Here is a 114098-nt window from a genome sequence, read left to right on the forward strand (position 1 = left end):
CGTGTGAAAGTAGGTAATCGTCAGGCTCCTTACCCAAGTCCACAACCCCACCCCATAAAGGTGGGGTTGTGGCGTTTACGCGCCGGAAAAACCAGTCCCGCAAAAACCCTCAGAAAACAGGCCGCTGCCGCTCTATCGGCTCGCCGCAGCCAGGGCAGTGGAACGCGGCGCATCCTCAGGACACGCCGACGTTAAATTATTTCCCTAGCCTCATCCTCGTTTGATGAGGCGGATAATGAATAGCAAGATAACCGCGCCGATCACCGCAGTAATGATCGATGCGATCATGCCACCGCCGAGCGAGATCCCTAGTACGCGCGACAACCAACCACCAATAAACGCGCCGACGATCCCGACGATGATGTCGACGATCAATCCGAAACCGCCGCCTTTGACCAATACGCCCGCTAGCCAGCCGGCGATTGCGCCGATAATGAGCCATGCAATGAGCCCGTGTTGCATAGTGGAGACTCCGTGGTTAAGAGTAAAAAGAAAGGCGCAAAATCGTTACGCTGACCGAGCTTAAATGGCGCTCATAGGCGAGTCCATAGTTAGGATACGGAATTAACACTATTTAGAGATGTTGCGTGGAGGCTGAGCGAAACCGACAAATCATGTCGAATTGGATTTGACCGGTGCTCACGGAGAAGCAAGTCGCCGCGAACGCCGTACATATCAGCAACAAGGCAACAAGCAAATGCACTGCGCGCAGTCACTGAGTTCATGTCGTTCTCGGCATCGGGCTGCACAGGAGGACGGAACCATGACCAATCCCGCGTCGGGGGCTAGGGCCATCGCATACGCTTGTTATAGGTGACAGTACATTCATTCGCAAGCGAGAACGCGCTCCAGCGCATTCAAATCGAATCAACCTGTTAGGTTTTTGAAGGATTTGAGCGGCCGTGCGCAGAGGTGATATTCATTCGGGCGTGGGCTCGGCTTCCTTCGCGATCCAACTCACACTCGACACGCCTTTTTCCATGCTGATGCGGCTTGCCATCAGCTCGAGCTTCGATTGATCTTTGGGATGCAGCTTGAGCGTTGCTGTCACCAGGATGCGCCCGGGCGCATCGGGTACATCCTCGCTCGTGAGGCTCTGGAAAGACAGCGGCGTCGAGTACATCGAGTTCGAAAGTGCGGTGCGAATGTGAATCTCGTCCTCCTCTCGGCAGACGACGGACAAGACGTACTCGCGTATCAGGTCCGCGTTCGAAACGGGCGTTGCATTGATGGCTTTGCTGACTTCACGCAGAACCGTATTCGTTAGCAGCACGATGCCGGTGCCGGCGAGCGCGGGACCATAGTGGCCGGCGCCGCAGAGCACGCCGACGGCGGCGGAACACCACAATGTTGCGGCTGTGTTGATCCCTTGAATGGAGCCCTTGTCTCGCATGATCACACCGCCACCGAGAAATCCGACACCCGACACGACGTACGCCGCAATCTGCGTTACGCCGGCTGTTCCGTTGCCAGTCAGGACGCCGAGCGTGACGAACAAGCAAGCGCCGCTTGCGACGAGCGTTATGGTGCGCAGACCGGCCGTGCGTTGGCGCATCTGGCGTTCGATGCCGATTGCGACCCCACACGAAAACGCGGCCAGCAGTCGGAGGGCGAATTCAAGCGTCATTGGATAAGCGTTCTAATGGTTTTGTTGAATGATGGATTCGATCGCGAACTTTGGTGTCGTACGTGGCCCGACGAGCAGTCAAGAGCGTGAGCATGCCACGCTTCGGTGAACGTATTGATGTCATACGGCGAACGCGAACTCGTTAGTGAATGAGCAAGCGGATGCACCTCGGGTATCTCGACGATCGTTGTCGATGGACTGTGCAGCGCACGACAACCCATCGCGCGAGCATTAGCGCGCTACGGTTATTTCGAACAAGAATACACAGGGGTGCAGCGAATTGCGACGCGCACCGCTCGCCTGTTGGCAAGACGGCGGCAGAGAGAAAAACTGGCGCGGGACTTGCCGATCAGGCGGTGAGACCAAGGTAGGATCGACTACAGCTGCTGTCCAAGGCGGCGGACCTCAAAAATTGAGAATAGCGAAATTCTAGGCAGTTGCCGACGCGAACGTCAACTCAAAATTGCTGCACTGCGCAGAACGCGTGAGGTATGTGATGAAGCGTGTCCAAACGAAACGCGCGTAAGCACGAAATCGCGTACTCCTTCTTTCAGTCAGGCCGCGGCGCCTGCCACCAGCCTTAGCCGCGTGATCTCCGACGGAGCGCCAAGACGTTTTGGCGGTCCCCAGTAACCTGTGCCTCTGCTCGTGTACACCCATAAGTTATTGAGGCGTGCGAGTCCCGCCGTAAACGGCTGTTGTAGTCGAACGAAGAAATTCCACGGAAAGAACTGCCCGCCATGCGTGTGTCCTGACAGCTGGAGTGTGAATCCCGCGTCCGCGGCAGCAGGCGCGGTGCGTGGCTGATGCGCGAGCAGCACGCGCACCCGGACGTCGCCGGGCGCACCGGCGAGCGCCGCGACAGGGTCGCTGCGGTGCGAGGGGTCGAAGTTCCCGGCCGTGTAGTCGGTCACGCCCGCGATAAGAACCCGTGCGCCATCGTGATCGAGGACGACATGCTCGTTCAACAGCACATGCAACCCGAGGCGCTCGAATTCGGCAATCCACTGGTCGGCGCCCGAATAGTATTCGTGGTTGCCGGTCACAAGGTACGCGCCGTATCGCGCGCTCAGGCGTCCGAGCGGGCGGGTGTGGGCCGAGAGCTGCGCGACGCTGCCGTCGACGATGTCGCCTGTCACCGCGATCAAGTCCGGCTTGAGCCGATTGACTGCATCGACGATCGCGTCGACGTAGCGCTGTTTGATCGTCGGGCCGACGTGGATATCGCTGATCTGTACGATCGTGAAGCCGTCGAGTGCGGCGGGCAAGCTTTCGATCGGTACGTCGACGGTGACGACGCGCGCGCGCCGGCGAGCGTTGACAAAGCCGACTGCCGTCGACAGCAGCGCGAGAAGCGGCACCGCCGCGGCGGAGTCGATCCGCCAGCGAGCGAGCGGCACGGAGCGCGGCCAAAGCGCGTCGATGGTCAGAAGGGACGCCAATGCGACGTCGCGCAACACCGTCAGCACGAGCAGCGACGAGAAGAAGCCCATCGTAAGCAGACCGATCCAAGCGAGCCGGTCGGCAAGCGGCTGGCGCTCGAACGTGCGAGCAAGCATGCCGACGGGAATCAATCCGCACGACAACACGAGCCACAGTGCTGCGAGCCCACGGAACGCGGGGCCAACCGGCAACTCGGGAATGAGCCGCAAGCCGATATAAATGTGCAACAGAACCACGATGCCGATGGCACGGACAAAAAAGCCTGAGCGACGCATAGGGCAAGAGGGAAAGAAAAGGAAGATCGGCAAGGCGGCGCTGCGCTGTGCTGTGCTGTGCAGCTTTCCTTGAGGGCGGCCGAGTCATTTTACAGACAGAACGCTTTCGCCGTTGGCGGCCGATTTGGGGCGCCGACGGCGCGTGGTCGCTGTTTTTCCCGGTTTTCCGATTTTTACGCAATGGCGGATTCTTCCGCGCGAATGCTGATCTAAACTATTAATTTCATGGTTCGGTTCCACCGCTGCAGTTGACGGGCACGATGGAAGGAGGCGAATGATGAAGCTAATCAGGTTTGGGGACCATCCGCATCGCGAACACCACGTCGGCTACGAGGGCAGTCATGTGATGCTGCCGCTGGTGGGGCTCTCGTTGATGGCGCTTGCCGTTTATTTCGGCGTGCGCCGTCTCGACATGCTTGAGATCTCGCGCGACGTGTTGTTTTACGTCGTCATGGTCTTCGCGGCGCTAGGCATCGCAGGGCTGTTCGGCGCGGCCGGCGCCTGGCTGCGATCCGGTGGCGACGAACGGGGCGAAGGCTTTTGCTTCGTCGGCGCCTTGCTCGGGGCGCTGGTCTTTTATATTGCGTTGTTGATGTGAGCCGAGCAGCAGCGCGCTCACGTTCGCTGACGAATAGATGAAGCGGCACCCTTGCGCGTGCGTCTTGGCACGCATGCGCACGGGTGCCGCTTTTGCATCGGTCAGACGATTTTTGCGGTTTCGCCGAATGCGAAGCGAGGGCTGCGTTCGAACAGCTTCGACGGGTCGCCGTACCCCAGGTTGACGAGGAAATTCGATTTCACGGTCGTACCCGCGAAAAAAGCCTCGTCGACTTTTGCAGAATCGAAGCCGGACATCGGGCCGGCGTCGAGTCCCAGCGCACGGGCCGCCAGGATCAGGTAGCCACCTTGCAGCGTCGAATTACGAAACGCGGTGGCCGAGATCGCGGCGTCATTGCCCGCGAACCAGCTGCGCGCATCCGCGTGGGGAAAGAGCTTCGGCAAATGCTCGTAAAACGCCATGTCCATGCCGACAACGACTGTCACCGGCGCGGCCATCGTTTTCTCGACATTGCCCGCCGACAGGGCAGGGCGCAGTTTTTCCTTCTCCCCTGGCGTTTTGACGAACACGAAGCGGCCGGGGCTGCAGTTTGCGGACGTGGGGCCGAGCACGACGAGGTCGATCAATTGTTTGAGAAGCGCATCGTCGACCGGCTTGGGAAGCCAGTCGTTATGGGTGCGCGCGTTGCGAAAGAGTTGATCGAGGGCGGTATCGGGAAGCGTCATGGTGCGAGGGGGAAGCGGAAGTTGAGGCTGATGGCGTCGGCTGCAGCGGCTGCCGATGTCAATGCGATTGAAGCCATGGATCGCCGGTGAGCGGTGTCGCTTGGTGCCCAGATGATAACCGGCGAGCGGCGTTGTTTGCCGACGGGGCTCCGGACTACGGCTGAAGCAGCTTTTTCAGCAGCTCGGCGACGTGGCGACGGGCCGTGCGCTCGGCCGCGTTTTCGTCCTGAGCCTGAAGCGCGCGGAGAATGGCCTCGTGTTCGTCGCGGTTCGCCTGGAGCTCGGCAAAGCTAGTCGCGCGTTTTCCGCACATCGCGCGAGTCTGCGCATAGAGCGCCGACAGGGTTTTCTTGATTGCGGGGCTTTGTGCGGCGTCGAGCAATCCGTGATGGAACTGCAGGTTCGCCTGATCATAGGCTGCCCGATCCTGGTTCCGAATGGCAGTCGATTGGTGATCGATCGAATCCGCCAGCGCCGCCAGTTCCGCCGTGCTGATCCTGCGTGCGGCCAGCCGGGCCGCCATGCCTTCCAGCGCCTCACGGGCCTCGAACACCGCGGCCAGCCGTGCGGGCTCGAACGCGATCAAAAAAACGCCTTGGCGCGGCGTGACTTCGACGATCCCCTCGGCTTCCAGGCGTGCTACGGCGGACCAAACCGGCGATCGGCTGACGCCCAAGTCGCCGGCCAGTTCCTCCACGCTGATCTTGTCTCCTGGCGCGTAACGATTACCGTCCAGCAGCAGGTCGCGCACCGCGACGTAGGCATCGACGGCGAGCGTCGAGCGCTTGAGCTTTGGGGGCGCGGCAGTCATTGGGAAACGGCTCCTTTGGTATTCGGTCGACGGTATGCCACATGCAATCCTTTGCCTACCGGAATCAAGGTCGCGTCGAATTGCGGCAATGCATTGACGACGGCCAGATAGCCGGCGATTTCTTCCGGGTGCGACAGAGCGTTGTCGGCGATCAGCAACACGTCGTCGGTGAGTTTCGGAAGCAGGAGTTCGAGCTGAGAGGGGGCGCTGATTCGATCCGCATCGAAAAAGACGCAGTCGAACGGGCCATCGAGAGCGGCGCAACATTGCGTCGCATCGCCCTCGATGACTTGCGCGTAGTTCTGGACGCCGGATCGACGCAAGTTTTCGCGCGCTTGTGCGGCCTTGGCCGCGTCTCGTTCGATTGTGGTAATCGGATTGCCGGTGGTTTTCTCCATCGCGCAGGCAAGCCAGATCGCGCTGTAGCCGTTCGACGTACCGATCTCCAGCACGCGTCTGCGCCCGCTTGCCGTCACCAAAAGAAACAGCAACTCGGCAGTAGGGCGTTCGAGGTTCAATAGCTTCTGGCTGCGGTCAGTCGCGGTGGCATCGACGTTCGCTCCGTGCGCTTCCAAGGCACGAAGCACGGCTTCGGTTTCTGCGATCAGCACGATATCCTCCTTTTAATTCACGATTCGTGTTTCATGATACGTGATGTCGAGCAGTAGGTGAACATCATCTGGCTATCGTGACACAATGACTTTTAAAACCGGAATACGCCCATGAAAGCGATGATTGATGACATTTTCGGTGATATTCCACAGCCCGATGTCGATTGGTATCCGAATTGGCTATCAGCAGACGAGGCGATGCTCATTCTCGAGCGCGTCATCGCCGAGGTCGAGTGGAAGCAGGACACCATGTACACCCCTGCGGGGCTCACGCCGTTGCCGCGCTTGACTGCATGGCAAGGGGACGCCGGCGCGGTCTATGTGTACTCGGGCATACGCAACGCGCCGCTCGCGTGGACGCCGGCCGTTCTGGAGCTGAAGGGCGCAGCGGAAGCCGTTAGCAATGCGCGCTTCAATAGCGTGCTTTTGAATCGCTATCGAAACGGCAACGACAGCATGGGATGGCACGCCGACCACGAACCGGAACTGGGCGTGGAACCTGTGATTGCGTCGGTGAGCCTAGGTGCCGCTCGCCGGTTTGACCTGCGCCATAACAAGACCGGGGCGGTTCAATCATTTCAATTGACGGGCGGCAGCCTGCTCGTCATGCGCGGACGCACTCAAGCGGAATGGCGCCACCGCGTGCCGAAGGAGCCCAGCGTTCGTGGCGAGCGCATCAACTTGACGTTCCGCTTCGTAGCGCCGCGTGCTTAGCTGTCGCCACGTCTTCAGGCAACAAGGTCGCCAATTTTTGCGCGCTAACGCACGGCGGTAACCGGTACCCGCGAAATTCGGAGCAGGCGTGCCAGAACGCTGTGGCTAAAGAAATTGAAGAACGTATGCAACGGATCGTTGCGCGGCGCGGCCAGCAGGATTTCATCGCAGCCGGTTTGTTCGGCGCATTCCGCAATTGTCGGGACCAGCGGTCCGACCTGGATCGAGACGGAATATTTGACGCCGGCGTCCTTGAGGATGTGCTCCGCACGACTCAGGGCAGCGTGCGCGTATGAGTTTTCGAGGGAGCGGAGCTTGGAGAGGGGGTAGAACGCTTCGAGGCGAGTCGATTCGAGTGGCGGTTGGACGTTCATGAGCACGATTTCGGACGCACATCGCTCACTGTATAGAAACGCCGCGTGCCGAACGGCTTGAAGCGAACGCGACGAGCGACTAACCGGCACTAGTATTTTCAACATGATTTTTTCTCGCTCATGCCGAGGGTTGTTTTCAAAAGCGAACGGTGATGGGCATGTCGATAGGCTAGCGGATCGTTTGTAGGGCTGGCCTAAAGAAAGCAAGCGACTGTGTAAACGTGATGTAAATGTTGGGCGTTTTGCCGACTGCTTCGGCGATAAAAATTTTTAAAAAGTTTATGCGCATAACCTTAGGCAGGCCGGCAGTCAGGCGGCTAGGTCCGGACGCTAGCGCAAGACGCGGAGCCTGCCGTCGTCGAGTCGGTGTCTGGCGGGCCGGCACTCGCTCTTCTGCTTACGCACGCAGGCTATATCCATGTATATGCATGTAAAATGCCCTCGTCCGTGGCGGTCTTCTAAAGAACCAAAAGATACTCAGCCATGGGGTTTCGGTGGCACCGCATCTCGCGAGATGCGATTTCCGTCTAACGAGAGGGGCATCATGTCTGAACCGCCGTTGCGGTTGCTATGTCATTGCGGCACGCTGCGTCAAGCCGCGCGCGCCATTACGTCGCTATACGATGCTCAGTTGGTGAAGCACGGCATCCGTATCACACAATTCACGATCCTGATGGCGCTGGATCGAGACGAGCCCGTCAGCACAACGCAGCTTTCCGACGAACTGCTGCTGGATCAGACGACCTTGAGCCGTACGCTTGCGACGCTGCGGACCAAGCGACTTGTCGCGGCTGAGGCGGGCGATGATCTACGCATGCGCTTCTGGACGCTCACACAGAAGGGCGTCGCGCTGCTGCACGCTTGTGAAAACGATTGGAAGGCGGCGCAGGAGGAACTCTATCGCCGGGCCGGAAAGCGTCATGTCAAGGCGCTTGATGAGCAGATCTATGCGCTTGCGAGCAAGCTGATCGAGGACTAGCCACACACGCTTTAAATGGCTTCGACTCGCAGACTTCACTGCGCGATCGATGAGGCAAAAAAATGGCCCGCCGACATGAAAGCCGGACGGGCCTAGGAGGGTTGGCCTCGAGATAGCCAGGGCCGAATATACGCGTTGATTGGCGTGCGAGGTGGCTCCGGTAATGCCCGGTAAGCAGAATCTCTGATGGCACCGGTCATGAGCGCGAGAAGCCAGGCATCACGCACGCGCGTGCTCCGTGGGCAACATGATGCGGACCTGCAGTCCGCCGTCGTCGGCGTTCGATACGTCGCAGCGTCCGCCGTGGTCTTGCGCGAGTCGCGCGACGATCGCGAGCCCCAGGCCGCAATGCCCTTCGCCGCCGCGTGCCGAATCGAGCCGCACGAACGGCTTCATGGCCAGCTCGACTTTCTCCTCCGCGATGCCGTCGCCATGGTCGCGTACGGAAATGATCCACTCTGTATCCGTTTGCGACGTCGATATCTCGACTGGCGGCGTGCCGTGTTCGAGCGCGTTATCGACAAGGTTCGTAACGAGCCGGTCGACCAGCGTGCGCGGCAAAAGGAAGGAGGGGCCCGCTGTAAGCGAAAGATTGAATAACGACGTTTCGCCCGTGTCTTCGTCGGACACGGAGAATTGCTCGCGCAGGAATTCGTCGACGGGGATGGGCGGTCCGGAATCGGCGGTTTGTCCGGCGAACTCGAGAAACTGCTGGACGATATGGGTCAGCGAGTCGATGTCGCGGACAAAGTCCGAGCGTTCTTCCTCGGCGACCGATACGCTTGCGCGAAGTTTGAGTCTTGTGAGAGGCGCTTTCAGGTCGTGAGCGACACCGGCCAGCATGACGGCCTTGTCGGCGTCCGCTTCGTTCAAGCGCCGCATCATGTCGTTGAATGAGTGGATCAGGTCGCGCAATTCGCGCGGGCCGCGTTCATTGACCTCCTGCGGGCGGGCGCCGTCGCCGAAGGCACGGGCTGCATCGGCCACACGCGTGAGCGGGCGCTGCATTTGCCACGCGGCAAGCAGCGACAAGAGCAGCGCGGCAAAGAGCATCGAGAGCGCTTCGACTACGAAGTTCGGGCGCGGCGGGATATCGATCGGCGCGACGATCCAGGCCGACCTGCCGGGAAAGCGCACCCACAGCCGCGGCGGATGCGCATCGTCGACGGCGATTTGCGTGCCGGTAGGCAAGCGCGCACGCAGATGCTGGATCAACTCTACGAACGGTGCACTGGACGGCTCGTGCAGCTGCACGGTCGCCGGCATGTTCCAGGTGGGCACGAGATGCACGCGCAACGCAGGCGCCAGCTCGACGTTAGTCGACTCTTCACCGTTGGCGGCTTGCAGAACGAGCAGCAACCCGCGCGAGAAGCCGTCCACTTCATGGCGCGTCGGCTGCGTCGTTAGTAATGCGAACCACCCGGCCTGAACTGCAAGAAGCACTGCCGTTGAGAGCAACGCCATTCTGCCGAATAGCGTGTTCAACGGGTTCTTCATGCGTTAGACACGGCCTCAGTGAAAGCTTGCGACGGATTGGCGTCCGGCACGAACACGTAGCCTTTGCCTCGCACCGTTTGCACGTAGCACGGGTTCGACGGATCGTCTTCGATGATGCGTCGCAGGCGCCAGATCGGCACGTCCAGGCTGCGGTCGCGAAACGCGAGTTCGTCGTGGTGCACGAGATCGTGTATCAGCACGCGCGACAGCACTTTGTACGGGTGATTGACGAAGATCTTCAAGAGCGCGAATTCACTGTCGCGAAGCGGGAGCCGCGCGCCGTCACGCAGCAGTGCGCGCGTCGCGAAGTCGAGCTCGAAAGGGCCGAAGCGAAACCGGTCGCGTGCTTCCGGTGCGCTGGTCGATGCCGGGCCGCGGCGCCGCAGCACGGTATGGATGCGCGCCAGCAATTCGCGTGGATCGAAGGGCTTCGTGATGTAGTCGTCCGCGCCGAGTTCGAGACCGACGATGCGATCGGCGACCGAACCCCGCGCGGTGACGAAGATCACCGGGATATCGTCGCCGGCAGCGCGCAGATTCGCCAGCGCGCGCAAGCCATCGGTGTTCGGCATCATGATGTCGAGCACGACAACGGATGGCCGCTCGCGCTCGAGGCGCCGGCGCAAATTGCTGCCGTCATGCAGTACGGAAACATCGAGGCCGTTTTCTTTGAGGAACCGGCACAGTAGATCGCGCACGACCGGATCGTCGTCGACGATGAGGACCTGTGTATTCATGGGCCGGATTTTAGATCGGCGCGCGTGACGGATAACGAATTGTTTTCTTACTGATACTTACATAACGAACGAAGCGGTAAGAAGTGGCCGATCGCCGACAGATAATCGGCGAAAAAAAGCCCGCTATCAAGCGGGCTTAAGAGCGCACACGTGGGCGGTCCTCTGCCTCACGACTCAAGTCTAGCCACAGTCGGAAAGGTCGACTGTTAAGCATTGTCAAGGGAGCGGGCGGCCCCGGGCGCGCGCGTTGCGAGTGGCCTGACGTTCGGGGTGGGTGAACTAGCGGACGGCCGAGTCGACGAGTATCGTCGTCAGACTGGCCGTGTTCCTGAAGCTCGAGCGCTTGTGGCTTTGAGCGGTGCGAATAGCGATGTTCGTGAGCAGCGCTTTAGCGCCGGAACACGCTGTTTTCTGCAGATACGGATTGGCGATCGACAGCTTGCAGGCGCCAGAATCCGTCCATCGCAATGTGTTTTTCGACGCTGGACCATGCAGCGGTGCCATGCGCGGTCGAGACGCGCTGATGGCGATCGACATGCAGTCCGCGCAACGTGCACAAAGGCGCCTCCTCGCTCGGGGCGCACAGTGTAGTGACACCGTTTTCGTCGCGCATTTCGCCCCAGGGCGGAAGGTCGATCCCATCGTGCGATTCCCTCGACCAAACTCGCTCGTCCGTGTCGAGCCACAGCACGGCGTAATCATGATTGACGGTGGGATCGGAACCGTTAATCAGAATGGTCAGACGCATTTCGTGTCCTCCATAAAAATCCGCAGAGCGTGATTTAACAGTCTAGATCGCAGACGAATGAATTCAAGTTCACAAAACTACGGGTTCCTGGTGCGGTGCGAGGCATGGTAGGGCCGTAGGGGCGATGATAGGAGGCGCTTAACGAAGGCAGTCCCGATCATTACCGAATTTGCGGTTGCGGGATAACGCGGTGCCGAAAGATTTACCGGGGTAGGCGTGAATTTCGCGGTTGCACCCTCCCGCGTCGCCGCGGGTTTCATCGGTTCAGTAAAGCATGCTGGGCAGCCGCTCGGCTAAATCCTTGTCGTAGGCTTGTGCGTCGAAGTCGCGACTAGCGAGCCGCTTGTGCATTTGGCCTGCGCTCGGTAGTTGGGAGCGCTCGATGTGCCGCTCGGGGTTCCATAGATGGGAGCGCGCCAGCGCTTTCGAACAGTGGAAGTACGCCGTTTCGATATTGATGACGATCGCCGTGCGCGGCAACTTGCCGTCCACTGCGAACGATTCGAGCAGGTCGGCATCGTTCGATACGGTCGCGCGGCCGTTGACGCGCAGCGTCTCGCCGACGCCCGGCACGATGAAGAGTACCGACACACGTCCGTCGATGACGATATTGCGAAGAGTGTCGATGCGGTTGTTGCCGGGCCGATCCGGAATCGCGAGCGTGCGCTCGTCGATGATTCTCACGAATCCGGGAGCGTCTCCCTTCGGCGAGCAATCCGTGCCGTCGGGCCCGGCTGAGGCCAGCACGATGAAGGGCGATGCCTCGACGAACGCGCGATAGTCCTCATTCAGGTAGGAGATTTCCTTCCAGATTGCGCGCTCACTTGGCGCGCCGTAAATCGCTTCCAATTGCTCGACGCTTGTCAGCATGTTGTTCGTCCGTGAATGGGATGGATCGGCCCAATATTGTGCTTGGTATTTTGTATGCACAACACGGAATATTGTGTTTTGTATATGTCCGATTGCGCATTGCAGTTGGGCCGTCGAACCCTATTTCAGTGAACGACATACCCCCGGTCTTGCATGCAATCGCCATATGCGCGCCAGTAGGTGGTCATCGGCGGCTCCGGCGGCGGCAACGGAGGCATCTGGACGCCGCTCGCGCCCGAAGTGCCTAGTGCGCCTGAAGCACCCGCGGATCCCAGCGCGAGCGTCGTCGATGACGCCGCGCCTGACGCGGCGGCTGCGCCGGATGCGGTCGCCATCGCGGTGCCGGAGGCGGATCCACTGGCGGCGCTTGCGGTTGCCGCACCGCTCGCCGGATGCGTGCCGCTTGCGGCGATGCCTGGCGGCAGGGGCGGCGCCGATGCGCCGTGCCCAGCGTCCGCGGCGAAGTTGATCGGCGTTGTGCGCGTCGGCTTTTGCGGCTGACGGGCCATGTCGATATGAGTCTGAGAATTTGCCTGGCCGTAACAGAGCGCGTTGTCGATTGCTTGCTGCGCCGGGGTCTGGCTGCGCGCAGGATAGATCACAGGCCGCTGCGCGGACGCCATCCCGCTGATCATCAGTAGTGCGATGCAGGTGAAGGCGGAAATACGGATGCTCATCGTTTTTTTACTCCCCTAGCCGAAGCGGCAGGATTCGAGGCGAAGCGGCGACGGACGTCTCGACGCGAACGCCGGGGCGTCGGGTCATGCAGGCCCCCATACGGGCCGTTCCGATCCGCCAAGCGGTATGCAAACAGGATACCGCCGCTCCTAGGCCCGAGATCAAGAGAGTATCGGCTTCATCCGCCATCTTTGGCGTGAATCGCCAGTGGGGCCAAGCACATTGGCGTCTATTGACTAGTCGTCGCGCGTCACACGGCTTTCGTACGCGTTAGCCGTTCGCGGCCCTTGAGCATGTCGTTCCAATAAAGCCGGGGCATTAGCAAGATCTTCATCTGCCAGGCAAGGCGGTGCAGCATCGTTGAATCGAGGGGGAAGGTCGGTAGCGGTTTGCCGTGAAAGCCGCACTCGGCCGGCGCGACTTTGCTGTTCTCGATCATGAATGGACAAGCGTCGTATTTGGGATGTCTCAGGCGCCACCGCCAACGATAAGCATATCGAATTAATCGGATCGAGCCGCCGAGTTCACTGAATCAAGACGGTTGCCCCTGCGTGTTGTTCTCGAGTGTCGATGACAATGAATCGCGCGCTATAGCACGTTCAATGGCGTCTTCAGATAGCGGATGCCATTGCTTTCAGGTTCGGGTAGAACGCCTGCTCGGATATTGAGCTGAATCGAAGGGATGATCAGCGTGGGTTTGCCGAGCATCGCGTCGCGCGCCGTTCGCATGGCGACGAAGTCGGCTTCGGCGACGGAGTCGCGCACGTGGATATTCATCGCGCGCTGCTCGGCGACCGTGGTTCGCCATCGGACATCGCGCCCCGCGGGCGGGTAGTCGTGACACATATAGAGGTCGGTATCGTCCGGCATTGCCAAGAGCGAGCGTATCGACGCGAATAGCGCGCGGGCGTCGCCACCGGGAAAGTCGCAGCGGGCGGTGCCGACGTCCGGCATGAAGAGCGTATCGCCGACGAACACTGCGCCGTCGAACATGAACGCCACGTCTGCGGGCGTGTGTCCGGGCACGTGAAGCACGATGGCCTCGAGCTCGCCGATGTGCAGCGTTTCGCCGGCCGCGAACAGACGATCGAACTGCGAGCCATCAGGACGGAATGCCGGCTCGAAATTGAAGACCGGCCCGAAGATCTTTTGTACCGAGCGGATGTGTTCGCCGATCCCGATCGAACCGCCAAGCTTCTCGCGCAGATACGGTGCTGCAGACAGATGGTCCGCGTGCGCATGTGTTTCGAGCAGCCACTCTGTGTGCAACTGCTGTTCGCGCACGTACTCGACAATGCGATCGGCCGAAACGGTCGATGTGTGGCCGGAATGCGGCTCGTAGTCGAGCACGGAATCGATGATTGCGCAACGCGTGCCGGGGCCCGAGTGGACGACATAGCTGATGGTCGCCGTCGCGGAGTCGTGGAATGCCTGAATCTGAGGTTTCATGGCGAGCCTTTTTGATTTTGCGTTGCGCGGCGTGTGGTGGGCGCTGCGAAAGTCTATGGTATGCGGACCGCCTCAGCGGCGGAAGTCAATATGACGACGCGGCGCACCATGATGCGAAACCGCTGCCGGCGGCCGCGCATTGGCCTCGCGCGGCGGGCGACTGTAGCCGATGTTGTCGGCTGAATAGAAAGGAAGGGCGGTTCGGCGCGCCGCCGGCCATATTGCCGGCCCACGACCCACGGTGCCCCAAGACGCATCAGCGCGCCCAATGGCCTTCGATGTACACCCATCCCGGTCCGGACTTGACCCTGCGGCCGGGCACCCAGCGCCATCCTTGCCGGCCGCTGATCCAACGGCCGGACACCCAGACGTAGGTGCCGTCGTGCCAGCGCCAATGCTCATTGGTCCAGATGTAGCCGCGAGCGTGAGGGGGCGGAGGGGGCGTTCGTGTCGAGGTGGCGGCGGGGGGCCGGCCCGGACCACCCGGACCCGGCCGAGGTGGCGGCCCTCCCAAAACAGGCCGTGCCGGAGACATGCCCGGAGGCTGTCCACCAGGTCAGGCGGAGGGCGGATAGAGGCCGCCGTTCGATCATGGATGCGGTGGCGGCGCAGGCTGCGCGAGCGCGGCCGGAGGCATTCGCGATCGATGAAAAATACAGTGCGACCTCTCATGTCTGTCGAATTCGGCATCCAAAGTCACCCATTGCGTCGATAAATTCAAACGCAATTCGAGGCGGACAGCCAGCTAGTCTTGTTAAAAATACACGCAATTTCTCGAGATTTGGCGATGCTTTAGATGGCATAAATGCTGTTTTTGAGATGATCTTATTAATATATCGTTGTTAATTTACAACCAGAAGGCTGATTGTAATAATTTGATATAAGCGCGGCATGTCCCGAAAAGGGTTCGTGTGACTAATAAAAACTTATGTAAAAACAATGAGTTGGGCTTTCAGTTCGTTTTTATTATTTCTGTAGATGAAAAAATGTATTGCATGATGTGCGTATGCTTCCTGTAAGGGTGGAACGTAGACTCGGTCCTCGTAAGGCGGTTGAGAAAAGGCTGAACGATCACTGTAAGCGGTCGTTTCGAGTGATGCCTCCGTCTTTCTCTTTCTATACCAAGGTCGAAAGGCCAGTCCTTATTAAGGGAGCTTGTCTCACATGAAAAAAACCCTAATCGTGGCGGCAGTTTCTGCTTCGTTTGCAGTCGCAGCTCACGCACAAAGCAGCGTCACACTGTATGGCGTGCTGGATGCAGGTATTACGTATCAGAGCAATGTCGCTCCGGCGGCGGGCGCGACTGATGGCAAGGCGCTGTGGCGCATGGGTAGCGGCATCGACCAAAGCCGCTGGGGCCTGCGCGGTTCGGAAGATCTGGGCGGCGGTTTGAAGGCGGTCTTCAACCTCGAAAGCGGGTTCAACCTTGGCAACGGTACTCAGGCTAACAACGGCGGCATGTTCAACCGTCAAGCGTTCGTTGGTTTGTCGAGCGGCTACGGCACGGTGACGTTGGGTCGTCAGTATGACGCCGTGCAAGACTATCTGGCGCCGTTCACGGCAACGGGTACTTGGGGCGGCACTTATTTTGCCCACCACGGCAATTTCGACAATCTGAGCACGAATGGTGGTTTCGCTTCGAACAACACCATCAAGTTCGCGAGTGCCAACTACGCGGGCCTCCAGTTTGGCGGCACCTACAGCTTCTCGAACGACACGAACTTTACCAACAACCGCTCCTATAGCGGCGGCGTGTCGTATCAATACCAAGGCTTCCGCATCGGCGGCGCATACGCTCAGCAGAATAACCCGAACGTTACAAAGTCCGGCGCCACGTATCTGGGCGGGGACCTTTCCGGTGGCTCGCGCCAACGTGAGTATGGTGCAGGCGCTGGCTACGAGTTCGGCCCGGCGTCAGTCGGCGTGGCATGGTCGCAAGTTCGTGTCGACAACATTTCGGCTCTTAGTGGCTTGACCCTTCGCCAGAACAATTACGAAGTCAATGGCAAGTACAACTTGACTCCGGCGTTGGGTCTGGGCCTCGCATACACGTTTACGCAGGAAAAGGGTGGCGTGGGCGGTGTTGATTTGAGCTCGCGTTTCCACCAGATCGGCGCACAGGCTGACTACTCGCTGTCGAAGCGCACGGACGTGTACGCTCAGGTCGTGTACCAGCACGCAATGGGTGACGCGCCGTTCGCATCGATCTACAACGGCGATTCGTCGACGCTGTCGTCGACCTCGCCGAACCAAACCGCAGCAACGATCGGCCTGCGTCACCGCTTCTAAAGCGAAGTCGCTGGTTGTGTTAGCAGCATGAAAAAAGGGTGCCGGACGCGGCACCCTTTTTTCGTTCTGAGCGCGATTTCTTCGGCGCGCAATCTCTCTTCTTCCCGATCTCGGCGCCGCGGCTAGAGATTCGCCGCGGCATGTGTGCCTCAAAGTGTGAAGTCATCCGCCGCTTCCGGCTGGAACACGATCTGATCGACTTTCAGCGTCTTTACCTGCCCGTTCGGCGGAGTGAAGCGGATCGTGTCGCCGCGCTTGGATCCGAGCAACGCCAGGCCCACCGGAGAAAACACGTTCAACTGCCCATTTTCGAAGTTGGCCTCAGGCGGATAAACGACCGTCCATGTCATCGGCTCACCGGTGTCGCTGTCGACGAGGGTCACTTTCGAGTTCATGGTGACGACATTAGCCGAGATTTCGCGCGAATCGACGATGCTGGCGCGTTCCATCAGTTCATCCAGCATGTCGAGATAGCCAGCCTGCGCGCTTGCTTGTGCAGCGTGCTTTTCAAGGCGCGTGACATCGAGTTCAGTAAGGTAGCAAGTCTTTTTTCTCATGATCGGATAGGGCGCAACGACGACGAACAGGCGCGGGCAGTAGCCGACCGCGCAAGCGCTGCCGAATGCGAAAGCAAAAGTAAAGGGGAATGTAAAGAATGGTATCACGCAAGGGGCGGTATCCGCGACCGTCTACACCTTGAGCATGGTGTGACCCTACTGAGAACCATGCCAAATTCCGCGCCTCGGGCTCGCTTCGCATAACCGGGTATCGTTGTGAGTGTGTTCAACCGGTTATCGAGGAAACGACGTGAGCGAAACGACTTTGCCCAGTGACGCACCTATCGCCGACGCCGACCCGGTCGCCGCTCAATCCACCCCGTTGCGCACCGACGTGCTCATTATCGGTGCCGGCCCGGTGGGGCTTTTTGCCGCATTCGAAGCGGGTGTGATCGGATTGTCGTGTCACATCGTCGATGCGTTAAAGGAAGTCGGCGGGCAATGCATCGAGCTGTATCCGGAGAAGCCGATCTTCGATATTCCGGCAGTGCCCGTCTGCACGGCGCGCGAGCTGGTCGAGCGTTTGATGGAGCAGTGTCGTCCTTTCGGGTTTCCGATTCATCTTGGGCAACAGGTGCGAAGCGTCACGCAACGCGCCGACGACAAACGCTGGACCGTCGCGACCGACCAAGGGCTCGAATTCGATGCCGCAGCGATCTTGTTGTCCGCCGGCAATGGCGCCTTCGTGCCGCAACGCATTGCGCTCGACGAGGCGCCGGCGCTCGAAGGGCGTCACGTGCACTACGCGGTGCGCAAGGTCGCCGCGTTTGCCGGTCAGAACGTGATTGTTGCGGGCGGCGGCGACTCCGCGCTCGACTGGGCGCTCGCGCTGCGCAAAGTCGCGCGGCATGTGACGCTCGTGCACCGGCGCGACGCGTTTCGAGCGGCTGAGGCGACGGTGCAGGAGGTCAAGCGCGCGGCGGTCGAGGGCGAACTCGACATCGTGATCGGCACCCTCGCCGCGCTCAATGCGCCGGGCGGCGCGCTCGAATCGGTCGACATCAAGCAGATCGGAGGAGCGGTCACACTGCCGGCCGATCATTTGATTGCGTTGTATGGCTTGGTCGCGGATCTGGGTCCGATAGCGGACTGGGGGCTCGACATTCGCGCGGGACGCGTGACTGTCGACACCAGCAACTACGAATCGTCCCGCCCAGGTATTTTTGCAGTCGGCGATATCGCGGGCTATCCGAACAAACAAAAGCTGATTTTGTCGGGGTTCCACGAGGCGTCGCTCGCGCTGCGCAAAGCCTATGGCTATGCCTATCCGGACAAGAAGCGCGTTCACGTCCATTCGAGCTATGACGCGAAACTGTCGGCGCGCATTCTCGGCACCGAGACGCCGTCGGCGGATTTGCCCGAGCGCTGATCTGCCGCTAGCGCGATATCGTCGTAGTCTTCCTTTCCAGCCGTCTTCGAGAGGTTTCGCAACGTGACCGCAGCATCATTCAATCAGCGCGTCGGTGCGGCGCTCGTGCCGCTCGCTAACGCAGAAAAAGCGATCGCGATGCGGGCTTATATGCGCGACCAGTTCGACTACCTGGGCGTACCGACGCCGCAACGGCGTGCGGCCGTGCTGCCGATTCTCCGCGAACTCAAGGGCGTCGACGCGGCCCGGCTCATCGAGCTGGCCGAGGGCTTATGGACGTTGCCGCAGCGCGAATATCAATACGTGGCCGTCGACCTGCTCGCGCGTCATTGGAAAGCGTTGACGCTCGAGCAGCTTCCGGCGCTGCTTTCGCTCGCGCAGCGAAAGTCGTGGTGGGATTCGGTGGATGGTCTTGCGGGCGTTGTCGGCGATGTGATCAGGGCCAGCAGAAAGCATGCCCCGACCTGCCAGATCCATATGGATCGTGCGTTGGGGCACGAGAACCTGTGGGTCCGCCGCATCGCGATGTTGCATCAACTGGGCTGGCGCAACGAGACCGACGTCCCGCGCCTCTTTCGTCACGCGCTCGCACTCGCGCCGGAGACGGACTTCTTCATTCGCAAAGCGATCGGCTGGGCATTGCGAGACTACGCATGGCACGACCCGCAAGCGATCCGGCAGTTTCTCGACGACAGGCGCGATGTGCTGTCGCCGCTTAGTGTGAGAGAGGCCGGAAAAAATCTACCGCGCTTGGGATGACTCGTATCGGGCCTATACCCGTTTTTCGCGACGGATTGAGCGGACGAATCGACGCGTGCGCCGATGCCGAACCCGCTGCGGAAGCTATCCTTAAAGACGAGTCCCACAGATTCGCGTCGTCGAGTAACGCGTGGGTTCGCCTGCGATTGTCGAGCGCGGTTCCGTGGTGCCTCACGGACAGTTGATTCGAGTCAAGGTGCAAAGGCGGTGCAGCTTTCAAACTGAACGTTCTGCGCGGCCGCGACGGTTGCGCGGTCCCTTCTTCAACGAAAGCAGGCACAAGCCCGGGAGAGTGTCATGTACGAACGAATCATGGTGGCGGTCGACGGCAGCCAAGCGGCGCGGCTAGCGCTCGACGAGGCGATGAAACTCGCGCAAGCGATGCGCGCGGAGGTGCTCGCTGTGTGCGTCGTGGCGCATTCGCCTCAACTTGTCGATATCGGAGGCGGTTTTGTCGAAGATAACCGGGCGAGCTCGGCGGTGACCGAGGCCGCAACGAAGGCGCTCGACGAAGCGCGCGAATTGTTGGCGAATCAGCGTGTGGCCGGCAACGTGCGGGCAATCGATTCGTACGGCGAAAGCATCGCGCAGGTGCTGACGCGTGCCGCCGAGGAGTTCGAAGCGAACCTCATCGTGATGGGAACCCATGGGCGCACCGGAATGAGGCGTCTATTGCTCGGCAGCGTTGCGGAATCGCTGTTGCGCGAGACGGCCGTGCCGCTTCTGCTGATCAAGGAGGCGCCGCGGGCAGAGCCGGAAGCCGACCACTGAGGCGAGCGGGGCATTGCGCCCGCGTAAGTGCGGGCGCAATGAACCAGGCCAAGCAGCCATGCGCAACGCGGGGTGCTTTGGAGCAAAAGGAGTGCGTATCCAAAGGTTGGACAATAGCGAGAGAAGTATAATTTTCGCTTTGCCCGGGCCACTCTCCGACTGTCCCGAGCTGTCTATCTTCAAACCGTAGGGCGCATTTTGACTATTCCAACAACGCAGCAAAACGGAGACGGCCTCAAACGCGGCCTGAAAAACCGCCATATCCAATTGATCGCGCTCGGCGGCGCGATCGGCACGGGGCTGTTCCTCGGCTCGGCGAGCGTTCTGCAGGCGGCAGGCCCGTCGATGATTCTGGGTTACGCGATCGGCGGCCTGATCGCGTTCATGATCATGCGCCAGTTGGGCGAGATGGTTGCGCAGGAGCCCGTCGCCGGTTCGTTCAGCCACTTTGCGTACAAATACTGGGGCGACTTCGCCGGCTTCCTGTCCGGCTGGAATTATTGGGTGCTGTACGTGCTCGTGAGCATGGCCGAATTGACGGCGGTCGGCACTTACGTGCACTTCTGGTGGCCGGCTGTGCCGGCGTGGTTGTCCGCGCTCGTCTGCTTCGTCGCCATCAACGCGATCAATTTGGCGAACGTCAAGGCGTACGGAGAAACGGAATTCTGGTTTTCGATCATCAAGGTGATCGCGATCATCGGCATGATCCTGTTCGGCGGCTATCTGCTGATCTCGGGGCATGGCGGTCCGCAGGCGTCGATCACCAACTTGTGGAGCATCGGCGGTTTCTTTCCGCATGGCTTTCATGGCCTCTTCATGATGCTCGCTGTGATCATGTTCTCGTTCGGTGGGTTGGAGTTGATCGGCATCACCGCGGCCGAAGCGGACAACCCGCGCAAGAGCATCCCGAAAGCTGTGAATCAGGTGATCTATCGGATTCTCATCTTCTACATCTGCTCGCTCGTTGTCTTGTTGTCGCTGTATCCGTGGAATCAAGTGGCGCAGGGCGGCAGCCCGTTCGTGATGATCTTTTCGGAGATCGGCGCGGGGTTGACGGCCAACGTGCTCAATGTGGTCGTGCTGACCGCCGCGCTCTCCGTCTATAACAGCGGCGTGTATGCGAACAGCCGCATGCTCTACGGTCTGGCGGAGCAGGGCAACGCGCCGCGCGCGTTGATGAAGGTCGACCGCCGAGGCGTGCCCTATTTGGCGATCGGTCTTTCGGCGCTCGCCACCTTTGCGTGCGTGATCATCAATTACCTGATTCCCGCGGAAGCCCTCGGTGTGTTGATGGCGCTGGTCGTCGCCGCGCTGGTGCTGAACTGGTCGTTGATCAGCCTCACGCATATGAAGTCGCGCAAAGCGATGCTCGCCGCCGGTGAGACGCTGGCGTTCAAGTCGCCTTGGTTTCCCGTCACGAACTGGATCTGCCTCGCGTATATGGCGATGGTGCTCGTCATTCTCGCGATGACGCCCGGGCTCTCCGTGTCGGTCTGGCTGGTGCCGGTCTGGCTCGTCGTGATGTGGGTCGGCTATTTGATGAAGCGCCGTTCGTCAGAGAGCATGGCGCGCGTGGCAGGTCAGTAAGTACGCTTGTCGGCGGCGCGACGCTCTGCGTGAGCGTGTCCGCCGTGCACGCGGGCGCGGCATGGCGGAGACGGGCGAGGGCTTGGTTTTGGGCAAGGGGCGGGAAATATAAGCGCGGTTTAGCTGTCAGGCGAATAAAATTATTTTATCTGTTTTGCGGATATTTGACGTTTATTTGTTTGGGGCATAAACTGCGTTTATTCGTGCTAGGGATAAACGCCGTGCAACAACTCCTCGCCACCGCCGATCAACTCGGCACCATCCTCACCGCCGCTCGGCGGGCCTCGGGATTGACGCAGGCGCAAGCTGCCGCGCGAGTCGGTGTGAGCCAGAGCCGGCTCTCAACGATGGAATTGAATCCCGGCACGATCACCATCACGCAACTGTTCGCGCTCCTGGCCGTCTACCGCCTCGAACTGCAGCTGAGCGACGAGCACCCGACGTTCGAGCTGCGCGATTCAGCAAGCGAGTGGTAGCCGATGGGCCGCAAATCGCTGACCCGGGCGCTTTCCGTCTGGGCGAACGGCACCCGGATTGGCGTCTGGCGGATTCCCACTCGCGGCCCCATGGAGCTGCAATACGACGACGCGTGGATCGAGTCGCCAGCAGGGCGTCCGCTGTCGCTGTCGCTGCCGTACAGCCCGAACAACCTGCCGTTGCGCGGCGACGCGGTCCTCAACTATTTCGACAACTTGCTGCCGGATAGCGACGCTATCCGCGCACGCATCGCAAGCCGTTTCAGAACGGCGTCGACCGACACCTTCGACCTGCTGCAAGCGATCGGGCGCGATTGCGTCGGGGCGGTGCAGCTGCTCGACGAGGACGAAGCGCCGCACGACGTCGCGAGCATCCGCGGCACGCCGCTCACGGAAACGGACGTTGAAGCGCTGCTCGGTCAAACCGTCAGCGGGCGGGCGCTCGGCGCGAGCGGCGCCGATGGCGACGAATTCCGTCTGTCGCTAGCCGGCGCGCAGGAAAAGACCGCACTCCTGTGGCACGGCGGCCAATGGATGCTGCCCCACGGCGCGACGCCGACGACGCACATTCTCAAGCTGCCGCTCGGCCTCGTCGGCAACAAACGGGCCGATCTCAGCACGTCGGTCGAAAACGAATGGCTGTGCTTGGAGATTCTCGCGGCGTACGGTTTGCCGGTGGCGCGCGCGGAGATCAAGACGTTCGGCACGCAGAAAGTGCTGAGCGTCGAGCGCTTCGACCGGCGCCTGCACGAGTCGAAAGCGTGGCTATTGCGCTTGCCGCAAGAGGATTTTTGCCAGGCGCTGGGCGTGCCGCCGTATCGGAAATACGAAGTCGACGGCGGGCCGGGCATGCGCGATATCGCGCAGATTCTGCGCCGATCGGAGCGTGCCGAGGCGGACATCGAAACGCTGGTGGCGGCGCAGATCGTCTTCTGGATGCTCGCCGCGCCCGATGGCCATGCCAAGAATTTCAGCCTGCATTTGCTGCCCGGCGGGCGCTGCCGCCTGACACCGCTTTATGACGTGATGTCGATTTGGCCGGTCGAAGGCGACGGGCCGAGCCAATGGTCGTGGCACAAGGCGAAGCTTGCGATGGCGATCGAGGGCAGGAGCAAGCACTATGCGATGAAGGAGATTCAGCGCCGGCATTTCAACGCGATGGCGCCGAAGTGCTTCTACGGACACGATGCCGAGCCGATCATGACACGCTTGATCGAAGCGACGCCGGGCGTGATTCAGACGGTCGCGGCGCGCTTGCCGGCCGGGTTTCCGCTCAAGGTCGCCGAGCGGATTTTCAAGGGTTTGCAAGCTTGCGCCGAGCAACTCGACGCCGCGCCGGCGTAAGACAAGCGATGCCTTGCAGCGCGCAAACGCCGCCGAAACACCGCCAAAGCAGCGCCGCCAAGGCGCTGGCTCGCGCCGAGCGCCCTGAGTGCATCACTTCCGCTGTTCGTCGCTAGCGGCGGCAGCCGGCACTTCCTCGTTCATCGCCGCACAAACCGCGTCGGCAAAACGCTGCAGTGCGGGCAGCGAGCCACACACGCTGTGATACGTTTCGCGGCCGATGCGAGCGTCCACCAGGACTTGCATGCCTGCTTTCGTCGCAATTTCTAGAATGTCCATTTTCGCCTCCCCATCAGGCTGTTGGTTATCAGCTTTGCGACGCCGACTGAGCGTTTGGCATTTATGGCTTTTGGATCGGCGCGATTCCAATGAATCGCGGCAAAAGCTCAGTCGGCACCCCCCTCGCTGATTATTATTTGGCGCTTGCCGCCAATTGCGTGTGCGATAAAGGACGCATTGATCTCGCAAATCGAAACGCAAGTAAATTTTCACGCCTGCGTATTTTCTCGCGCTTCGTATTGCCGGGAATGTGCGGCCCCGCACAGGCCGATGTTCCCAATGTCTGCTATCCCGCTTATCGCCTGCAATGGCTTACGCCATCTGCCCCTCGCGCCACATCACCGCTACAGCGCAACCCCCGTATCCCCGTTTTGTTTGCTGCTTATATACGACGAATTCTAGATGTCGGTATTAGCGCAAACAACACGATTTTGAGTAACGGATTCCCGTAAATGTTAACCCACCGCACGTTTTCACCGATAGGGCTTACGACATCGGGAATTCGCGCAGCGCTTATTCTGTTTAACGGCGCGATTCGAAGATAACTTTAGCTTAGGGGAATTGCGTAGTCCGATCAGCCCGTCTTGCGCACCGGCGGGAAATGCCGCTTGCCCGATCCCGGCGTGAGACGCCGGAAGCGTTCCTTCTTGTGCTCCTCGTCGAAGTGCGCAAGCGACGTCTTGACGAGGTCGCTGCGCGAGACGATGCCCGCGAGCCCCATCGTCTCCCGGTCTTCGACCACCGGCAGCCGTTCCACGCCGTGCACCGCAAGGCGGGTGGCGACGGCGCGGCATGATTCGCTCACGAGCGCGACCGGTGTCGATTGGCCGGCGAACGCGTCGGCGACGCGCGTGTCGGGGCCGAAGCCGTCCGCGCCGTCGTGCAGCGCAAGTAGTTTTTCGCGATCAGCGATGCCCGCAAGCACGCCGTCGCGCACGACGGGGTACGCGCGATGCGTCTGCATCGGACCGAAGAACGCGATCAGCGCTTCGCGCACCGTCATGTTGCCGTCGATCGTCTGCACCGAGCGCGTCATGACCTCATCGACATAGTGGCGCTCGAGCGGATCGACGCCGTATTCGCGGTAGATGTGATAACCGCGGCGCGCGATCTTCTCGGTCATGATCGAGCGTCGCATCACGACGGTGGCGAAGCCGTGCGCGACGAGCGTCGCGGTGAGCAGCGGCAGCAGCGCGTTGACGTCGTGCGTGAGACCGAACGCGAACACGATTGCGGTGAGCGGCGCGCCGAGCGTCGCGCCGAGCGTAGCGGCCATGCAGACGAGCGGCCACAGCGCAGGCTCGCCGCCTGGCAGCACATGGCCCAACACGACGCCGAGCCCCGCGCCAAGCATCAGAAGCGGGGCGAGCACCCCGCCCGACGTGCCCGAGCCGAGCGCGATCACCCAGATGATCGCCTTCACGACGAGAATCGCCACGGCGATCTGCAGCGGCAGATACTGATGCAGCAGGTCGCCGATCACGTCGTAGCCGACGCCGAGCGCGCGCGGTTCGAGGAAGCCGCCGATGCCGACCACGATTCCGCCGAGCGCCGGCCACCACATCCAGTGGATGGGGAGCTTGTGGAACCAGTCTTCGACTTGATAGAGCGCCGCCGACAAGCCCGACGCCAGCGCGCCGGCCAAGAGCCCGGCGATCACGCAGGAAACGAGCGATGCGGCGCCGGGCACGGCCGTCTGAAGCGGAAACAGCGGGCCGGCGCCGAAGAATAGGGCGCGCGCGAAGCCGGCGACTGCGCAGGCGAGCGCGACCGGCAGGAAACTGCGCGGGCGCCATTCGAAGAGCAGCAATTCGACGGCCAGCAGCACGGCGGCGACTGGCGTGCCGAAGACCGCCGTCATGCCCGCCGCCGCGCCCGCCACGAGCAGCGTCTTGCGTTCGGCAGACGTGAGCTTGATGAATTGCGCGAGCAGCGAGCCGAGCGCGCCGCCGGTCATGATGATCGGGCCTTCGGCGCCGAACGGGCCGCCGCTGCCGATCACGATGCCCGATGACAGCGGCTTGAGCACGGCGACCGTCGGCGACATGCGGCTCTTGCCGAACAGGATCGCTTCGATGGCTTCGGGAATGCCGTGGCCGCGGATCTTTTCGGACCCGAAGCGCGCCATCATCCCAACGATCAAGCCGCCTGCCACCGGGATGAGGATGACCCATGGGCCGAGCTTGTTGAGCGCGGGCGAATGGTCGGCGATCGAGAACGTGCCGAAGAAGAACAGATTGGTAAACAGATGAATCAGATCGAGCAGCACGACCGCTGCGATCGTGCTCATCACGCCGATGACCGCCGCCAGCGCGGAGATGCCCGGAAGGCGGGCGTTGACGGAAAAATCCCGTTTGTGGGAGTCGAAGTGCGTGTCCATTTCAATAATCGATTTGAGGAACGTTGAATGCGCCGTCGAGCGACTTCAATTCGGCGCGGTGCAGCTCGGCGAGTCGAGAAAGCAATTTCTCGCCGGTTTTTTGCAGGTGAACTTCGACTTGGCGGCGGTCGGCCTCGCTGACCTTGCGCTTGACGAGATCGAGCGCCTCGCAGCGCGACACCAGGGCCACGACGCCGTGATGCTGCGCTTGCAGGCGTTCCGCGAGCTCGCCGATGGTGGCCCACTCGCGGCCGGGGTAGCCCTTCACGTGCAAGAGCAGCAGATACTGCAAAGGCGTGATGCCTTCGCTCTGCGCGGCTTGCTCGGAGAAGCGCTCGAAGCGGCGCATTTGATAGCGGAATTCGGATAGCTGTTCGAAATCTGCTTTGTCGAGACCGTTGCGGGTGGGCGCTTTCATTGTGTGGCTGGCAGGAAAAATGGAAAGCGGAATAGTATCACAATGTGATATAAAAGGCCGAGAACGCCCTCTACATCAAGGCGTTACGGCTCGTCACTGAGCCTGCCGCGATCTGTGCGGAGCAACCGTCAGGCGGCGCGCCGTTCCTTGGCTTGCTCCTGGCGATAAAGACCCGAGATCAAATCCGCTTGCGTGATCATCCCGACCAGGCGCTGATGCGTGTCGAGCACCGGAATGTGGTGGTGCCCGGAGTTCGCGAAGATCGGAATCAGTTCGGAGATGGGCGTGCCGATTTTGACGGTGCAGACCGCCGTGCTCATCAGCTCGCCGACCACGGGCGCCGGGACCGTGCTGCGCTTGAACCAGCGCACGAGCGGCAGCTTTGGTCGTGACGGGAGGCCGAACGCGCGTCTCTCGACGAGGTTCGTGCGCGTCACGATGCCGACGACGTGCTGCGTATCGTCGGTGACGGGCAGCGCCTTCACTTGATGACGCCTGAGCAGGCTCCACGCCGCCGCGGCCCGCGTGCCGCGCGAGACGGACACCACGTTGCGCGACATCACGTCGGCGCAGGTCAGCTCGCTCGCGCTGCGCCCGTAGGCGAGCATCTGCGCCTCGTGCAGCAGCGATTCGAGGTCGTCGGGATCGATGTCGAGCAACTCGCCGCGCCGCTTCACAAGGGCTTCCAGTTCGGCGCGCGTGATGCCCGTATTGGCGGCCCCCACATTGCCGACGTTTTTATCGTCGGCATTCTGGCGCCCCGCATGCGGATAGCGGTGCCCCGTGACAGCGTGATAGACGAGGGCGGATGCCAGCAGCGCCGCCGATTGGATGGCGATCGGCTCGAGCACGAAGCGAAAGCCGAGCGCATGCACGGCCGGGCCGCCGAGCACGGCGGTCAGCGCGACCGCGCCCGAGGGCGGATGCACGCAGCGCAGCGCAAACATCGCACAAATGGCCAGCGCGACGGCGAGGGCGGCGGCGGACACGGGGTCGGCCAGCCAACCGGCGCAAGCGACGCCCACCGTGGCGGAGACGAGATTGCCGCCGATGATCGACCACGGCTGCGCGAGCGGACTCGCCGGCACGGCGAACAGCAGCACGGCCGAAGCGCCCATTGGCGCCACCAGGAACGGAATGCGCGCGTCGGGCCCGAGCAGAAAGTGCATGGAGACGCCGGTCACGGCGATGCCGATCAGCGCGCCGATGCACGAGCGCAGCCGTTCCTGCCATCGGACGGAAACGGGACTTGGGGCAAAGCTGACGAACCAGCGAGCGAGGGCGGAACGGGACAAGATTTGACCGGTTATTGAAAGCTAGAAGCAGAAGCCAGGTGGACGATGCGCCAACGGGGTCACACCTTAAGGTCAAACCCTCGAGAAGCGAAAGAACGATATCTCATTATTATATTTCATTGTGATATAAAACGGCGCATCGCCTTGTGTGTGCTGCGTGATGACCGGTATTTGGAAATGCGCATCGGCAGAACGCCGACATCATTTGGGGACTGTAGGGAGGGCGCTGCCGGCGGCCGCCGGCAGTGCATCAACTAAGCGTCGACTGAGCGCCGACCGCTCATCAACCACTCATCAACCATAGTGGCAGACGTAATCGAGCGTCTCCACGACTTCGATATCGAAGCTGCTGTTGCCCGGCACGTCGAAAGATTGGCCGGCGCCATATTCACGCCATTCACTCTCACCCGTCAGACGAATGCGGCAGCGTCCGCGCGTCACGTCCATCTTCTCCGGCGCTTGCGTCGAAAATTTCAGCGTCGAGGGAAAAATCACCCCTAGCGTTTTGCGGCTGCCGTCGTTGAACAGCACCGTGTGAGACACACACTTGCCGTCGAAGTACGTGTTCGAGAGCTTGAGGACCGACACGTTGTCGAATTGCGTTGCGCTGGTCATGCGTGAGAGTTCCTTTGGTCGTTGGTGCCGAAGCGGGTCTTCGCCGGCAGACATGGATGATAACCAGCCTGATTGCAATTCCCCAATTGGCGCATTACGATTTCTGACAATTGAGTCGGTATGATAATTACATTTTAATTACTGACAAATTTGCCATTTTCGCGCCAGCAAGGTGTTAGGGCTTCCGCTCTACGATAGTCACCGAATCACCGGAAAACACGCACAAGACTGCCGCTCTTCGGCCCAGCTCGAACGCGGCGATTGCCGTATGATGCGGCCGCATGGGGCTTGGAGCGGCCCTCGCGCGCTGCCGACGTCCGCTGCCGTACACCACCTGCCGTGGTGCGCCCGACGGCCATTCACGCGTTTTCAATTGCGGCGTTTCACGCGTGTTATCTAAGCGTAATTTGTGTTCAGCCGGCGTGAAACGTAGCGCACACGTTTTATCCCTGGCGATTCGACTTCCTTTCTGAATATTGCGGGCGCGTATCAATGTGGATTGTTAACGTTGCGCTTAAACGGCCATACACGTTCATCGTGATGGCCATACTGATATTGCTGGCGACGCCGTTCGCGCTGATGACGACCCCCGTCGACATCCTGCCGGACATCAACATCCCGGTCGTCAGCATTATCTGGAACTACACGGGTCTGTCCGCCGAGGACATGGCGAACCGGATCACCTCGGTCAACGAGCGCAGCCTCACCACGACCGTCAACGACATCGAGCACATCGAGTCGCAGTCGCTGCCGGGCATCGCGATCATCAAGATCTTCCTGCAGCCGACCGCCAACATCCAGACCGCGATCGCGCAGACCGTCGCGATCGAGCAAGCGCAGCTGAAGCAGATGCCGCCGGGCGCCACGCCGCCGCTCGTCATCAGCTATTCGGCGTCGAGCATCCCGGTGATTCAGCTTGGGCTTTCTAGCCCGAAGGAGTCGGAGCAGCAGCTCAACGACACGGCGCTCAACTTCCTGCGTCCGCAGCTCATCACGATTCCCGGCGCCGCGGTGCCGTATCCGTACGGCGGCAAATCGCGCCTGATCTCGGTCGACCTCGACACGCGCGCGCTGCTCGCCAAGGGCCTGACGCCGATCGACGTCGTCAACGCCGTCAACGCGCAGAACCTGATCCTGCCGTCCGGCACCGCGAAGATCGGCGCGAAGGAATACACGATCGACATGAACGGCTCGCCCCCGACCGTGGCGGGCCTGAACGACATTCCGGTGCGCACGGTCAACGGCGCGACGACCTACCTGCGCGAAGTCGCCCACGTGCGCGACGGCTTCTCGCCGCAGACCAACGTGGTGCGCCAGGACGGCCATCGCGGGGTGCTGATCTCGATCCTGAAGAACGGCAGCGGCGCGTCGACGCTGTCGATCGTGAGCGCGCTGCGCGATTTGCTGCCGGGCGCGCAGGCGTCGCTGCCGCCGGATTTGAAGATCACGCCGCTGTTCGATCAATCGTTGTTCGTGAAGGCGTCGATCGCGGGCGTGATTCGTGAAGCGCTGATTGCCGCCGCGCTGACCGCCGCGATGATCCTGCTGTTCCTCGGCAACTGGCGCAGCACCTGCATCATCGCGATTTCGATCCCGCTGTCGATTCTGTCGTCGCTGCTCGCGCTGCATGCGCTCGGGCAGACGATCAACATCATGACGCTCGGCGGCCTTGCGCTCGCGGTCGGGATTCTCGTCGACGATGCCACGGTGACGATCGAAAACATCGAGCGGCACCTGCACATGGGCACCAATCTGCACGACGCGATTCTCGAGGGCGCGGGTGAAATCGCGATTCCGGCGCTGGTCTCGACGCTGTGCATCTGTATCGTGTTCGTGCCGATGTTCTTCCTGACGGGCGTCGCGCGTTATCTGTTCGTGCCGCTCGCCGAAGCGGTGGTGTTCGCGATGCTCGCGTCGTACATCCTCTCGCGCACGCTCGTGCCGACGCTCGCGCTCTTGCTGATGGGCCACGCGCACAAGCCGAAGGACGGCACGAAGCCGAACCTCTTCATGCGGCTCTATCACCGCTTCGATCAGCGCTTCGAGACCATGCGCGCGGCCTACATCGTGATTCTTTCCACGCTGCTCGTGCGCCGCCGCATGTTCTCGACGGTGTTTCTCTCGTTCTGCCTCGTTTCGCTGGGCCTTGTCTTCGCGCTCGGCCGCGACTTCTTCCCGACCGTCGATGCGGGCGACATCCGCATGCACATGCGCGCGCCGACCGGCACGCGGATCGAGGAAACGGCGCGGCTCGCCGATGACGTCGAGCGAGTCATCCGGCAGGTGGTGCCGCCTAAAGAGCTGCACACGGTCCTCGACAACCTGGGGCTGCCGTATAGCGGCATCAACTTGTCGTACAGCAACGCGGGCACGATGGGCACGCTCGACGGCGAGATCCAGGTCGCGCTGAACGCGGACCACAAGCCGACGCAAGGCTACATCGACAAGCTGCGCGCCGTGCTGCCCGAGCGATTCCCGGGCGTCGAGTTCTTCTTCCAGCCCGCGGACATCGTCACGCAGATCCTGAACTTCGGCCTGCCTGCCGCGATCGACGTGCAGATCACCGGCGCGGACCAGCACGGCAATTTCCAGGTCGCGAGCGATCTGTTGAAGAAGGTGCGGATGATCCCGGGTACCGTCGATACGCACATCCAGCAGAAGCTCAATGAGCCGACCATCCACCTCGAGATGGATCGCACGCGGCTGCAGCAATTGAATCTGAGCGCGGCGAACGTCGCGCAGAACGTGCTGATCTCGCTGTCGGGCAGCTCGCAGACGCAGCCGGCCTTCTGGTTCAACAACCGCAACGGCGTCGAGTACACGGTCGCGGTGCAGACGCCGCAATACCAGGTGTCGTCGATCGACGAGCTGCTGCGCACGCCGGTTGCCGCGCCTGCCGGCGCCGGGCCGGCCCAAGCGGCGCAATCGACCCAATTGCTCGGCAACCTCGTGCAAGTGTCGCCGCGCAATGAATTCGCCGAAGTGACGCACTACAACATCCGGCCCACCATCGACCTCTACGTGAGCGTGGAAGGGCACGATCTCGGCAGCGTCGCGGTGCAAGTCAACAAGCTCGTCGACGAGGCGCGCGCGCAACTGCCGCGCGGCAGCTCGATCGTGATGCGCGGCCAAGTGCAGACGATGCGCACGTCGTATATCGGGCTCGGCGTCGGCGTGGCGATGGCGATCGTGCTCGTCTATCTGCTGATCGTCGTGAACTTCCAGTCGTGGATCGATCCGCTCATCATCGTGAGCGCGCTGCCGGCGGCCTTGGCGGGCATCGTGTGGATGCTGTTCCTGACGGGCACGCACCTGAGCGTGCCGGCGCTGACCGGCGCGATCATGACGATGGGCGTGGCGACCGCCAACAGTATTCTGATGGTCTCGTTCGCGCGCCAGCGGCTCACGGCCGGCGCGCCGCCCTTGACGGCGGCGCTCGAAGCGGGCGCGAGCCGGATTCGTCCGGTGCTGATGACGGCGTTCGCGATGATCATCGGCATGATCCCGATGGCGCTCGGCCTCGGCGAAGGCGCGGAGCAGAACGCGCCGCTCGGCCGCGCGGTGATCGGCGGCCTGCTGTTCGCGACCGTTTCCACGCTCTTTTTCGTGCCGCTCGTGTTCGCCGGTATTCATGGCCGCCTCGCGCGCCGCCATGCGAAGGCGCACGATGCCGACCACGGCGATACACACGCTTGAAGCAACGACTTAATCTGGCTGACTGACATGACAGAAAAAACGCATGCATCCCTTGCGATTCCCGCACGAGAGACGGTGGACGGCCATCAGCTGCCGCCGCGCACCCGGGAGTGGAAGCGCGCGAAGATCGCGATCGTCATCGTGCTGATCCTGCTCGCGATCGGCGCGCTGCGCACGGTGGTCTCGAACATCATGAACAACCGCTCGGTCGCGGCCGTCACGGTGCAGAACGCGAAGGAATACGTGAACGTCGTGGTGCCGAAGCAGACCGATGGCGGCGGCGATACCTTGCTGCCGGGCACGCTGCGCGGCTTTGTCGAGTCGCCGATCTATGCGCGCGCAACGGGTTATCTGCTGCACTGGTATGTCGATATCGGCGCGCACGTGAAGCAAGGGCAGTTGCTCGCGGACCTCGACACCCCCGAAATCGACCAGGAACTCGCGCAAGCCGTCGCCCAGCGCGAACAGACGAGCGCCAGCCTCGGGCTCGCGAAATCGTCGTATGAACGCTGGCAGCAGTTGCGCCAGCGCGATGCGGTGTCGCAACAGGAACTCGACGAGCGGCAGAGCACGTACAACCAGGACGTCGCGAATCTCGCCGCGGCCAACGCGAACGTGCAGCGTCTGCAGCAGCTCGAATCGTTCAAGCGGATCGTCGCGCCGTTCACGGGTGTGATCACGCAGCGCAACGTCGATGTCGGCGACCTGATCGACGCGGGCAGCGGCACGAGCCGCGCGCTGTTCGCGCTCGCGCAGGCGGACCCGCTGCGCGTCTATGTGCAGATGCCGCAGGCGTACTCGCAGAACGTGAAGGTCGGCATGCAGGTGGTCGTGACGCAAGCCGAGCTGCCGGGCCAGCCATTCCACGGGACGATCACGCACATCGCCGGCGCGATCGACGTGCCGACCCGTTCGCTGCAGCTCGAAGTGACGCTGCCGAATCCCGACGGCAAGCTGCGTCCGGGCGCCTATGTGCAAGTGGCGGTGCCGTCGACCGAGCACGCGCGGCTGCTCGTGCCGGACAACGCGCTCTTGTTCCGTGCCGAAGGGCCGCGTCTGGCCGTCGTCGATGCGAACGGCGAGGTCCATCTGCGCAAGATCGTGATCGCGCAGGACCTGGGACAGAACCTCGAAATCGAAAGCGGCATCGAGCCGACCGACAAGGTGATCGTGAACCCGAGCGATTCGATCTCGGACGGCGACCACGTGACGATCGCGCCGGCATCGACCGACAAGGAGCTGTCGTGATGCGCGCACGCCGCTTTTTGCCGTCGCGATTGACGCATTTGCCTGTTGCGCCGCCGCTCGGCGCGGTGGCGGCGTTGTGCGCGGTGACGCTCGCGGCCTGCACGGTCGGGCCCGATTACAAGGCGCCGCAGGCCGAGGCGCCCGAAGCGTGGCGCACCGATTCGTTCTGGCGTGTCGCCACGCCTTCGCATGCGCCGCTCGCGCTCGACTGGTGGCAGATATACGGCGATGCGACGCTCGACGACCTCGAAACGCAGGCGCTCGCGCAGAACCAGACGCTCGCCGCGGCGGTCGCGCATTACGAGCAGGCGAAGGCGACGCTCAAGTTCACCTCGGCGCAGCAGATTCCCGAAGTCGATCTGTCGGGGCAGGCCGATCGCTTCAAGATCTCGAAGAACCGGCCGGTGAGCTCCTACACGGTGCCGAATCAGTCGACGGTGCAGAACCAGCTCCAGCTCGGCCCGTCGATCAACTACGACACCGATTTGTTCGGCCGCATCCGGCGCGAAGTCGAGGGCGCGACAGCGTCGGCCGAGCAGTCGCGCGACGATCTCGCGAACGCGCGTCTCGTGCTCACGACCGACCTCGCCACCGATTACTACTCGCTGCGCGAGCTCGATGCCGAAATCGATGTGCTGAACCAATCGGTGGTGCTGCAGCAGAAGGCGCTCGATTACGTGAATTCGGAGCATGAGTTGGGCTCGGTGTCCGGGCTCGACGTCGCGCAGCAGCAGTCGGAACTCGATTCGACGAAGGTTCAGGCGACGCTGCTGCTCAACCAGCGCGCGCAGTTCGAGCACGCGATCGCGGCGCTCGTCGGCGCGCCGGCGCCGCAGTTCTCGATCGAGCCGAAGGTGCTCGCGATGACCGTGCCCGCGATTCCGCTCGGCGTGCCGAGCGATCTGATGCAGCGGCGTCCTGACATTGCATCGGCGGAACGCTCGATGGCGGCGGCGAACGCGCAGATCGGCGTGCAGAAAGCGGCGTTTTTTCCGAGCCTGACGCTGACGCCGGGCATCGGCTGGGAAAGCACGAATTTCGCGAGCCTGTTGAGCGCACCGAGCCTGTTTTGGACCGTCGGCGGCGCGGTCGGCCAGGTGCTGTTCGACGGCGGGCGGCGTGCGGCGAACGTGAAGTTCGCGAGCGAGGGCTATCAGGCCGCGCAGGCGACGTATCGCCAGACCGTGTTGAATGCGTTCCAGCAGGTGCAGGACGGCGTGACCGGCTTGTCGGTGCTCGACAGTGCGTCGAAGCAGTCGCATGCGGCGGTGGACGATGCGCAGAAGCTGCTGCAGTTGGCGAACGATCGCTATTCCGGCGGCCTCGTCGCGTATCTGAACGTGATCGACGCGCAGCAGTCGTTGCTGACGAGCGAGCGCCAGGACGTGCAGATTCACGGGCAGCAGATGACGCTTTCGGTGGCGCTCGTCAAGGCGCTCGGCGGCGGGTGGGACGTGAAGGCGCCCGATGCGGGAAATCCTTCGCAGATGGGACAGGCGGCGAAGCCGGATGACGCGCAACGGACGGCGGCGATTTCGCAGCATTAATCGGTGGAACGTACTGAGAAGCGCCAGGCAAGCAGAAGGAGAGAGACACTGCGTTTCATATAATCAAATAGCGCAGACGAGGGATACGAAATGAAATTGCTGATCGTGGAAGACGAGCACAAGGTCGTCGATTACTTGCGCTCCGGCTTGACCGAGCAGGGCTGGGTGGTGGATGTCGCGATGGATGGCGAAGAGGGCACGCACCTCGCGATCGAATTCGACTATGACGTGATCGTGCTCGACGTGATGCTGCCCAAGCGCGACGGTTTCTCCGTGCTGAAATCGTTGCGCGCGCACAAATCGACGCCGGTCATCATGCTGACCGCGCGCGATCAGATCAACGACCGCGTGCGCGGCCTTCGCGAAGGCGCGGACGACTATCTGACCAAGCCGTTCTCGTTCCTGGAGCTGGTCGAGCGTCTGCATGCGCTCGCGCGGCGCACGCGCGCGCAGGAATCGACGCTGATCTCGGTGGGCGATCTGTATGTGGATCTGATCGGCCGCCGCGCGAGCCGCGATGGCGTGCGGCTCGATCTGACCGCCAAGGAATTTCAGTTGCTCTCGGTGCTCGCACGCCGGCAGGGCGATATTCTGTCGAAGACGGCGATCACCGAGCTCGTCTGGGACGTGAACTTCGACAGTCACACCAACGTCGTTGAAACGGCCATCAAGCGTCTGCGCGCGAAGCTCGACGGCCCGTTCCCGACCAAGCTGCTGCACACGGTGCGCGGCATGGGTTACGTCCTGGAAGTGCGGGAAGAGGCGGAAATGTGAACGACCCCCACGCTCACTATCGTTCGCTGCCCCCCGAGGGGGCGGATGCCTCCCTTGGGGCGGCCCGGCGGGAGGCATCATCATGAGCATCGTCATGAACCCATCCATCGCACGACGCCTGTCGATGATGTTCGCGCTCGTCGCGCTCTTCGTGTTCGCGCTCGTCGGCACCTGCCTCTTCCTCGTGCTGCGCACGCAACTCCATAACCACCTGCGCGAATCGCTCGACGATCGCCGCGAGATCGCGCAGCTCATCGTCACGCATTCGGTGACGCCCGACAAATGGAAGATGGCGCGCGAAAAGCTCGCCGACATGACGCCGCGCGATGGCAGCACGCAGTATTCGGTGACGAGCGCCGATCCGCATTTCCAGTACGGGCATCCGGTCACCGGCACTGAACTGTCGGAATGGATTCCCGGCTATAAGAAGATTCGCCCGGCGGGCAAGGGCGCAGCGGACATGCTCGTCAACACGACGACGATCCCGGCGAGCGGCGTGCGTCCGACGGTGCAGCTGCAAGTCGCCGCATCCTGCCTGCCGAACTCGCGGACGCTGAGCGTGTTCGGCTTCGCATTGACCGCGCTGGTCGGGCTCGGCACGCTCGGGGTGCTGATGCTGAGCCACTGGGTGGCGAAGCTCGGGCTCGCGCCGCTCACGCGCCTGACGCGCGATGCGCAGGCCGTCAGCCCGAACAACCGCTCGCAGCGGCTCGATGCGCGCTCGCTGCCGCATGAATTGAACGATCTCGCGAATTCGTTCAACGGTGCGCTGGAACGGCTCGACGTCGCGTATGGGCGACTCGAATCGTTCAACGCCGACGTCGCGCACGAATTGCGCACGCCGGTCACGATCCTGATCGGCCAGACCGAAGTCGCACTGACCGCGCGCAATCGCTCGATCGAAGATTTGCGTCATACGCTGCAATCGAATCTCGAGGAATTCGAGCGCATGCGCGGCATCATCAACGACATGCTGTTCCTCGCACGCGCCGATCAGGGCGAGCGGGCGACGGGGCTCGTCGAGGTGTCGCTGGCGGCGGAGGTGGGGCGCACGCTCGACTATCTCGAGATTCCGTTCGACGAGGCGCAGGTGCGGGCCGTATCGCATGGCGATGCGCGGGCGCCCGTCAATACGTCGCTGTTCGGGCGCGCCTGTACGAATCTGCTCATGAACGCGCTTCAGCATTGCAAGGACGGCATGACCGTGACGGTGACGGTCGCGCGGCACAACGAGCAGGTGCACATCTCGGTGGCGAACCCCGGCGAGCCGATCGATTCGTGTGCGTTGGGGCATTTGTTCGACCGTTTCTACCGCGTGGAAGCTTCGCGGACCAACAGCCGCGAAAACCACGGGCTTGGGCTCGCGATCGTGAAGGCGGTCGCCGAGATGCACGGCGGCACGGTGTTCGCGGCGAGTGCAGGCGGGATCAATACGTTTGGCTTTTCGGTGGCGGCGGGCAGTGCGGAACCGCTCGAGCCGGAACGCGAGAAGCGGGAGAGCGCGGTGCCGAGGGCAGCGCAGAGCGCGGTGGTCGAACTGGCTGCGACCGCTTCGAATGTGCGCAGCCTTGGAGCGCGCTCGGGGCGTTGATTTAACGGCAAGCTCAACCGCTCATCTCAGTTCGAGCGATACGAAGCTGCGGGCATTGTCGCGCTGGATCAGCAGCGCGACTTCCCCTCCTGCCTTGGCCGCAAGCGCAAGCACTTCACGTTGCGACCTGACCGGCGTGCCGTTGAGCGACAGGATGATATCGCCCGGCTGAATGCCTGCGTTCGCGGCAGCGCCGGACACACCGTCCACGATCAAGCCGCGCGCCACGCCCGTTGCGCGCAATTCGGCCGCCGTCATCGGATGCGTGACCAAGCCGAGGCGGTCTCCGGCGCTGACGTCGCTTTGCCGAGGACCCAGGTCGTCGTCAGGCGCGCCCGCGGCGGCCGCGGTGCGAACTACGATTGTCATCGGCCTCCGGTTGCGGATCACTTTGAGCGCAACCTTGCCGCCCGTCTGCGGGTCGGCGAGACGATCGACGAGATCGGCGGCGCGATCGATCGGCTGGTCGCCGACTTGCACGATGACGTCCCCCGGCTTGAGGCCGCTCGTGGCGGCCGGCGTGCCGGGCTCGAGGGCGGTGACGAGCGCGCCCGCCGCCTGTTGCAAGCCGAATGCGCCAGCCAGACCGGGGTCGACGTCCTGCGCCTCGACGCCGAAATTGCCTCGCGAAACCATCTTGCGCTGTGTCTGCAACTGCGCGCGCACCTTGTTCGCCAGGTTGATCGGAATCGCGAACGTCAGGCTTTGATAGCGTTCCGTGTCGGCGTAAATCTGCTCGTGAATGCCGACCACTTCGCCCGCGCGATTGAAGATCGGGCCGCCCGAGTTGTCGGGGTTGACGGAGACATCGGTCTGGTAAAACGGAAAGTTGGCGCCGCCCGGCGTCACGTGCGCGGTGGAGCTGACGATGCCGTTCGTGACGGTGTTGTCGAACCCGTAGGGCGCGCCGATCGTCAGCACCGGTTCGCCGACACGCACGCGCGACGAGTCGCCGAGCTTGACCACGGGCAGCCGCGCGGCCTCGATCTTGACGACCGCGACGTCGTTCTGGATGTCAGCCACCAGCACCTTGCCTTTGAACTGGCGCTTGTCGGTCAGCGTGACCGTCACTTCTTCGGCGGAATCCACCACATGGGCCGTCGTCAGAATGAAGCCGTCCGGGCTGACGATGAAGCCGGACCCGCTGCCCGAAATCGCGCGCGGCGGGCTGTTTTGCGCATCCGTCCAGGTCGCAGGCGCGCCGCGCCGGAAGAACGCCGTGAACGGATCGTCGGGATCGATCGGCGCGGGCGCTTGCGCCGACGCCTGCTGATCCGGAGCCGCCGTGCTGATGTTCACGACGGCGGGGCCGTAGCGTTCGACGAGGGTCGGAAAATCGACTTGGGCGGCGGCGTTGGCGTTCGCCATGCGCATCTCTTTCGCGCTCGCGCCGGGCTGAGGGGCAGCGCCCGCCGCGAGCGGTGCGGCATGCACGCAGGGACATCCGGAGACAGCGAAGACCATCACGGTGGCGCTAAGCCATGTGCGCAAGCAAGGCGAGTGGAACACAACGCACCTCCAAGGTGGTCGTATGCCGGGAGCCGGGCGCCACGCGTATTGGGCACCGGTGGGCTGACAAGCACGGTGGCTGAATTATTTCGCGCACCGTCACCGTCGACTGTGATGCAGCACACCGAGGCGGTAGAAAATTTATTCGATGTGTGCAACGAAGCCCGCTTGATCCGGTGCGATCTCGGGCCGCAGCGTCAGCGCCGGAATCTCATAGGCCCCGGCGTTCTGGCGGCGAAACGGAATCGGCTCGGTCGTCGCGAGCGCATCGAGCCGCTTGCCGAGTGCGTCGCTGATGTCCGCGTAGCGCGCTTCGTCCATGCGGCCCGACCGATACACGACGAACGGCGGCAGCACGTCGAAGCCCGGGTAATAGAGGATGCCGTGCTGAATCGGAAACAGCACGTCGTCGATCGGGCCGTTGATGCCGCGCGCGCTGTAGTGCGACTCCCATCCGCCCGTCGTGACGACGAGCATCGCGCGCTTGCCGGCCAGCGTGCCTTCGCCATAGCGGTTGCCCCAGCGCACGTCGGAATGCTCGCCTACGCCATATCCGAAGCCGTATGCGTAGACGCGCTCGACCCACCCTTTCAAGATCGCCGGCATCGAGAACCACCACAGCGGAAACTGCAGGATGACGGCATCGGCCCAGCGCAGCTTGTCCTGTTCGCGTGCGATGTCTTCGCTCTGCAGCCCATGTTCGAACGCGTGCTTGGAGTCGAGCGACGGATGGAAGCGCTCCTCGGAGACGCGGTGCGTGCTGTCGTTCGCATCGAGCGTGGTTTTCCAATTCATCGCGTACAAATCGGAGACTTGCACGGTGTGGCCGGCGTTTTCGAGGCGCTTGACCGCGAAGTCCTTGAGCGAGCCGTTCAATGACTTGGGTTCGGGATGGGCGTAGACGAGCAGAACATTCACGGTGGGTTCTTCCTGGTTTCCGTTGCTGAACGGAAGCAAGAGTAGGGCGTCACGAGGTATATTAGAAATGAATATCCAGAATTACAGGTATAGCCATGAATAATTTAAGGCGGTTGGACCTCAACCTGCTCGTCACGCTCGACGTGCTGCTTTCGGAGCACAACGTGACGCGCGCGGCGGAGCGTCTGAACTTTTCGCAACCGTCGGTGAGCGTCCATCTCGCGAAGTTGAGGGATATCTTCGGCGACCCGCTGCTGCTGCCGGGCCCGCGCGGCATGCGGCCGACCGCGCGCGCCGAGGCGTTGCGCGAGCCTCTGCGCGAAGCGTTGGCGGCGGTGGAGCGGGCGGTGTCGCCGGTCAGCGCCTTCGACCCCTCGGAGGCCAATCACACGTGGCGCGTCGCGGCGACGGATTACGCCGAGTCGACGATCGTGCTGCCCGCTTTGAGCCGCTTGCGCTCGGCGGCGCCTGGTGCGCGGCTTGCCGTCCTGGAACTGGCGCCGCCGCGCATCGCCAAGCAAGCGGAGCAGGGCGAGATCGATCTGGCGTTTCATACCACCGAGGGCGCGCCGCCCGGCTTGCGCAGACTGCCGCTCTTCACCGAGCGCTACGTGCTGGTCTGCCGCGCCGGTCATCCGCGCTTGAAACGAAAGCCGACGCTCGCGCAGTTCTGCGCGCTCGATCACGTGATCGTGTCGCCGGATGGCGGCGGGTTTTACGGCGTGACGGATGAAGCGCTTGCTGAATCCGGCTTATCGCGCAACGTGGTGCTCTCGGTTCCGCACTTCCTGTTCGTGATGTCGGTGGTGGCGAGCACCGATCTCGTCGCGATGCTGCCGGAGCGTCTTGTGCGCGACGTGAGCGCGCTGAGGGCTTTCGAGCCGCCTGCCGAAGTGCCGGGCTACGAGATGTCGATGCTCTGGCACGAACGTTCGCATCGCGATCCCGCGCATCAATGGCTGCGCGAGCAGATCGCCGATTCGGTGTGACTCGCGCATTTCGCAGTTTTCCCTAGGCAAATATCAGCAAATCCTTACGCGACTTTCGCTGTAGGGACGCGTGGCTCAAGCCGTTTACCCAGCAAAGAGAAAAGATATGAGAGACGAGGTTGCTTTGCATTAAGCAATCGCTTCAACGGGGGCTCTAGCCATTAACGTTAGGACACGGAACCATGAGCCACTTCACGCAAACCATCAGATTCAAGATCATTCTCGCGCTCGGTGTTTGCGGCATCCTTCTGCTTGCAACCGGGCTCTTCGGTATGGCGGGGCTCTCAAGACTGAATACGAACCTGAGCGGAACCTATTCTGGAATCGTTCTTCCCCTCGCAAATCTTGCGGAAATCCAAGCTGCGCAACTCGAAATTCGAGTGAAGCTCAGGACGATGCTGGAAGCCAAGACCGCCGACGGCGTGGCCAAGTCGCTTCCGAAGGTGGACGGCTACATGGCGACCATCGACAAAAAGTGGTCCGACTACTACCCGTCCGGCGTGTCCAACGATACCGAGCGTGCGGTCGCCGATAAGATCGCGCACGATCTCGCGGCGTTCAAATCGCAGGTTGCCGACGAGATCGCCACGCTCAAGTCCGGCGATTACGACAAGGCAGGCAACCTGATCAACGCCGGGACTGAAGTCTCGGAGTCTTTGCACCAATTGATCGGCGAAGACATCAAGGTCAACGTCGACGAGGCGAAGCAGTTCGTGAACGACAGCGATTCCACATTCGAGAGGCTGCTGTGGACCGCAATTGGTCTGGTGATTGCCGGCGTCGTCGTCATCGCCGGCGCCTCGGTGTATCTCGTGCGCGCGATCTCGAAGCCGCTCGACAAGGCCGTGAATCTCGCCAATCACATTGCGTCCGGCAAGCTCGACAACCACATCGCCGTCGACGAGAAGGGCGAGTTCGGCGTGCTTCTCGAGTCGCTGCAGAAAATGGAGCAGCAGCTCGGCGATACGGTCCGTGGCATCCGGGCGGCGACGGAATCGGTGACGGTCGCGTCGCGCGAAATCGCGAGCGGCAACACCGATCTGTCGGCGCGCACGGAGCAGCAGGCGGCGTCGCTCGAAGAGACCGCGTCGAGCATGACGCAATTGACGGAGACCGTGAAGCAGAATGCCGACAACGCCCGGCAGGCGAACGCGCTCGCAGTGAGCGCGACCGATATGGCCGACACCGGCAACGACGCCGTGCAAGGCATGGTGCACACGATCGGGCAGATCAGCGGCAGCTCCAGCAAGATCTCCGAAATCACCGGCGTGATCGAGGGCATCGCGTTCCAGACCAACATCCTCGCGCTCAACGCGGCGGTCGAAGCGGCTCGCGCCGGCGAACAGGGGCGCGGTTTCGCGGTGGTCGCGAGCGAGGTCCGCAGTCTCGCGCAACGCTCGGCCGCTGCCGCGAAGGAAATCAAGGAGCTGATCGGCTCGTCGGTCGCCATGATCCACGACGGTGCGCAACAGGCTACGGAAGTCGGCGAGACCATGGGGCGCGTCAAGCAGGCGATCAAGCAGGTGTCCGATATCGTCGGCGAGATTGCGGCCGCGTCCGAGGAGCAGAGCACCGGCATCGAACAGGTCAATCAGGCCGTCACGCAAATGGACGACGTGACGCAGCAAAACGCGGCGCTGGTGGAACAGGCGGCAGCGGCGGCGCAATCGCTCGAAGAGCAGGCGCTGAAACTGAGCGCCATGCTGGCGGTGTTCAAGCTCGGCGACACGGGTGTGGCTCCTGTGCAGGCGGTCCCTGCGCCCAGCAAGCCGCGCGTAGCGAGCACGAAGGTGCCGCCCGCGCGGCGTTTGGCGCCAGCCGCAAAGGTAGCGGTCGCTGCGCCGAAGCGGGCTGCCACCCGCGCCATCGCGGCACCCGCATCTGCGAACGAACTCGCTCTTGCGAACGACGATTGGCAAACATTTTGAGCAGACTTGAGTACGCCGCGTCCGAGCCACATTAAGCGACCTAACTAAGCGACCATCGACAGGCTCGAACGCAATTCGGACCGATGCCGCCGCGCGAGGTGAATGCCCGCGAGCATGCAGCGCACGGAGCCGCCCGCCATTTCGATGGTCGGCACATCGAGCGGCAAGAACTGCGCCGAGCGCTCGATCAGCTTGCGTTGATGCGGCGAAAGGCACTCGAACGCGCGTTGCGAAAGCGCGAGCACGCGCGAGTCGCGGCCCGACAGCTCCAGCGCGTTGCCCGCGAAGCTCGCGATTTGCGCGTTGTCGAGCGCGATCACGGTGCGGCCCGTTTCGGCAAGACGCCGGTGAATCTCATCGCGCCGCGCCGCATCGACGATCAGATCGAAGCCGACCAACGCGAACTCCGTCGCGACGCTCATCATCACGTTGGTGTGATAGATCGGCTGGCCGTGGGCGTCGGCGGTGTCGAAACACATCGGCTCGAAATTGAAGTGCGTGCAGAAACGCTCCAGCGCAACCGGATCGGCGCGTCGCGAGCGTGCTGTGTACGCGACGCGCGCGATGTGATCGAGCACCATCGCGCCCGTGCCCTCCAAAAAGACGTCGTCGTATTCGAGGCCCGAGTAGTCGATGACGTCTTGCACGCGGTACTCGGCCTTGAGCATCTCGATGATGTCGGCGCGCCGCTCGCGCCGACGGTTCGCGCTGTGCATCGGATAGAGCGCGACGTGACCGCCTGGATGCGTCGAGAACCAATTGTTCGGAAAGACCGAATCGGGCGTGCCGTGCTCGCCATGGTCGTCGAACACGTGGACGCGAACGCCCGCCTCCGAAAGCGCTTGCGCGGCCTCGTTGACTTCGTCGCGGGCCGCTGCGGCAACGCTCGCGCCTGCCGCCACCGCGGTGCGCTGAAACGCGTTGTCGGCGGCGGTTTCGGGGTTGGGAAGGAAACCATGCGGCCGGATCATCACGACGGCGGCAGGCGCTTGAATCGAGAGCAGACTCATGTGCGGCAACGGGTAAGTGGCAAGGGGAACGGCGCAGCGTGATGCGCGTTTCGTCAGCTCAGCGGTCGAACGCGTAGGAGTCGGCGAGAGCGGGGGCCGCGCTCGATGCAGCCGACGCGCTTGGCGCGCCGATCAGCGCGAACAAGTTCTTCGGATCGGCGGCAGGCGGAATCAGCGCGATCTCGACGCCGGCGTCGTGCTCCTGCGCGAGCGCGTAGAGGTAGCGAAGCGCCGAATAGTCCTCGAGCGCGAACCCGACCGAATCGAAAATCGTGACTTGCGCCGCGTTCTCGCGGCCTGCCGCCACGCCGCGCAGCACGCGCCACAACTCGATGACGGGGAACTCCGGGGAAAGCTGCTGGATGTCGCCTTCGACGCGCGTCTGCGGCTCGTACTCGACGATCACGCGGCCCATGCGCAACACGTCCGCATGCAGCTCGGTCTTGCCCGGGCAATCGCCGCCGACCGCGTTCAGGTGCATGCCGGGCTCGATCATGTCCGGTGTGACGATGGTCGCGTAAGCCTTGTCCGCAGTGACGGTCGTGACGATGTCGGCGCCGCGTACGGCGTCGGCGGTCGAGGCCGCGCGCACGATCTTGAGCGCCGGAAACGCCGAGAGGTTACGCACGAGCTTGTCGGTCGCGCGCGGGTCGACGTCGAACACGCGGATTTCGTGGATGCCGAGCAGCGTGTGAAACGCGATCGCTTGAAACTCGCTTTGCGCGCCGTTGCCGATCAGCGCCATCTTGCGCGCTTCGGGACGCGCGAGCGCCTTCGCGGCAAGCACCGACGTCGCGGCCGTGCGCAACGCCGTGGTCAGCGTGAGCTCGGCGAGCAGCAGCGGATACCCCGTGCCGACTTCGGCGAGCGCGCCGAACGCCATCACGGTATGAATGCCGCGCTCCGCGTTGATCGGGTGGCCGTTGACGTATTTGAACGCGAACAGTTGCGAATCGGCGACCGGCATCAGTTCGATGACGCCATCGCGCGAATGGCACGCGACACGCGGCGATTTGTCGAAATCGCTCCATCGAAGATAGTCGGCGCGCAGGGTGTCGACGAGTTCGCCGAGGAAGCGCGGCACGCCGATGCGGGCGACCAGGCGGCTGGTGGCGGGGACGTCGAGAAAGCGGGTCATGGGATTGTCTCCTGTTGGTGCACGGCTTCGAATGCCGCGGGTTGGAAGCATTATTCCCATGGGCTCGGCCAACAAAAAGCCAGCAAACCTGGCAAATTCATCGATAGGATTGGCAGATTGCTGGCCTTCAGTGGCGATTTGTACAATTGAAGCTGGCTTGGCGGATCAAACGGCCTCAAGCTGCGGCTTTTCGCTTGGAGCATTCAGCAGGAATGGTGGCCCTCATGATCAATCTCGACGACGTCGACCGTCAGCTCATCGCCTTGCTGCGCGACAACGCACGCATGCCGGTGGTGACGCTCGCCAAGCAGTTGAAGGTCGCGCGCGCGACGGTGCAGAACCGGCTGACGCGCTTAGAGCAAAGCGGGGTCATCGTCGGCTACACGGTGCGCTTGAAGCCGGCGGCGGAAGCGCATCGGATTCGCGCGCTGATGTCGATCGCGGTGCAGGGCAATCGCGCGCAGGAGGTCGTCAAGGTGCTGCGCGGGTATCCGAATGTCGCGACGATTCACAGCACGAACGGGCGCTGGGATCTGATTGCGGAACTGCAGGCGGATTCATTGGAGAACTTCGATCGCGTGCTCGGCGCGATTCGTTTGGTCGACGGGATTGCGAATACGGAGACCAGTATTTTGTTGTCGACGCATAAGGTGTGAGGGGGCTATCTCTTTGGCGCGGCCGCTGCCGCCGCTGATGCGCCGCCGACGCCAAGCCATTTATCCAATCCTGTCGCCACTTGTGTATTAGCCGCGCCCAGGATGGCATTCTTGGTGTCGGTGTTAGCCAAGGATGTGCCGAGCGCCGCCGCAAAATCCCCACCGTCTTCCGACTCGACGACGTTCGCGCTGATCGTAATCGGGGCGTTGTCGTAAACCGGAGTCGTCGCAGCCTTGGGTGCGGATGCCGCCGCAGGTGCGCTTGCGCCGGCCACATGCGCGAGTTTCTTGGCAGGCGCAGTCTTGACCGTGCCGATTTCAGTCGGCGCCGGCAACGCGACGTATGGGCCGTCGAGATAATCCAGGTTGTATGTCTGTCCGATCTTTAGCGTGCCCAAATCATAGGTGTATTTGTAGAGCGTCGCGCCACTGGCGGAAGTCATCGTCAGCGTAAGCAGAATTTGCTTGGACCCGCTTTTGGTGTTCCTTGCACCGGATTTCAGATAAAGAATTTCGAGGGGCTGCACTTTGAAATAAAGCGGCAGTAGCTTATTGTCCGAGCCAGGCACCGAGGCGTTCAAGGTGGTGACGCCGAGAGCCACATAGAGTTCGGGCGCTGACGAAAGGTGCCAGGTTGGCCATTTGGCTTGAACTGACGTTTGGTCCCAACCTTGAGGCGGCGTTTTTCCGCCCAGGCTGCTGGTGTACGCGTCGGCGTTGAATTGCGCTTCGGAGAGGTCGCCTCGCACGAGTTCGATGCATCCAAACGCCAGCGCTTGGCCGCCCGACTGATAGAACGCGAGGCTGCTAACCGCCGTCGACGACGCCAGGTAATCGTTCGGCCTGTCTTTCAGATAGGTTGTCAGCGCGTCATATCCATAGTTGAATGCAGCGCTGGCGACTTTTTCTCCCAACTGAGCCAACACCGGTGCGAGGAATATCAGTAGTGCGGGATTTTCATTGTGGCCAGGCACCACCGCATTCGAGCATTTGAGCTCGGTCACGATCTTCATGGGCGAGGGCGCTTTGGGCAATACCGTGGGTGCAGCCGCGCTCCCGGGAGCCGACGCAGCGGCAGGACTCGATGCGGTGTTGTCTGCAGCAAGCGAATTACATCCGGTCACGGTCAGCGAGGCCGCTGCCAGGTAGCACGCGGCATGGAATGCGGTCTTCATAAAGGCTCCTACGGAGTCACAGCCACATTGATCTGTACGCCGCCTGGAATCTGAATCGAGCACGGCATCTGAGGGGTTCCGACATGGACGGCGTAAATCTCGGCTTGAGGGGAGCTTAGCGACGCCGAATCAAAGACCGCGGTTCCGCTCATTCCGGCGAAAGTCGAGCATCCATGAATGACACAGGTGTTTTGGGAGACGACCAGCGTTTTGCAAATCGGGCGCGTATCGATTGCCAGATACGACGCCCACTTCGGATTGACGTTGCGGTCATTGACCAAATCGACGTTGTCCACCTCCATTTCCTGTTCGTTCAGCCCTACGACCGTGATCTGAGTCGGGCTAAGCGGCGGAGCCTGTATCTTGGGCGGATTGGATGCGTTGAACTTCGCTGCCGCGAGCAGATGAACCACGATGTGATCGTTGGTCTGACTCTCCTTACCGAAATCGATAAAGGGCGGCAGATTGGAGAATGACTGCGGGTCTAAGGCAATCGGGCTTGACGGCTGCGACGCCGGAACAAAATAAATCGAGTCTGGCGAACGCAACGGTACGGGTTGACCGGTGTACGGGGGATAGAGCACGTGCTTGGCAGTCAGAACGTGGGTTGCGTCTTCCAGGGTTCCCATGCCGAGTAAATCCCCGGCATCGTTAATGAAGATGCCGATAAGACTTTCGGCAGACTTCGGGACGTTTGACGAAAGGCATTTTTCTGTATTTTCATGTATGAATGCCGCAGCCTGAGCGTGTGTTAGTGCGCCTGGAGTTTGATACAGCGAACCGAGGGACAACCCAAGGCGAACGTCGGCAGGCAAATTTTCAATAAAGAGTTCGCAAGGTGTGGCGTTCAAAGGGAGATGTAATTCGAACGACTGGAAGGACTGAAGGGAGGATTGGCATCGGTCGTCGCCTGGAACACATGGCGAACTCGGCCCGCTGGGCGTCACCGCGTCTTTGAGGTTGCGCAAGTCATTATTGCTGACCATGATCCCTTGCGCACCCGACACGCCTTTAAGACCGGCAATGTCGAGCATATTTTCGGGCACGCGTTTCACCCCGGCCGCCTGGGCGTACCCGAGCGCCGGCAACAATAGCAAAAGCAGAATGGAGCAGAAGCGACGCATGATTTTCCCTTTTTGCTTGTTAGTGCTATGGGAACTGCGCTTGGCTTACTGACGATAACCCTCAAAATAGGCGGTGCGTTACGCGAATTCAAGCATTTCTAAAGAATGGCGGAGCGGCACTGGCATTTCCGGGGCCGCTCCGCCTACCTGCAAAAACCTAAACCCTACCCACCGACTCAAAACCGCCGATCAAAATCCGTCCCCGGCGTAAACGACACCCCACGCAGCACCTCCGCGAACCCCGCGCTACGCAGCGTCACGAACTTCTCCTGCGCCGCCCCGGATGCGCTCGTGTTCTTGAGCACATCGCGAATCGCCACCAGCTTGTTCGGGTCCGCGCCGGTATCTCCGTTGCCGCTGACCGTCGACGTGATCGCCCAGATCGTCACCGTGCCGTCGTCGTCGACGCGGCCCGTCAGGTTGCGCAGACCGTCGGTTGCCGGCGCCCAGGGCAGGCCCGTCACCGAGTTCGTGCCGCCCGGATAGCCTGAGATGCTGTACGACTGGCCGAGATTCAGCCCGGCCTGCAGCGTGTAGGCGAGGTTCCACGTTTTCGTGCTCGTGTTGTACACCCACTTCTGCAGGCCCGCGGTCGTTTGCGCTGCCGCGTGCGTGTAGAGATCGGCGCCGCCCACGTAGCCGTCGCCCTCGTCGGCCACGTAAAGCGTGTTCGCGTCGGCGAACCAGAGGCCGAACGGGTAGGAAAGCGTGGTGGCCGTCTTGTTCGGCGTCGACGGGAAGCCCGCGAGCACGCACATATTGCTCGGCAAGCCGGTGGTTTGCAGCGTCGCCGCGTTATAGGCGAGCGGCGCGCTCGGCAGCGTCGCGTTCGGCGACGGCACGCCCACGCCGTTCTGGCACGCTTTGCCCGTCGTGTCGACGAAGTACACGGTATTCACGCCGTTGCCGCCGCTGCCTTTCGTGTAGTACAGCACGTTGTTGTATTCCGCCAGGCCGCGGAAGTTGTCGTCCTTGCCGATCTTGTCCGCCTTGGCGCCGAGCTCGGTCACCGAGAAGCTCGCGAGCGGCGTCGGCGTGCCCGGGATTTGCTGCGCTTCGGGCTGATTCGACGGCGTGATGAATTGCGCGCCCGCGCCGAGAATCACGCCGTCCGGCTGCGGATTGGCCCCGTTGCCCGCGTTGCCTGCGGTAAAGAAGACGTTCTGGCCGTGGCGGTTGTTGAAGAACGCCGTGCGTCCGTTGTTGCCGCTGTAGGCGTTGGTTTCGGTGACGCGGATGTGGCCGTTGCTATCCATGACGGCAACGGCGCGATAGTAGGCTTTGCCGACCGGATTGGTCTTATCGTTCGCGCCCGGCGTGTTCGAGTTGGACACGTCAAGTGTGTTGACCGGCGCCACGTAGCCCATGAACGTCAAATACTGCCGGTCGGCCGACAGGTGCAGGCCGAGTTCCGATTTCGAGCTGAAGCTCGTGACGAGCTGGTCGTGCGAGTTACCGTGCGTCAGGCTGTTCGGCACTTCGAGCGTGCTGACGACTGCGCCCCAGGGCGCGATCTGGTCGAGAAAAATCCGCGACGTAATGCCGAAGCTGCCGTCATACGTGTCGTTGTTCCACACGTAGGGGTAGGTGCCGTCGACGGGTGCGCCGGTGTTGGCGGCGCAGCCGCCGGTCGTGCTCGCGCAGTTCGGCGGCAGGATTTCGCCGACCTGCACGTTGCTCGACAGGTTGTCGTAAACGCTGCGGCTGACCACGAGCAGGCCAGGCACGAAGCGGATTCCGCCATTGGAATCCGGCTCTTGCGCGTGGACGTTCACGGCGGCGGCGATCAGGGTTAGAGCGAACAGCGATGCACGTCGGGCAGTGCGGGGAAGGCGGGGAAAGCGGGTTTTCGAGGCCAGGGGGGCGGCTATCATGTGCAGTCTCCGTACGGATTTCGAGGGTTGTTTTCAGACGGAACAGCAGGTGAAGCAACGTCACACCCTAACGGCACTTGATGAACAATTGATTGCGGGTGGAATAGTTTGCGTTTTCGAGCGTGCCTTTGGCGGCGCTCGGAGAATCAGGAGAGTAGAAGTAGTCGCAATGCAATGGATGGGCGGCGGCTGCACCGAGTGTTGATGTTCGTCAAATCATCAGCACAAAAGTCGGAAAGTCTCGAAATCCTTGGGCGCGTCCAATTGACTGGACTTTCTCGTGCGCGCTAGCGTGGCGTCGGCTGATTCATCCTCACTCGACAAGCTGCGGAGACGACAAGAATGACTTCGGATAACGAAGAAATTCCGTACTACAAAATCAACAAATTGCTATGGCGATGGAAGCATCAGGATGGCGCTCGGGTTGTTCGCGCGGTGTCGCTGACGATGGACAAGGCGCCGCCGCCGTTGCCAGTGCCGCCGGAGCCTCCTGTGGCAAAAGCCCCGGCGTCCAAGCTGCCGAAGCCCGATGCGCTGACCAACGTGCTCGATAACATCGAAAGCGTGGCGAATACGTTCTCGCGCTTCAAGGCGTGGCTCGACGCGCCCGAGCCGCCGAAACCGCCGCCACCCCCGCTGAAACCCGTCAAGAAAGTGGAGACGGTGCCGCCGTTCGATATTCAGGAGATTCCAGGGGCGATGCGCAAGGAAATGATGCCGATATCGGCCAAGCTTATGGAGCGGTGGTTTGCTGGGCGTTTGAACTATTCGCCAACGGAAGATGAAGAAAGCTTAGAAGTGAATCAAGACGGTAAGCCGTACCCGCCTGATATGTACGACACGACCACGGTAACGCTGGAATGGGTACTTCGCTATGCTCGTGCGAAAGAGCAATACGAATACTTGATCAATGAGGCAATTCGACTACCTGAAGCGCGAAAATTACTCAAGAGAAAACTGATTCCGTACAAGGGAAAATTGACCTTGCTCGATGCCGAAAATATTTGCAAGGGCGATCAGATCTGCCTGCATCGTCAATTCCGGTTCCAGATAGCCAGCGTCGACGGGACATTATGGGAAAAATTCAATGTATTCCTAAGAATGTTCGAAAACAATGGGGCACCGGATGATCTTTTCGGCGCGCTTGGTTCGTTCAACTTTTACGCGACCATTGGTCATGCTCGGTTCGAGCAAGATGTCGTGTCGCATAAAATAACAGCCGAGGTGAGAGGTATATGGGTCTATGTAAAGGACAATTTTACGTTTACCACCAATCCGGGTGAGCGATCGCAATATCTTGGGCATTGGAACCATAAAGGCGTAATCGTCGTGCCTTACGTTGCCGTTTCGGATAAATCTCGCTATATCCCATACGTTGATGCTCCCGTCACTATTGGTGATCCCCACATCAAGGGAAACGTCTACTATCCCATTCACAATAGCGATTTCCGGCAGTGGGCGATCAAGCACCAGCGAGGCGGCGATTTCATCGTGTTTACCGACCGCCGTTACGTGCCAGTCGTCCCACCTATCAAGGTGGACCTATGAGGTTTGATTTCGGCGATGCCGCGATGCTTTTCTTGGTGCCAATTTTTGCCTTGCTTCTCATATTTTCGATGCCACGTATTTGGACTGACTCGATTGGCCGGATGCTGTTCAAGTTTCCAAGACAGATTGTCGCATTGGTGCTTATCGGGGCGCTTTATTTGGTTTTGTTCAATCACACACCGCAAGGCAAGGAATGCAAACGCACCACGTCGCCAGATGGCAGCTACATCGCGGAACTATGCTTGCTTGAATGGGTTCCAGGGAGTGATTCGGAGTATGTTGGTCGAATATATGACACCAAAAACGGAAATTTATTGATTCAACGCCCGTTTAGCGCCCATTCTTCAGACACCCAAATAGCCTGGTACGACGATGAAAGTATGTCTTTTTCGATCGGAGGCGGCGAAGATAATTCGGGCTATATCACTTTGCCGCCGTCCAAATGGGACAGACTGCTCGCAGCGCGTCCACGTCTGTAGCTCAGAACTCACCCCCTCACACGCACCTCACCACGATTCGACCCGCGCGCAAGTTCAACAAACGCGCGCAGATAGTCGATCGAAGCATCCGCCTCCCGCGTCCCCAGAAAGATCTGCTTCGAAATCCCCTCGCGTCCAAGCTTCACACTCGTCACCGGCATACGGTCCGCGTATTCATCGGCGAGCCAGCGCGGCAGCGCGGCCACGCCGCGATCGCTTGCCACCATCTGCAACATGATGTCGGTGGTCTCGATCGTCTTGTGGCGGCGCGGCACCACGTTCGCCGGCCGCAAGAACTGGTTGTAGATATCGAGCCGGTCGGTCTCGACGGGGTAGGTGATCAGCGTTTCGTCGACGAGCTGCTCCGGCTTCACGTAACGCACGTTCGCGAAACGATGCCGTTCGGAGACCACGAGCACCTGCTCGTAGTCGAACACGGGATCGAAGCGCAAGCCCGGACGCATGAGCGGATCGGGCGTGACGAGCACGTCGATGTCGTAGCCGAAGAGCGCGCCGATGCCGCCGAACTGAAAGCGCTGCTTCACATCCACGTCGACGTCGGGCCAGCGCGCCAGATACGGCGACACGACCTTGAGCAGCCACTGATAGCACGGATGGCACTCCATGCCGATGCGCAGCGTGCCGCGCTCGCCGGCGGCGTACTGCTTCATCCGCGTTTCAGCCAGCTCGAACTGAGGCAGCAGCCGGTTGGCGAGCGAGAGCAGGTATTGCCCCGCCTGGGTGAGCCTCAGGGTTCGCCCTTCACGATCCCAGATCGGCGTGCCGAGCTGCTGCTCGACTTTCTTGACGGTATGGCTGAGCGCCGACTGCGTGAGATGCAGAACCTCGGCTGCCGCCGTCAATGAGCCTTGACGCTCCACTTCACGGATGATGAGTAGATGAAACCGTTCCAACATGGCAATGACTCGCTGAGAGGTTCATGAGCAAACATGCATGAACAAATCTAATGGATCAATGAAATAACACCATTTTATTTCATGAACTGAAAATCCTATCATCGCTGCCAGAACTTTCCATCCTCCTCTACGGCAGCTTCCATGGTCACGACACATAATCTCGGCTTCCCGCGCATCGGCGCCAAACGCGAACTGAAATTCGCGCTCGAAAGCTACTGGAAAGGCGAGTCTTCTCGCGACGAACTCAAGGCACTGGGCGCGCAACTGCGTCGGCGTCATTGGGAGAATCAGCAAGGTCTCGATCTGGCGCCCGTGGGCGACTTCGCGTTCTACGACCAGGTGCTCGACATGAGCTTCACGCTGGGCAATCTGCCGGAGCGTGTGCAGGGCTTCCACGGCGACGCGCTCGACAACTACTTCCGGGTGGCGCGCGGCCGCTCGGCGCAGAGCGCGGAAGAGCATGGCGCGTGCTGCGGCGGCGTCGCGGCGGGCGAGATGACCAAATGGTTCGATACGAACTATCACTACATCGTGCCGGAGTTCACGGCGTCGACCGGCTTCACGCTGGACGCATCGCGCCTCGTGACGCAACTGACCGAGGCCCGCAACCTCGGCGTGAACGCGAAGCCGGTGATCATCGGGCCGGTGACGTACCTGTGGCTTGGCAAGGCCAAAGACGATTCGGACCGTCTCGCGCTGCTGCCGAAGCTGCTGCCGGTCTATGGCGCGCTGCTCGACACGTTCGCGGCGCAAGGCGTCGAGTGGGTGCAGATCGACGAGCCGGCGCTCGTCACCGAGCTCGATCCCGCCTGGCAGCAGGCATTCGTCACCGCGTACGAGACGCTCGAGACGCGCCGCGTCAAGCTGCTGCTCGCGACGTACTTCGGCCAGCTGCAGGAGAATCGCGCGCTCGCGTGCTCGCTGCCGGTCGACGGTCTGCATATCGACGCCATCAATGCGCGCGACGAGGTTGCGACGCTCGCCAGCGAGTTGCCGGCGGAGCGCGTGCTGTCGGTTGGCGCGATCAACGGCCGCAATATCTGGAAGACCGACCTCACCGCGACGCTCGAATGGCTCGAACCGCTGGCCAAGACGCTCGGCTCGCGGCTGTGGATTGCGCCGTCGTGCTCGCTGCTGCACGTGCCGGTAGACCTATCGAGCGAACAGAAGCTCGATGCCGAGATCCGTTCGTGGCTCGCGTTCGCGCTGCAGAAACTCGACGAGCTGAAGGTGCTCGCGTCCGCGCTCAATCATGGCCGCGCATCGGTCGCCGCGGAGCTGGCCGCGAATGCGGCGGCGATCGCGAGCCGCCGTGCGTCGCCGCGTGTCCACAACCCGGCCGTCAAGGCGGCGCTCGCGCGCATCGACGCTGCGCTCGGCCAGCGCCAGAACCCGTATGCCGCGCGCGCGCCGAAGCAGTCCGCGCTGTTGAAGCTGCCTGCATTCCCGACCACCACGATCGGCTCGTTTCCGCAGACCGCCGAGATCCGTCACGCCCGCAGCCAGTTCAAGGCCGGCGCGCTCGACGAGGCCGGCTACCAGGTCGCGATGCAGGCCGAGATCGCCCGCAGCGTTCGCGAGCAGGAGGCGCTGAGTCTCGACGTGCTGGTTCACGGCGAAGCGGAGCGCAACGACATGGTCGAGTACTTCGGCGAGCAACTCGACGGCTACACGTTCAGCCAATTCGGCTGGGTTCAGTCGTACGGCTCGCGCTGCGTGAAGCCGCCCATCCTGTTCGGCGACATCAGCCGCCCGAAGGCGATGACGGTCGAGTGGATCCAGTACGCGCAGTCGCTCACCAGCAAGCCGATGAAGGGCATGCTGACCGGGCCCGTGACGATCCTGAACTGGTCGTTCGTGCGCGACGACCAGCCGCGTTCGGTGTCCTGCTACCAGCTGGCGCTCGCGATCCGCGAGGAAGTGCTGGACCTGGAACGCGCCGGCATCCGCGTGATCCAGATCGACGAGGCCGCGCTGCGCGAGGGCCTGCCGCTGCGCCGCTCGCAATGGCAGACGTATTTGGATTGGGCGGTCGAGTCCTTCCGCATCACGGCCAATGGCGTGGGCGACGAGACGCAGATTCACACCCACATGTGCTACTCGGAGTTCAACGACATCATCGCGTCGATCGCCGACATGGACGCCGACGTCATCACGATCGAGACGTCGCGCTCGGATATGGAGCTGCTCGATGCCTTCGATGACTTCAAGTATCCGAACGAGATCGGGCCGGGCGTGTATGACATCCATTCGCCGAACATTCCGAGCCAGGAGCACATCGTCGCGCTCATGAAGAAGGCGGCTGAGCGCATTCCGGCGGAGCGTCTGTGGGTGAACCCGGACTGCGGCTTGAAGACGCGCCAGTGGGCGGAAGTGGTGCCGGCGTTGACGAATATGGTGTCGGCCGCGAAAACGCTGCGCAGTTAGGTGCGGTAACGATGCTGTACGCGCGCCCGGCGCCGAATCGCGCGAGGCGGACGCGCGCTATCTTTCCGTCCCGACTCCCTGCCCGCAGGCGACTCACGCCTGCGAGACGGCCAATCGATTAATGTCGGCGGGCGTCAAGACGGCTCGCGACGGCGCACCGCGACGCACGGCGTTGAGCATGGCGTTGCCGATGATCCCGGTGGTCAGCACGCTGTCCGGCGAAATGCGGCGGACCAAAGGCAGAAGCGGCTTGAGCACCGCGTACATCCAGCGATAAGCGGTGGTGCGCGACTGGATGCCGTCTTCGGGGATGATCGCGGAGGGCCGGAAAATCGCCACCTGTCGAAACGGCAGCCGCTGCAAGGCGTTCTCGGTTTGTCCGCGGACGCGGGCCCACATGGTCTTGCTTTGCTCGCTGCTGTCGGCGCCGGCCCCAGAGACGTACACCATCGTCATCGCAGGGCTCTGGCGTTGCAGTTGTTGCGCGACGTGGAGCGTGAGGTCGTAGGTGACCGCGCGGTATTCGGCCTCGGACATGCCGAAGGACGTAACCCCCGCGCAGAAAAAACACGCGTCGACATGGGCGAACGTATCGTCCGCGGCCTGAAAGCGTTCCAGATTTGGCGTGATGACGACGTTGAGCCGCGGATCCTCGTAGCCCGTCAGCGGACGCCGTCCGACCACGATGATTTCGGTGACGTCCCGCGCCCTCAGACACGCACGCAATACGCCTTGGCCAACCATGCCGGTGGCTCCGATCAGGACGATACGCATGGCCTTACTCCGACGGCCACTCGGGCGATACGGCGCCGAAATCGGCGGCGAGGGTGACGGGCTTCCAGCGCTGCATCGCCTCGCGGCGCGCCTGCTCCTCGGCTTCGACGACCTGCCATGCGTCCGACCCGAGCACGAGGTGCGCGGGGAGCGTTGCACGCGAAGCGAGCGCTACGATCAGCTTCGCAATTCGCTCAGGATCCCCCACTTCATGGCCGACGTAGGCATCAATGAGCGCCTTGAAGTCTCCCAGCGACGCCTGGTAGTCATGCGGCAGGTTCTGCAGCGTCGCGCGGGCCTCATGACCCCACCCGGTTCGCATGCCGCCAGGCTCGAGCGTGCAGATACGAATCCCGAAGGGCGCGACTTCCTTGCCCACCACGTCGCTGAACCCGCCGACGGCCCATTTGGCTGCCTGATAAGCCGAGAGCCCGGGCGTGCTGATGCGGCCGCCAGCCGACGAGACCTGAAAGATGTGGCCGCCGCCCTGGGCGCGCATGACCGGAATGGCCGCACGCGTGAGGTTCACCACCCCAAAGAGATTGGTCTCGATCTGCGCCCGGAAATCCTCGACGGGCGTGTACTCGAACGGCTGAATGTGACCGTAGCCGGCATTGTTGACCAGAACGTCCAGCCGGCCGAAGAGGCGCATCGCTTCGGCCACGGCTTGCTTAGCCTGCTGTTCGTTCGTGACGTCCAATTCAAAAGTGGCCAGGCGCTCGCCGTGGCGCGCCTGCAAATCGGCGAAGCGCGCCGTGTCGCGCGCGGTCGCCAGCACCTTGCCGCCGTCCTGCAACGCGGCTTCGAGAATGGAGCGGCCCAAGCCTCGGGACGCTCCGGTAATCAACCAGACTTTGGACATGATCGTTCAACCTTTGATATGCGCCGCTATCGGCGCCTTGCTTTCGTGGTGGCTGCGCAATGCAGCGGTCGCAATGCTCACTGCGGATTGAATCCGGCCTTGCCCTCGAACATCACGGACTCGGCGAGGGCCTTTTGCGCCTGCAGGGCGGCGAGACTCCGGGCATAGCCGGCCTCCAGCACCGCATACGCATCTCCGCCGAGGACGGTACGCAACAGCGGCTCCTCAGTCTGGCTGACCGCATAGATGGCCTCGGCCATTTTCACGGGGTCGCCTGAAGCCTGCTCGTCGCCGACTTCTTTAATCTGGCGTCGCAGCTTGCCGACAACGCCGTCTTTGTAGTCGGCGAGTTCCTGGGTCCAGCTGATATTGGCCACGAAGCCCGTCTTGATCGAGCCGGGTTCGATGATGATGGTCTTGATACCGAACTCGGCCACTTCCTGGCTCACCGATTCGGCAAATCCTTCCAGACCGAACTTCGCGGCGTGGTACATCGAACCACTCGGAAAGGAAGCACGCCCGCCGACGCTGCTGACATAGATGAGCGTGCCTTGCTTCTTGGCGCGCAATGCAGGGAGGAACGCGCGCGTGACATGGATCGGCGCGAGCAGATTCAGCGCGATCTGCTGTTGGATATCGGCTTCGCTCATTTCCTCCATCGCCCCGATAACAGCGCCCCCGGCGTTGTTGACGACAACGTCGACATCGGGATGGCGTGCCGCGACCGCCTGAACTTGCTCGCGGTCAGTCACATCGACCGGCTCCACTTCGAGCAGATCCGGATAGGCCTGAGTTAGCGTCTGCATCCCCTCGATACGGCGCACAGCTGCAATCACACGATGCCCCTGGGCCAGCACTTTTTGCGTGAGGGCGAGCCCCAGACCCCCGGACGCACCGGTAATGAACCACTTCTGACTAGACATGATGCTGTTCTCCTTGTAAATAATGAGCGCGTACGCGCTCAATAATGGCGAAAAATTTTTTACACGGTAATCGCTCGCCAGGCGACTTGAAATCCCAGTTGCAGGTGACGGTCGGCGTCCTGGGGCTGTTTGTTTACGTACTCGATCGTGGTGTCGGCGATGTGCTCGATGATCGACGAAAGAAATGCGATCGGCGCATCCACCAGCACGCCATCGCGCACCGCGTCTTCCATCAACTGTGACACCGCCAGAAACGACTCCATGGCCTGCGCCCGCGTGTCGTCGAGCAACTGCCCCGAAGCGGTCAGCCGGGCGAGGGCGGACCGCCCAGCCGCATTCGCCAGTCCCCAGCTCACGTAGCGCTGGAAAACGTGCTGCATGCGCTGCCGGTAGCCGGCCTCATGCGGATAGTCCGGCATCATGGCTTCCGCCAGGCTCCGCTTGAGGTGCAGGTACAGCTCCTGGAACAGCGCTTCCTTGCTCTCGAAGTAGGTGAACAGCGTGCCCTCAGCGACGCCGGCGCCCCGTGCAATGCTCGCAGTGGTGGCGAGCACGCCCTGTTCAGCAACGGCCTGCGTTGCGGATAGCAACAGGGCAGTGCGTTTTTCCGGACTCAAGGGACGTGCCATGGCGTGCGTTCACAAATATAGATTGATTACTCACTCAATTATATCCGCTTTTTGAGAGAAGGCAATGGTTCGATTCGTTTGGGCGCGTTCAGAACAAGTGGCGAATGCCGAGGTCGGCGGCGAACTGGGAGCCAGGTAGGCCGAAGAGCGCGCCGTTGATCGCGAGGCCGGTGTTCATGCGCCCATGATTGTCGACGTAGGCGAGCTGGCTATAGAGCGTGGTGCGCTTGGAGAGCGCGTAGTCGACGCCGAGCGAGCCGAGGATCGAATGGTTGTTCGAGTCGTTGCCGTCGCGGGTGTACCAGGCGCCTCCGTTGAGGGAGAGGGCGGGTGTGAGCGAGAAGGCGAGGCCGCCGGAGATCACGCGGCTGTCGAAGGCGCCAGCGACCTTGTAGAGGGTGTAGGCGGCTTTGACGGTCAGGCGGTTGAAGTTGTAGCTGGCGCCGATGTTGCGCCCGGAGAAGGCGATGGCGCTGGGGTTCGGGATGGCCGCCGCGGACCCGCCGGAGTTGCCGCTATACATCGCGGAGGTGAGCAGCAAGCCGCTGAAGTGATATGAGAGCCCGGCTGAATACTGTTGTCCGGCCTTGAAGTTACCCGGAGATCCACCGAATGCATACATCGCGCGCCCCTGGATGCCGGCGATCTCGGGCGACGTGTACATGACGGAGTTGGGGTTGAAAAGGCCGGTGACGATGACGTTGTCGACGTAATTGATGAGCCCGCTACCGAACTGTTTGAGGTCGCGGGGATCGTTCGCGTCGATCGACAACAGGAAAGGCGAATACTGAAGGCCCGCGGTGAGGGTACCGAAGCTGCCGGTGACGCCGACCCACGCCTGGCGGCCAAAGAACTCGCCGTTGGAATTTGCGAATCCCCCATTGGAGATGTCGATGCCGCTTTCGAGGTCGAAGATGGCTGCGAGTCCGCCGCCGAGATCCTCTCTTCCGTGCAGGCCGAAGCGAGACGCGTTTTCGCCGGCGGATTCGACCGAAAACTGGTGTCCTTCGCTGGCGCCGGTCGCGAGGTTGGATGTCCTGCTGGTATAGAGGATCGAGGCGTCGGTGATGCCGTAGAGGGTGACGCTACTCTGCGCGTGAGCAGGCGGTGTGCCGGCGAATGTGGCGGCGAGTGTGCAGGCACCGCCGACGGTGGCAAATCGAATGGCGCGAAAGGCGCGATTGGCGGGAATTCTCTTCGTCATGAAAGGTGTCTCCTGGAATATTTGCCGTCGTACATTTTGGACACCTGATCGTCATGCATGTAGTTGCCGATTCACCGGTGTCGCCGTTGCACGATCTCCGGTCCTTATTTACGCGCAATTCACCCGTGGAAACTTGACCCGTGCCGCCGCAATTTGTACTTTGCGCGCCACATCTTCGAACGCTATTACCGTGCCTATTTATCCTTCAAGCCCGCCGTCGCTACAAGGCAAAATCGTCGCGAACGAAACACTCGCCGAACGTGCGTAGGCTTTCGTTCGCCAACGCGATACCATCGGGAAGATGCCCTCGCGCATCGAACCATCTCAAGCGAATCCCCGTATAAAGAATGCAAGGCTACCTACCCAGTGTTGTGTTGACCGGAGCGGCTGCTCTGCTCGAGGCACTCGGCGTACAGCCCGAGCTGGTGGCGGCCGGAGCCGATCTGCCGGCGCTTGCACTCCGCTCCGCCGACGTGCCGGTCCGGGGTGCGCAAGTGCTTCGATTTCTTTCGCTGGCGGCTGACGTTACGCAATGCCGGAACTTTGGACTGAGGCTCGCCGAATATCAGGGCCTGGCGGTCCTGGGGCCGATCCTTGTCATGATGCATGGCGCGCGGACCATCGGAGAGGCAATGGATACGCTCGCCGAGTTCTACGTGCTGCATACATCGATGTCTTCTATACGGGCTGTGCGGGACGAGCAGGGGATGGTTTTGACTTACGACCTTGAGAAGGCGTCCGGTCCCGGAGAAGTTCAGGCCGTTGAATTGGGCCTCGCCAACGGTATGCAGTATTTGCGGACCATTTGTGGCGCAGCCTGGCAACCGGCCGTTGTGCAATTCCGTCATTCGGCGCCTGCGGACTGCACGATGCACTGGCGCACGTTCGGACCATCCCTGAACTTCGATCAGGACAGGAATGCGATTGTCCTGGACCGCGACACGGTGATGCGTCCGGTGACGCAACTTCGACGTAACGCGCATCGTGTGCTCAAAGCCCATTTGCAGCGAGAAAGAGCCCAGGTGGAGGCACTTTGGGCCGTACGCACGCAAACCATGATTCGCGCACTTTTGCCGTTCACGGACAGTTCGCTCAACGCCATCGCTCGAGCGCTCGCAACGTCCCCTCGATCCTTGCAACGTCGTCTCTCGGAGGCGCGCACGACGTTCGATGAATTGCGGGAACAAGTTCGTGAAGAACTCGCCCTGAAGTATGTGCAGCAGTCAAACCTGCGTCTTGCCGAGATCTCCGAACTGCTCGGTTACTCGCAGCAAAGCGCATTCAGCCGCGCGTTCAAGCGACTGAGGGGCGTCACGCCCCGACAGCTGCGAGCAATACGTCACGAGGCTGACACCGGACGTCTTGCCGAGTAGTCATAGCCTGCCCTGGGTTTCACGCGGCGATGAACGTTGGATTCAGGAATTCCGGATCGGGATACTGATAGAAGCCACGTCCCGCCGACTCGCCGATATGCCCGGTATCGATGAAATGGGTTTTCACGTAGTCAGCCATGCGCTGATGCGTCGAATCACCAGTCCGTTCCGCTAGTGCGCGGGTCACGTTATAGACGGTCGTCATGCCGATTCTGTCGAGAACGCCGAAAGGGCCCATTCGATCCTCCTTGGCAATCATCCACGCCTTGTCGATCGTCTGAACATCGGCGACGTCGTTGACCAACAGACCCAGCGCGGCGATCAACATCGGGATGAGCATGGTGTTCAGCAGGCAGCCGGACTGCTCCTTGCGCAGCGGCAAAGGCACCATGCCGATACGACGCGCAAACTCAACCACGCGCGCGAATACGGCGGGGTCGGTGCCCGGATGCCCCATGATCTCCGCGATATTGTGCTTCCATATCTCGTTCGCGAAATGCAGGCTCAGCACGCGCTCGGGCCGGTCGGTGAACGTTGCGAACTGGCTCGGCACCAGCGTCGACGAGTTGCTCGCAAAGATGGCGCCGGCCGGCGCTACCGCCGACAGTGAGCGGTAGAACGACTGCTTGATTGCGAGATCCTCGGGGATGGCCTCAATGACGAGGTCCACGCCGGCAACAGCCGAAGCGAGGTCGGTGGTGGCCTCGATGCGCTCCAGCGTGGCTTCGATTTGCTCGCGAGGGGCGCCGAGGTCCGCAGCGTAAGCACGGCCTAGCGCATCAAAACGGGCGTTCGCGCGATCCAGGCAGGCGGCGTCGACGTCGTAGGTTACGACGTCGACGCCGGAAAACGCGCACTGAAAGGCGATCTGCGCGCCCAGCACGCCGGTGCCGGCCACCAGGATGCGTGCGATCGGCTGATTGTCGTTAAGCGAATGAGAAGGCATGAGTGACGGGTACGGTGCGTATCGTATATCGGGTGGATCGGTGGGAGCCAATGACTGGCTCCCTCGAATATTTCGAAACGGTAGGGCCCTTCGACGTCGCTTAGCGGCCGCCCTGGCAGCCGATCAGGTCGATCTCGGGCAGCCGATTGGCTTTGCAGTACTCCTGATAGCGGCTCAAAGCCGTCCGCCATGTTTCGACGAACGTGACCTTGCCGTCTTCGTCAAGGAAGTGGAGTTCACCGGTCGACACCACGAGCGCCATACCATTGTCGTCGTCGGAGAGATTCGTGAACGAGTGTGACGACTCCGAGGGCTCAAACACGAAATCGCCGGCTTGCGCGATCCAATCGTGCTGGTCGTATTTCCATCGACCGCTGAGTGTGTAGACCATCACCGTCCCGGTATGGCGATGAATATGCGCGCCTTCGCCTTTGGCCGCCTTCATGAGCAAGACCACTTCGCCTGTGACGGGATTGATCTTGAAGTACTTGAGTAGAATTTTGTCGTTGATGGGAGCGAAGGGAATCCATGGCGTGGCGTTTCCGCCGATATGGACCGTGTCGATCGCGGAAACGTCGTTAAGGGCTAGCGTAGCTTCTGCATTCATGGAAGGTGTCTCCGGTTGTGCCGAGGAAAGGAACGGAAAGGAAAGGCGCCGATGTGCGCTGGTGCACAATTTCCAGTCCCTATTCAATCGAAAGTCACCCATGGGAACTTGACCCGTGCCGCCGGAGTTTGTACTTTGCGCGCCAGTTGTTTCTCCCCAGGACGGGAAGCAAAGTTCAGTCGTAAATTGCGCTCCTACCCCGAAAGATCCGGTAAGCAGAGGTCAGATTCCCGGGATTCTCGATGTTTTGCCCAACGTCGTTTCAGCGATCATTGTCTGGGCCCTAAGCTGGCAGCGCACATGGCCGAAGGGCAACTTGGTCAAGAAACAGCGAAGAATCATCGTGAATACTTGGTTTGCACGAACCGTGCTTCTGCCGGTCGCCATGCTGCTTGCCGTGCACGGCGGAGTTCAATTTCTGACGCCCGCAATGTCGCGCGACGACGGCTTCGCGCTCGCGGCGGCGAGCCCGCGCATGGACGCCAGCGAGCAAGACAGCGGCCAATTCGATATCGCCATCACCGGCGCGCCGCCGATCAAACCCGCTATCGCCATCAAACCGCGCATCGTCGATCTGAGCGCGCCGATTGTTCGCAATGTGTTGACCGAAGCGTATTGGCCGTGCGCATTTCGACGAACCGCCGATGCACGATTGCCGGACGACGGTGGACCGAATGCGTCGTTCGATGCTCGCGGCGCGGCTTTGATCCTCGTTGCGCCGCTCGCGCTGCTGGCGGTGTGCTTGTGGTCGCGCCGCACGCAGCGCGCGTGGCGCTCGCTCGCGCGCACGATCCGCGAATCGCATGCTTGCGGCGCTTGGGCGGCCTTCGAGGACGCGCCGCGCGACGTGCGCCGGGTCGCGTGCACGCTGCGCCAGCTCATGTGCAGTCGAAAGCGTGCATTGGAGGAACAGTCGGAGGTGATGTCGGCGTTCGCGCGTCACGTCGACGAGCGGGTCTCGCGGCTTCGCACGCGTGCTCTGACCGTCGGCAAGTGGCACCAGCGCGCGGCGTTCATCGAGGAAATCGAGGCGTTCACGGCGGTCGCGAATCAATTCGCCGGAGTGGCGGCGCCGCATGCCGAGCCTGATTCAACCGATACACCGCTCGTACCCGTCGATTGGTTTTTGCGCGATTGGTCATTACAGAGCGGCTCGGGCGAGGATCAATCGGTCGTGCTCCATCTCAAGGCCGGGCCGCAATTCATGCTGCCGCGCGCGGCGCTCGAGCGCATGATCGGCAACCTCGTCGGCAATGCGCTCGCGCACGGCGCGCCGCCGGTCGAGATCCGCACGACGGGCAGCCCGCGCGCCTGGACGCTCAGCGTGCGCGATCACGGCGAAGGCATCGAGGAGCGCGACTTTGCGGAGGTGCTTCAGCGGTCCGCGCCTCGCAATGCGGCAGGCGATCTCGGCGAGCACTGGGGGTTGGGGCTCTCGATCGTAGGACGGCTCGCCGAAAGCTGCGGCGCCAAGCTCAAGCTCGGCAATCATCCCGACGGCGGGCTTTGGGTGCGCATTATCGTGCCGCTCGCGTGATGGACGGGCGACTTCAATAGTCCGGCAAAGCGGACACTATTTGCCCGCGTTATTTGCCCGCGCCGCCGCCCCACGTTTGTCCGTCGAACAGCACATCGACGCGCGTCTCCTCCGGAATCTCCACGTCGCAGAGCGCCGCCGCTTCGCGATACAGCGCCGTCTGATTGATGCCGGCGGCAATCGCCGCATCGCCCGCGCTGTCCCCATCACGCAGCAAATTCCATCGACGGTATTGCGCGAGAAACCACTCGCCGTCCGACGGCCGCGGGTAGTTGACCTTGCCGCCGTCGAAAAAGCTCATCGCGAGCGGCGGCTTCGCGAACTGCGCGCCTTCATAGACGCCGACGAGCCTCGGCTCGATCACTTCGCGCGGCACGTTGAGCACCTCGGGCTTCGCGAGCCAAGCGGAAATCTCCGAACGATGCTCGCGCGTATCGACCCAGCGGCACGCTTCGAGCATCGTCTGCACGAGCGCACGCGCCGTATTCGGATACAGCGACACGAAATCGCGCCGGCATGCCAGCACTTTCTCCGGATGACCGGGCCAGATGTCGCTCGTCGCAATCGCGGTCTTTCCAGCGCGCCGCGCTTCGGCCACCGCATTCCAAGGTTCGCCGGCGCAGAAGCCGTCGAGCTTGTCTTCGGCCAGCGCATCGACCATCTGCGGCGGCGGAATCACCACGCTTTGAATATCGCGCAACGGATGCACGCCCTGAGCGGCGAGCCAGTAGTAGAGCCACATCGCGTGCGTGCCGGTCGGAAACGTCTGCGCAAAGACCGGCACGCGGTTCAACGACGCGAGCCCCGCTTTCAGCCCGCCATGCTCCTTCACGGCTTGCGTGAGCCGGTTCGAAAGCGTGATGCCTTGTCCGTTGCGATTGAGCACGAGCAGCACGGCCATATCGGCCTGCGGCCCGCCGATGCCGAGCTGCACGCCGTAGACGAGCCCATACAGCGCATGCGCGGCGTCGAGCTCGCCCGAGAGCAGCTTGTCGCGCACGGCAGCCCATGAAGGCTGACGGCAGAGTTCGAGCGTGAGCCCGTGACTGTGGCCGAATTCGAGCACCTTGGCGGCGACGAGCGGCGCGACGTCGGAAAGCGCGACGAAGCCGAGGCTCAGATGCGTCTTCTCGGGCTTGCCGTGCGCGTCTTCGGCTGAATGCGCGGGGGAGGGTGTTGGCGTAGTCATATCGTGCGGTCAACCGAGAAGATCGGCCATCGAGACGAGCTGCCGCGCGACTTCGGCAACCTTGATGCCCTGGTCCATCGCGCGCTTGCGCAGCGTCGCGTACGCTTCCTGCTCGGACATCTTGCGGCGGTCCATCAAGAGGCGTTTGGCGCGGTCGATCATCTTGCGGTCGGCCAATTCGCCTTCGACTTGGTGAAGACGCTGGCGCAGCTTCGCTTCATGCGCGAAGCGCGCGAGCGCGACCTCGAGAATCGGCGCGAGCCGCTCGGCCGCGAGTCCCTCGACGAGATAAGCCGTCACGCCCGCGCCGACGGCCGCGCGGATCAACTGCTGGTTCGCGTCGCTGCTGAACATCAGCACGGGACGCGGCGCCGTTTCGTTCATCACGGCGAGCTGTTCGAGCGTGTCGCGCGACGGCGATTCGGTATCGATGATGACGACGTCCGGCCGCTCGCTTTCGACGACTTTCGGCAGCGCCTGGGGCGTCGCCGCTTCGGGCAGCATGTCGTAGCCGAGGCGCGCGAGCGCCTCGCGCAAATCGCCGATGGGTTTGTCGGTGTCGGTGACGAGCAGCACGCGCAGCATGGGGGAGGGAAGGCTCGGCAGATCAGGTTCCAGTGGCTCGACGCCGCCGCGCGCAGGGCGGCTCGGCGGTCATGTGTTCAATATACGCAGGTTCGAGCGGTTCGCGTGAGCGCTGCGTGCGCGCGGCTGACGAGGCCCGGCGTCGGCGCGCTCCGGCAAGGCGCTCGGCGGTGCGGCTGTCCGTGCGGAATTGGGCGCAGTCGCGTCGGTCAGGCCGCATACGCGTACCTGTCGAGCTTTTGGCGCTGGGCCTCGTTGGCATCGTCTTGCCCCGAAGTCGAAGAATCGAGCGCAAACCCCTCGGCCTCGCCGATCGCGTCGCCGATCAGAATCACCGCTGGACTGCCGAACCCGGCCGCAGCGGCATCGTCGGCCAAGCGTCCGAGGCGGCTCAAGAGGCGCCGCTCGTTGGCCGATCCCGCCCATTGGACGACGGCTGTGGGCGTCGACGGTGCGAGCGTTTCCGCAAGCCGCGCACAGACATGCTCGATCCGGCTCATGCCCATGTAGATCGCGAGCGTCGTGCGCGTCGCGGCGAGCGCGGCCCAATCGGGCTCGCTGTCGTCCTGCAGATGCGCGGTGACGAACGTCACGCCCTGGCAATGCTCGCGATGCGTGAGCGACACGCCCAGTCCCGCCGCCGCCGCGAATCCCGACGAAATGCCGTTGACGATCTCGACTTCGATGCCCGCGCGGCGCAGGTCCGCGATTTCTTCGCCGGCGCGGCCGAACAGCAGCGCTTCGCCGCCTTTCGCGCGCACGACGTGAAGCCCTTTGGCCGCATAGCGGCGCATGAGCCGCTGAATGAACGCCTGCGGCGTCGATCTGCAGCCGCCGCGCTTGCCGACGCGGATCACGCGCGCGTTCGGCGCGAGCGTCGCGAGCTGCGCGTTCGCGAGGTCGTCGAGCAAGAGGACGTCGGCGCGTTCGAGCGCGCGGGCGGCGCGGATCGTCAGCAGATCCAGGTCGCCGGGGCCGGCGCTCAACAGGGTGACTTTGCCAGTAACCATCGTCGTGTCCTTCATGTTTCAGCAGCGATGCAGAGAATCAATGCGCGGCGGCAGGCGCGGCGTCATAGAGGCGCCGGATTTCCGGCACGCACGAGCCGCACACGCTGCCGCAGCCGAGTGTCGATTTCAATTCGGCGAGGTCCGCGCCCGCCGCGATTGCTTCCGCGATCTGCGATTGCGTGACCTGCTTGCAGTTGCAGATCACGCGGTCGCGCGGCGCGCGCTTGCCTTCGACGAAGACCGCATGGCGCGGGCCTCTCCACGGCGCCGCTTCGCGGATGCGGTCGATCAGCGCGGCCGCGCCGGTCGTGCCGCTGGCGCCGCCCGCGAGCATAAAGCCGTCGATCATGTTGTCGTGCCACGCGACGCGTTTCTCGTGGCCGCGCCGCGCGTCGCGGTATTCGAGCAGGTCCTCGCCGCGCGGCAGGCCGAGCGCGTCGTGAAGGCGATCGAGCCATTCGGCAGGTGCGCGAACGTCGGCGGCCGAGACGATCAGCATCTCGCCACCGTTCTCGTCGGCGTCGATCCGCACCGACGCGTAGCGCCGCTCGCGCAACAGCGGCTGCACGGCGGCGTGCAGCGCGAGCACGTCGGCGGCGCCATCGCCGCCGCGTTTGGCGGCAACGAGACGCCACGGCAGGTCCGCCGCCTGCACCCGCACTGCCGCATGCTTCAGTTCGGGCTGCGCGGAATGCGGGTCGACGGCGGGCACCGTCGTTTCGTTGATGCCGCCGCTGTTGAGGAATTGCCCGTTCCAGTGCATCGGCGCGAACACGGTGCCCGAGGCGACATCGTCCGAGATTTGCACCGGCAGCACGAGCGAGCCGCGGCGGCTCGCGATGGTGACGAGGTCGCCGTCCTTGAAGCCGCGCCGCGCGGCGTCCGCGCGATGCATCGTGAGCGCGGGCTCCGGCGCGTGCGCGAACAACGCGCCGACGCGGCCGGTGCGGCTCATGCCGTGCCATTGGTCGCGCAGGCGTCCGGTCACGAGGCGGAACGGATAGCGCGCATCGACGGGTTCGGCGACCGGCAGATAGCGCGTCGCATGAAAGCGCGCGCGGCCGTCGGCGGTGGCGAAGATGCCGTCGGTATAGCGGCGGGCCTGGCCCTGCGCCGCATCGGCCGCGAACGGCCACTGCTGCGGGCCATCGGTTTCGAGCTTCGCGTACGACAACCCGCCGATATCCAGATCGCGTCCCGCAGTGAGGGTGCGATGTTCGTCGAAGACGGCTTGCGGCGTGTCGAAGCCGAACAAGCTTGGCGTCTGCGACGACAAGCGCGCTTCGATGCGTCGCGCGACTTCGTTGACGATCCACCAATCGGGCTTCGCTTCTCCGGGCGCATCGACGGCCGCTTGCAAGCGCGAGATGCGCCGCTCCGAATTCGTGACGGTGCCCGATTTTTCGCCCCAGCTCGCAGCGGGTAGCAGCACGTCCGCGTAGGGGACGGTATCGGTCTGCGCGAACGCTTCCTGCACGACGACGAATTCGGCGGTCTTCAACGCTTCGCGCACGCGCACGATGTCGGGCATCGAATGCATGGGGTTCGTGCACGCGATCCAGATCGCCTTGATCTTGCCGCTGCGCACCGCTTCGAACATCTCGACGGCGGGCAGCCCGGGCCGATCCGACAGTCCTTCCACGCCCCACAGCGCTTCCACTTCGGCACGGTGCCCGGCATTGCCGATGTCGCGATGCGCGGCGAGCATCGTCGCCATGCCGCCGACTTCGCGTCCGCCCATCGCGTTGGGCTGCCCCGTCAGCGAGAACGGCCCCGCGCCGGGACGGCCGACTTGGCGCGTCGCGAGATGCAGGTTGATGAGCGCGAGGTTCTTGTCGGTGCCGTGGCTCGATTGATTGAGGCCCATGCAATAAAGCGAGAGCGCCGCTGGGCTCGCGCCGAACCACTCGGCAGCCTGCAGCAGCGCGCGCTCTTCGATCCCGCAGATTTCGGCCGCCATGCGCGGCGTGTACTCGCGCACGAGCGTCTTCAGCGCATCGAAGCCTTCGGTGTGCGCGTCGATGTACGCGCGGTCGAGCAGGCCTTCCCAGATGAGGTGATGCAGCATGCCGTTGAACAGCGCGACGTCGGTGCCGGGCTGGATCGCGAGATGCAAGTCGGCCATCGCGGCCATGTCGGTGCGGCGCGGATCGACGACGATCCAGCGGATGTCCGGATTCTTCGCCTTCGCTTCTTCGAGCCGCCTGAACAGCACCGGATGCGCGTACGCCATGTTGCTACCCGCGAACAGCACGGTCTGCGCGAGTTCGAGGTCTTCGTAGCAAGTGGGCGGGCCGTCCGCGCCGAACGCTTTCTTGTACGCGGTGACCGCGCTCGACATGCACAGGCGCGAATTGGTATCGATGTTGTTGGTCTTGACGAGCCCCTTCGCGAGCTTGTTGAAGACGTAGTAGTCCTCGGTCAGCAACTGGCCGGAGATGTAGAACGCGACCGCATCGGGGCCATGCTGTTCGACGATGTCAGCGAAACGCTCGGCGACGAGATCGAGCGCGCTCGACCAGTCGGCGCTCTCGCGCTCGGCGTCGCGCGTCGCGCGCACTTCGGGGCGCAGCAGGCGGCCCGTCGCGCTTTGCACCGTCAGCGGCAGCGAGCGGCCCTTGGTGCACAGCCGGCCGTAGTTCGCCGGGTGCTCCGGATCGCCTTGAATGCCGGTGATGCGGCCGTCCTCGGCTTCGACGAGCACGCCACAGCCCACGCCGCAATAGCAACAGGTGGAACGGGTGACGGTTTTCATGATGCCTCCCGCCGGGCCGCCCCAAGGGAGGCATCGGCCCCCCCGGGGGGCAGCGAGCGAATGCGAGCGTGGGGGCCGTTCATATCATTGGCGTTCGTGGCGGTTGAGGGCGATTCAATCGATTCAAGCGGCTTATATGGCTTAAGCGAGGCTGACGAATACCGCTTCGCCTTCCACCTTCACCGGAAAGCGCCGCGCGCAGCCTTCATCTGGCGCGCGCGCCTCGCCGCTTGCGAGTTCGATATTCCACGCGTGCAGCGGACACGTGACAGCCTCGCCATGCACGATGCCTTGCGAGAGCGCACCGCCTTTGTGCGGGCAGTGGTCGAGCAGCGCGAACACCTTGTCCGTCGCGGTGCGGAAGATCGCGACGTTGCCTTGCTCGCGCTCGAGCACGCGGCTGCCGAGACGCGGAATGTCGGACACGTTGCACACGTGAGTCCACGTCGAAGGGAATTGCATATCCATGACCCGTTCCTTGATTCCTTAAGCGACGACTTTGATCGGGATGTACTCGTTCTTCTGCACACCGCCCACGCGGGCTTCCCACGGATCGGGCAGTCCTTCGAGCGAGTACAGCAGGCGTTCGTACAGCGCCTTGCGGTTCGCGGCATCGTCGACGATCTTCTTCTTGACGTAGTCGAGCCCGACGCGCGCGATGTAGTGCACGGTGCGATCGAGGTAGTGCGCTTCCTCGCGATAGAGCTGCAGGAAGGCGCCGCTGTATTCCTTCACTTCGTCGGAGGTCTTCACCTTGGCGAGGAATTGCGCGACTTCGGTCTTGATGCCGCCGTTGCCGCCGGCGTAAAGCTCCCAGCCGGAATCGACCGCGATCACGCCGACGTCCTTGATGCCGGCCTCCGCGCAATTGCGCGGGCAGCCGGACACGGCGAGCTTCACTTTGTGCGGCGACCACATGTTCGCGAGCATCGTCTCGAGATCGATGCCCATCTGCGTGCTGTTCTGCGTGCCGAAGCGGCAGAACTCGCTGCCCACGCAGGTTTTCACGGTGCGGATCGATTTGCCGTACGCGTGGCCCGACTTCATGCCGAGGTCCTTCCACACGTTGACGAGGTCTTCTTTCTTCACGCCGAGCAAGTCGATGCGCTGGCCGCCCGTGACCTTGACCATCGGGATCTGGTACTTGTCGGCGACATCGGCGATGCGGCGCAATTCGTCGGGCGTCGTCACGCCGCCCTTCATCTGCGGCACCACCGAGAAAGTGTTGTCTTTCTGGATGTTCGCGTGCACGCGCTCGTTGACGAAGCGGCTTTGCGGATCGTCGACGGCGTCGCGCGGCCAGGTCGAGATCAGGTAGTAGTTGATCGCGGGGCGGCAGGTCGCGCAGCCGTTCGGCGTGCGCCATTCGAGGAAGTCGTAGACGGCCTGGTGCGAGAACAGCTTGTGCTCGCGGATGGCCTTGCGCACTTCGTCGTGGCTGCGGTCGGTGCAGCCGCAGATGGCCTTCGTCTTCGGCGTTTCCTGGAAGCTCGTGCCGACCGTGCTCATCAGGATCTGCTCGACGAGACCCGAGCACGAGCCGCAGGAGCTCGCGGCCTTGGTGTGCTTCTTGACGTCGTCGAGCGTGAAGAGGCCCTTCTCGGTGATGGCCTTGACGATCGTGCCTTTGCACACGCCGTTGCAGCCGCAGACTTCGTCGCTGTCGGCCATCGAAGCGGCCTTGTCGTGGCCCGACACGCCCGCGTCGCCGATGCTCGATTCGCCGAACATGATGTGGTCGCGCAACTCGCCAAGCTTGCGGCCTTCGCGCAGCAGCTTGAAGTACCACGCGCCGTCCGCCGTGTCGCCATAGAGGCATGCGCCGACGAGCTGATCGTCCTTGATCACGAGCTTCTTGTAGACGCCGCCCGAAGGATCGGACAGCACGATCTCCTCCGTGCCGTCGCTGCCCAGAAAGTCGCCCGCGGAAAAGAGGTCGATGCCCGTCACCTTGAGCTTCGTCGACAGCACCGAACCCTTGTAGCTGCCGATGCCCATCAGCGCGAGGTGGTTCGCGCACACCTTGGCCTGCTCGAAGAGCGGCGCGACGAGGCCGTAGGCGACGCCGCGATGGCTCACGCATTCGCCGACCGCGTAGACGCGCGGGTCGTACGTTTGCAGCGTGTCGTTGACGACGATGCCGCGATTGCAATGCAGCCCCGCCGATTCGGCGAGGGTCGTGTTCGGGCGGATGCCGGCGGCCATTACGACGAGGTCGGCGGGGATCTCGCCGCCGTCCTTGAAGCGCACGCCCGTCACGTCGCCCGCATCGTTGCCGATGATTTCGGTCGTCGCCTTCGACAGCAGGAACGCGAGCCCGCGTTCTTCGAGCGAGCGCTGCAGCAGCTTGCCTGCGGTCGCGTCGAGCTGGCGTTCGAGCAGCGTATCGGCGAGGTGCACGACGGTCACTTCCATGCCGCGCAGCTTCAGGCCGTTCGCGGCTTCGAGGCCCAACAAGCCGCCGCCGATCACCACCGCGTGCTTCTTGACCTTCGCGGCTTCGATCATCGCTTCCGTATCGTAGATGTCGCGATAGGTGATCACGCCTTTGAGGTCCTTGCCCGGCACCGGCAGGATGAACGGCGACGAACCGGTCGCGATCAGCAGGCGGTCGTAGGGAGCCTCGACGCCGTCATCGGTGGCGACGACGCGCTGCTTGCGGTCGATCTTCGTGATCGTCTTGCCGAGGTGCAGATGCACGCCGTTTTCCTCATACCACGCGAGCGGATTGAGGACGATGTCGTCGAACTTCTGCTCGCCGGCGAGCACGGGCGACAGCAGGATGCGGTTGTAGTTCGGATGCGGCTCCGCGCCGAACACGGTGATGTCGTAGTGATCGGGAGCGAGCGCGAGCAGCTCTTCGATCGTGCGGATGCCGGCCATGCCATTGCCGATGACGACGAGACGGGGCTTGTTCATGATGTCTGTTCCTACAAGGTCGATGCTGGTGCGATTCGATTCGGTGCTATTCAGTGCTTTGCGTTTGAAGCGCGCTCAAACGCGGGCCGTCGCGCCGGTCCACGACGTGCGCCAGCGGCGCTTGACGTTGGCAAGGCCGAGCCAGCCGAGCGCCACGAGGCATGCGAAGAGCCACAGCCCGGCGGAGTAGAAGCCGGTGGCCTGCTTGATCGCGCCGAGGCTCGCGGCCAGCGCGAAGCCGCCGACGCCACCCGCCATGCCGACCAGTCCGGTCATCACGCCGATGTCCTTTGCGAAGCGCTGCGGCACGAGCTGAAACACCGCGCCGTTGCCCATGCCGAGGCACAGCATCGCGACGATGAAGAGCGCGAGCGACACGGCGGGCGCGCCCGCACTGAAACCCGCGGTGCCGATCAGCGCAGCAACCGCGCCGTACACCGTCAAAAGCGAACGCGTGCCGCCGATGCGGTCGGCGAGCAGCCCGCCGAACGGACGCATCACCGAGCCCGCGAACACGCAGGCGGCGGTCGCATAGCCGGCGGTCTTCGGATCGAACGCGAATTGATCGTGGAAGTAGCCGGGCAGCGAGCTCGCGAAGCCCGAGAAGCCGCCGAACGTGAGCGCGTAGAAGAACATGAACCACCACGCGTCGCGGTTCGCGAGCATGCGGCCGTAGTCGCGCAGATGCTTGTGCTCCGAGGGACGCGGCGCGTCTTTCGCGCAGAAGAAATAGATGACGAGCGCGAAGGCGAGGGGAATGCAGGCGATGCCGAACACGTTCTGCCAGCCGAGCGCGACGGCGAGCGCGGGCGCGAACAGCGCGGCCAGCACGGTACCCGAGTTGCCCGCGCCGGCGATGCCCATCGCGGTGCCTTGATGCTGCGGCGGATACCAGCGCGACGCGAGCGGCAGGGCGACGGCGAACGACGCGCCCGCGACGCCGAGGAGTGCGCCGAACACCAGCGCCTGCGCCATGCTGTGAATGCCGATGCGCCACGTGCCGAACAGCGCGGCGATCACGACGATCTGACCGAGCAGGCCCGCACGCTTCGCGCCGATGCGATCGGCGAGCATGCCCATCGGCAGGCGCAACAGCGCGCCGGCGAGGATCGGAGTGGCGACCATCAGCGCGCGCTGCTGAGTCGAGAGTTCGAGCGTCTTTGCGATCTGGATCTGCAGCGGCCCGAGCAGATACCAGACCATGAAGCTCAGGTCGAAATAGAGGAAGGCAGAGAAGAGCGTTGGGGTGTGCCCACTGCGCCAGAAGCTGCGGTCCATGTTGAGTTCCGTCGTCGTGCTACGAGGGGGAGATGAACCCTCGCGGCTAGGCGTCGAAGCGTCCTTGCTCGACCAAATAAAAACGGCGTCCGCCCGTGTCGATGCACGAGGGGACGCCGTTGTCCTGGTGGGCTGCGGATTGATCCAATGATCTTGCGCGTGCCCGGTGATGCTTGCTGCCCGGCGCCGTTGCCGGGTACGGGCACACATTACGCAACGTCCGTGCCAAGTTGCACCATTGCTGGAAAGCCAATGCTGGCGCGGGTTTGGGCTGTTTGCACCAAATCGTGCTGTTGCACCGCAGCAGTGCGGCACGCCGTGCTGCCGCACAGGATCGGCGCGGTGTGCATCGGTTTGGGGGAGGGGCTGTTTCTGGGCTTTGCGGGTTTTGCGTTGGTTTGTTTGGGTTTGTCGTGCAACTTTGAATTCGCGCCGTTCCGTATGGTCCGTCCCTCCCCGGGACCGGGGTTACTTTGGTCCTTGCCCAAAGTAACCAAAAGCGCGTCCTGGGCGGACGGCCTTGCCCGGAAGCACTCAACCCTGTTAGTACCGGTGTCCCGAGCACAACCGTGGGAAACCGTTACTACTCGCCGCGCGGCCCGGTAGCACGCGGCACGGAATTGAGCAGAGTCGCAACAAATCGAAGCCGTCGATTTGGCCGCGCCCCACGCTGCCTACGATTGAAGGCAAGCCCAGCGCATGAGCCGCGTTGCAAGACAGCCTCTTTAGACCTCTCCTGACCTCCAGCGCCGCTTTGACGCGAGCGGACGCAATTCCGTGCCGCGTACTAACGGGACGCACGTCGAGTAGTAACGGTTTCCCACGGTTGCGCTTGGAACACCGGTACTAACAGGGTTGAGTGCCTCCGGGCTAAGGCCGTCCGCCCAGGACGCGCTTTTGGTTACTTTGGGCAAGGACCAAAGTGACCCCGGTCCCGGGGAGGGACGGATTAAACGGACCGGCGCGAATTCAAAGTTGCACAACAAACGCTAACGAACCAAAACCAAAGGTCAGCGGCCCTTATTGCGGATGCCGCGGCTTATGCGACCAATAGAGCAAACAAACAACAGCACCAACGATGCCCCCCAAATGCGAAAACCGCGCAATACCCGGCACGCCGCCGCTCGCGCTCAGCAACAACGCCAGCGCAGCATAGCCAATAGCAAAGTATCGCGCCGGCATCGGCAAAAACGACAGCAGCGGCACAACGCGACGTTGCGAGAACAGCACGGCATAAGTCACAAGCAAGCCAAACAACCCGGCCGCCGCGCCAACACTCGGATGCCCGGCGCTAGCCGACGTAACGGCGACCAACTGCACGATCCCCCCCGCGATGACGCTCGCGATATACAGCTCGGCAAGCCGGATACGCCCAAGCGCCAGCTCAAGATCACGCCCGAACACATAGAGCCCGATCACATCGACGGCAAGATGCGTGACGTTCGCATGCAGCACGCTATAAGTGACAAGCTGCCAGAGATGAAACGGCGGCACGCCCGCCGGCTCAGGCGGCCACAGCGCGAACAGTTCGATGAGCTGTTGCGGATAGGCTTGCTCGAAGAGAAACGCCGCGATGTTGAGCGCGACGAGCGCGAGGGTCATGGATGTCCTGCTGGATGCGCCAATCGGGGAGACGCATACAGTGGATAGGACACGAGCGGCACGGAATGCTCCGTCTGTCAGCACACTCAAACGCCTTATTCAAACGCCGACGACAAGACTGTCAAAGTTCGATGCTAGAGTTTCGAGTTCCGTCCGCATCAGGCGTAGCGCGCCTCCAACCAAGGCAGCCACGCTGCGGACACGAATCGAACGAGCAGGAGCACACCGGTGAAGAAAGCAACGGACGCTATCCATCACGCAGCAGCCGAGGGCTACACGACGAGCGCGGAGAACTACGTGCGCGGCAGGCCCGGCTATCCGCCGGAGATCGCCGGCTGGCTGCGCGACGGTCTTGGGCTTCATGCGGGCAGCACGGTGGTCGATCTCGGCGCGGGCACCGGTAAGTTCACGCGCTACCTCGTCGACACGGGCGCCACGGTCGTCGCCATCGAGCCCGTTGCGGAAATGCTGGAGAAGCTCTCGGCCGAGAATCCGCAAGCCAAGGCGCAGACGGGTACGGCCACGTCGATACCGCTGCCCGATGCGTCGGTCGATGCCGTGGTCTGCGCGCAGTCGTTCCACTGGTTCGCGAAGGCCGAGGCGCTCGCGGAGATCCAGCGCGTGCTGAAGCCGGGCGGCAAGCTCGGGCTCGTCTGGAACATGCGCGATGCGCGCGTCGATTGGGTGGCGAAGCTCGATGCGATCGTCAATCGTGTCGAGGGCGATACGCCGCGCTACTACACGGGCGCGTGGCGCAACGCGTTTCCGTATCCCGGTTTCGGGCCGCTCGACGAGCAGCACTTCAGCCACGGCCATACGGGTGCGCCCGAAGACGTGATCGTCACGCGCGTGCGCTCGACCAGCTTCATCGCCGCGCTGCCCGCCGACGAGCGCGCCAAGATCGATGGCGAGGTCTACGCGTTGATCGCGGCGGAGCCGTCGCTCAACGGCAAGGATGTCGTGACCGTTCCCTACGAAACGGCCGCGTTTTTTACAGTGAAGAAGTAGGTGTCATTCGATGAATAGTGGTCGATTCAATCCGGCGCTGACCGCGCTGCTTGCCGCCGCGCTCTTTGGCGCGACCACGCCGCTTGCGCGTGTGCTGCTCGGTTCGCTCTCGCCCTTTATGGTCGCGGGGCTGTTCTACGTGGGAAGCGGCGTCGGTCTTGCCGTGTGTCTGTTAGTCAAGCGGACGCTGCGCGCGATGGCGCCCGCTGCCTCTGATCAGCACGAAGGCCGCATCGCCAAGTCCGAAGTGCCGTGGCTGCTCGGCGCGATCGCGGCGGGCGGTGTCGCCGGTCCCGCGCTTTTGATGCTCGGCCTCGCCACCACGCCGGCCGCGACCGGGTCGCTGCTGTTGAATCTAGAAGGCGTGCTCACCGCCGTGATCGCGTGGGTCGTGTTTCGCGAGAACGTCGATCTGCAAGTGTTCCTCGGGATGGTCGCGATCGTTGCGGGCGGTGTGCTGCTGTCGTGGCATCCGGGCGCGGCGGGCGTGCCGCTCGGCGCGTTGCTGATTGCCGGCGCGTGCCTGTGCTGGGCGATCGACAACAACCTCACGCGCAAAGTCTCGACCAACGATGCGATGGTGATCGCGTGCTTGAAGGGGCTGATCGCGGGGCCGGTGAATCTGGCGATCGGGCTGGCGCTCGGCGCGCATTTTCCGTCGCTCGCGAAGACCGCTGCCGCGATGACGACGGGCTTCGCCGGCTACGGCGCGAGCCTCGTGCTGTTCGTCGTCGCGCTGCGCAATCTCGGGACGGCGCGCACGGGGGCTTACTTTTCGGTCGCGCCGTTGTTCGGCGTGGCGCTGTCGCTCGTGATCTGGCCGGAGATGCCATCCGCGCTGTTCTGGGCCGCCGCCGCGCTAATGGCCGTGGGCGTCTGGCTCCACATCCGCGAGCGTCATGAACATGCGCATACGCACGAGCCGCTCGAACACACGCATCGGCATCGGCACGACGAACACCATCAGCACACGCACGACTTTCCTTATACCGGCGACGAGCCGCACTCGCATCCGCACGTGCATGCGCGCATTACGCACACGCATGCCCACTTTCCGGATATCCATCACCGGCATTCGCATTGAGGCGCATCACGCGCGGCGGGGTTTGAGCAGGTCGCTCCATTTCGCCGTGGCGTGGTCCTGCATGACGAGATGCCATAGCTGTGTGACTTCGTTCACGACGTCAGCTTCGGCCGCAGCCAGGTTCGCAGTCGGATAAGGCGCGGGCGCGGACGCAGGCGCGTTCCCCGACAGGCCTTGCCCGATCTCCTCGCTCGAAGACGCAACCCAATCGCAAAGCGCTGGGTTCGTATCGGACGTTTGCCGCGACATGCGCAGTCGCGTTGACGTTCCGGCGATGCGACGCAGCACCTCGAGCGTGGCCTTCGCATCCCGCATGCCATCCGTGCGGCGCAGCGGCTCGAGCCGTGCGAGCTTCAAAAGGTCTTCGGCATTGTTGCTCGCGAGACCAGCGTGGCGGCGCGCCGTCTCGCACGCGGCAAACGTGGCCGGGGTTTCATGCAAGGCGGCGCTCAGATAGGCGAGGTTGTTGCGAACGGCATCGGCCACCGCGCTCTTGAGATCGTCCGTATTGCGCTTGGGCCACAGCAAATAGGTGACCAGCAGCGCAAACACGCATCCCAGCAAATTGTTCTCAAGCCGGGCGACGGCGTAGCCGAGTTCGTTTGCGGGCGCGGCGAAATCGGCGACCAGCACGAACGACGGCGTAAGAAAGAGCGCATAGAGACCGTAGCTGACGCGCCGCAGCGACACGGTCAGGCAGACCAGCGGAAACACGACCAGGGAGATCGCGAGCGGCGTCTGTACCAGCGAGCCGATCGCGGCGGCAAGCGCCGCGCCTGCCGCGCTGCCCGCGGCGCGTTCGAATCCCCGCATCCAGGTGTTGCCGTTCGAGGGCTGGAGCACGAGCAGCGTCGCCATCGTCGCCCAATAGCCGCTCGGCATGTGCAGCAGCTTGACCGTCGCATAGGCCGCTGTGGTGGCGACCGCGAGCCGCACCGCGTGTCGTACGCCGAGCGACTCGAGCGACGCGTTTTGCCTGAGGCTTTCCCAGTTCGTGCTCAGCGTGTGGCGAAGCGCTTCCGGCCACGGTTCTTCGAATCGAGCGGCACTGCCGCCGCTGCTGCCGTGATGGACCGGCACGGGCGGCAGCGACAGGTTCTGTTCGGCAGGCGCGCTCAATCTTCTCGACAAGGCAAGCAAATGTTGCCGAAGCGACTCGGGATAGTCCGCCGACGGCGCTTCGAATCGCTCGCCCATGCGATACAGCACGCCGCCCATCGCCCTCAGGCAGCGTGCTGCGCGCGTGCGGCGCAGCGGCCCGTAGTGCGCGTATTCGGCCGCGTTCGAGACGGCGATCAGGTAGCCAAACACTCTTTCCGCGTCGGCTGCGGCAAACGAGAGATTGCGATACGCCTTGGCCCCGTCGATTCGCGCCTGAGGCATGCTGAGCAGCGAGCGGTAAGCCGCTTCGATCGCGGCGCGCGCCTGCGCGCGCACTTCAGTCGCGTGCCGGGCCCAATCGGCGGCATCGGCATGGCTCGCTTCGATCAACCGGGCACAGTCTCGCGCGAGCTCCGAGAGCCGCGCATAGGCGAGACGCAGCGCGTAGCGGCTCGGCGCGAACGGGTGAATGCGCCACACCGTGAAGCTCAGGAGGGTCGCGAACACACAGCCGCTGAAATAGATCGCCAGCAACGGCGTGGCGGTAGCGAGATCGTGTTGCGGCTTGTCCACCAGCACGATGCACGCGACGGCGACGAGGATCGCCACCTGATACGCCGCCGAGGAAAAGATCGTCGTCAAGCCGGCCAGCGCCGAGATCGCGAACACGGCGGCGACCGCGTACGGTATCCCTGCACCCGAGGCGAACGCGGTGATGCCGCCGCACAGCGTCGAGGCGAGCGCGAAGCCGCCCATCGACGCGAGGCGCCGGCGCGGCGATTCCGCGGCGTCGGCGAGGCAGGTCCAGAACGCGCCGATCGCGGCCCACGCGAACAGTGGATTGTTCAGCCACTTGCCAAGCAGCAGCATCGCGGTCGCGGCGCACGCGGCGCGCAATCCTTCCGACAGGCTGGCTTCTTCGATCGAGAAATAGACGAGCCATGACGGCCGCAGGCGGGACAAGGCTTGCACCACTGCGTTGAGCGCCGGGTTGCGTCTGGGCAAGCTGGACATGGACGGTCTGTATGAAGGAGTGGACGCGAGCGGCGAGAGGCAATGATGGTAAAGAGAGGGAATTGAGCCGTAAAGCGCGAATTAAATAGGGGCGTGCTTACGTCAGCAGGTAACCGGGGCCCGGCGCGGCCTCGGCGGGCACATCCTTGCCGCACAGTTCGAGCAGCGAGCGCTCGATATTGCGCGTCATCGCATCGAGCGCGAGGTGGTGCGGGGCGGTGCCGAACGGCTCGGCGATCTCGCTCGCGATCGCTTCGAGGGCGATCAGCGTGTACGACATGAAAACGGAGATGATCGGTGTGGCTACGCCGATCGAATCGACGAGCCCGAACGGCAGCAGCACGCAATAGATGTAGACGGTCCGGTGCAGCATGACGCCATAGGCGTAGGGGATCGGCGTCGAGGCGATCCGCTCGCAGCCGCCAACCGTCGTGGCGAGTTCGCTCAATTGCGCGTCGAACATCCAGAGCTGGGTGCCGGAAATCGCGCCGCGCCGCTCCAGCTCGGCGAGTTGCTGCCTGAGATCGTTGAGGATCGCAATCGGACGAAAATGCAGCGCCGCCAGTCGATGCGCGGTCTCGTCGCCCAGGTAGCGCGACAAGTCGGCGGTGGGGTCGGTCCTGCGCAACTGATGCTTGAGTGCGTAGACGAACGCGATCACGCCATTCACGAATTCGATCCGGCCGCGTGAAGCGCCGTCTTCCGTGTCATCGGCCGGGAGATAGCACAGCGCCTGGGACGCCAGCGTACGCGCCGCATTGAGCACATGGCCCCAGATGCGCCGCGCTTCCCAATAGCGGTCGAAGCTCACGTTGTTCCGAAACGCGAGGAAGATCGACAGCGCCACGCCGCACAACGTGAAGGGTGCGACTTCGAGTGGAATTTTTTCTCCGAACACGCGGCCGTGGTTGGCAACGGCCAGCACGCTCACGAGCGTCATGAACGCGAGTTGCGGCAGGATCGAACGAAGCACCGAGCCGTTCCAGACGAACAGCATGCGGAACCAATGATGGGCGGGGCGGACGATCATCGCGATTGCGCGCCGCGTGCGGCGCGCATCCTCCGGGCGGTTGAGTTATGCCGCCACGTTGGCGGCCGGCGCCGACTTGTGCAGCAGCACGGGAATCGACTTCGAGGTCGGCGTATTGCACACGTCGCCGACGCTCGAAAGCGGCACGAGCGGATTCGTCTCCGGATAGTACGACCCGATGCAGCCGCGCGGAATGTCATATTCGACGAGCAGGAACGAATCGGCGCGGCGCTCGATGCCGTCGTCCCACACCGTCGTCATATCGACCCAGTCGCCGTGCTGGAAACCGAGCATCTCGAGATCCGCCGCGTTGATGAACACGACGCGGCGCTGGCCGAACACGCCGCGATAGCGGTCGTCGAGCGCGTAGATCGTCGTGTTGTATTGGTCGTGCGAGCGGGTCGTCATCAGCGTCATCACGCGTTCGCCGTGAAGCTTTTTTGCACGGCGTATCGGCGTGTCTTCCTCGATTCGGTGCACGACGAAGTTCGCGCGGCCGGTCGTGGTCTTCCAATCGCGCTCGCGCGATGCGACGCGCAGATGAAACCCGCCGGGGTGTCCGATGCGTTCGTTGTAGTTGTCGAAGCCCTCGATCGTTTGCTCGATCGCATCGCGTACGCGCGAGTAATCGAGCGCGTAGCCGAGCCAATCGACCTTGCCGCTGCCGAGCGTCGCATGTGCGATGTTCGCGACGATCGCCGTCTCCGACATCAAATTCTTCGACGCTGGCGTGTTCATGCCGTACGAGACGTGCACCATGCTCATCGAGTCCTCGACGGTCACGCCCTGCGCGACGCCGCCTTGGAGGTCGATTTCGGTGCGGCCGAGCGTCGGCAGGATCAGCGCGTCCTTGCCATGCACCAGATGGCTGCGGTTGAGTTTGGTCGTGATGTGCACCGTCAGGTCGCACGCGCGCAGCGCATCCCAGGTGCGCGGCGTATCGGGCGTCGCGATCGAGAAATTGCCGCCCAAGCCGATGAACACCTTGATATGGCCTTCGAGCATCGCTTCGATCGTTTCGACCACGTCGTACCCGTGTTCGCGCGGCGGCTCGAAATCGAAGACTTTGCCGAGACGGTCCAGAAACGCCTGCGTCGGTTTTTCTTCGATGCCGACGGTGCGGTTGCCCTGCACGTTCGAGTGGCCGCGAACCGGGCACAGGCCCGCGCCTTCGCGGCCGATATTGCCGCGCATCATCATCAGGTTCGACAGCATGTGCACGGTCTGCACCGAGTTCTTGTGCTGCGTGATGCCCATGCCCCACGTTGCAATCACGCGCTTGCCGGTGGCATAGATGCGCGCGAGGTTTTCGATGTCCTCGCGCGCGACGCCCGATTCCGCTTCGAGCGCCGGCCAGCTTTCCGCGCGCAGGTCGGCGGCGAACGCGTCGAAGCCCCAGGTGTGCGCGCCGATGAAGTCGACGTCGAGCACGCGTTCCGTGCCGGCTCGTAGCGCTTCATCGTCGAGTTCGAGCACGCGCTTGGCGACGCCCTTGAGCAGCGCGAAGTCGCCGCCGAGCTTCGGCTGAATGAACGTGGTCGCGATCTTCGTGCTCGACATCGTCAGCATCTCGACCGGGCTTTGCGGATCGGCGAAGCGCTGGAGGCCGCGCTCGCGCAGCGGGTTGATCGAGACGATCCGCGCGCCGCGCTTCGCGCATTCGCGCAGCTCGCCGAGCATGCGCGGATGGTTCGTCGCCGGGTTCTGGCCGAAGATCATGATCGTGTCGCAGTGCTCGAAGTCGTCGAGCGTCACGGTGCCCTTGCCGATGCCGACCGTGGTCGGCAAGCCGCGGCTCGTCGCCTCGTGGCACATGTTCGAGCAGTCGGGGAAGTTGTTGGTCCCGTACATCCGCACGAACAGTTGATAGAGGAAAGCGGCTTCGTTGCTCGCGCGGCCCGAGGTGTAGAACGCGGCCTCGTTGGGATCGTCGAGAGCCTTCAAATGCTTCGCGATCAGCGCGAACGCGGCGTCCCAGGCGATCGGCTCGTACTTGTCGGTGAGGGCGTTGTAGACCAGCGGGTCCGTCAGGCGGCCGTGCTGCTCGAGCTCGTAGTCGGTTTCCTTCATCAGCGCGTCGACGGTGTGCCCGGCGAAAAACGCAGGCGTGACGCGCTTGGATGTCGCCTCGGCCGCGACCGCCTTCACGCCGTTCTCGCAGAACTCGAAGGTCGAGGCATGCTGCTTGTCCGGCCACGCGCAGCCCGGGCAATCGAAGCCGTCGGGCTGGTTCTGCTTGAAGAGGGTCTTGTAGTTGCCGCCCGCGACTCTCTCCTTGATCAGATTGATCGCGACTTGCTTGACCGCACCCCAGCCTGCGGCGGGGTGATGGTAGGGCTCGATGCGTCCTTGGGGCTTGTTGGGTTTGTCCACGGTGTGTGCTCCTAACAGCAAAGCGGCGTTGCAAGATTGATTTAGCGCAACTTTAAGAGCCTTTGATGACGCGCAGAGCGCACACATGCGCAACGAGTGGAGGAGTACAGTTCTGATACGATCGCTGCCGTTTGCGAACTGTGCTCCCAATGCTTTCGATTGGCTAACGGCGGTGGAGTCGTCAAGGCGCATGGCGCTGGGACGCAATGGCGCTCGATGGGGAACGAAGTGAAGCTTTACGAAAGGCTGGCAAACGAGATCGAGGATCAGATTGCGCAAGGCGTGTTTCGCCACGGCGATCGCATCCCTTCGATCCGGCAGACGAGCCAGCATCGGAGAATCAGCATCACGACGGTGCTCAACGCGTATCTGCTGCTCGAAAGCAAGGGGCTGATCGAGAGCCGTCCGCAATCGGGGTACTTCGTGCGGCTGCCGGCGAGCGTCGCGGGCGGTCACGTCGAGACCGGGCTGCGGACGTCAAAGCCGATTGCCGTGTCGGCGCAGGTCGACGTGAGCCGCCTCGTGCTGTCGACGCTGCGCTCCATCGGCAGCGGCTCGGCGATCCCGCTCGGGTCGCCTTACCCCGATCCGAAGCTGTTTCCATCCGACAAAATCAGCCGCTACGGCGCGGCGATCGTGCGCCGCAAGTCGCAATGGGGCGTCGCCGACGAGCTGCCGCCCGGCAACCCCGAACTGATCCGCCAAATCGCGCGGCGCTATCTGGAACACGGCGAGCCGGTCGATCCGAACGAGATCGTCGTGACGGTCGGCGCGACCGAGGCGATCAATCTCTGCTTGCAGGCGGTCGCGAAACCGGGCGACACAGTGGCGGTCGAGTCGCCGACCTACTACGCGATGCTGCACGCGATCGAACGGATGGGCATGCGGGCGATCGAGGTCGCGACGCACCCGAGCGAAGGCATCGATCTCGGCGCGCTCGCGACGATTCTCGACAACGAACGCATCGCGGCGTGCATGGTGATGCCGAATTTCCAGAATCCGCTCGGTTTTCAGATGCCCGACGAGAAGAAGCGGGAACTGGTCGAACTGCTCGCGCGACACAACGTGCCGGTGATCGAGAGCGATGTTTACAACGAACTCTATTTCGGCGAATCGCATCCGCGTTCGTTGAAATCATTCGATACGAACGGGCTCGTGCTGCACTGCGCCTCGTTTTCGAAGAGCCTGACTTCGGCTTACCGTATCGGCTGGGCGATGGCCGGGCGCTTTCACGAGCAGGTCGAAAAGCTCAAATTCCTCAATACGCTGACCACCCCGTCCATTCCCCAGCTCGCCATCGCCGAGTACCTGAAGAACGACGGCTACGAGCATCACTTGCGGCGCGTGCGCAAGGTGTACGAGCAACAGGCGAACCTGATGATGGCCGCCGTCAAACGCTTTTTTCCGGAGGGCACGCGGACCTCGCACCCGATGGGCGGTTACGTCCTCTGGGTGGAGCTGCCGCCGGCAGTCGATTCGATGCGCCTCTACCAGCTCGCGCTCGAAAACGGCATCACGATCGGCCCTGGCTATATGTTCTCGGCGACGAACAGCTACCGCAATTTCATCCGCCTGAACTACAGCTACACGTGGTCGCCCGAAATCGAAGGGGCCTTGATCACGCTCGGCAAGCTCGTGGCGGCTTGCATGCAGGTGAGCCGCGCCTAGAATCAAAGCGACGTTGGTTCCAACGCTCGCCCAGGTCCGACTATGACCCACTCGCTAAGAAACCGGCTCGTCCTCGCGCTTTGCATTTTGGTCACGGTGGTGGGCGTGGTCCAGGGCATCAGCTCGTTCAGGTTGTCGGAAGAGGGCATGCGCGCGCTGCTCGATCTGCGCCTCGAACAAGTCGCGAACCGGATGCGCAACGGCTATATCGAGGCGCTCCCGGCTTTCCCGTCGCGCGGCTCGCAGCCGCCGCGCGATATCGTCGTGACCATCTGGAAGGGCGATGCGGACGCGCCGTACCGCTCGACCGATCCGGCGCTCAGACTGCCGCGCGACGCGCCCTCCGGCTTCGTCACCAACGTGGTCGGCGGGGAGGACTGGCGTATCTATACGCTGCGCGAAGCGTCGCTCGTCATCCAAGTCGCTCAGCGCTCGAGGGTGCGCCACGAGCTGGCCGAAGAGCAGGCGCTCAATACGCTGTGGCCGATCGCGATTCTCGTGCCGCTCGTCTGCTTCGCCGTGGTCGTGGTCGTCGATCGCTCGTTTGATCGCTTGACCCGGCTCGGCGCCGAAGTGCAATCGATCGACGCCGGCAATCTGCAATCGCTGCCGACGTCCGGCGTGCCGCTCGAACTGCTGCCGTTCATCGATTCGATCAACCGCATGATCCGGCGGCTCGCCCGCTCGATAGAGGTCGAGCGCAAGTTCATCTCGGATGCCGCGCATGAACTCAGAACGCCGCTGACGGCGCTTCAATTGCAAGCCGACAACTTGCAGCGCGACATTGCACCGGGCAACCAGGAGCGCTTCCAGGAACTGCGCAAGGGTATTGCGCGCAGCGGCAGCGTGATATCGCAGCTGTTGCGGCTGGCGCGGGCGGACGCGTCGCTGGAAGCGGGCGCGCTCGAACGGGTGGACGTCTCGACGGTCGTCGTCGACGCGGTCGCGGAAGTGCTGCCGATTGCGGCGGCGCGCAACATCGACATCGGCGCCGAGGAAATGACGAGCGCTTTCGTGCAGGCGACCAAGGCGGATGTCGGCGTGGCGCTCAGAAACCTCGTGAGCAACGCGATCCGCTACACGCCCGATGGCGGCAAGATCGATTTGAGCCTGCAGGTGCGCGACGATCTGGTGTGGGTCGAAGTGACGGATACGGGGCCGGGCATCGCCGAAGATTTGCTGCCGCGCGTGTTCGACCGGTTTTTCCGCGCCAACTTCGATATCGAAGGCAGCGGGCTCGGGCTATCGATCGTCAAGGCGATCGCGAACAAGTACGGCGGGACGACGACGCTGCGCAATCGCAACGATGGTCAAACGGGGATCGTCGCCTCGATCAGTTTTCGTCAGGCAGCGCAGGAAGCGGCGCAGGCTCGAACCTTGGAGTCGACGCGTGCTTGAGCGGTGCTTGAGGGCGCCTGTCAGCACTTCGGCGAGTTGCTGAGCATCACCGTCCAGCCGAGGCCGCGCACATTCGTGATGACCGCTCCGCCGAACTTCTTGCGCACCGAGTGGATGATGACGTCGATCGCATTGCTTTCGACTTCCTTTCCCCAGCCATACAGACGGTCTTCGAGCTGATCGCGCGACAGGATCGTGCCGGGGCGCTCGAGAAAGGCGTGCATCAACGCGAATTCCTTCGCGGACAGCACCGACGTGACGCCGTTGCAAGTCAGCGTGCGTTTGTCGAGATCGAGCGCGAGCGCGTCGTCGCCCAGACGGGATACCGCGTAGCCCGCTTTGCGCCGCAGCACCGCGCGGATGCGCGCGAGTAGTTCGGGCACTTGGAACGGCTTGAGCACGTAGTCGTCAGCGCCGAGATCGAGGCCCTCGACGCGCGTATCCAAGGCGTCCTGCGCGGTCAGGATCAGCACCGGCACGCGATTGCCGGCGGCGCGCGCCGCCCTGAGCACGTCGATGCCGCTCATGCCGGGCAAGCCGAGATCGAGCAGCACGACCGTGTATTCCGCGGCTTCCAGCGCGTGCCGGCCCGCCGTGCCGTCGCGCACCCAATCGACGCTGTAGTTCGCGTCTTTCAGCGCGCGCAGCAGGCTCTGTCCGATTTGCAGATCGTCTTCAACCAGCAGGACTCTCATGATTCGTGCGCGGAATAGCCGGTAGTGAAATGTCGTGTGCGCTCCGGGGGACGCGACATTAATCATAGTTGACCGACCTCCTGCGTGGAGACACGAAAGGGGCCTTCGCGAGGCCCCTTTTAGTCAGACGTGAGCGCTGCCTAGCCGGTGGCTGAGCCGCTCCAGCATTTCCGCGACACCTACACCTGCCGGCAACTCGGAGATGTAGCCATTGCGCCGCGCCACACACGCTCTGACCGCCGGCTTGGCGTTCGATACGGTGTGCGGCGTGACGCGTACGTGCCGCATGATGCCGAGATCGTTGTCGCTGTCGCCGAAGTAGTGAATGACGGCGGCGGGCGGCAAGTAGCGCACGAGGTTGGCCTTATCGATCGTCATCGGTATGACGTCGATCGCACCGTCGCGCTCCGGATGCACGTAGACGTTCAGCGCGAGATCGTGGCGCCAGATGAAGCGCGCGATGATGTCCTTGGCGTCGTGCACTTCCTTGCCAAACGTTCTCGACCAGATCGTGCGTTTGACTTCCGGCTTGCCCGGCGGCAGATCCATCAGGTCGAGCGAGCGGGCGAAGTATTCGAGGTCGCGGCTCTTGGGGGCGACGTATTCGAACCCGCTTTCCGGAACCACGATGTGCCCGCCGTTTTCGCAGCAATACATCCACGGCGTCAGCTTCAGTTCAGCGCACAGGTGGCGCAGGACGTCATAGCTCTTGCCGGACGCGACGAAGAGCCGGGCGCCGTCGTCCTGCAGTTCGTGCAGACGCTCGCCGAGCTCGGCGGGCGGCGGCAGCCCGGGAAGCTCGATGGTGCCGGTGCGGTCCAGTCCGATGTAGACGTTATGCATGTTGAACTCCTTCAAAAGCGTGTTGGATGCGGGGGGCAAAGTAATGCGGGGCGATCTGCGCGGGCGTGGATTCCACTTCGCGTTTGCGTCCGAGGTTCAGGCGCGCGAGGAGCTGGTCCGACGCATTCATCGCGAACGACGGCTTGCCGGGCAACACGCACAGCACGTCTTCGGCGACTTCGTCGACGAAGCTGCGGCTGCCGCGCGCGCCCCTGCCGAATGCGGCGCTTTCGGTTTCGAGCGTCGTGTAGATGCCTCGCACCCGTCCGGTTTCAGCCAAGCCCGGCAGCGTCGCGCGCAGCGTATCGAGCTGCAGTTCGAGCCGCTCGATATCGATGCGATGGTTCTTTTCGGTCCTGAGCGGGTTCGCGCCGTGCGTGTACAGCAGCACCGTCGAGCCGTCCGCCGCGTATTGCGGCGCGATCGACATCTGCGCGTCGGGCACTACGATGCTGCCGTTGGCGACGGCGCCGCGCATCGTGAGCACTTGGCACACGCGCGTTTGCGTCGTCACGCTGGCGTCCACGTCGGGAATGCCGCTCAACACTATGGACGTATTGCTCCCGGCGCAGACGATGAGCTTCTGTGCGGTGATCAACTGGTCGCCCGCAAAGAGGCGATATCCCTGCCAGCAACGGCTGATGTGCCGGATCGTGCCGCAGCGGAGCAAGTCGCGATTCGCCTGGCGCAGCTTGGCGACGAGTTCGCGGCCGTCGAACAGCATGTGCGGGAACGAAAACACTTCCTTCAGGCGATGTCCGCTCAACAGGCCGGTCTTGGCCGAGGTCTGGGTATAGGGGATGTCGAGCGCGTCCCAGGTTTTTGTCCAGCGGCTGCTGTCGTCGACGAAGCCGACATAGGACTCGGTCGAGCGAACCCGCACGCCGAGCCGCCGAATCATGTTTTGCCAGCTCGGGTAAGTGTCGCGAAGCTGGCCCGTCAATTCGCGATCGGCGTAGAAGTGCCCGCGGTGGATATAGAACGGCAAGCGGTGCGCCTGGCCTTCGCCGCTGTGCGTTTCGGGTTCGACGCAGCAGACGTTCAAGCCGAGCGCGCGCATTCTGTCCAAAAGAACCAGCGCTTGGATGCCGGTGCCGATAATGACGTAGTCGTAATTCATGACGGTTTCCATCTCCTCTCGATAGTGCAAAGCCAAGCCGTGTTCAGGTTCAGGGCGGCTTGCGATTTCGGTCTCATCCGATCGATCACGAAAATCATTCACTATCGATTCGGATAACGAATGATTTCGTGCTCAAGGTTTTCCTTCAGAGTTCGGCCACATCGCTTAATGCGTCGTGGCGATGGGTGGACTATAAAAGGACCCGCCGAATTAGTCTGTTGGAAAAGTATGTCGCGCCGTTTCAACGCGTTTGTTGGGGACAGGGCCCGTTATTCGTTAAAACGGATAGCCTTTCGAATCGACCTCGCGCATGCGGCGTTCGAGGTCGGCGTGATCGGACGACGACGCCAGGTAGTCGTCGCGGCGGCGGCGTTCCGCGCGTTCAAAGAATTGGCCGAGATGATGAAGAAGGAATGCAAACATGGTGTGCTCCATTAATTCGATTGAAGGCGTGGCGTGCGTGAGGTGTGCGTTCTTGCAGCCGCGACGGATCTAACAACGGGCACTAGCGCATGAGTGCTGAGAGCTTGCTGGTGTTTCGGTGGCGCTCGGCTCGTCGATGAAGATGAATCGTACGGACCGGGAATTAGCCAAGAATGAGGAGAGTGAGGTCGAGTGATCTGAGGAATGCGGCGGGGAAGGAAAGCGTTCCGAAAGTATTTACGCTTTCTGCCAAAAGCGTGTGACAGCCGGATGGATCTCGTTGCGCCAACGTGGGCCCATGAACAGGCCGTAGTGATCGCAGTCGGCAATCGTGAGCCCTAGGCGCTGGTTGTCGGTAACACCGCTGCACAGCGCTTGTGCCGCATGCGTCTGCTGCGCACCGGTGACGGTGTCGTGCGTGCCCTCCACGGTGCATAGCGCAATCGACGACAGCGCCTGAGGACGCACCTCGCGCCCGTCGACCTGCCACGTGCCGCGCGCCAACTGCTGTTCGTGGAAGATCACCTGCAGCGTGTCGAGAAAGTAATGCTCGTCCATGTCGAGCACGGCCGCGTATTCGCCCATGTGCCGGAGACTGCGCGCGATGCCCTCGGCATCGGCCGCGGCCTGGCTCGACCAGTAGTCCGCTTCGAGCTCCCACTTGTGGCGCGGGAACGCCGCGGCGATGGCGGCCTGCTGGCAGTAGCCCGGATACACGCGGCGGCCGGCGCCCGCGTAGGGCGGCGGGACCGTATCGATGAGCGTGCGGCGGAACCAGTCGACGCTGTGCGATTGCGCGAAGCGGGCGAGGCCGGTCGGGTTGAGGCGCGTATCGATGGGGCCGCCCATCAGCGTCAGGCTCGCGGCGGGGGCGTCGCCCTCACTTGCGAGGAGCGCAAGGGCGGCGAGCGTGGGCACGGCCGCTTGGCACACGGCGACGACATGAATGCGCTCGCGGCCGATCTTGCGCAGGAAGCGCTCGATGAGGAGCACGTAGTCGTCGAGGCCGAAAGCGCCGGCCGAAAGCGGCACGTCGCGGGCGTCGACCCAGTCGGTCAGATAGACGTCGCCGTCTTGAAGCAGCGCTTCGACGGTCTCGCGCAGCATCACCGCATGGTGTCCCGCAAGCGGCGCGCAGATCAGGATGTCGGGCGCCTTGCGGCGGCGCGTGCGGGGCACGCTGTCCGCCTCGCGCGCAAAGTGCCGGAGCACGCAGAACGGCGTGCTGTCGGCGATGCGCTCGGCCACCGGTATCGTGCGCGAGCCGATCGTCACCGACGCGATGCCGAACGGGGGCACTTCGGCCGATTGGGGTTGCAGCAGGGTGGAGAGCCAGTCCGAGCCGAGGAGCGCGGGCCAAGAGCCCCAAGCGCTCGCGCCGAACGCGGCCCATGCGCCGGCTGTGCGGATCAAGTTGCGTTGCGCTTCGACCCATGCGTACCACATGGCGGTTCCGGTCCTATGCACGTCATGACAGTGACGTCGAGCTCTTATTTTCCTCAGCAAAAAACCCGTTCGCAAGATTCGCTTTGCACCGCGCGAGTGCGGCCGCGTCAGAACTGGTAATCGACCGACACGGAAAGCACGACCCCCGTCGCGCGTTGCGTAATCGGGCTATGGGCAGCGGACCCGACCAATTGCTGAAGCGCCGTCTCGCCGTTCACGATCCAGTGCTTGGCCGGCAGCCACGTCGCGCTGACGCCGAGCCCGTAGGATTTCACGCCGGCCGAGGCCCGATATTGCGGATAGCCCGAGTGCGCCGCCTGCGTCGCGTTCACGCCGAACCAGCTGTTCATGTACGTGGAATCCGCAAACGTCACCGACGGCCCCGCGAACCAGAAGAACGTCTCCGAGCTGCCGGGCAGGGGCAGGTAGGCGCCGATGTCGCCGATCCAGCCGTCGGCGCCGCCAAGGTTGCGGCGGATATCGGCGCGGATGTCGAGCGGGAACGACTTCGAGATCACGTAGTCGCCCATCAGCTTCAGCGCGGGCGCCGGGTTGATGTTGCCGAGCCCGTATAGATGCTCGTAGTCGGTCTGCTCGCGGCGGCCAAGGTCATAGGTGACGGCGAAGGCGAGACGCCAGTTTTGGCCGCGCAGGAAATTGACGCCCGCGCCGTCGCCCGTCGAAAGAAAGAACAGGTTGCGGTAGCGGATATCGATGCTCGGGCCGACCAGCACACGGTAGCGCGAGGAGCCGTCATAGAGCGGCTGAAACGCCATGCCGGGGCCGACGCGGATGCGCCACGCGGGCATCTGCGGCTCGTACACCTGCTCGAGCGTGATGCCTGCGGAGTACTGCCACTCCGCGAGCGGCGACGGCGTCTGCGCGAACGCGGCAATGGGTGACGTCGCGCCGAAGACGGCAAGGGCGGCCACGGGTCGCATGTTCATCGATGGGCTCCTCATGGATCGCGATCGATTGCGTGATGCGGGGGGCAAGGCGGTGCTGCACAGCATAACGTAACGTTGCCGCAGTGCGGCAAGCCAATTCGATAGACCGTTCGTCTACGCGGACATCGGCATCGGCTGATGCAATGCCTGTGCCTGCCTTGCCGCCGACGCCATGCGGCCACACAAACTGGCACCCGCTCCCCCCGTTTTCTAAACTGGTTGTTGCACTGTCATGTGCCGACTCGGGGATCGGCATGCGCAGAGCGCGAAACCCGACCCCTTTGCGGTCGATCGGCCCGGCCACGCACCGGCATGAATTCACCACCATGACGAGGGCTAGATGAGCAATCTTTCGCAGGGCGACAACTGGCAAGACATCGCCGCCACGCTGGGACACTATTTCGAATCGCGTTCCATCCCCTTTCATATCGAAGAGCGCGCCAACGGCACGTTGCATATCGGCTTTGAATCGTCGGGTCATCCGGCGACGGTGACGGTCTCGTTCGACGAGAACGCGTATCGCGATCTCGAGCGTTTCGACGCTGACGCCAAACGCCGCGCGCTGTCGCGCATCGAATCGGAATTCGCGCGGCTGATGAACCGAGGCGGGCCGTCCGCGCTAGCGGGCGAGTTTCGTATCCATCGCGTGTGAGCCGGGGCAGTCCACGAAATCGCGGTGGCGCAGGGGGGCGCGCCGCCGCTTCGAGATCGCTCGAGCCGAACAGAACCTTACAATACTGTTGCAAACGAGAATAACTCTCATTAAGATTGCGGCTTGATATTCAACCCGTGATCGCTCAAGCGAAGCCGATTCGAGGATCGGCAACAACAGGCGTTTAGCAGCCCGCTTGGCGTCAAGAACAAGAAGATGCCGCCATGAGACCGCTGCTCGTCAAACTGCACCGATGGTTCGGAATCGGCATTGCACTGTTCCTGTTCCTGTCCGGCTTGACGGGGGCCGTTATCGCGTGGGACCACGAACTCGATGCCGCATTGAATCCCGGTTTCTATCACGCGCGCAGCCATGGACCTGCGTTGCCGCCGCTCGAATTGGCCGATCGCATCGAAACGGCCGATCCGCGCGTGCACGTGACGTACTTGCCGCTTGGCGTTGAACCGGGGCGCGCGCTACAAGTGCGCGTCGAGGGAAGGATCGATCCCGCGACGAACGCGCCGTACGAACTAGGCTTCAACCAGCTCGCGATCGACCCGGCCACGGGCGCGATCCAGGGGCGCCGGGAGTGGGGCGCGCTGTCGTTGTCGCGGCTCAATTTGATGCCCTTTCTCTACCAGTTTCACTACACGCTGTATCTGCCGTGGACGGCGGGCGGCTTGGCGAGCGGGGTGTGGCTGCTTGGCATCGTCGCGATCGTGTGGCTGTTCGACAGCCTGATCGCGTTGGTGCTCGCGTTTCCGAACCCGAAGTCGTGGCGCAAGTCGCTGGCGTTTCGCGTCAAGCGCGGCGGCTACCCGCTCACGTTCGACTTGCACCGCTCGGGCGGCGTTTGGGTGTGGGGTCTGCTGCTCGTCATCGCGACCACGTCGATTTCGATGAACCTGTCGGCACAGGTGATGCGGCCGGTCGTGTCGCTGTTTTCGACGCTCACGCCGTCGCCGTTCTACGACCCCGGCAAGCTGCCGATGCCCGAGCCCGGCAGCGCCACGCTGCCGCGCGAACGCATCGTCGAGCGGGCACGAGAGGCGGGGCGCGCGGCGCAGATCGGCGCCGCGCCCGGGGCGATCTACTTTGCGTCGGCGCTCAATGTGTATGCCGTCGGCTACTTCGCGCCGGGCGGCGACGAAGGCGAAAGTCCGCTCGGCAATCCTTGGCTCTATTGGAACGGGGCGACGGGTGAGCGCATCGCGTCGAATATTCCGGGGCGCGGCAGCGCGGGCGATCTGTTCATGGAGGCGCAGTTCCCGCTGCATTCGGGCCGCATCGGTGGTGTGGCGGGGCGGATTGCGGTCAGTTTCATGGGCGCGATGGTCGCGCTCCTGAGCGTGACGGGGCTCGTGATCTGGCTGAAAAAACTGCGCGCGCGGCGCAGCGCGTCACGCAAGACCGACCGCGCGCTTCAGCCGCCGTCGCGACTCGTGTAGTGCGAGACGAGAGCGAGCGCGGCGGCAAACTTGAGCGTGCAATCGACCAGCGACAAATAGAACCCGGTTCGCAGCACGTTGTATTCGAGCGGCAAGTCGAGCCCGATCGCGATCACGCTGACGGCGCACACGAACGTGAACACCAGGCGCGCACCGCGCACGCCACGCAACGTGCCGACGACGAGCACAACCAGCAGCGCCTTCGAAAACAGTAGCGCGAGCGTTTGGGCGATGCCGAAGCTGCCGTGCACTTCCCATGGAATGACGACGAACGACCAGACGCACACGCCGACGACGAGCGCGCGCGTCATCGGGCCCAGCGGCCGCGCGCGTCTACGCCTGCGCGCCGGGCGGCTGGGCGCGTTGAGATGGCTGGCGTCTTGGGCGGCTGAGTGCTCGCGCTCGGCATGTTCGGCCGTGTGCTCGCCGAATTCGCGCTCGTTCATAAAAGGGCTTCTTCCGTTGAGGAAGGCGCGTGCCATGCCGCGATTGCGTTGCTTGGTCCCCGTGCGTTCTATCCAAACTATACGGCCAACAAAACACCGCTTAATGACATTTTTGTTGAGCTAACGACTTACGGGGATTACCGCAAATGACACATTCGTCTGCGGAGTGCGAAAGCCCGAACATGCCCGCACAACGGGCACGCAACGACGCAAATTCAAGCGATGGCAGAAGGCGTCGTGCGGTTGGCAGGGTTTGGCGGGCAGCGGCGATTGCCCGAAGCGGGGCGTGAACCGACACTCGATCTCAACGGCGCGCGTCGCGAACTCCGGGCAAAAGCCTGGTTCGCGAGCATGCCGCCCCGATCGACTCATACGACCCGACCTGGAGAACCTCATGACCACGACCATCGCCGGCATCAAGATCCCCGACAGCCAGCTCGCGCGCGCCGCGACCGAACTGGTGCGCGACACCGAACCGGACCTTTTGTACAACCACTCGCGCCGCGTGTTCCTGTTCGGCGCGCTCGCGGGCGAGCGCAAGCAGCTCGACTACGATCCCGAGCTGCTGTACATCGGCGCGATGTTCCATGACATGGGGCTCGTCGATGCCTACAGCAGCAAGACGAATCGCTTCGAAGTCGACGGCGCGAACGCGGCGCGCGACTTTCTCATGCAATACAACGTGAACGAATACGACATCGAGCAGGTATGGGCGTCGATCGCGCTGCATACGACGCCCGGCGTGCCGGAGCATATGAAGCCGGTGGTGGCGCTCGTGACGGCCGGCGTCGAGATGGACGTGCTCGGGCTCGCGTATCACGAGTTCACCGACGAGCAGCGCATTCAAGTCGTCGCCGCGCATCCGCGCGAACGGGACTTCAAGAACGGCATCATCGACGCGTTCGCACACGGCACGATCAAAAAGCCCGAGACGACGTTCGGCAACGTGAAGGCCGACGTGCTCGCGCTGCGCGATCCGGAATACAAGCGGCTGAACTTCTGCCAGATCATCCTGGGCTCCGCGTGGGACGACAGCCAGAGCCATGTTCATCACGCTGGTTGCGCGTGCAACGAATCGGGCGCGGCTTAGGGTAGGGGCGAAGCTGCCGGGGGCAGCTCGGCGCAGCCATCGCGGCACCCGATGGCTGTGCATCAATCAATCCGCGAGTCATAAAACCGAATAGACCTTGCTGTCTTGTTTTTATAAACAGTTTCGATTCCGAAATGAATGTTTTGTCGAAAGGAGCGTGAATCCAGCAACAAGATAAAAATGCATGGGCCGCATGCAAAAAAATTGTGCTAAAAAATAATTTCGATATGCATAGAACATAATGCGCCCTCATACAATGGGCTCCCTCTCAACGGATGGAATTGCCCAAACACTATGTTCGACCTCACCGGCAAGATCGCGATCGTCACCGGCGGCACCAGCGGTATCGGCTTTGGCATTGCGAAAGGGTTCATCGCAGCGGGCGCGAAGGTCGCGCTGATCGGGCGCGACGAAGCGCGCGGAGAAGCGGCGCTGGCCTCGCTGGGCGCATCCAAAGACGCTGCCCTCTACGTCAAGGCCGACGTGACCGATCGTGAGCAATGCGTAAAGATGGTCGAGCACGTCGAGGCCCATTTCGGCCGCCTCGATATCCTGGTGAACAACGCGGGCATGAACATCCGGCGCGACGCCGAGGACTACACGCAGGCCGAGTGGCATCAGATCATCGATACGAATCTGAGCAGTGCGTTCTATTGCTCGCAAGCGGCGCATGACGCCTTCGTGCGAGCGAAGGGCGGAAAGATTTTAAATATCGGCTCGATGCTGTCGCTATTCGGTACTACTTATGCGGCCGGTTACGCGGCGAGCAAGGGCGGCATCGTGCAACTGGGCCGCGCGCTCGCCGTCGAGTGGGCGCATCTGAACATACAAGTCAACACGCTCTTGCCGGGCTGGATCGAAACCGAACTCACGGCGGAAGCGAAGAAGCTCTTTCCCGATCTCGAAGCCGGCATCCTGTCGCGCACGCCGCAGGCTCGCTGGGGACGTCCGGCCGATCTCGCGGGCATCGCGGTCGCGCTCTGCTCGAACGCGTGCGATTTCATCACCGGCGTGGCAATCCCAGTCGACGGCGGGTACTCGGTTCAAGGTTGACGATTCACAGCCGCTCGCATCATCGAACGTCTACAACGCGGGGCAGAGCGTTTCGCCTGTCCCGCAGACGGCGTTCCACTCGAACAACAAAAAAAGGATAGGCACATGAGCATGGCTTCCCAGCCTCACGACGCTTTGGCCAACCCACGCCGCCGCGGTTTCGTCCTGACGGCCTTCGCGCTTGGCGCACTCGCGCTCGTCGATCCGCGCACGGTCGTTCACGCGGTCGACGCGGGTTTTCAGAACAGCCCTTTCATGACCGTTTCGCGGCTCGTCTCGGCGGACACCTTGAGTCTGACAACCGGACAAGCGCTCTATGAGGCGCTCAAAGGCAAAGCCGCATTCGACGCCAACCTGAACGCGCTCGCGAAGCTCGCGGCGGCGCCGGGCATGACCATCGAGACGCTGGCATCGCAGCTCGACGACACCCAGCAACACGCGTTGCGCGACACGCTGAACGAGATCGTGTCGGCGTGGTACCTGGGCATCGTGGGCGGCCGGACCTACGCGTACGAAAGCGCGTTGATGTATCGCCCGACCGCGGACGTGCTGAGCCCGCCGAGCTACGTGCGCGCCGGTTCGCTGAACTGGGCCGTCGCCACGCCGCCGACCGACGGCTTCTGAAGCCGCCTCCGTATCCTGATCCAAGCCTGATCAAAGCGTCATCAAAGGACATCGCTTTCATGAGTGACACGTCATATTCCGCCGACGTGGTGATCGTCGGCGCCGGCGTCGCCGGCAGTCTTGCGGCCTACGAACTGGCGAAGAGCGGTTTGTCGGTGCTCGTGCTCGACGCGGGACCGCGCACGACGCGCGGCGAGATCGTCGAGAACTTCCGCATTTCGCCCGCCACCACGCGCGCGCTGACCACGCCGTATCCGCCGAAGCCTTGGGCGCTCGCGCCGTTCTACGACGAGAGCGGCAAGGCGCTCGACTATCTGCAAGTCGACGGGCCGGACGGTTCGGCCTATCAAACCGACTATTTGCGCGTGGTGGGCGGCACGACGTGGCATTGGGCCGGCTGTGCGTGGCGCCATCTCCCGAACGATTTCCAGCTGAAGACGAAATACGGGGTTGGGCGCGATTGGCCGATCAGCTACGAGGATCTCGAACCGTACTACTACCGCGCCGAAGTCGAGATGGGCGTATGCGGTCCGGACCCGTCGCGCGGCGCCGAGGACCTCGGTTCGCCGCGTGCCCAGCCGTATCCGATGGAGAAGATGCCCTGGACCTACGCCAGCCGCGTGTTTGCCGATGTCGTCGAGAAGCACACCGGCTACCGCGTCGTGCACGAGCCGGAAGCGCGCAATACGCGCCCTTACGATGGGCGGCCCACTTGCGCGGGCAACAACAACTGCATGCCGATTTGCCCGATCGGAGCGATGTACAACGGCATGGAGAGCGTCATCAAGGCCGAGAAGGCCGGCGCGATCGTGAAGGAAAACGCGGTGGTCTACCGGATCGAAACCGATGCGGCCAACAAGAAGGTCGTCGCCGTGCATTTCTACGATCCCGACAAGCGCAGCTATCGCGTGACCGGCAAGGCGTTCATCATCGCCGCGCACAACATCGAAAGCGCGAAGCTGTTCTTGATGTCGAAGGACGACAAGAACCCGAACGGCATGTCGAACCGGACCGATCAGGTGGGCCGCTACATGATGGAGCACGCGGGCACCGAAGTGCAGTTCACTTGCAAAGATCCGGTATGGATGGGGCAGGGGCCGCAGCACAATGCCGCGATCGACAGCCTGCGCGATGGCCCGTGGCGAAACGAAATGGCCGCGGCGATCACGCGCATCGACGACATGAACCAGACGCCGTACATGACCCAGGAAGCCTTGAAGAAGGGGCTGGTGGGCAAGGAACTGGACCGCGCGATCCGATATGGCGCCTCGCACCGGCTGGAAATTTCGACTCACCACGGCATGCTGCCGAACCCGGAGAACCGGCTGACGCTGGCCGATAAGCGCGACATGCTCGGCATTCCCTATCCGAAGGTCTACTACTCGATCGACGAATACACGCGCAAGAGCGCGCGCCGCACGATCCAGATGTACGAGGACATTTTCCGCGGCATGGGCGCAACCGACATCGTCTACATTCCCGATCCGAACAATCCGCTGAACTTCTCGGCCGAGGACCATCCGATGGGCGGCCTGCTGATGGGCGACGATGCGAATACGTCGGTCGTCGACAAGCACTGCCGTTCGCACGAGCAAGAGAACCTGTACGTCGCGTCGAGTGCGGTGTTCGTGACCACCGGCACGGCGAATCCGACCTTGACGATCGCGGCGATTGCGCTGCGGGTTGCGGATACGATCCGCGCCGAGCTGGCCCACGGTTGAGCGGAGCGAACCATGCACAACATTTCACGCGTTGGTTTTCGCATTCGCTCGGGCTTGGTGTCGGCGATGTTGGCGTTAGGCTTTCATGCCGTGGCGGCGCATGCGCAAGGCGCATCGCCGGCCGAGACAGATTTGATCGCACGCGGGCGCTATCTGGCGACCGCCGCCGACTGCGCCGCCTGTCACACCGCGCCAAGCGGCAAGCCGATGGCGGGCGGTCTGCCGATCGACTCGCCGTTCGGCAAGATTTTCGCGAGCAACATCACGCCGTCGAAGGCCCACGGCATCGGCAACTACACGGAAGCGCAATTCGCGCGCGCCGTGCGCGAAGGCGTCGACGCCAACGGTACGCGTCTCTATCCGGCGATGCCTTATCCGTCATATGCAGGTATCAGCGACGGCGACATCAAGGCGCTCTACGCGTACTTCATGAAAGACGTGGAGCCCGTCGACGTCGATGCTCCGCAGACCAAGCTCGCGTTCCCGTTCGATCAGCGCTGGCTGATGATGGGCTGGAACCTGCTCTTCGTCGAAGGCAAGCGCCTCGAGCCGGTGGCCGGCCAAAGCGAGGCATGGAATCGCGGCCGCTATCTGGTGAACACGCTCGGCCATTGCAGCGCGTGTCATACGCCGCGCAACTTCGCGATGGCGGAGAAACCGGGGCTCGCGCTCTCGGGCGGGCAGGTGGGCGGGTGGCGTCCGCCCAACATCACGTCGGACCCGATCAGCGGCATCGGCGGGTGGACGAAGGAAGAGATCGTGCAATACCTGCGCACCGGGGAGGTCCTCGGCAAGGCGCAGGCTGCGGGCGGGATGGCCGATGCGGTGCAACACAGCCTGCAGTATTTGACCGATGAGGATCTGGGGGCGATCGCCACCTATCTGAAGACCACCAAGCCGATTCGCAATCCAGGCGACACGCAGCCTGCCTTTACGTATCGAGGCAGCGGCACGGGCTATGAAGCCGCACTGCGGGCGGACAACCAGGGCATCGGGTTCAACAAGTCAGGCCTGGGCTATCCGTCGCTCACGACCGGCGCGCAGCTCTATAGCGGCAACTGTGCAAGCTGCCACCAGACGAGCGGCGGCGGCACGGGCGACGACGCGTTCCCTGGATTGACGCACAACTCGGCGCTGGGCCGCGACAATGCGGACAACCTCGTGATGGTCATCCTGAATGGCGTGCAACTCAACGCGGCCAACAACGATCGTTTGATGCCGGGCTTTGCCGACGAGTTGACGGACGAGCAGGTCGCCAAAATCGCCACATTCGTCATGAGCGAGTACGGCAATCCGCGCGTTCAAGTGACGGCTGAGCGCGTGGCGACGCTGCGGGCCGGCGGCGACAACCCGGCCGGTGCATTGCGCTTGGCGATGGCGGCGGGCGCGCTGATCGTTGTCCTGATCGTCATCGGCGCGATTTGGCGGCTGCGGTGCCGCCGTGCTCAGGCCGCCGGCGAGGTGGAGCAGCACGAGGGCGCTTCGGTCGAGTAAGCGACCGAATCAGCGACGCCGGGCTCGATCGATACGATCAGCCCGGCGTCGCCGCAGTCACTTGCGCATAGACGTCGTGCGACAGCTGCAGCAGCGTTGCGCGGTCCATGCCGCCCGAGATCGCATAGCCGAAGTTGCCGTCGACCCAATAGAACACGTTGACCGAGCCGTCCTGATACAGCTTGAACGCCGTGGTGTTCGAGCTGACTTTCCGGTGCGAAATGCACAGCGTGATGCGCTCGTTCTTGGCGTCGCGATACCAGAACTGCGCGACCGAGCCATCGTTGCCGTTGAACACGCGCCCCCCCATCAGTTCGAGCCCGCTCTTCGTGAGGCTGGGCGGACGCACGTCGGTGCCGAGCTTGCTCGCGAGCAATTGCACGAACTCCTGTTCCTGGTCCTCGTTCATCATGTTGGGGGGACGGTACACGGACGGCATGTAGACCACGTGCGCGAACGCGGCCTGGCGCGCGAGCGGATCGGCGGTTTGATAGCTGACCGTGTGCGTGTTGCCGCCATCGGCCGACAGTTGCGCGACCGTATCGCGGCCGACGTTCGTGCCGACGCCGATGCCCACGCCGATCACGAGCGCCGCCGCGAGGCCCGCGAATTGCGGCCAGTTCGCGGCCTTCAGCCAGCGGCGCGGCATGGGCGTCTGCAGTCGCTTGGGCACGGGCTCGCTGAGCACGCGGTCGTAGCGGTCATGGAACATGCTGTTGAGCGAGAAATAGTCGCTCACGCGCGCCGCGAGATCGGGATTGCGTTCGAGCGCTTGCTCGACCACCTGACGCCGCTCGTCGGACAGCGTCCCATCCACGTAGGCGTGGATCTCTTCTTCTTCGATCGGAGTGTGTTGGTCGCTCATCGCACCACCTGTAGTTTTGCACCGGGCTGCGCGCCCGCCATCAATGCTCTCAGCCGTTCTCGTCCGCGCGACAGCCGCGACATCACCGTGCCGATCGGAATGTCGAGCGCGAGCGCGACCTCCGCATAGCTCATCTCTTCGAGCCCCACCAGCAGCACCACCTCGCGCTGATCGGCGGGCAGCCGTTGCAGCGCGTAGTCGAGATCGCGTACTTCGAGCGTGCGCGTCGGGCTCGACTGGACCGCGAATTCGCTCTCGGGCACTTCGTCGTCGTCGACCGAGAGGTGCGTGGCGCGCATCGAAGCCTTGCGCGTCTGATTCACGAACACGTTGTGCATGATCGTAAAGAGCCACGCGCGCAGATCGGTGCCTTCCTGAAACCGCTCGGTCCGCCCCAAGGCGCGCTCGAGCGTGTCCTGGACGAGATCGTCGGCCAGGTCGCGATTGTTGATCAGCGCCCTCGCGTAGCGCCGCAATCGCGGCACGTGATCCATCAACTCGTTACGAATGTCCATTTGTCATATCGATCAGGGAGTGGCAACGTGCGCCAGTGGCTGCGAACGACGGTCATACGGGAGCAAACACGCTTGAGGGCAGTTTATTCCCGATGATCCCGGCCCGATAGCAGCGCGGTTTTCGAGCCCGGTTGTTAAGCTGGTCGGCCTTTCCAAAGTCAGCGCGCGGTCAGCGCATCCGCGGCGCGCATCAGGCCGTGCGTGTCCGCGTTGCCGGCCAGCACGTAGCGCTGATGGTTCTCGGTCCAGGTGAGCAGACGCAGTGCGCCGGCGCGGTGCGCCGTCCATTGCGAGTGGCTCGACATCGTCAGCATGGAGGCCGTCAGCAGCACCACCGGCCTGCCGTCGGCGTTGATGTAGACGAATTCCGCCGCCCGCGAGAACGGGCCGAGCTGCACGAGCCTTTCCGCCACGAAGCGCAGGCCCACGGAGCCGAGATCCGGCGCCGGTTCACCCCCGGCCATGGCGCGCGCGGGATCTGCCGCGCTCGCCATGGGCTCGGATGCGCGTGCGAGCGCCATGACGGCGGCGTTGTCGAGCGCCTGCGGGGACACTTGTATCGCGGCGATCCATCCGCTCGTGGCGAGAACGGCGGCAGCGAACGCCATCAACATGCGCACCGCGGCGATATTGCCGAGCTGCGCCCAGCGCCGCCGCAGGGCGGCGTGCCATGGGTCGCGCGGCGGGCGCGGCAGCGAGGCGTCGCCTGCGTGGTGGAACGCATGTTTGATCTGGTTGTTGAGCCGGGCGTAGAAAGCGACACGGCGCGCTTCGCCGGGCCGGCTTTCCAGGTAGTCGTGCAGATGCGCGGCGCGATCCGGTTCCAGGACACCGTCGGCATAGGCGAGGATGTCGTGCTCGGAAAGCGGTGTGGATTGGGGTCGATCGATCGGTGCCATGGTGTCAGCGTCAGGCGAGTAGCGCCTCTTGACGGGCAAACACGGCAAATTCGTGTTTATTCCATGGCGCTTGAAGCTTTCAACGCTTCGATGAATTCGCAGGAGGAATAAACCGGTTCGGGCGCTGTTAGCCCGGATGAAAATTCGATTTCGAGCCAAGGAGCCGTTTTGACCAAGCCTTCGTTGTCCCCAATCTGCGTGCCGTGCCGGCTCGCCGCCATCGGCGCGGTCGTCGCGGCGCTCGCCGGCGGCTTCGCCTACGTTGCGGGCTGGCTCACGCCTGCCCGCCTGACGGCCCCGCGCATCGTCAACCAACTGCAAGCCAACGCCGGGTTGCATCCCGGCTACCGCCGCAATCATGCGAAGGGTGTCTGCGTGTCCGGATACTTCGTGAGCAACGGCAATGGCGCGGCCGTGTCGCGCGCGGCCGTGTTCGAGCCGGGCGAGACCACGCCCGTCATCGGACGCTTCGCGATTCCCGGCGGCAATCCGTACGCGCCGGATAACAGCGTCCCTGTGCGCAGCATGGCGTTGATGTACAAGCTGCACGACGGCGAGCAATGGCGCACGGGCATGAACTCGACGGCGATGTTCGCGGTGCACACGCCGCTGCAGTTCTTCGAGCAGTTGCTCGCGTCGCGGCCCGATCCGGCCACGGGCAAGCCGGACCCGCAACGCCTGAAGGCGTTCTTCGCGGCCCACCCCGAGACCCAGCCGTTTCTGGCTTGGGTGAAGGCGAATCCACCGTCATCGAGCTTCGCGAATGCCGCGTACTACAGCATCAACGCATTCCGGTTCACCAACGCCGCCGGGCAAACGCGATTCGTGCGCTGGTCGATGCGGCCGGAAACGGCCTACGCGCCGCTCACCGCAACGGAAAAGGGCGAGAAGAACTTTCTCGGCGATGAGCTCAGTCAGCGCCTGCAAGACAGTGGCAGCCTGCGCTGGCATTTGATCCTGACCGTCGCCGCGCCCGGCGACCCGACCGACGACGCGACCAAGCCATGGCCCGCCGACCGTCAGCAGATCGACGCGGGCACGCTCGTCATCGATCACGAGTCATCGCAAGAAGAAGGGCTGTGCCGCGACATCAATTTCGACCCGACCATCCTGCCCGCCGGGATTCGTCCATCGGACGATCCGCTCCTGGCGGCACGCTCGGCCGCGTACGCGCTGTCTTTCAACCGACGCACGCATGAAGAGGCCGCGCAGCCTGCCCACCCCATCCCGACCTCGAACGGAGCCCATTGATGAAGCCCGCGCAAACGCATTTCAGTCCGCTCGCGCGGCTCATCCACTGGGCGATGGCCGTTGCGATTCTCGCGATGCTGTTCGTCGGCGTCGGGATGGTCGCGACCGTCTCGCATGCGCACAACGTGTTGCTCGCGATTCACCGGCCGCTCGGCATCGCGCTGCTGGTGCTGGTGATCCTTCGCGTCTTCGTGAGGATCCGGCGCGGCACGCCGCCGCTGCCGGCCGATCTGCCGGCGCCGCAGCGGTTGGCCGCGAAGCTCTCGCATCTCGTGCTGTATGCGCTGATGGCGGCGATGCCGCTGATCGGCTGGTCGATGTTGTCGGCGGGGGGATTCCCGGTGACGCTCTTCGGCGCGCTGCATCTGTGGCCGATCGTGCCTCACGACGTGCGGCTCTATGCGCTGCTGCGCTCGCTGCACACCTACCTCGCGTTCGCGCTCTTCGCGACGGTGCTGATGCATCTCGCCGCCGCGCTGTTCCATGGGCTGATCCGGCGCGACGGCGTGCTCGCGAGCATGACGGGGCATGCGGCGCGGCGCTGAGCGGCGAATCAGGACTCGGCGAGGGGGATCAGCACGGTGACGTGCAACCCCGCCTGCGACGGTTCGTCGGCATAGCCGAGCCGAACGTCGGCGCCGAGCCTGTCCGCGATGGTCTTGACGATCGACAGCCCGAGACCTGAGCCCACTTCGCCGCTGCCCAGCATGCGATAGAACGGATCGAACACGCGCTCGCGCTCGGTCGCCGGAATGCCCGGCCCGGAATCCTTGATGCCGAGAATGGCGCGTCCCTCGCGCGCGGTCACCGACAGGTCTATGCGTCCGTGCTCGGGCGTATAGCGGATCGCGTTGTCGACGAGATTCCTCACGACCGCGATCAAGTCCGCTTCGTTGGCGAGCACGAGTGCATCGTGTTCGCCTTCCACGCCGATATCGATGCGCTTGGCCTCGGCGAGCGGCATGAGGTCTTCGAGCACGCGCCGGTAGACGTGTTGCACGGAGACCGGTGCGTCCGGCGATTCCGGTGTGGACTGCGCGCGCGCGAGCGTGAGCAATTGGTCGAGCAGACCGCGTCCGCGCTCGATGCCCTTGCGCAACACGGTCAAGCGCTCGCGTGCCTCTCCGGACATCTCGGCTTCGGCGAGCCGCTCGGCTTGCAGCGACAGCGCCGTCAGCGGCGAGCGAAGCTCATGCGCGGCATCGGCGACGAAGCGGTGCTGCGCCTCCATCGATTGCTCGATGCGCCCCAGCAAGCGATTGATCGCCACGACGAACGGCCGCACTTCGGACGGCAGGTGTCCGACGTTGACGGGGTGGAGCTCGCGCTCGCCGCGCCGGTCGATATCGGCGGCGAGCGAAGCGATCGGCCGGAACATCTTGCGCACGAGATTGGCCGTGACCAGCAACAGGACGGGCACCAGAATCAAAAACGGCATGACGGTGCGCACGGCGCCGTCTCGCGCGATCTCGTCGCGAAAGCCGGTTTCCTGCGCAAACGCGATGCGTTCGCCCGTCGCCATGGTCTTGACGAGCACGCGGAACGGCTCGCCGCCGAGCGTGAGCGTGTGCATCCCGTCGGGCGCATCGAGCGGGATCGGCAATACGTCAGAGGGATCGTTGCCGCTTGAAGCGGCGCTACTGGCGCTCAGGTATTGAACGATGACGCGCGATTCCTCATCGCTGTGCTGCGCGCGGCCGTTGTCCCCGAGATGAGGAAGCGGCAAGTGCTGCCGGTCGAACAGGGCCGCGACTTGCCGCAACACGTCGTCTTGCAGTTCGTGGGCTTCGTCGAAAGCGGTGGCGAAGGAAATGATGCCGGCCACGATCGCGACGAGCAGAATCGCAAGCGATAGCCCGAACGACAGCCTGAGCTGAACCGACTCGCTCAGCCGCCTTTTGAAACCATCCATCCCACCCCCCGGACGTTCTTGATGATGTCGCTGCCGAGCTTGCGGCGCAGCGTATGGATCAGAAACTCGACCGCGTTGCTTTCGACTTCCTCGCCCCAGCCGTAGATGCGGTCTTCGAGGTCGCGCCGCGACAGAATCGCGCCGGGGCGCACGAGCAGCGCTTGCAGCAAGGCGAATTCGCGGTTCGAGAGCTGCAAAGCCTCGCCGTCTGCGACGACGGCTTGCCGCGTCGCCGGATCGAGCGACACCGTGCCGTTCGAGAGCACCGGCGCCGCGCTGCCGCCTTTGCGGCGCAGGACGGCGCGCATGCGCGCGAGCAGCTCGGCCATTTCGAAGGGCTTGAGCACGTAGTCGTCGGCGCCGCCGTCGAGACCGCGCAGGCGGTCGTCGAGGCCGTCGCGCGCGGTGATGATGAGGAGCGGCACCGGGTTGTCGTTCGCGCGGATCGTCGCCAGCACTTGCTGGCCGTCCTTGCCCGGCAGGCCCAGGTCGAGCAGGATCAGGTCGTAGTGCTGGGCGCCGAGCGTGGTGAGCGCCGTTTGCCCGTTCTTCACCCAGTCCGCCGCGTAGGAGGCGTCTTTCAGCGCCGAGTGGATTGCTTCGCCGATCATCGGGTCGTCTTCGACCAGTAATACGCGCATCGCGCCTGCCCCCGCTTGTGACGATTGATGACGACGTTCAATGTGCCTTGCTGGCGGCGCGCTGCCTGAACACCAGAAGGCTCGTCAGGATGAACGCCAGCAGCGCGGCCGACGCCGAGTAGCGGCTGAGCGCCAGACCGCCGGAGTGGATCGGTTTGTCCAGAAAGTCGCCCAACGTGGCCCCGAGCGGGCGCGTCAGGATGAAGGCCGCCCAGAACAACAAGGTGCGCGAGACGTTCGTCCAGAAGTACGCGGCGGCGATCAGCGCGATCAGGGCGCCGAACACGAGCGCGGCGCCGGTATAGCCGAACCCGGCCGTATCCGCCATCCAGTCGCCGAGCGCAGTGCCGAGCGTTTGCGAGAACATGATCGTCACCCAATAGAACATCTCCGCCTTGGGCGAGCTGACGGTAGCGACCGAAACGGAACCGAGAGCGCGATACCAGACGAACAGCGAAATCAGCAGCAGCGCCAGCAGCAATGATGAACCGCCTGCATAGCCGATGCCAAGCGAGCGGTCCGCGAAGTCGGCGAGCGTCGTGCCGACGGTGGTCGTGGCGATGATCGTGACCCAATACAACGCTGGGTTGAAGGCTTTCGCGCGGATCTGCGCGGTCACGGCGACGATGAAGATCACCGCGAAGATCAGTGTCCCGACCAGGTAGCCGAGGTTCATCGACATCGTGACGGCGTCGCCGCCGGTTTCTCCCAGCGTGGTGGCGGCGATCTTGATGATCCAGAACATCAAGGTGACTTCCGGCACCTTGCTCAATGCGTGTTCAGTGCGGTAATTCATAGGCGGCTCGATGAGTTGAAAGGTTGGGCCGACGAAACGGGCGATCAACGGCTGCCGCGAGTCTGCCCGGCCAAACTTAGGCTGGCCATAGGCGCATTAGCGGCGCACCCAGCCCAGCGTGATGAACTTGCTGAAGAGCGTCCGGTGGACGCGGATCGCAACCGCATAAGTGTGCGGCATCCACCAGCGTGTTGCGCAAGACACGAGCCAGGCGCTGGCCACGGACACCAACACGGCGCCCGCCATATCGAGCGGATAGTGCACGCCGACGTAAATGCGCGCCCACGCAACCGGCAAACCCAGGAGCGCCAACGCAACGCCGGTCGCGCGCCGGCCGCGATGCATCGCGAGACTGAACGCAACGGACCACATCAGCGTCAGGTGGTCGCTCGGAAAGGAGGAGTCCGGCGCGTGCGCGACGAAATTATTGCCCAAGCCGATCGCGAACGGACGGGGATGTTGCCACAACAAGCCGATGATCTGATTGAGGAGCAGTGCGACGACAGCGCATGCGGTGGCTTCGAGCATCATTTGCCGGGTTGCTTTGCCGCCACGGAGCCATCCGATGGCCACGACGGCGGGCACGGCCCAGATCAGGTATTCGGCGCAGAAAACGCCAAGTGCAAGCATGAAGGCGCTGGGATGCGCGGGGGCATTGAGCAACAGAAACAGCGATTGATTCAATTCTTCCATGAGCGATTAGCAGTGCGATTGCGAAAGCTCGCCGCAGGGACGCATCGTGCTTCTCCAATAGCGCGCGGGAACTGGCGAATGGGGGGAGATTACCGACGCAGACTTAGCGGTGACTGAGCATGCGGACCGATCGCCGTGCTGGAACGTCAAGACGATCGGGTAAGCTATGACCCGCAACTGGCCCGAATAGTGCCGTTGATCGCAGCGGATTGCCGCTGATTTCCGTTGCCCCGGTCCCGGACCGGTACGAAAAAAGACGTCCAACACACGAGGATTGCAATGCGCCTGTTACTCGCCCTGGTCCTGCCTTGGTTTCAGTTCTTCACGATCGGCCGCCCGTTTGCCGGCATCATTTGCCTCTTGCTGCAGCTCACGATCATCGGGTGGGTGCCGGCCGCGATTTGGTCGGTTTATGCGTTGAGCCAGTACAAGACCGATAGGAAGATCGAAGAGGCGTTGTCGAGAAGGGCTTGATTGATATGGTTTATGACTCAGCACGCCTGAAGGCTATACACGCAAGTATTGCCCGGCGCAGGGAACGCGATGCATTCATAGCGCGAGGACTTGTGTCGGGTGATGAAGCGAGGGAAAGCGACGACTATCTTTCCGCTGATGAGGTAGTCTCCCGCCTGGAAGCGCGGCTCCATGCTCGGAGGGCGCAAGGCAAGGCCCGGAGACGGTACTTCGCGTCGACGTGATCAGCGGCGTGTGTTCGTTCGCTCACCCCATTCGCCGCATCACCTCAGCCAGCCTCCCCAGCGCGGTATCGATGTCCTCCGCATTGATCCCCCCATACCCGAACAGCAGCCCATGCCGTGCCGGTTGGCTCGCATAGAACGCCGCGATGCCATAAAGACCGATCGACGCCTCGGCTGCGGCCGCGATCACCGGGCCTTCTTCGATTCCGTTTTTCAACAGCGCTGTCATATGTATCCCCGCTGCGGGAACAAGCGGCTCGAACCAAGGCGCGAGGTCGCCGCGCAGATGCGCGACCAGTACGCTGCGCCGCGCCTCGTAGTGCTTGCGGATGCGCCGCAAGTGCCGCGCGAAATCACCGTCGAGCATGAAGCGCGCGAGCGCGGTTTGCGTGAGCGTCGTCGTATGCCAGTCGCCGATCTGCTTGGCCTTTTGCAGCGGCAGATTGAGCGAGCGCGGCGGGATCACGTAGCCCAAGCGCAGCTCGGGGAAGATCGTCTTCGAAAACGTGCCGACGTATGCCACGACCCCCGCGCGATCGAGACTCTTCAACGATTCCATCGGCCGGCCTTCGAAGCGGAATTCGCCGTCATAGTCGTCCTCGACGATCACCGCGCGGCGTCGCTGCGCCCATTCGAGCAATTCGACGCGCCGTTCGAGACTCATCGGCATGCCGAGCGGAAATTGATGCGACGGCGTGACGTAGACGAGCCGCGCATCTTTAGGCAAATCCTCCACGACGAGACCCTGCGCGTCGACGCGCACGCCGATCACTTTCGCGCCGAGCGCCGCAAACGCAGCCCGTGCGGGCGGATAGCCCGGGTCTTCGACGGCGACGACATCGCCCGGTTTGATGCACACGCGCGCGAGCAGATCGAGCGCCTGTTGCGCGCCTTGCGTTACGATCACGTCCTGCCAACTGCAGGTGACCGAGCGGCTGAACGCGGCATAGCGCGCCACGGCGAGGCGCAATTCCTGTTCGCCGGCCGGGTCGCGATAGTGGGCGTGGCTTTTCGCTTGAAGCCGCAACGCGTGGCCAAACGCGCGGCGCCAGGCGTCGAAGGGGAATTGGGTTTTGTCGGTGACGCCGCCCATGAAATCGAACGGCAACGGCTGACGCGGCACGGGCATCGACAGCGATTCCGGCACCTCCGACCACACCGCGTGAGCGTGCAGGAGCGCATCGCCGACCTCGATGCCGGGCGAGCGCGTTTCCGCTTTCGGCACGTGTTGCGGTGTTCGTGCGAGGCCGTCGGCGACGAACGTGCCGTCGCCGGGATGGGCGCGCAGATAGCCCTCGGTGATCAAACGCTCGAAGACTTCCAGCGTCGTCTTGCGCGATACGCCGAGTTGGGTGGCGAGTTCGCGCGTCGATGGCAGGCGCTGCCCGCCGGCGAGCCGTCCGTCGACGATGCCGGCTCGAAGTTGCCGGTAGATCTGGCCGGTCAAGTCCTGGCGGTCGTGGAGGCGGATGATCGGTAGGTCCATGTTTGATTAAGCGGCGTTAGGCGTGTGCTTGCTCGGTACGACGAAGTCCGCGACGAATGCCAACGCAAGCGCGACAGCACCGCACAGGAACACGAGCAGGTAGTCGTTGTGAAAGTGCGAGAACAGATACGAGTAACCGTAGCCGCCTAGCGCCTGAAACAGCGCGAAGGCGGTGGTCGCCCGGCTCCACGCCGCGCGCTGTTCGTGGTGGTCGTGCGGCACGAGTTCGTGAATGCGTCCGAGCACGAGCGGCACGATGCCGGGCGTGAAGATGCCGAGGATCACGGTGGCGACGCCGATCAGCACCGGATTGCCCGAGAAAGCGAGCAGCGTGACCGCCACGGCCTGCAGCGCGAGCCCCCAGCGATACGCATTGCCGAACCCGATCCGGTCGCCGGCGTTCCCGCAAATCAAAGGGCCGACGATCGCGGCGAGGCCATACAGCACCCAGTAGCTCGCGCCGACACCGGGACCGCGCCCGAGACCGCGCGCGACGTAATCGACGAGCAGAATCATCGCCGGAACGAGGCCGAGCGCATTCGCGGCGTACTGACCGTACAGCACGCGCATCATGAGGCCGCCATGCCGATGCGCGACGTGCGGCGCGCTGGTGTGCGGCGCCAGTGAGGGCGGATTCGACGCGGGCCAGCCGAACCAGCTCACGGCGGTGAGCACGAGCGCCACCACGCCGAGGCCCAGCCACGTATCGCGCAAGCCGTAGTGCAGGAGCTTCGGCACGAGCGTGCCCGACGCGGCAATGCCGAGACCGAGCCCCAGAAAGATCATGCCGCCCACGAAGCCGCGGCGCGGCGCCGGAATATGCGGCAGGATCGACGTGGCCACTAGCACCATGATCGCGCCGCCGGAAATCCCCGAGAGCAGTCGCCAAACGAAGAACCACGTCACCGAGAGCGGATACGCGCAAGCGAAGAACGCCGCGGTGACGATCACCATCAGCCAGCGCAAGGCGGCGCGGTTCGAGAGTTTGGCCGCAAGCGGACGCCCCGCTAGCGCGCCGATCAGATAGCCCGCGAAGTTCGCCGCGCCGAGCGTGACCGCCTCCGACGAGCTGAACCAGTGCGCCTGAATCAGCGACGGAATCAGCGGCGTATACGCGAAGCGCGCGAGGCCGATGGCGACGAGGCTGCCGCACAGCCCGGCGAGTGTGGCGAACCACGCGCGAGCGTCGAGCGACGAAGATGCTCCCCCGCGGGCATCGGATTGAAGTGCAGACACGACTCACTCCTGAGGCAGCCCTCGCGGACCACGCGAGGGCTGACGTGTTGATTCGTTGGCGGCCGCGTGACCGGGGCCGTCTAAGCGCTACGCAGGCATCTTGCGGAACGCGATGGCGAAGCGGTTCCAGCTATTGATCGCCGCGACGAGCAGCGTCAGATCGACGATCTCCGCGTCGCTGAAATGCGGCCTGACGGCTTCCCAAACCGCATCGGGCACATGCTCGATCGAGACCAGCGTGAGCGCTTCGGTCCACTCCAGCGCAGCGCGCTCGCGGTCCGTGAAAAACGGCGTTTCGCGCCAGACCACGACGGTCGCGAGGCGCCGATCGGTTTCGCCGCCCTTGCGCGCATCGGTCGTGTGCATGTCGACGCAGTACGCGCAGCCGTTGATTTGCGAAGCGCGTAGCCGTACCAGCTCGGTCAGCGACTTTTCGAGCGACGATTTGGCGATCTGCTCTTCGAGCACGAGCAGGGCTTTGATGGCGTGCGGGTTGGCTTTATAGAAGTCGAGACGCTGTTGCATGATGAATGGGCTCCTGAAAGGGTGGTCGGGTTGAGACCGGGTTGAAACCAGGTTGAAACATTCGATACCCTTAAGACTAAGCGCCAAACTGGCATTCGCAAATGACCGTTTTTCCGTATTTTGAGGTAACCAGTTGCCTAGGCCAATACAAACAAGCATCGAGGGAGCGTGAAACCTCGCGCTCCCTCGTCATGGATGCGTAACGACCCCAAAGCAACGGCTATCGACTACCGTCGCGCCGCTTATTCGATCGCCGCCGCCGGACCGAAGAACTCATAGCGGCTTTGCGATTCGGGCACGCCGATCGCCTTCAGATGACGCTTGACCGCTTTCATGAACGCAATCGGCCCAAGGAAGTACACGTCGACGTCGCGCGTTTGCGGCAGCCAGCGCTTGAGGAGCGTCTCGTCGAGATAGCCGATCGCGTGCGCTTCCTGATCGCCGTCGCGGTGTTCCTCGTAGCAGTAGAAGCGCTTCAGTTGCGGGTGACGCGCGGCGAGCTTGTCGATCGCGTCGCGGAACGCGTGGACGCCGGCATGCCGTGCCGCGTGAATGAAATGCACCGGGCGGTTCGTGTGGAGCGCCGCCTGCAGCATCGCGAGAGTCGGCGTGATGCCGACGCCGCCGCTGATCAGCACGAGCGGCTTGTCGCTGTTTTCGAGCGTGAAGTCGCCGGACGGCGCAAAGAGTTCGAGCGTTGCGCCTTCGCTCACTTGCTCGTGCAGGAAGTTCGACACCTTGCCGTTGGGCTCGCGCTTCACGCTGATCCGGTATTCCTGGCCGTTGGCCGCCGCGGAAAGCGAATAGTTGCGGCGCACTTCCTCGCCGTCGATCACGAGCTTCAGGCCGATATATTGGCCGGGATGAAACTCGAGCAGTTCGCCGCCGTCGGCGGGCTGCAGGTAGAACGACGTGATCTCGTCGCTTTCCTTGATCTTGCGCGCGACGCGGAACTCGCGCGTGCCGCGCCAGCCGCCCGGCGCGTTTTCCTTTTCCGCGTAGGTCTTTTCTTCGAGGCCGATCAGGAGGTCGGCGAGCTGGCCATAAGCGGCGGCCCAGGCGTCGATCACGGCATCGGTGGCGATCTCCGCGCCGAGCACTTCGCGAATCGCGCGCAACAGGCACTTGCCGACGATCGGATAATGCTCGGGCAGGATGTTCAGCGCGACGTGCTTGTTGACGATCTGCGAAACGAGGCCGCCTAGCTGTTCGAGCTGATCGATGTGGCGCGCGTACATGAGCACGCCGTTGGCGAGCGCGCGCGGCTGCGCGCCGCTGGCCTGGTGCGTCTGATTGAACAGCGGTCGCACTTCGGGATATTCGCTGAGCATCATCCCGTAGAAGTGCGTGATGAGCGCTTCGCCGCCGCTCTCGAGCAGCGGTACGGTGGCTTTGACGATGGCACGGTGTTCGGCGGATAGCATCTTGTATGGTCCTCGTTAGAGATTGGCAGGTGGCTGGAAACTAGCCAGCGCTGTCTATATCCACGAACTGTGCCAGAATGAAAGCCTCGATTAATCAATGCTTTACTAATTAGAATGGTCGACCCGACTATAGTCAAAACGACTGGTAACGAAGTCAAATTGACTGCGCGCGCACTGCTCGATGCGCTGGCGCCGCTGATGCAGGACCTTTCGCACGACCTGCCGGATACGGAGCGCTACCGGCGTCTGTTGCAGAGCTTGCGCGCGCTGTTTCCGGGCGATGCCGCCGCGCTGCTGCGTCTCGACGGCGACACGCTCGTGCCGCTCGCGATCGACGGCTTGTCGAGCGACACGCTCGGCAGGCGCTTTCGCGTCAGCGACCATCCGCGCTTCGCGCTTCTGCTTTCGACCACCGTACCGACGCGTTTTGCGGCCGACTCCGATTTGCCCGATCCCTACGACGGCCTCGTGCAAGGCGTCGCCGGCAAACTGGAGGTGCACGATTGCCTCGGTTGTCCGTTGCTGATCGGCGGGCGGCCGTGGGGCCTCCTGACGCTCGACGCGCTCGATCCGGCCCAATTCGACGCGCTCGACATGCCGGCATTGCAGGCCTTCATGAGTCTCGCAGCGGCGACGGTCAGCGTCGTCGAGCGGATCGAAACGCTCGAGCGCACCGGCGAGGAAGAGCGCAGCCGCGCCGAGGAAGCGTTCCGGCAAGCGAGCGGGCAGCTTCGGCGTGAATTCATCGGCAGCAGCGATGCGTACAAGCGTCTGCTCGAAGAGATCGAAATCGTGGCCGCGAGCGACCTGACCGTGCTCGTGACCGGCGAGACCGGCGTCGGCAAGGAACTGGTGGCGAACTCGATTCATGCGCTGTCGGCACGCGCCGGCAAGCCGTTGATCAGCCTGAACTGCGCGGCGCTGCCTGACACGCTCGTCGAAAGCGAGTTGTTCGGGCATGTGCGCGGCGCGTTTTCGGGCGCGTCGTCGGATCGCCGCGGCAAGTTCGAGCTTGCGCATGGAGGCACGATCTTTCTCGATGAAGTCGGCGAACTGTCGCTGACGGTCCAGGCAAAGCTTCTGCGCGTCATGCAGAACGGCCAGTTGCAACGGCTTGGCTCGGATAGCGAGCACAAGGTCGACGTGCGCGTGATCGCCGCCACGAATCGCGATCTCGCGGAAGAGGTCAGGGCGGGGCGTTTTCGCGCGGACTTCTACCACCGCCTGAGCGTGTATCCGCTGCGGGTGCCGCCGTTGCGCGAGCGCGGCCGCGACATCCTCTTGCTCGCGGGCTTTTTCCTCGAAGAAAACCGCAGCCGGCTCGGCCTGCTCAGCGTGCGTCTGTCGGTCGATGCGCAGGCGGCGCTGCTGCGTTATTCGTGGCCCGGCAATGTGCGCGAGCTGGAGCATTTGATCGGACGCAGCGCGCTCAAGGCGTTGGCAGCCCAGCGCGAGCGTCCGCGCATCCTGACGTTGACGGCGGCGGATCTAAGTCTTTCCGA

At 63.1% G+C, this 114098-nt stretch carries 104 protein-coding genes (1 of these 104 running past the window's edge); 39 read left to right on the forward strand and 65 right to left on the reverse strand.

The window, feature by feature from the left end:
- Positions 1–210 precede the first annotated feature (210 nt).
- The 3 genes from AAHK20_RS14865 to AAHK20_RS14875 all read right to left on the reverse strand — a co-directional run bounded on the left by AAHK20_RS14865 (position 211) and on the right by AAHK20_RS14875 (position 3345).
- Positions 211–462, reverse strand: coding sequence for a GlsB/YeaQ/YmgE family stress response membrane protein (locus AAHK20_RS14865; RefSeq protein WP_207001755.1), 252 nt, complete (start codon positions 460–462; stop codon positions 211–213).
- Positions 463–919: 457 nt separating this feature from the next.
- Entirely contained in the window at positions 920–1627 is a 708-nt protein-coding gene (locus AAHK20_RS14870) for an MgtC/SapB family protein (RefSeq protein ID WP_449182238.1), read from the reverse strand.
- A gap of 554 nt (positions 1628–2181) precedes the next feature.
- On the reverse strand, positions 2182–3345 hold the full coding sequence (locus AAHK20_RS14875) for a metallophosphoesterase (protein ID WP_449182239.1): 1164 nt from the start codon (positions 3343–3345) through the stop codon (positions 2182–2184).
- A gap of 277 nt (positions 3346–3622) precedes the next feature.
- Between AAHK20_RS14875 and AAHK20_RS14880 the strand changes: the two genes are divergently transcribed.
- The gene (locus tag AAHK20_RS14880; protein ID WP_449182240.1) at positions 3623–3943 is read left to right on the forward strand and encodes a hypothetical protein; all 321 of its coding nucleotides are present in this window, start codon (positions 3623–3625) and stop codon (positions 3941–3943) included.
- 101 nt (positions 3944–4044) lie between these two features.
- Here the strand turns inward: AAHK20_RS14880 and AAHK20_RS14885 are convergent, their stop codons facing one another.
- The 3 genes from AAHK20_RS14885 to AAHK20_RS14895 all read right to left on the reverse strand — a co-directional run bounded on the left by AAHK20_RS14885 (position 4045) and on the right by AAHK20_RS14895 (position 6051).
- The gene (locus AAHK20_RS14885) at positions 4045–4629 is read right to left on the reverse strand and encodes a malonic semialdehyde reductase (protein ID WP_449182241.1); all 585 of its coding nucleotides are present in this window, start codon (positions 4627–4629) and stop codon (positions 4045–4047) included.
- A gap of 154 nt (positions 4630–4783) precedes the next feature.
- Positions 4784–5440 carry a GntR family transcriptional regulator gene (locus AAHK20_RS14890; RefSeq protein ID WP_449182242.1) on the reverse strand — a complete coding sequence of 219 codons (657 nt, stop codon included), beginning with the start codon at positions 5438–5440 and terminating at the stop codon, positions 4784–4786.
- Positions 5437–6051 (reverse strand): O-methyltransferase, encoded by a 615-nt coding sequence (locus AAHK20_RS14895; RefSeq protein WP_449182243.1) that lies wholly within the window; start codon positions 6049–6051, stop codon positions 5437–5439. Before AAHK20_RS14895 ends, AAHK20_RS14890 begins: the two co-directional genes overlap by 4 nt.
- Before the next feature lie 120 nt (positions 6052–6171).
- Here AAHK20_RS14895 and AAHK20_RS14900 point away from each other — a divergent pair, with 120 nt between their 5' ends.
- Positions 6172–6765, forward strand: coding sequence for an alpha-ketoglutarate-dependent dioxygenase AlkB family protein (locus tag AAHK20_RS14900; RefSeq protein WP_449182478.1), 594 nt, complete (start codon positions 6172–6174; stop codon positions 6763–6765).
- A gap of 44 nt (positions 6766–6809) precedes the next feature.
- On the opposite strand, the gene AAHK20_RS14905 is transcribed toward AAHK20_RS14900, so the two are convergent.
- Positions 6810–7244 (reverse strand): universal stress protein, encoded by a 435-nt coding sequence (locus AAHK20_RS14905; RefSeq protein WP_449182479.1) that lies wholly within the window; start codon positions 7242–7244, stop codon positions 6810–6812.
- A gap of 454 nt (positions 7245–7698) precedes the next feature.
- Here AAHK20_RS14905 and AAHK20_RS14910 point away from each other — a divergent pair, with 454 nt between their 5' ends.
- On the forward strand, positions 7699–8118 hold the full coding sequence (locus AAHK20_RS14910; RefSeq protein WP_449182480.1) for a MarR family winged helix-turn-helix transcriptional regulator: 420 nt from the start codon (positions 7699–7701) through the stop codon (positions 8116–8118).
- Positions 8119–8337: 219 nt separating this feature from the next.
- Here AAHK20_RS14910 and AAHK20_RS14915 read toward each other — a convergent pair whose 3' ends face one another.
- From AAHK20_RS14915 to AAHK20_RS14950, 8 genes are all read right to left on the reverse strand, one after another.
- The gene (locus tag AAHK20_RS14915; protein ID WP_449182244.1) at positions 8338–9615 is read right to left on the reverse strand and encodes an ATP-binding protein; all 1278 of its coding nucleotides are present in this window, start codon (positions 9613–9615) and stop codon (positions 8338–8340) included.
- The gene (locus AAHK20_RS14920) at positions 9612–10352 is read right to left on the reverse strand and encodes a response regulator (RefSeq protein WP_449182245.1); all 741 of its coding nucleotides are present in this window, start codon (positions 10350–10352) and stop codon (positions 9612–9614) included. Before AAHK20_RS14920 ends, AAHK20_RS14915 begins: the two co-directional genes overlap by 4 nt.
- 388 nt (positions 10353–10740) lie before the next feature.
- On the reverse strand, positions 10741–11100 hold the full coding sequence (locus AAHK20_RS14925) for a DUF3564 domain-containing protein (RefSeq protein ID WP_449182246.1): 360 nt from the start codon (positions 11098–11100) through the stop codon (positions 10741–10743).
- 264 nt (positions 11101–11364) lie between these two features.
- Entirely contained in the window at positions 11365–11970 is a 606-nt protein-coding gene (locus tag AAHK20_RS14930) for a pyridoxamine 5'-phosphate oxidase family protein (protein WP_449182247.1), read from the reverse strand.
- 125 nt (positions 11971–12095) lie between these two features.
- Entirely contained in the window at positions 12096–12647 is a 552-nt protein-coding gene (locus AAHK20_RS14935; protein ID WP_449182248.1) for a hypothetical protein, read from the reverse strand.
- 251 nt (positions 12648–12898) lie between these two features.
- Positions 12899–13087, reverse strand: coding sequence for a hypothetical protein (locus AAHK20_RS14940; RefSeq protein WP_449182249.1), 189 nt, complete (start codon positions 13085–13087; stop codon positions 12899–12901).
- 149 nt (positions 13088–13236) lie between these two features.
- Complete coding sequence (locus AAHK20_RS14945; protein ID WP_449182250.1) at positions 13237–14097, reverse strand: MBL fold metallo-hydrolase; 861 nt, start codon at positions 14095–14097, stop codon at positions 13237–13239.
- Between the two features lie 256 nt (positions 14098–14353).
- Positions 14354–14632 (reverse strand): hypothetical protein, encoded by a 279-nt coding sequence (locus AAHK20_RS14950; protein WP_449182251.1) that lies wholly within the window; start codon positions 14630–14632, stop codon positions 14354–14356.
- A gap of 629 nt (positions 14633–15261) precedes the next feature.
- Between AAHK20_RS14950 and AAHK20_RS14955 the strand changes: the two genes are divergently transcribed.
- On the forward strand, positions 15262–16386 hold the full coding sequence (locus tag AAHK20_RS14955; protein ID WP_449182252.1) for a porin: 1125 nt from the start codon (positions 15262–15264) through the stop codon (positions 16384–16386).
- A 149-nt stretch (positions 16387–16535) separates the two neighbouring features.
- Here the strand turns inward: AAHK20_RS14955 and AAHK20_RS14960 are convergent, their stop codons facing one another.
- Complete coding sequence (locus AAHK20_RS14960) at positions 16536–16943, reverse strand: GreA/GreB family elongation factor (protein ID WP_449182253.1); 408 nt, start codon at positions 16941–16943, stop codon at positions 16536–16538.
- Between the two features lie 250 nt (positions 16944–17193).
- Here AAHK20_RS14960 and AAHK20_RS14965 point away from each other — a divergent pair, with 250 nt between their 5' ends.
- The 6 genes from AAHK20_RS14965 to AAHK20_RS14990 all read left to right on the forward strand — a co-directional run bounded on the left by AAHK20_RS14965 (position 17194) and on the right by AAHK20_RS14990 (position 23249).
- Complete coding sequence (locus AAHK20_RS14965; protein WP_449182254.1) at positions 17194–18312, forward strand: NAD(P)/FAD-dependent oxidoreductase; 1119 nt, start codon at positions 17194–17196, stop codon at positions 18310–18312.
- 63 nt (positions 18313–18375) lie between these two features.
- A complete protein-coding gene (locus AAHK20_RS14970) occupies positions 18376–19071 on the forward strand; it encodes a DNA alkylation repair protein (protein WP_449182255.1) in 696 nt (231 codons plus the stop codon).
- Between the two features lie 297 nt (positions 19072–19368).
- Positions 19369–19842, forward strand: a complete 474-nt coding sequence (locus tag AAHK20_RS14975; RefSeq protein WP_449182256.1) for a universal stress protein — start codon at positions 19369–19371, stop codon at positions 19840–19842.
- A 204-nt stretch (positions 19843–20046) separates the two neighbouring features.
- Positions 20047–21429, forward strand: coding sequence for an amino acid permease (locus AAHK20_RS14980; protein ID WP_449182481.1), 1383 nt, complete (start codon positions 20047–20049; stop codon positions 21427–21429).
- A gap of 221 nt (positions 21430–21650) precedes the next feature.
- Positions 21651–21905, forward strand: coding sequence for a helix-turn-helix domain-containing protein (locus tag AAHK20_RS14985; RefSeq protein WP_449182257.1), 255 nt, complete (start codon positions 21651–21653; stop codon positions 21903–21905).
- A 3-nt stretch (positions 21906–21908) separates the two neighbouring features.
- Positions 21909–23249 (forward strand): type II toxin-antitoxin system HipA family toxin, encoded by a 1341-nt coding sequence (locus AAHK20_RS14990; RefSeq protein WP_449182258.1) that lies wholly within the window; start codon positions 21909–21911, stop codon positions 23247–23249.
- A 93-nt stretch (positions 23250–23342) separates the two neighbouring features.
- Here the strand turns inward: AAHK20_RS14990 and AAHK20_RS14995 are convergent, their stop codons facing one another.
- Entirely contained in the window at positions 23343–23528 is a 186-nt protein-coding gene (locus tag AAHK20_RS14995) for a hypothetical protein (RefSeq protein WP_449182259.1), read from the reverse strand.
- An 89-nt stretch (positions 23529–23617) separates the two neighbouring features.
- Between AAHK20_RS14995 and AAHK20_RS15000 the strand changes: the two genes are divergently transcribed.
- Positions 23618–23980 (forward strand): hypothetical protein, encoded by a 363-nt coding sequence (locus AAHK20_RS15000; protein WP_449182260.1) that lies wholly within the window; start codon positions 23618–23620, stop codon positions 23978–23980.
- 122 nt (positions 23981–24102) lie between these two features.
- Here AAHK20_RS15000 and AAHK20_RS15005 read toward each other — a convergent pair whose 3' ends face one another.
- The 4 genes from AAHK20_RS15005 to ppnP form a co-directional block, all read right to left on the reverse strand.
- Positions 24103–25908 carry a chloride channel protein gene (locus AAHK20_RS15005; protein ID WP_449182261.1) on the reverse strand — a complete coding sequence of 602 codons (1806 nt, stop codon included), beginning with the start codon at positions 25906–25908 and terminating at the stop codon, positions 24103–24105.
- A gap of 1 nt (position 25909) precedes the next feature.
- Complete coding sequence (locus tag AAHK20_RS15010) at positions 25910–26326, reverse strand: MarR family winged helix-turn-helix transcriptional regulator (protein ID WP_449182262.1); 417 nt, start codon at positions 26324–26326, stop codon at positions 25910–25912.
- Positions 26327–26454: 128 nt separating this feature from the next.
- A complete protein-coding gene (locus AAHK20_RS15015) occupies positions 26455–27621 on the reverse strand; it encodes an HPP family protein (RefSeq protein WP_449182263.1) in 1167 nt (388 codons plus the stop codon).
- A 294-nt stretch (positions 27622–27915) separates the two neighbouring features.
- On the reverse strand, positions 27916–28236 hold the full coding sequence (ppnP, locus tag AAHK20_RS15020) for a pyrimidine/purine nucleoside phosphorylase (protein WP_449182264.1): 321 nt from the start codon (positions 28234–28236) through the stop codon (positions 27916–27918).
- Between the two features lie 492 nt (positions 28237–28728).
- On the opposite strand from ppnP, the gene AAHK20_RS15025 reads away from it, so the two are divergent.
- The 5 genes from AAHK20_RS15025 (at position 28729) to AAHK20_RS15045 (ending at position 37092) form a co-directional block, all read left to right on the forward strand.
- The gene (locus AAHK20_RS15025) at positions 28729–31932 is read left to right on the forward strand and encodes an efflux RND transporter permease subunit (protein ID WP_449182265.1); all 3204 of its coding nucleotides are present in this window, start codon (positions 28729–28731) and stop codon (positions 31930–31932) included.
- A gap of 27 nt (positions 31933–31959) precedes the next feature.
- Positions 31960–33180 (forward strand): efflux RND transporter periplasmic adaptor subunit, encoded by a 1221-nt coding sequence (locus AAHK20_RS15030; protein ID WP_449182266.1) that lies wholly within the window; start codon positions 31960–31962, stop codon positions 33178–33180.
- Entirely contained in the window at positions 33180–34727 is a 1548-nt protein-coding gene (locus tag AAHK20_RS15035) for an efflux transporter outer membrane subunit (protein ID WP_449182482.1), read from the forward strand. The genes AAHK20_RS15030 and AAHK20_RS15035 overlap by 1 nt, the downstream gene beginning before the upstream one ends.
- Positions 34728–34817: 90 nt before the next feature.
- Positions 34818–35501 carry a heavy metal response regulator transcription factor gene (locus tag AAHK20_RS15040; protein ID WP_449182267.1) on the forward strand — a complete coding sequence of 228 codons (684 nt, stop codon included), beginning with the start codon at positions 34818–34820 and terminating at the stop codon, positions 35499–35501.
- 94 nt (positions 35502–35595) lie between these two features.
- Positions 35596–37092: a heavy metal sensor histidine kinase gene (locus AAHK20_RS15045; protein WP_449182483.1), complete on the forward strand. Its 1497-nt coding sequence runs from the start codon at positions 35596–35598 to the stop codon at positions 37090–37092.
- A gap of 21 nt (positions 37093–37113) precedes the next feature.
- Here the strand turns inward: AAHK20_RS15045 and AAHK20_RS15050 are convergent, their stop codons facing one another.
- Both AAHK20_RS15050 and AAHK20_RS15055 read right to left on the reverse strand, forming a co-directional pair.
- On the reverse strand, positions 37114–38460 hold the full coding sequence (locus tag AAHK20_RS15050; RefSeq protein ID WP_449182268.1) for a trypsin-like peptidase domain-containing protein: 1347 nt from the start codon (positions 38458–38460) through the stop codon (positions 37114–37116).
- 282 nt (positions 38461–38742) lie between these two features.
- Entirely contained in the window at positions 38743–39519 is a 777-nt protein-coding gene (locus AAHK20_RS15055) for an NAD(P)H-dependent oxidoreductase (protein WP_449182269.1), read from the reverse strand.
- A gap of 95 nt (positions 39520–39614) precedes the next feature.
- Here AAHK20_RS15055 and AAHK20_RS15060 point away from each other — a divergent pair, with 95 nt between their 5' ends.
- Complete coding sequence (locus AAHK20_RS15060; RefSeq protein WP_449182270.1) at positions 39615–40508, forward strand: LysR family transcriptional regulator; 894 nt, start codon at positions 39615–39617, stop codon at positions 40506–40508.
- Between the two features lie 182 nt (positions 40509–40690).
- Positions 40691–42436 carry a methyl-accepting chemotaxis protein gene (locus AAHK20_RS15065; protein ID WP_449182271.1) on the forward strand — a complete coding sequence of 582 codons (1746 nt, stop codon included), beginning with the start codon at positions 40691–40693 and terminating at the stop codon, positions 42434–42436.
- A gap of 44 nt (positions 42437–42480) precedes the next feature.
- Here the strand turns inward: AAHK20_RS15065 and ctlX are convergent, their stop codons facing one another.
- On the reverse strand, positions 42481–43446 hold the full coding sequence (gene ctlX, locus AAHK20_RS15070; protein WP_449182272.1) for a citrulline utilization hydrolase CtlX: 966 nt from the start codon (positions 43444–43446) through the stop codon (positions 42481–42483).
- 58 nt (positions 43447–43504) lie between these two features.
- A complete protein-coding gene (ocd, locus tag AAHK20_RS15075) occupies positions 43505–44584 on the reverse strand; it encodes an ornithine cyclodeaminase (protein ID WP_449182273.1) in 1080 nt (359 codons plus the stop codon).
- Positions 44585–44808: 224 nt separating this feature from the next.
- Here ocd and AAHK20_RS15080 point away from each other — a divergent pair, with 224 nt between their 5' ends.
- A complete protein-coding gene (locus tag AAHK20_RS15080) occupies positions 44809–45240 on the forward strand; it encodes an Lrp/AsnC family transcriptional regulator (RefSeq protein WP_449182274.1) in 432 nt (143 codons plus the stop codon).
- A gap of 5 nt (positions 45241–45245) precedes the next feature.
- Here the strand turns inward: AAHK20_RS15080 and AAHK20_RS15085 are convergent, their stop codons facing one another.
- The 3 genes from AAHK20_RS15085 to AAHK20_RS15095 form a co-directional block, all read right to left on the reverse strand.
- Positions 45246–46415, reverse strand: a complete 1170-nt coding sequence (locus tag AAHK20_RS15085; RefSeq protein ID WP_449182275.1) for a hypothetical protein — start codon at positions 46413–46415, stop codon at positions 45246–45248.
- A gap of 8 nt (positions 46416–46423) precedes the next feature.
- The gene (locus AAHK20_RS15090) at positions 46424–47539 is read right to left on the reverse strand and encodes a trypsin-like serine peptidase (RefSeq protein ID WP_449182276.1); all 1116 of its coding nucleotides are present in this window, start codon (positions 47537–47539) and stop codon (positions 46424–46426) included.
- A 176-nt stretch (positions 47540–47715) separates the two neighbouring features.
- Positions 47716–49413 carry a hypothetical protein gene (locus tag AAHK20_RS15095; protein ID WP_449182277.1) on the reverse strand — a complete coding sequence of 566 codons (1698 nt, stop codon included), beginning with the start codon at positions 49411–49413 and terminating at the stop codon, positions 47716–47718.
- A gap of 342 nt (positions 49414–49755) precedes the next feature.
- On the opposite strand from AAHK20_RS15095, the gene AAHK20_RS15100 reads away from it, so the two are divergent.
- Both AAHK20_RS15100 and AAHK20_RS15105 read left to right on the forward strand, forming a co-directional pair.
- A complete protein-coding gene (locus tag AAHK20_RS15100; RefSeq protein WP_449182278.1) occupies positions 49756–50961 on the forward strand; it encodes a DUF6402 family protein in 1206 nt (401 codons plus the stop codon).
- A complete protein-coding gene (locus AAHK20_RS15105) occupies positions 50958–51440 on the forward strand; it encodes a hypothetical protein (protein ID WP_449182279.1) in 483 nt (160 codons plus the stop codon). The genes AAHK20_RS15100 and AAHK20_RS15105 overlap by 4 nt, the downstream gene beginning before the upstream one ends.
- Positions 51441–51448: 8 nt before the next feature.
- Here AAHK20_RS15105 and AAHK20_RS15110 read toward each other — a convergent pair whose 3' ends face one another.
- Positions 51449–52357, reverse strand: coding sequence for a LysR family transcriptional regulator (locus AAHK20_RS15110; RefSeq protein WP_449182280.1), 909 nt, complete (start codon positions 52355–52357; stop codon positions 51449–51451).
- 141 nt (positions 52358–52498) lie between these two features.
- Between AAHK20_RS15110 and metE the strand changes: the two genes are divergently transcribed.
- Positions 52499–54784 (forward strand): 5-methyltetrahydropteroyltriglutamate--homocysteine S-methyltransferase, encoded by a 2286-nt coding sequence (gene metE, locus AAHK20_RS15115; RefSeq protein WP_449182281.1) that lies wholly within the window; start codon positions 52499–52501, stop codon positions 54782–54784.
- 93 nt (positions 54785–54877) lie between these two features.
- On the opposite strand, the gene AAHK20_RS15120 is transcribed toward metE, so the two are convergent.
- The 5 genes from AAHK20_RS15120 to AAHK20_RS15140 form a co-directional block, all read right to left on the reverse strand.
- Positions 54878–55558: an NAD-dependent epimerase/dehydratase family protein gene (locus AAHK20_RS15120; protein WP_449182282.1), complete on the reverse strand. Its 681-nt coding sequence runs from the start codon at positions 55556–55558 to the stop codon at positions 54878–54880.
- A gap of 4 nt (positions 55559–55562) precedes the next feature.
- Entirely contained in the window at positions 55563–56420 is an 858-nt protein-coding gene (locus tag AAHK20_RS15125; RefSeq protein WP_449182283.1) for an SDR family NAD(P)-dependent oxidoreductase, read from the reverse strand.
- Between the two features lie 77 nt (positions 56421–56497).
- The gene (locus tag AAHK20_RS15130) at positions 56498–57343 is read right to left on the reverse strand and encodes an SDR family NAD(P)-dependent oxidoreductase (RefSeq protein ID WP_449182284.1); all 846 of its coding nucleotides are present in this window, start codon (positions 57341–57343) and stop codon (positions 56498–56500) included.
- Between the two features lie 59 nt (positions 57344–57402).
- The gene (locus AAHK20_RS15135; protein ID WP_449182285.1) at positions 57403–57972 is read right to left on the reverse strand and encodes a TetR/AcrR family transcriptional regulator; all 570 of its coding nucleotides are present in this window, start codon (positions 57970–57972) and stop codon (positions 57403–57405) included.
- Between the two features lie 88 nt (positions 57973–58060).
- Positions 58061–59176 carry a porin gene (locus AAHK20_RS15140; RefSeq protein WP_449182286.1) on the reverse strand — a complete coding sequence of 372 codons (1116 nt, stop codon included), beginning with the start codon at positions 59174–59176 and terminating at the stop codon, positions 58061–58063.
- Between the two features lie 347 nt (positions 59177–59523).
- Between AAHK20_RS15140 and AAHK20_RS15145 the strand changes: the two genes are divergently transcribed.
- Positions 59524–60549 (forward strand): AraC family transcriptional regulator, encoded by a 1026-nt coding sequence (locus tag AAHK20_RS15145; protein WP_449182287.1) that lies wholly within the window; start codon positions 59524–59526, stop codon positions 60547–60549.
- Positions 60550–60568: 19 nt separating this feature from the next.
- Here AAHK20_RS15145 and AAHK20_RS15150 read toward each other — a convergent pair whose 3' ends face one another.
- Positions 60569–61495: a 3-hydroxyacyl-CoA dehydrogenase gene (locus AAHK20_RS15150; RefSeq protein WP_449182288.1), complete on the reverse strand. Its 927-nt coding sequence runs from the start codon at positions 61493–61495 to the stop codon at positions 60569–60571.
- Positions 61496–61595: 100 nt separating this feature from the next.
- Entirely contained in the window at positions 61596–62102 is a 507-nt protein-coding gene (locus AAHK20_RS15155; RefSeq protein WP_449182289.1) for a 2,4'-dihydroxyacetophenone dioxygenase family protein, read from the reverse strand.
- A 343-nt stretch (positions 62103–62445) separates the two neighbouring features.
- Here AAHK20_RS15155 and AAHK20_RS15160 point away from each other — a divergent pair, with 343 nt between their 5' ends.
- Entirely contained in the window at positions 62446–63639 is a 1194-nt protein-coding gene (locus AAHK20_RS15160) for an ATP-binding protein (RefSeq protein WP_449182290.1), read from the forward strand.
- A 49-nt stretch (positions 63640–63688) separates the two neighbouring features.
- On the opposite strand, the gene AAHK20_RS15165 is transcribed toward AAHK20_RS15160, so the two are convergent.
- The 8 genes from AAHK20_RS15165 to AAHK20_RS15200 form a co-directional block, all read right to left on the reverse strand.
- Complete coding sequence (locus AAHK20_RS15165; RefSeq protein WP_449182291.1) at positions 63689–64828, reverse strand: CmpA/NrtA family ABC transporter substrate-binding protein; 1140 nt, start codon at positions 64826–64828, stop codon at positions 63689–63691.
- Between the two features lie 9 nt (positions 64829–64837).
- A complete protein-coding gene (locus tag AAHK20_RS15170) occupies positions 64838–65413 on the reverse strand; it encodes an ANTAR domain-containing response regulator (RefSeq protein WP_449182292.1) in 576 nt (191 codons plus the stop codon).
- A 209-nt stretch (positions 65414–65622) separates the two neighbouring features.
- Positions 65623–66423 carry a uroporphyrinogen-III C-methyltransferase gene (gene cobA / locus AAHK20_RS15175; RefSeq protein WP_449182293.1) on the reverse strand — a complete coding sequence of 267 codons (801 nt, stop codon included), beginning with the start codon at positions 66421–66423 and terminating at the stop codon, positions 65623–65625.
- 37 nt (positions 66424–66460) lie between these two features.
- Positions 66461–69178, reverse strand: a complete 2718-nt coding sequence (locus tag AAHK20_RS15180; protein WP_449182294.1) for a nitrate reductase — start codon at positions 69176–69178, stop codon at positions 66461–66463.
- Positions 69179–69319: 141 nt separating this feature from the next.
- Positions 69320–69646, reverse strand: coding sequence for a nitrite reductase small subunit NirD (gene nirD / locus AAHK20_RS15185; RefSeq protein ID WP_449182295.1), 327 nt, complete (start codon positions 69644–69646; stop codon positions 69320–69322).
- 18 nt (positions 69647–69664) lie between these two features.
- Positions 69665–72097 carry a nitrite reductase large subunit NirB gene (gene nirB / locus AAHK20_RS15190; protein ID WP_449182296.1) on the reverse strand — a complete coding sequence of 811 codons (2433 nt, stop codon included), beginning with the start codon at positions 72095–72097 and terminating at the stop codon, positions 69665–69667.
- Between the two features lie 75 nt (positions 72098–72172).
- The gene (locus AAHK20_RS15195; RefSeq protein ID WP_449182297.1) at positions 72173–73375 is read right to left on the reverse strand and encodes a nitrate/nitrite transporter; all 1203 of its coding nucleotides are present in this window, start codon (positions 73373–73375) and stop codon (positions 72173–72175) included.
- Positions 73376–74395: 1020 nt separating this feature from the next.
- Positions 74396–74977 carry a rhomboid family intramembrane serine protease gene (locus AAHK20_RS15200; RefSeq protein ID WP_449182298.1) on the reverse strand — a complete coding sequence of 194 codons (582 nt, stop codon included), beginning with the start codon at positions 74975–74977 and terminating at the stop codon, positions 74396–74398.
- A 228-nt stretch (positions 74978–75205) separates the two neighbouring features.
- Between AAHK20_RS15200 and AAHK20_RS15205 the strand changes: the two genes are divergently transcribed.
- Positions 75206–75985 (forward strand): class I SAM-dependent methyltransferase, encoded by a 780-nt coding sequence (locus tag AAHK20_RS15205; protein WP_449182299.1) that lies wholly within the window; start codon positions 75206–75208, stop codon positions 75983–75985.
- Positions 75986–75995: 10 nt separating this feature from the next.
- Positions 75996–77069: a DMT family transporter gene (locus AAHK20_RS15210; protein ID WP_449182300.1), complete on the forward strand. Its 1074-nt coding sequence runs from the start codon at positions 75996–75998 to the stop codon at positions 77067–77069.
- Between the two features lie 6 nt (positions 77070–77075).
- Here the strand turns inward: AAHK20_RS15210 and AAHK20_RS15215 are convergent, their stop codons facing one another.
- The 3 genes from AAHK20_RS15215 to AAHK20_RS15225 form a co-directional block, all read right to left on the reverse strand.
- Positions 77076–79184, reverse strand: a complete 2109-nt coding sequence (locus AAHK20_RS15215; protein WP_449182301.1) for an FUSC family protein — start codon at positions 79182–79184, stop codon at positions 77076–77078.
- Positions 79185–79281: 97 nt separating this feature from the next.
- Positions 79282–80214, reverse strand: a complete 933-nt coding sequence (locus AAHK20_RS15220; RefSeq protein ID WP_449182302.1) for a bestrophin family protein — start codon at positions 80212–80214, stop codon at positions 79282–79284.
- A gap of 45 nt (positions 80215–80259) precedes the next feature.
- On the reverse strand, positions 80260–82587 hold the full coding sequence (locus AAHK20_RS15225) for an FdhF/YdeP family oxidoreductase (RefSeq protein ID WP_449182303.1): 2328 nt from the start codon (positions 82585–82587) through the stop codon (positions 80260–80262).
- 228 nt (positions 82588–82815) lie between these two features.
- Between AAHK20_RS15225 and AAHK20_RS15230 the strand changes: the two genes are divergently transcribed.
- Together AAHK20_RS15230 and AAHK20_RS15235 are read left to right on the forward strand one after the other, a co-directional pair.
- Positions 82816–84255: an aminotransferase-like domain-containing protein gene (locus AAHK20_RS15230; protein ID WP_449182304.1), complete on the forward strand. Its 1440-nt coding sequence runs from the start codon at positions 82816–82818 to the stop codon at positions 84253–84255.
- Positions 84256–84297: 42 nt separating this feature from the next.
- Entirely contained in the window at positions 84298–85653 is a 1356-nt protein-coding gene (locus AAHK20_RS15235) for a sensor histidine kinase (protein WP_449182305.1), read from the forward strand.
- Between the two features lie 20 nt (positions 85654–85673).
- Here AAHK20_RS15235 and AAHK20_RS15240 read toward each other — a convergent pair whose 3' ends face one another.
- From AAHK20_RS15240 to AAHK20_RS15265, 6 genes are all read right to left on the reverse strand, one after another.
- Complete coding sequence (locus AAHK20_RS15240) at positions 85674–86348, reverse strand: response regulator transcription factor (protein ID WP_449182306.1); 675 nt, start codon at positions 86346–86348, stop codon at positions 85674–85676.
- A 123-nt stretch (positions 86349–86471) separates the two neighbouring features.
- Positions 86472–87191, reverse strand: a complete 720-nt coding sequence (locus tag AAHK20_RS15245; protein WP_449182307.1) for an HAD family hydrolase — start codon at positions 87189–87191, stop codon at positions 86472–86474.
- Positions 87184–88311, reverse strand: coding sequence for an FAD-dependent oxidoreductase (locus AAHK20_RS15250; RefSeq protein WP_449182308.1), 1128 nt, complete (start codon positions 88309–88311; stop codon positions 87184–87186). Before AAHK20_RS15250 ends, AAHK20_RS15245 begins: the two co-directional genes overlap by 8 nt.
- A gap of 276 nt (positions 88312–88587) precedes the next feature.
- Positions 88588–88734, reverse strand: coding sequence for a DUF3563 family protein (locus AAHK20_RS15255; RefSeq protein ID WP_449182309.1), 147 nt, complete (start codon positions 88732–88734; stop codon positions 88588–88590).
- A gap of 237 nt (positions 88735–88971) precedes the next feature.
- The gene (gene phaZ, locus AAHK20_RS15260; RefSeq protein WP_449182310.1) at positions 88972–90180 is read right to left on the reverse strand and encodes a polyhydroxyalkanoate depolymerase; all 1209 of its coding nucleotides are present in this window, start codon (positions 90178–90180) and stop codon (positions 88972–88974) included.
- A 107-nt stretch (positions 90181–90287) separates the two neighbouring features.
- The gene (locus AAHK20_RS15265; protein ID WP_449182311.1) at positions 90288–91127 is read right to left on the reverse strand and encodes a MipA/OmpV family protein; all 840 of its coding nucleotides are present in this window, start codon (positions 91125–91127) and stop codon (positions 90288–90290) included.
- A gap of 340 nt (positions 91128–91467) precedes the next feature.
- Between AAHK20_RS15265 and AAHK20_RS15270 the strand changes: the two genes are divergently transcribed.
- Both AAHK20_RS15270 and AAHK20_RS15275 read left to right on the forward strand, forming a co-directional pair.
- Positions 91468–91779 (forward strand): hypothetical protein, encoded by a 312-nt coding sequence (locus tag AAHK20_RS15270; protein WP_449182312.1) that lies wholly within the window; start codon positions 91468–91470, stop codon positions 91777–91779.
- A 224-nt stretch (positions 91780–92003) separates the two neighbouring features.
- Positions 92004–93227, forward strand: a complete 1224-nt coding sequence (locus AAHK20_RS15275; RefSeq protein WP_449182313.1) for a PepSY-associated TM helix domain-containing protein — start codon at positions 92004–92006, stop codon at positions 93225–93227.
- Here AAHK20_RS15275 and AAHK20_RS15280 read toward each other — a convergent pair.
- The gene (locus tag AAHK20_RS15280; RefSeq protein WP_449182314.1) at positions 93203–93673 is read right to left on the reverse strand and encodes a hypothetical protein; all 471 of its coding nucleotides are present in this window, start codon (positions 93671–93673) and stop codon (positions 93203–93205) included. The genes AAHK20_RS15275 and AAHK20_RS15280 overlap by 25 nt on opposite strands.
- A 394-nt stretch (positions 93674–94067) precedes the next feature.
- Between AAHK20_RS15280 and AAHK20_RS15285 the strand changes: the two genes are divergently transcribed.
- The 5 genes from AAHK20_RS15285 to AAHK20_RS15305 all read left to right on the forward strand — a co-directional run bounded on the left by AAHK20_RS15285 (position 94068) and on the right by AAHK20_RS15305 (position 99655).
- Positions 94068–94763, forward strand: a complete 696-nt coding sequence (locus AAHK20_RS15285) for an HD domain-containing protein (RefSeq protein WP_449182315.1) — start codon at positions 94068–94070, stop codon at positions 94761–94763.
- A 294-nt stretch (positions 94764–95057) separates the two neighbouring features.
- The gene (locus AAHK20_RS15290; RefSeq protein WP_449182316.1) at positions 95058–95816 is read left to right on the forward strand and encodes an SDR family NAD(P)-dependent oxidoreductase; all 759 of its coding nucleotides are present in this window, start codon (positions 95058–95060) and stop codon (positions 95814–95816) included.
- Positions 95817–95921: 105 nt separating this feature from the next.
- Complete coding sequence (locus tag AAHK20_RS15295) at positions 95922–96440, forward strand: sugar dehydrogenase complex small subunit (RefSeq protein ID WP_449182317.1); 519 nt, start codon at positions 95922–95924, stop codon at positions 96438–96440.
- A gap of 59 nt (positions 96441–96499) precedes the next feature.
- Positions 96500–98161, forward strand: a complete 1662-nt coding sequence (locus AAHK20_RS15300; RefSeq protein ID WP_449182318.1) for a GMC family oxidoreductase — start codon at positions 96500–96502, stop codon at positions 98159–98161.
- 12 nt (positions 98162–98173) lie between these two features.
- A complete protein-coding gene (locus AAHK20_RS15305) occupies positions 98174–99655 on the forward strand; it encodes a c-type cytochrome (RefSeq protein ID WP_449182319.1) in 1482 nt (493 codons plus the stop codon).
- A 37-nt stretch (positions 99656–99692) separates the two neighbouring features.
- Here AAHK20_RS15305 and AAHK20_RS15310 read toward each other — a convergent pair whose 3' ends face one another.
- The 3 genes from AAHK20_RS15310 to AAHK20_RS15320 all read right to left on the reverse strand — a co-directional run bounded on the left by AAHK20_RS15310 (position 99693) and on the right by AAHK20_RS15320 (position 101934).
- Positions 99693–100520, reverse strand: coding sequence for an anti-sigma factor family protein (locus AAHK20_RS15310; protein WP_449182320.1), 828 nt, complete (start codon positions 100518–100520; stop codon positions 99693–99695).
- Entirely contained in the window at positions 100517–101035 is a 519-nt protein-coding gene (locus AAHK20_RS15315; protein WP_449182321.1) for an RNA polymerase sigma factor, read from the reverse strand. Before AAHK20_RS15315 ends, AAHK20_RS15310 begins: the two co-directional genes overlap by 4 nt.
- A 158-nt stretch (positions 101036–101193) precedes the next feature.
- Positions 101194–101934, reverse strand: coding sequence for an anti-sigma factor family protein (locus AAHK20_RS15320; protein WP_449182322.1), 741 nt, complete (start codon positions 101932–101934; stop codon positions 101194–101196).
- A 168-nt stretch (positions 101935–102102) separates the two neighbouring features.
- On the opposite strand from AAHK20_RS15320, the gene AAHK20_RS15325 reads away from it, so the two are divergent.
- A complete protein-coding gene (locus tag AAHK20_RS15325) occupies positions 102103–103185 on the forward strand; it encodes a catalase family peroxidase (protein ID WP_449182323.1) in 1083 nt (360 codons plus the stop codon).
- Positions 103185–103730: a cytochrome b gene (locus tag AAHK20_RS15330; RefSeq protein WP_449182324.1), complete on the forward strand. Its 546-nt coding sequence runs from the start codon at positions 103185–103187 to the stop codon at positions 103728–103730. The genes AAHK20_RS15325 and AAHK20_RS15330 overlap by 1 nt, the downstream gene beginning before the upstream one ends.
- 8 nt (positions 103731–103738) lie before the next feature.
- Here the strand turns inward: AAHK20_RS15330 and AAHK20_RS15335 are convergent, their stop codons facing one another.
- The 4 genes from AAHK20_RS15335 to AAHK20_RS15350 form a co-directional block, all read right to left on the reverse strand.
- Entirely contained in the window at positions 103739–105097 is a 1359-nt protein-coding gene (locus tag AAHK20_RS15335) for a sensor histidine kinase (RefSeq protein WP_449182325.1), read from the reverse strand.
- A complete protein-coding gene (locus AAHK20_RS15340; protein ID WP_449182326.1) occupies positions 105073–105738 on the reverse strand; it encodes a response regulator transcription factor in 666 nt (221 codons plus the stop codon). The genes AAHK20_RS15335 and AAHK20_RS15340 overlap by 25 nt, the downstream gene beginning before the upstream one ends.
- 37 nt (positions 105739–105775) lie before the next feature.
- Positions 105776–106534: a COG4705 family protein gene (locus AAHK20_RS15345; RefSeq protein WP_449182327.1), complete on the reverse strand. Its 759-nt coding sequence runs from the start codon at positions 106532–106534 to the stop codon at positions 105776–105778.
- A 96-nt stretch (positions 106535–106630) separates the two neighbouring features.
- A complete protein-coding gene (locus AAHK20_RS15350; protein ID WP_449182328.1) occupies positions 106631–107227 on the reverse strand; it encodes an undecaprenyl-diphosphatase in 597 nt (198 codons plus the stop codon).
- A 279-nt stretch (positions 107228–107506) separates the two neighbouring features.
- Between AAHK20_RS15350 and AAHK20_RS15355 the strand changes: the two genes are divergently transcribed.
- A complete protein-coding gene (locus AAHK20_RS15355; RefSeq protein WP_449182329.1) occupies positions 107507–107701 on the forward strand; it encodes a YqaE/Pmp3 family membrane protein in 195 nt (64 codons plus the stop codon).
- 246 nt (positions 107702–107947) lie between these two features.
- Here the strand turns inward: AAHK20_RS15355 and pdxR are convergent, their stop codons facing one another.
- The 4 genes from pdxR to hmpA form a co-directional block, all read right to left on the reverse strand.
- Positions 107948–109411 (reverse strand): MocR-like pyridoxine biosynthesis transcription factor PdxR, encoded by a 1464-nt coding sequence (pdxR, locus tag AAHK20_RS15360; protein WP_449182330.1) that lies wholly within the window; start codon positions 109409–109411, stop codon positions 107948–107950.
- 6 nt (positions 109412–109417) lie between these two features.
- Positions 109418–110647: a YbfB/YjiJ family MFS transporter gene (locus AAHK20_RS15365; protein ID WP_449182331.1), complete on the reverse strand. Its 1230-nt coding sequence runs from the start codon at positions 110645–110647 to the stop codon at positions 109418–109420.
- An 87-nt stretch (positions 110648–110734) separates the two neighbouring features.
- The gene (locus tag AAHK20_RS15370; protein ID WP_449182332.1) at positions 110735–111172 is read right to left on the reverse strand and encodes a carboxymuconolactone decarboxylase family protein; all 438 of its coding nucleotides are present in this window, start codon (positions 111170–111172) and stop codon (positions 110735–110737) included.
- Between the two features lie 242 nt (positions 111173–111414).
- On the reverse strand, positions 111415–112596 hold the full coding sequence (hmpA, locus tag AAHK20_RS15375) for an NO-inducible flavohemoprotein (protein WP_449182333.1): 1182 nt from the start codon (positions 112594–112596) through the stop codon (positions 111415–111417).
- A gap of 114 nt (positions 112597–112710) precedes the next feature.
- Between hmpA and norR the strand changes: the two genes are divergently transcribed.
- On the forward strand, positions 112711–114098 hold the 5' portion of the coding sequence (gene norR / locus AAHK20_RS15380; protein ID WP_449182334.1) for a nitric oxide reductase transcriptional regulator NorR. 214 nt of this gene lie beyond the right edge of the window; 1388 of the gene's 1602 nt are visible here — the first part of the coding sequence; it begins with the start codon at positions 112711–112713; its stop codon lies beyond the right edge, outside the window.

The sequence above is a fragment of the Trinickia camelliae genome (assembly GCF_053525655.1).

Coding starts and splice junctions, on each gene's coding strand:
- AAHK20_RS15240 (WP_449182306.1), bottom strand. CDS start 86,348: ATGAGAGTCCTGCTGGTTGAAGACGATCTGCAAATCGGACAGAGCCTG.
- AAHK20_RS15085 (WP_449182275.1), bottom strand. CDS start 46,415: ATGAAGACCGCATTCCATGCCGCGTGCTACCTGGCAGCGGCCTCGCTG.
- AAHK20_RS15100 (WP_449182278.1), top strand. CDS start 49,756: ATGACTTCGGATAACGAAGAAATTCCGTACTACAAAATCAACAAATTG.
- AAHK20_RS14880 (WP_449182240.1), top strand. CDS start 3,623: ATGAAGCTAATCAGGTTTGGGGACCATCCGCATCGCGAACACCACGTC.
- AAHK20_RS14930 (WP_449182247.1), bottom strand. CDS start 11,970: ATGCTGACAAGCGTCGAGCAATTGGAAGCGATTTACGGCGCGCCAAGT.
- AAHK20_RS15280 (WP_449182314.1), bottom strand. CDS start 93,673: ATGAACGAGCGCGAATTCGGCGAGCACACGGCCGAACATGCCGAGCGC.
- AAHK20_RS15335 (WP_449182325.1), bottom strand. CDS start 105,097: ATGGATGGTTTCAAAAGGCGGCTGAGCGAGTCGGTTCAGCTCAGGCTG.
- AAHK20_RS15165 (WP_449182291.1), bottom strand. CDS start 64,828: ATGACTACGCCAACACCCTCCCCCGCGCATTCAGCCGAAGACGCGCAC.
- metE (WP_449182281.1), top strand. CDS start 52,499: ATGGTCACGACACATAATCTCGGCTTCCCGCGCATCGGCGCCAAACGC.
- AAHK20_RS15315 (WP_449182321.1), bottom strand. CDS start 101,035: ATGGACATTCGTAACGAGTTGATGGATCACGTGCCGCGATTGCGGCGC.
- AAHK20_RS15080 (WP_449182274.1), top strand. CDS start 44,809: ATGATCAATCTCGACGACGTCGACCGTCAGCTCATCGCCTTGCTGCGC.
- AAHK20_RS15045 (WP_449182483.1), top strand. CDS start 35,596: ATGAACCCATCCATCGCACGACGCCTGTCGATGATGTTCGCGCTCGTC.
- AAHK20_RS15130 (WP_449182284.1), bottom strand. CDS start 57,343: ATGTCTAGTCAGAAGTGGTTCATTACCGGTGCGTCCGGGGGTCTGGGG.
- AAHK20_RS15330 (WP_449182324.1), top strand. CDS start 103,185: ATGAAGCCCGCGCAAACGCATTTCAGTCCGCTCGCGCGGCTCATCCAC.
- AAHK20_RS14935 (WP_449182248.1), bottom strand. CDS start 12,647: ATGAGCATCCGTATTTCCGCCTTCACCTGCATCGCACTACTGATGATC.
- AAHK20_RS15110 (WP_449182280.1), bottom strand. CDS start 52,357: ATGTTGGAACGGTTTCATCTACTCATCATCCGTGAAGTGGAGCGTCAA.
- AAHK20_RS15255 (WP_449182309.1), bottom strand. CDS start 88,734: ATGTTTGCATTCCTTCTTCATCATCTCGGCCAATTCTTTGAACGCGCG.
- AAHK20_RS15035 (WP_449182482.1), top strand. CDS start 33,180: ATGCGCGCACGCCGCTTTTTGCCGTCGCGATTGACGCATTTGCCTGTT.
- pdxR (WP_449182330.1), bottom strand. CDS start 109,411: ATGGACCTACCGATCATCCGCCTCCACGACCGCCAGGACTTGACCGGC.
- AAHK20_RS15090 (WP_449182276.1), bottom strand. CDS start 47,539: ATGCGTCGCTTCTGCTCCATTCTGCTTTTGCTATTGTTGCCGGCGCTC.
- AAHK20_RS14960 (WP_449182253.1), bottom strand. CDS start 16,943: ATGAGAAAAAAGACTTGCTACCTTACTGAACTCGATGTCACGCGCCTT.
- AAHK20_RS15245 (WP_449182307.1), bottom strand. CDS start 87,191: ATGCATAACGTCTACATCGGACTGGACCGCACCGGCACCATCGAGCTT.
- AAHK20_RS15345 (WP_449182327.1), bottom strand. CDS start 106,534: ATGAATTACCGCACTGAACACGCATTGAGCAAGGTGCCGGAAGTCACC.
- AAHK20_RS15000 (WP_449182260.1), top strand. CDS start 23,618: ATGAATCGCGGCAAAAGCTCAGTCGGCACCCCCCTCGCTGATTATTAT.
- AAHK20_RS15120 (WP_449182282.1), bottom strand. CDS start 55,558: ATGCGTATCGTCCTGATCGGAGCCACCGGCATGGTTGGCCAAGGCGTA.
- AAHK20_RS14870 (WP_449182238.1), bottom strand. CDS start 1,627: ATGACGCTTGAATTCGCCCTCCGACTGCTGGCCGCGTTTTCGTGTGGG.
- AAHK20_RS15300 (WP_449182318.1), top strand. CDS start 96,500: ATGAGTGACACGTCATATTCCGCCGACGTGGTGATCGTCGGCGCCGGC.
- AAHK20_RS15005 (WP_449182261.1), bottom strand. CDS start 25,908: ATGGACACGCACTTCGACTCCCACAAACGGGATTTTTCCGTCAACGCC.
- AAHK20_RS14955 (WP_449182252.1), top strand. CDS start 15,262: ATGAAAAAAACCCTAATCGTGGCGGCAGTTTCTGCTTCGTTTGCAGTC.
- AAHK20_RS15370 (WP_449182332.1), bottom strand. CDS start 111,172: ATGCAACAGCGTCTCGACTTCTATAAAGCCAACCCGCACGCCATCAAA.
- ctlX (WP_449182272.1), bottom strand. CDS start 43,446: ATGAGTCTGCTCTCGATTCAAGCGCCTGCCGCCGTCGTGATGATCCGG.
- AAHK20_RS15340 (WP_449182326.1), bottom strand. CDS start 105,738: ATGCGCGTATTACTGGTCGAAGACGACCCGATGATCGGCGAAGCAATC.
- AAHK20_RS14940 (WP_449182249.1), bottom strand. CDS start 13,087: ATGATCGAGAACAGCAAAGTCGCGCCGGCCGAGTGCGGCTTTCACGGC.
- AAHK20_RS15105 (WP_449182279.1), top strand. CDS start 50,958: ATGAGGTTTGATTTCGGCGATGCCGCGATGCTTTTCTTGGTGCCAATT.
- AAHK20_RS15215 (WP_449182301.1), bottom strand. CDS start 79,184: ATGTCCAGCTTGCCCAGACGCAACCCGGCGCTCAACGCAGTGGTGCAA.
- AAHK20_RS15195 (WP_449182297.1), bottom strand. CDS start 73,375: ATGGACCGCAGCTTCTGGCGCAGTGGGCACACCCCAACGCTCTTCTCT.
- AAHK20_RS15310 (WP_449182320.1), bottom strand. CDS start 100,520: ATGAGCGACCAACACACTCCGATCGAAGAAGAAGAGATCCACGCCTAC.
- AAHK20_RS15030 (WP_449182266.1), top strand. CDS start 31,960: ATGACAGAAAAAACGCATGCATCCCTTGCGATTCCCGCACGAGAGACG.
- AAHK20_RS14950 (WP_449182251.1), bottom strand. CDS start 14,632: ATGTCTCCGGCACGGCCTGTTTTGGGAGGGCCGCCACCTCGGCCGGGT.
- hmpA (WP_449182333.1), bottom strand. CDS start 112,596: ATGCTATCCGCCGAACACCGTGCCATCGTCAAAGCCACCGTACCGCTG.
- AAHK20_RS15125 (WP_449182283.1), bottom strand. CDS start 56,420: ATGTCCAAAGTCTGGTTGATTACCGGAGCGTCCCGAGGCTTGGGCCGC.
- AAHK20_RS15155 (WP_449182289.1), bottom strand. CDS start 62,102: ATGAATGCAGAAGCTACGCTAGCCCTTAACGACGTTTCCGCGATCGAC.
- AAHK20_RS15040 (WP_449182267.1), top strand. CDS start 34,818: ATGAAATTGCTGATCGTGGAAGACGAGCACAAGGTCGTCGATTACTTG.
- AAHK20_RS14885 (WP_449182241.1), bottom strand. CDS start 4,629: ATGACGCTTCCCGATACCGCCCTCGATCAACTCTTTCGCAACGCGCGC.
- AAHK20_RS14865 (WP_207001755.1), bottom strand. CDS start 462: ATGCAACACGGGCTCATTGCATGGCTCATTATCGGCGCAATCGCCGGC.
- AAHK20_RS15290 (WP_449182316.1), top strand. CDS start 95,058: ATGTTCGACCTCACCGGCAAGATCGCGATCGTCACCGGCGGCACCAGC.
- AAHK20_RS15140 (WP_449182286.1), bottom strand. CDS start 59,176: ATGACGAAGAGAATTCCCGCCAATCGCGCCTTTCGCGCCATTCGATTT.
- AAHK20_RS15180 (WP_449182294.1), bottom strand. CDS start 69,178: ATGAAAACCGTCACCCGTTCCACCTGTTGCTATTGCGGCGTGGGCTGT.
- AAHK20_RS14915 (WP_449182244.1), bottom strand. CDS start 9,615: ATGAAGAACCCGTTGAACACGCTATTCGGCAGAATGGCGTTGCTCTCA.
- AAHK20_RS15275 (WP_449182313.1), top strand. CDS start 92,004: ATGAGACCGCTGCTCGTCAAACTGCACCGATGGTTCGGAATCGGCATT.
- AAHK20_RS15145 (WP_449182287.1), top strand. CDS start 59,524: ATGCAAGGCTACCTACCCAGTGTTGTGTTGACCGGAGCGGCTGCTCTG.
- AAHK20_RS15095 (WP_449182277.1), bottom strand. CDS start 49,413: ATGATAGCCGCCCCCCTGGCCTCGAAAACCCGCTTTCCCCGCCTTCCC.
- AAHK20_RS15305 (WP_449182319.1), top strand. CDS start 98,174: ATGCACAACATTTCACGCGTTGGTTTTCGCATTCGCTCGGGCTTGGTG.
- AAHK20_RS14890 (WP_449182242.1), bottom strand. CDS start 5,440: ATGACTGCCGCGCCCCCAAAGCTCAAGCGCTCGACGCTCGCCGTCGAT.
- AAHK20_RS15235 (WP_449182305.1), top strand. CDS start 84,298: ATGACCCACTCGCTAAGAAACCGGCTCGTCCTCGCGCTTTGCATTTTG.
- cobA (WP_449182293.1), bottom strand. CDS start 66,423: ATGGTTACTGGCAAAGTCACCCTGTTGAGCGCCGGCCCCGGCGACCTG.
- AAHK20_RS15170 (WP_449182292.1), bottom strand. CDS start 65,413: ATGCTGCGCGTGCTGCTCGTCACCGACACCGACAAACCCATCGGCGAT.
- phaZ (WP_449182310.1), bottom strand. CDS start 90,180: ATGTGGTACGCATGGGTCGAAGCGCAACGCAACTTGATCCGCACAGCC.
- AAHK20_RS15050 (WP_449182268.1), bottom strand. CDS start 38,460: ATGGCGAACGCCAACGCCGCCGCCCAAGTCGATTTTCCGACCCTCGTC.
- AAHK20_RS15135 (WP_449182285.1), bottom strand. CDS start 57,972: ATGGCACGTCCCTTGAGTCCGGAAAAACGCACTGCCCTGTTGCTATCC.
- AAHK20_RS15060 (WP_449182270.1), top strand. CDS start 39,615: ATGAATAATTTAAGGCGGTTGGACCTCAACCTGCTCGTCACGCTCGAC.
- AAHK20_RS15250 (WP_449182308.1), bottom strand. CDS start 88,311: ATGAATTACGACTACGTCATTATCGGCACCGGCATCCAAGCGCTGGTT.
- AAHK20_RS14975 (WP_449182256.1), top strand. CDS start 19,369: ATGTACGAACGAATCATGGTGGCGGTCGACGGCAGCCAAGCGGCGCGG.
- AAHK20_RS14875 (WP_449182239.1), bottom strand. CDS start 3,345: ATGCGTCGCTCAGGCTTTTTTGTCCGTGCCATCGGCATCGTGGTTCTG.
- AAHK20_RS15355 (WP_449182329.1), top strand. CDS start 107,507: ATGCGCCTGTTACTCGCCCTGGTCCTGCCTTGGTTTCAGTTCTTCACG.
- AAHK20_RS15210 (WP_449182300.1), top strand. CDS start 75,996: ATGAATAGTGGTCGATTCAATCCGGCGCTGACCGCGCTGCTTGCCGCC.
- AAHK20_RS15065 (WP_449182271.1), top strand. CDS start 40,691: ATGAGCCACTTCACGCAAACCATCAGATTCAAGATCATTCTCGCGCTC.
- AAHK20_RS15270 (WP_449182312.1), top strand. CDS start 91,468: ATGAGCAATCTTTCGCAGGGCGACAACTGGCAAGACATCGCCGCCACG.
- AAHK20_RS15025 (WP_449182265.1), top strand. CDS start 28,729: ATGTGGATTGTTAACGTTGCGCTTAAACGGCCATACACGTTCATCGTG.
- AAHK20_RS14945 (WP_449182250.1), bottom strand. CDS start 14,097: ATGAAACCTCAGATTCAGGCATTCCACGACTCCGCGACGGCGACCATC.
- AAHK20_RS14925 (WP_449182246.1), bottom strand. CDS start 11,100: ATGCGTCTGACCATTCTGATTAACGGTTCCGATCCCACCGTCAATCAT.
- AAHK20_RS15220 (WP_449182302.1), bottom strand. CDS start 80,214: ATGATCGTCCGCCCCGCCCATCATTGGTTCCGCATGCTGTTCGTCTGG.
- AAHK20_RS15350 (WP_449182328.1), bottom strand. CDS start 107,227: ATGGAAGAATTGAATCAATCGCTGTTTCTGTTGCTCAATGCCCCCGCG.
- AAHK20_RS14920 (WP_449182245.1), bottom strand. CDS start 10,352: ATGAATACACAGGTCCTCATCGTCGACGACGATCCGGTCGTGCGCGAT.
- AAHK20_RS14995 (WP_449182259.1), bottom strand. CDS start 23,528: ATGGACATTCTAGAAATTGCGACGAAAGCAGGCATGCAAGTCCTGGTG.
- AAHK20_RS15320 (WP_449182322.1), bottom strand. CDS start 101,934: ATGGCACCGATCGATCGACCCCAATCCACACCGCTTTCCGAGCACGAC.
- AAHK20_RS14990 (WP_449182258.1), top strand. CDS start 21,909: ATGGGCCGCAAATCGCTGACCCGGGCGCTTTCCGTCTGGGCGAACGGC.
- ocd (WP_449182273.1), bottom strand. CDS start 44,584: ATGACCCGCTTTCTCGACGTCCCCGCCACCAGCCGCCTGGTCGCCCGC.
- AAHK20_RS15010 (WP_449182262.1), bottom strand. CDS start 26,326: ATGAAAGCGCCCACCCGCAACGGTCTCGACAAAGCAGATTTCGAACAG.
- AAHK20_RS15285 (WP_449182315.1), top strand. CDS start 94,068: ATGACCACGACCATCGCCGGCATCAAGATCCCCGACAGCCAGCTCGCG.
- AAHK20_RS14905 (WP_449182479.1), bottom strand. CDS start 7,244: ATGTTGAAAATACTAGTGCCGGTTAGTCGCTCGTCGCGTTCGCTTCAA.
- AAHK20_RS15295 (WP_449182317.1), top strand. CDS start 95,922: ATGAGCATGGCTTCCCAGCCTCACGACGCTTTGGCCAACCCACGCCGC.
- AAHK20_RS15265 (WP_449182311.1), bottom strand. CDS start 91,127: ATGAACATGCGACCCGTGGCCGCCCTTGCCGTCTTCGGCGCGACGTCA.
- AAHK20_RS15150 (WP_449182288.1), bottom strand. CDS start 61,495: ATGCCTTCTCATTCGCTTAACGACAATCAGCCGATCGCACGCATCCTG.
- AAHK20_RS15200 (WP_449182298.1), bottom strand. CDS start 74,977: ATGACCCTCGCGCTCGTCGCGCTCAACATCGCGGCGTTTCTCTTCGAG.
- ppnP (WP_449182264.1), bottom strand. CDS start 28,236: ATGACCAGCGCAACGCAATTCGACAACGTGTCGGTCCTCAAGCTCTCG.
- nirB (WP_449182296.1), bottom strand. CDS start 72,097: ATGAACAAGCCCCGTCTCGTCGTCATCGGCAATGGCATGGCCGGCATC.
- AAHK20_RS14900 (WP_449182478.1), top strand. CDS start 6,172: ATGATTGATGACATTTTCGGTGATATTCCACAGCCCGATGTCGATTGG.
- nirD (WP_449182295.1), bottom strand. CDS start 69,646: ATGGATATGCAATTCCCTTCGACGTGGACTCACGTGTGCAACGTGTCC.